Origin of the sequence: Streptomyces megasporus, assembly GCF_000718985.1 — a bacterium.
In the GTDB taxonomy this organism is placed as follows: domain Bacteria; phylum Actinomycetota; class Actinomycetes; order Streptomycetales; family Streptomycetaceae; genus Streptomyces; species Streptomyces megasporus.
Map to the genome: position 1 here is coordinate 111,927 of NZ_JODL01000024.1, position 98,872 is coordinate 210,798.

Here is a 98,872-nt window from a genome sequence, read left to right on the forward strand (position 1 = left end):
TCGGTCGTGTCGGAAGGAGATCCTCGTTGGCCCCGATGATGTGGCTGCTCATCCCGTTGATCACCGGTATATGCGCCGTGACCTGGGCCGTTTACGTCCAGCGCCCCCGGCGGGGCGACCTGTGGCACGACTCCGCGCGCTACCGGAGGCTGAACGAGGCGTTCAGTCGTTCGCTTCCCGAACAGAGCCGGCTCCGAACCCGGTGAGCTCCACGGCGACCCTCGCCGTGCCCGTCGCTCCCGGTACCCGAACCCCTTCAGAGGGTGTGGACCGTCCGGCCTCGGGAACCTGCTGACCATCGCGCGCCGGGGCACAGGGCCCGGTATCGCGCCGACGGGGCTGAAGGGAGCGGGCGATGGCGAAGGACGACCCTCTGGACATGGCGGTCGGCACGGGTACGGTCACGACGTCCGTACCGGCCCGGCTCGACCGCCTCCCGTGGTCGCGCTGGCACTGGATGATCGTGATCGGGCTCGGCACGGTGTGGATCCTCGACGGCCTGGAGGTCACGGTCGTCGGCAACATCGCCGGGCGACTGGCGGAGGAGGGCAGCGGCCTGCCCATCACCTCCGCCCAGGTGACGGGCGTCGCCGCGGCCCTGTACGTGGCGGGAGCCTGCTCGGGAGCGCTGTTCTTCGGCTGGCTGACCGACCGCTACGGCCGCAGGAAACTCTTCATCATCACGCTGGCCGTCTACCTGGGCGCCACCGCGCTGACCGCCCTGTCCTTCTCCAGTTGGTGGTTCTTCCTCTGCCGCTTCCTGACGGGCTTCGGCATCGGCGGCGAGTACGCCGCCATCAACTCCGCGATCGACGAGCTGATCCCCTCCAAGTACCGCGGCCGCATCAACCTGATCATCAACGGCAGCTTCTGGCTGGGCGCGGTGGGCGGCTCGCTGCTGTCCATCGTCATGCTGGACACCGACATCTTCCCCATGAACATCGGCTGGCGGCTGACCTTCGGCTTCGGCGTCGTCTTCGGACTGGTCATCCTGCTGGTGCGCCGCCACGTCCCCGAGAGTCCGCGCTGGCAGTTCATCCACGGGCAGGGCGACGAGGCCGAGCGGTTGGTGAACGAGGTCGAGGAGGGGATCCGGGCCGAGAAGGGCACCGAGCTGCCGCCGCCCGCCGGCGAGATCACCATCCACACCCGCCGGAGCATCGGCTTCGGGACGATCGCGCGCACGGTCTTCTCCCACTACCGCAAGCGCGCCGCACTGGGCTTCGCGCTCTTCATCGGCCAGGCGTTCCTCTACAACGCCATCACCTTCGGCTTCGGCGCGATCCTCCACACCTTCTTCGACGTGCCCACCGGCTCGACCGGCTACTACTTCGCCGTCATCGCCATCGGCAACTTCTTCGGCCCGCTGCTGCTGGGCCGGTTCTTCGACACCGTCGGCCGCCGCATCATGATCTCCGGCACCTACCTCCTCTCCGGGCTGCTGCTCTTCGGCACCGCCTGGCTCTTCGACAGCGGCCGGCTGACCGCGACCACCCTCACGGCCTGCTGGTGCGTGGTGCTCTTCTTCGCCTCGGCCGGCGCCAGCTCCGCCTACCTGACGGTCAGCGAGGTCTTCCCCATGGAGACGCGAGCCATGGCGATCGCCTTCTTCTACGCCCTCGGCACGGCCGCCGGCGGCATCAGCGGACCGCTGATCTTCGCCAAGCTCACCGAGTCCGGCGTCGTCGCCGACACGGTGCTCGCCTTCCAGATCGGCGCGAGCCTGATGACCCTGGCCGGGGTGGTGGCGGCCTTCCTGGCCGTGCCGGCCGAGAGGCGCTCGCTGGAGGAGATCGCCACACCGCTGTCGGCGCAGTCGGCCTCCGAGCCGAGCGGGCGCGCCTGAGCGCCGCCCCGAAGCGGGGAAGCGAGGGGCTCCCCGGCGGTGAGCCGGGGAGCCCCGAGCCGGAGAGCCCGCGCCGCCGGACGACCCGGGGGTGGTGGAGCCTCAGTCGGCGTCGCCGCGCGGGGTCAGGGCGCGGAGCCGCCCGTCCAGTTCACCGCTGTAGAAGTCCATGAAGCCGTCGGGGTCCGGACCGGCGTTCTGCATCACCAGCCGGTCGTAGCCCGCGTCAACGAAGCCCTGCGCGGCCTCGACGAAACGGTCCGGGTCGGAACCGCACGCGAACTTCCCCAGCACGTCCTCCTCGCGGACGGTGGTGGTGGCGGCCTCGAAGTTGACCGGATTGGGCAGTTCGCTCATGACCTTCCATCCGGTCAGGGCCCACCGGGAGGTCTCCAGGACCGCTTGGGCGGCGGTGCGCTCGTCGGGCGCCCAGGCCATGGGCACCTCGGCGTAGCGGGGTCCGGCGCCACCGGCGTCCCGGTAGTGCCGGACGATCTCCGGTTTGTCCTCGGTGGCGAACAGGCCGTCGCCGAGTTCGGCGGCGATCCGCGCCGACGGCTCGCCGCTGGCGGCCACCGCGATGAGCGGCGGCTCGTCGGGGAGGTCGAAGACCCGCGCGTCCTCCAGTCGCAGGTGCTTCCCCTCATAGGAGCGGTATCCGCCGCGCCACAGCAGCCGGATGATCTCCAGCGCCTCGCGGAGCATCTCGTGGCGCAGCCTCACGTCGGGGAAGCCGCGGCCGACGACGTGCTCGTTGAGCCGTTCCCCGGAACCGACGCCGAGAACGAACCGGCCCTCGGAGATCAGGGCGAGCGTCGCGGCGGCCTGGGCGATGATCGCCGGGTGGTAGCGCACGGTCGGGCAGGTCACCCCGGTCGCCAGTCCGATCCGCTCGGTCTTCGCCGCGATGGTGCCCAGGACCGTCCAGGCGAACGGCGAGTGGCCCTGGTTGTCCAACCAGGGGTGGTAATGGTCGCTGATCTCCACGAAGTCGAACCCGGCCCGCTCCGCGCGCACCGCCTGCCGGACGAGTTCGGCGGGGCCGAACGCCTCGGCCGCCAGCTTGTAACCGATCTGCATGTGTCCCTCGCTGCCGTCTTTCCGTCCGCCCTGGAGTGCCCGGAAGACGCGGCGCGAAACGGCGGGGTGGACCGTGCGGAGGACGGGCTCCGTCGACCGTGCGCCGGCCGTGCGGGGAGGACCGCCCCGCACGGCCGGGGTTCACAGGTCGAACTCGTGGGGCGGCAGGCCGAGCGCGTGACACGCCTCGGCGACCACGGACCGCTCGGTGAGGTCGAAGTGGCCGTCCGAGCCGCCGATGACGATGCCGATCTGGACGACGGCCCGGGCCTCGACGGGCTTCCTCCTGGCCTTGGCGATCTCCGCCAGGGCGCTCTCCCTCCCGGCCTCGACATCGGCGGCGAGCCGGTCCAGCCACTCCTCGAAGCGTCGGCTCAGCTCGTCGGCGGGGAAGTTCTTCAGGACCTCGTTCTGTTCGATCAGGTACGACACGCGCCGCCGCTCGGCCGGATCGATCGCGCCGTCGGCCGCCGCGACCAGCGCGCACATCGCCATGCTCGCGTCCCGGAAGGCGCCGCCCCTGAGCTCCTCCCTCCTCGCCTCCAGCTCGGTCTGCATCGTCCGGGCCGACTCCTTGAGACGGTCCCACAGGGTCATGAGCACACTCCGTACGTCACCGAGGGTCCACACCGCGCGCCGCCGTCCGGACCGTCCGCCGGGCGGGGCGGTACCGGGGCACGGCCGTCCTCGCTTCGCCACCTGCCCGTAGCAGGATAGGAGCGCCCCGCCGCCCTCGGCGCCGTCGCCCCTGGCCGGCGAGGGGAAACGAGCCGGTTGGTGAGCGTGCGTCACCAACCGGGCCCGGTACGGGAAACCGTGTCCGACCGCTCGCGGCGGCGTCCGGACGAGGACGGGTGGCCCCGTCCGACGGACGACGAGGCCCGCCTGACGGGTGATGAGGGAAACCCGAGCCGATCTTTTCCCCATCGGGGGGTGTGATCCGCCAGAGGCCGGGCATGCGGACGGTACGGCCGCGCCACGATGTCCCCCCTCCCCCTCGTCGTCGGCGCGGCCTTGCCCTGTCCCCACCAGGCGCGTCCACGCCCCTCGGCACTCCGATCCGGTTCCGCCGCCCCCCCCTCGCGTGCTCCTCCCCCGCGCGGAAAACCGGCGAGCCCGCACGCGCGCGAGGCACGCCGAGTCGATCCGTCGGACCCCATCGGCCTCCATCGGACGCCGTCGGGTTCCGTCGGTCGGGGAACGATGAGTTTCGCCCTCCCGGCCGGTCCACCCATCGGAATCACTCGGAATCGACCGCCAGGAGGCGCACCGTGCAGAAGATCACCACCAATCTGTGGTTCGACGGCCAGGCCGAGGAGGCCGCCCGCTTCTACACCTCCCTCTTCGACGACTCCCGGATCACGGACGTTCAGCACTACAGCGAGGTCGGCCCCGGCGAGCCGGGCACGGTCATGACCGTCACCTTCGAGCTCGCCGGTCAGCAGTTCGTCGCGATCAACGGTGGGCCCGAGTTCTCGTTCACCGAGGCCATCTCGCTCTCCGTGGACTGTGCCGACCAGGCCGAGGTGGACAGGCTGTGGGCCCGGCTCACCGAGGGCGGCGAGGAGGGCCCCTGCGGATGGTTGAAGGACAGGTACGGCCTGTCCTGGCAGATCGTCCCCCGGCAGTTGACCGAACTGCTGAACGACCCCGACCCGGCCAGGTCGGAGAAGGCCATGAAGGCCATGCTCGGCATGAAGAAGATCGACGTCCAGGGCCTGCTGGACGCCGTCGGCCGGTGACGTCCGCCCCGCTCGCGCGGCGGCGGGCGCCGCACGAGCGGGGGCGGCTCAGGCCGTCCCGGCGGCGTCCGGGCGGCGCAGCCGCACCAGGGCGTCGACGGCATGGGCCGCCGGTTCGCCGTCGGGGCCGAGCACCGGCCGGTGGAGCTTCTCGGCACGCACCGTCTCCAGCCCCTCCCCGGCCAGATCGGCGAGCACGTCCTCGGGGGTGAACAGGACGGCGGGGTCCTGGGGTCCGCCGACGCCCTCGGTGAGGTTCGCGGTGTCGTGCCCGACGACGAGCAGGGTGCCGCCGGGCGCCGTGGCCTCGGCCGCGCGCCGCAGCACCGCACGGCGCCGGTCGGCGGGCAGGTGCAGGTAGACGACCAGCACCAGGTCGAACGCGCCGGGCTCGGGTCGGTGATCGGACAGGTCCGCCCGGACCCAGGTCACACGGCCGCGGATGTGCTCGGCCTGCCGCTCGGCCAGGCGTCGGCCGCGGTCGAGGGCGACGGCGGAGAAGTCCACGGCGGTCACCTGCCAGCCCCGGGCGGCCAGCCAGAGGGCGTTGCGCCCCTCGCCCGCCGCCAGGTCCAGCGCGCGTCCGGGCATGAGCCCCTCGGTCTCCCGGACCACCCAGCGGTTGGCCTCCTCCCCCCACACCATCTCGGCCGCCGCGTAGCGCTCGTCCCATGCCCGGCTGTCCATCGTCTCTTTGTGCTCCTCGTACTCGGTGTGTGCCCGGCCGGCCGCCGTGCCGCGTGGGCCGGCCGGACCTCGGTGTCCACCTTGCCGAACGCGATGCCCCGGCGCCGACCCGCCACGCGCTCGTGGACGGGCTCGACCGTCCGACGTCCGGCCGGGACCGCATCCGGGCGGCCCGGACGTGGTCGCTCCCGTCCCGGCCCGGCCCCTCCGCCCCCGGCCCGCACCTCCGGTAGGCTACCGCTGAGCATCCGTGGAGCCGTGTGTTCCACATCCATCGGAGCGCGGGGAAGGAGGAGCACGATGACGCCGGGTGTGCGCCGCGTCCCCGCCTCCTCCTGGGCCGCCTACGGGCTGGTGCTGGCTCTCACCGCCTTGTTGGCGCTGTTCTGCGCCCAGTCCGCGGCGTCCCCGGGCCCTGCGGACGGCACGGCCGTCTCCTCGGCCTCCGCCGTCCTCCACTCCTCGGTCCCGGCCTCCGCGGAGCCCGCGCAGGCCGCCGCGGTCGGGGACGACGGCGGGTCGTCCTCGTGTTCCGTCCGCGACGGAGGCATCGAGCCGCAGACCCCGCCGGGCGGCGGCAGCGGCGATTTCGCCGTGCCCTCCGTCGACCGTGACCGCACGGTGCCCGCGGTGCCGGACGTCCACGCGGACCGGCGCTCGGGGGGCGTTCCTCCCGCGCACGCTCCGCCGTCCCACACCATCCTGCGGATCTAGATCCCGTCCGGGGCCGGCCGTCTTCGGCCGTTCCCCTTTTCCGTCGTCAGCATCCACACGCGGTCCTCCGACCTTCCGGGCCCGCGTTCCGACAGGACGGGATCCTCTCGTATGCTCTCCTCCCTCTCGCGCACCCTGCGCACCGCCGGCACCGCCCTGGCAGGGTGGCCCCCGCTGCGCTGGGGCGCCGCCGTCGGCGGCGCCGCCGTGACGGCCCTGCTCGTGGGCCTGCCCACCGCCGTCATCCCCAACCCGCTGTTCTCCCGCATGATTCCGACGCTGTGGTGGAACTATCCGGCGCTCGCCGTCACCGCCGTGCTGGCCGGGATCGTCATCGCCACCTACGTCAGGACCCCCACCCCCCGGACGAGCCGCACGGGCACCTTCGGCGGTGTGCTGTCCTTCCTGGCCGTCGGCTGCCCAGTGTGCAACAAGTTCGTCCTCATGGCCCTGGGCACCTCCGGCGCCCTCACCGTCTGGGCCCCTCTCCAGCCGTTCCTGGCGCTCGCCTCGGTGGCGTTGCTCGCCGTGGCGGCGGTGAAGCGGCTGGCCGGTGAGGTGGCCTGCCAGGTCCCCGCCCGGGACGCCACGCCCGCGGCCTGACGTCCCCTTCCTCTCCTCGACCCACGGTCCCCACCACGACCGTTCTCCCACAGACCTTCCGGAGCTTTGCCGTGTCCACCACATCCAGCACGTCCAGCGCGTCCGCACGCCGCAGGCGCGGTGTGTTCGCCGCCGTCGCCGTCCTCGTCCTCGCCCTCGTCCTCGGACTGGTGTCCGCCCTGGGAGGCGCCCCGGACTCCGGGAGCGGCGGCGAGTCCGCCGCCCCCGCGGAGACCTCCGAGAGCCCCCAGGCCCCCAACGAGGCGCTGCTCGCTCTCGCCCGCCGCGATGACGGCGATCCCAACGCCCTCGGCCGGGCCGACGCCCCCGTGGTGCTGATCGAGTACGCCGACTTCCAGTGCCCGTTCTGCGGGAAGTTCGCCCGCGACACCGCACCGGAGCTGATCGAGAAGTACGTCGAGTCGGGTGTACTGCGCATCGAGTGGCGCGACTTCCCGATCTTCGGCGAGGAGTCCGAGGCCGCCGCACGGGCCGGATACGCCGCCGGGCGGCAGGGGCGGTTCTGGGAGTTCAACGAGGTCGCCTACAGCGAGGACCGCAAGAGGAACAGCGGCCACTTCGCCGAGGACAAGCTCGTGGAGATGGCCCGCGAGGCCGGCGTGAAGGACCTGGAGAAGTTCCGCGCCGACATGGAGAGCGCGGACGCCGACAAGGCGATCGAGCGGGACGCCCGGGAGGGCTACGACCTCGGGGTCACCAGCACCCCCGCCTTCCTGGTCAACGACCGCCCCATCCTGGGCGCCCAGCCCACCGAGGTCTTCGTCGAGGCGATCGAGGCGGCGAAGAAGGCCGCGGAGGAGCACGGCAAGTGAGCGACATCGGATATCTCGCCGCGTTCATCGGCGGGCTGCTCGCCCTGCTCAGTCCGTGCAGCGCCTTGCTGCTGCCCGCCTTCTTCGCCTACTCCTTCAACAGCCCGGCCCGGTTGTTCGGCCGCACCGCGGTGTTCTACGCCGGCCTGTGCCTCACCCTCGTCCCGCTGGGCGCCGCCGGTTCCTTCGCCGGGCGCCTGTTCTACGGCAACCGCGACCTGCTGATCACCGTCGCCGGCTGGATCGTCATCGCGCTCGGCGTCGCCCAGATCCTGGGCCTGGGGTTCGCCTCGCGCCGGATGCAGGCCGCGGCGGCCGGCATCCGGCCCTCCTCGCCCCTGTCGGTCCTGGCCCTGGGAGCGGTGTACGGGCTGGCCGGCTTCTGCGCCGGCCCCATCCTCGGCGGCGTCCTGACCGTCGCCGCCGTCAGCGGCAGCCCCTGGTACGGCGGCGCCCTGCTGGCCGTCTACGCGCTGGGCATGGCCCTGCCCCTGTTCGCCCTGGCCTTGCTCTGGGACCGCTTCGAGCCGGGGCGCAAGCGGTGGCTGCGCGGCCGCCCCCTGCGTATCGGGCCGTTGGAGACGCACAGCACCTCGCTGCTGTCGGGGCTGTTCTTCATCCTGCTGGGGGCCGTCTTCCTGCTCTTCGACGGCACCTCCGCACTGCCCTCGCTGCTCGGCGTCGACCAGGAGTTCGAGCTGCAGCAGTGGGTGGCGCGCTGGAGCGGCGGGGTGCCGGACGCGGCGGTGCTGATCGGGATCGCCGTGGTCGCGGCCACCGTCCTGCTCGTGCGCACGCGCCGCACGGACGCGCGGAAGGTGGACGGCGAGGGCGTCTCCTCCGATCGGACGGGGTAGCGAGGCCCCCGCCGGGGCCCGGGGGCTGTTCCAGCCCCCGGGCCCCGGCGGGAAGCGTAGGCGAGAGCCTCTGGCCGACGCGCGTAGAACCGTGCATCATGAGGGTGCTCCACATGCACTGAAGCCCCATCCGGCACTTCCCGCACTGCCGTCACGCCTGCCTGCTCGCGGTCGGTGCGGGACGCACCCGCTCAGGATTGTCATGATCGCGACAAAGTCGCCCGCTGATGACATGGACAGGACAGCCGCCTGACGGTCGGCCGTCCGAGGAGGGAGCAACGTCATGGCTTGTGGATCCACCTACCTCTGGCGAGGGGAGGCCACGTGGTTCTGCTGCGGCAACGCGTGGGGCCCCTGCGGCAGCCACGGCGGCGGCGCCTGCGGCACCTGCCGCTCCAGCGCCAACCACGGCGCCTGGCCCAACGCCTCCGCCGCCTGCTGGGACATCACCCGTCCCGACCTGTGCGGCGAAGGCAACATCCCGCGCAGAGGCTGCGGTTCGGTGATGAACGTCAGACACCAGTGCACCGGCGCGACCGTGTGCATCACCATCACCGACTGCGGCCCCCGCACCAAGAGCTTCTGCGGCGAGGCGGCCTGCTGCAACGGCCAGTGCCGCACCAACCGCATCCTCGACCTGACGCCCGCCGCGTACTCCGCCATCGGCAGCCTCAGCTCCGGCAAGCTGCCCGTCTGGATCTACGAGTGAGGGGGAACGACGTGAGCCCGAACCGGAACACTCCCGACGCCCCCGAAGGCCGGGAGCTCCACCGCAGACGCTTCCTGTCCGCCGCCGCGCTCGGCGGCGCCACCATCGTCGGCGCCTCCGCCCTCGGCGGCCTGGACGCCGACGCCGCCTTCGCCGCCCCCTCCCCCTCCCTGGACCCCGCGATCGCCAAGACGTCCTTCGCCGAGGGCCGCGTCGCCGGGATCAACGGCAGCATGCTGGAAGTGGCCGGCTCGCACGGCGAGTTCCACCGCGTCCAACTCACCAACGCCACCAGCATCTGGAAGCTCCATCCCACCACCGCCGACGCCGTCGAACCCGGCGACGGACTCTACGCGCGCGGAGTGGAGATGCCCGACGGCAGCATCGCCGCCGACGCGGTGTGGGTGAACATCGTCAACCTGCACTGCACCATCCGCGGCATCGGCAGGGACCGGCTCGAACTCGCCCACAACAACCACGCCGTCGTCGGACGTGTCGTGAAGGGCACCACCGCCGCCTCCTACCACGGATCCGCCCTCAGCTCCGACCTGTCCCGGCTGCGCATCGGCCAGGACGCCCAGGTGTTGGGAGCGTGGCGTCCCAAGGACGACTCGATCGACATCGCCCGGGTCTCCGTGGGCCGCTGAGGACACCGGACACACGAGGGACACGAGAGGAGACAAGGGATGCTGTCGCTGCTTCGCGATCTCGCACCGCTCGCCCTCGGCGCGCTCCTGGCCTGGAGCGGCGCGGTCAAGCTCGCCGGCCGCGCCCCCGAACGCCGGGTGGCCGGCACGGCGCTCGAACGTCTGGCGAACGGTGTCGAGCGGGCCACGGTGGCGCTCCGGGCGGTCGGTGCGGCGGAACTCCTCGTCGCCGCCGCCCTGTTGACGGCCCCGGCCGTGGCGGGCCCGGCGGGGGCGGTGTGGTCGGGGACGGCGGCGGCCCTCCTCGGCGCCGCCTTCACCGGCTACCTCGTCCACGGCAGGGTGACGGCGCCGGATTCCTCCTGCGGGTGCACCGCCCGCGGCGACGAGCCGATCGGCCCGCGCGCCTTCGCACGGGCCGGGCTGGTGGTGGTCGGCGGCGCCGCCTCGGCGGTGGCCGCCGGCCCGTGGTGGGAGACGGTCTGGCGGCACCCGGTGGCGGCCACGGCCCTCCTCGCCGGGTGCGGGGCGGTCGCGGCCGTGCTCTTCGCCGACCTCGACCGTCGCCTGCTGTTGGCCCTGCGCCGCCTGCGGCTGCGGGTCTTCGGCCACCCGCTGGAGGGCGCCCCGAAGGTGGTGCCGGTCGAGGCGTCGGTCGAGTTGCTGGAGCGGTCCCTGGCCTGGGAGGCCGCCGCCCCGGTCGTGCGGTCCGGACTGCGCGACCACTGGGACGAGGACGGCTGGCGCTTCCTGCGGTACACCGGAACCCACGGGACCGACCGGAACGCCCGGCGGGTCTCGGTCCTCTTCGCCCTGGACGTCCACGCCGACCTCGACACCGCGTCGAGACCGGCCGTGCGCGTCGCCGTCCTCGACGAGGAGACCGGGGAACCGGTGACGGACGCCCTGGAGGACGTCACGGCCCGCACCGCCCTGCCGATCGTCACCTGACCCGGCCCGCCCCGCGTCCGGTGACCTCGGGCCCGGCTCCGCCCTGACAGGGAGCCGGGCCCGCCCACGTCGAGAAGCGGGCCGGACAGCGGCCGGGCCCGACGCCGCCTACCGTCCACCGGGGCCCAGCGGACCCAACTCCCGCAGCACGTCCTCCAGTTGGCCGAAGGTGAGCGACGGCTCGGGCAGGGGGCGGGCCGCCTCCGCGCGCAGGCCGTCCAACAGCAGGGCGAGGTACCGACGCCAGGCGCCGGGCACGACGGCGGCGGAGGCCGGCACCACCCTGCCCAGCGCGGCCAGGGCGAACAGGAGATCCTCGGCGGTGACGTCCCGCCGCACCGTGCCCTGTTCCTGGGCACGGCCGATCAGGACGCCGATCGTCTCGTGGTTGTGGGCCCGCAGCGCCTCCAGGGACGGCACGCCCTCCACCCCCGTGGTCATCAGGTCGTTGGCGCCCCGATCGGCGGCCAGCCCCTCGAAGACCCGTTCCAGGTAGGTGGTGAGGCTCTCCCACGGGTCCTCGCCGCGCCGGACCTCCTCGCCCCACCGCATGGTCTCGGCCAGGGAGTCGCCGAAGACCGCCTCGATGAGCGCCCCCCGGGTGGGGAAGTGCCGGTAGAGGGTGGCGTTTCCGACTCCGGCCCGACGGGCGATCTCGTCCAGTGGGGCGTCCACGCCCTGTTCGGCGTAGACCGCGCGGGCGGCCGCGAGCAGCAGCTCCCTGTTGCGCCGCGCGTCCCGCCGCAGGGGTGCCGCTCTCCCCGCTCCGCCTCGTCCGGCCACGTCCATGGCCGGCACCTTAACAGGGAAACGTGGACCACTCCCCGGTCGGCTGCTAGGGTCCCCTGAAACGGGGAGTACTCCCCGCTTCTTTCGCCGTCATGCCTGCCCGAACGCACCGGACCACGGAGGAGACCGCCGTGACCATGCCCGCCATCGAGCACCTGGCCCCACCCGGCACGGACTTCGCCACCGACCCGTACCCCGTCTACGCCCTGCTGCGCGAGCGCGGCCCGGTCCACCACGTGCCCACCGCCGACTCCGGGAACATCTGGCTGATCGTCGGCCACGACGAGGCCCGCGCCGCCCTGACGGACCCACGGCTGCGCAACGACATACGCCACTCGTCCGGTTGGACGGACGACGGCGGCCACGCCATCGGCCGGAACATGCTCCAGACCGATCCGCCCGACCACACCCGCCTGCGCGACCTGGTCGCCCGCGAGTTCACCCGGCGCCGCGTCGCATCCCTGCGCCCCCGCGTCGAGCGGATCACCGGCGACCTCCTGGACGCCATGGCGCCGCTGGGCCGCGCCGACCTGGTCGAGAGCCTCGCCATGCCGCTGCCGGTGGCCGTGATCTGCGAACTCATCGGCGTTCCCGCCGCCGACCGGAACGCCTTCCACGGCTGGTCCACCGAGATCGTCCACCCCACCGACCCGGCATCCGGCGACGCCGCCGCCCAGGCCATGACGGCCTACCTCACCGCCCTCGTCGACGACAAGCGCCGGGAGCCGGGCGACGACCTCCTCAGCGCCCTGGCCGCCCCCGCGCCCTCCGGGGAGGACCGGCTCTCCCCGGAGGAACTGCTCGGCATGGCGTTCCTGCTGCTCGTCGCCGGGCACGAGACCACCGTCAACCTCGTCTCCGGCGCCGTCCACGCCCTCCTCACCCACCCCGAGCAGCTCGACGCCCTCCGCGCCGATCCCGCCCTCCTCGCCGGCGCCGTCGAGGAGACCCTGCGCCACAACGGCCCGGTGATCACCTCGGCCCACCGCTTCACCGCCGAACCGGTGGAGATCGGCGGCACCACCATCCCGGCCGGGGAATCCGTGCTCGTCGTGTTGGCCTCGGCGTCCCGCGACCCCGAGCGCTTCCCCGACCCCGACCACTTCGACATCCGCCGCGACACGCGGGGCCACCTCGCCTTCGGACACGGCATCCACCACTGCCCGGGCGCGCCGCTCGCCCGCCTGGAGGCCGCCGTCGCGCTGGAGGCGCTCCTGGGCCGCTTCCCCGACCTCGCGCTCGACGCCGACCCGGCCGACCTCGTCTGGCGCTCCGGGATGCTGCGCGGCCTGCGCCGGCTGCCCGTGCGGTACACCCCGCGAGAGCCCGGCGAGCGCTGAGGCGGGCGCGTCAGTCCCGGGCGGTGGTCCAGGCGCGGCGGAGCTGTTCGAAACGGGTGGGCAGCGGGGGCCGCCGTCCGGCGTGGGCGGCGTTGGTGCGGTACACGAAACGGCGCCAGGACAGCACCAGCCCCTGCCGGGTGATGGGCAGCCCCGCCGCGACCGTCACCCCGTTGTCATGGGTGTGGTGCACCGTCAACAGCAGCGCCTCGGGCGGCGAGCCCTCCAGCTCCGCGCACAGGTCGGCCCGGACGTCCATCCAACGCCGCAGCACCAGCACCGTGCCGGAGTCCAACCCGTGCCGGCGCGGGACGCGGTGCTTGCCGTGCTCGACGTCCACCCGGCCCGCCCCCAGGTCCAGCGACCGCACGGTGCACCGCAGCAGGTCCCCGTAGCGGGCGCCGGTGGCGCGGGCCAGCCCCACCACCACCGCCAGCCGCACCGTCTCCGGCTTGGCGCCCTCCTCCAGGGCCTGGGTCGCCAACGTCCGCCACACCCACTCGGCCTCCTCCGGCGACACGGTCGGCCGCGGATAGCGCCCCTTGTCCACCTGCCCTTCACGCCCTTCGCTCCTGCCGTGTTCGCCGCCATCGTCTCCACCCGCTCGGGATCCTCTGTCGCTTGGCACATTATTTCCCGAGCGGACGCCCGGACGGGCACCCGGACGGACACGGGTGGGTCAAGGGTGGGCGAGGACGCCTGTGGCGGGGCGTTCCGGTCGTCAGGCGCCGGTGTGGATGCGGCGGCCGGTGACGCGTTCGAGTCGGATGAGCACCCACAGGTCGCGTTCGCCGCCCGCCCACGGGCCGTAGGGGGTCCGTTCGGCCAGGCGGGCAGCCTCGTCCTCGTCGGCGGCTCGGGCGGGTCCGACGACGAGGACGCTCCAGCCGCGTCGGAAGGCCTCGTCCACGTGGTCGACCTCGAACGCCACCTCGTGGCCGATGGCCGCCGCGGGGGTGGTGCCGGGTGCGGTGCGGAAGGCGATCTCGTCGTCGACGAGTTGGTAGTTCAGGGGGACGATGGCGGGGCCTTCGGAGGTCGTCACCGCGATCCGTCCGACGCCGTGCGTGGAGAGGTGGGCGCGGCACTCGTCGCGGTCGAGTTCGCGGAGTTCGGGGTGGTGGGCGGGCACGCCGCGGCCGGGTGGGCGGCCGGCGCCGCCGCCGCGCAGCCAGTCGACGGAGGTCTCCAGGGCGGCGGCGAGGCGGAGCAGTCCGGGGCCGCTGGGGGACGCCGGGTGTTCCTCCAGGTACGCCAGGTAGCCCGGTGCCATGCCGGCTCGGGAGGCGGCCTCCTCGCGGGTGAGGCCGAGCCGTTCGCGTTGGAGGGCCACGCGCCGGCCGATGTCGCCGGGGTCGGGCGGTTCGTGGGCGGCCCTGTCGGACACGGCCACCGCCTCCTTCCGTCGAGTCCGTGATCGTCTCCGCCTCGGGTACCCGCCGGCGGGCCGCCCATGGGGGCGGACGGCCGGCGGGCGGATCACCCTTCGGGGACGAGCACCGCCCGGCCTCCGATCCGGCCCTCGCGCAGCAGTCGGTAGGTCTCGACGGCTTCCTCGAGGGGGTGGATCTCGACGTGGGGGCGGATCCGGCCGGCCTGGGCGAGGGCGACGACCTCGGCGAGTTCGGGGCGCGTGCCCCAGTAGGGGATGGTCACGGCGGCCTCCCAGGGCAGGGTGCCGTAGCGGAAGGGCAGGGTTCCCCCGGCCAGGCCGACCACGGTGATGTCGGATTCCGCGGCGGCGGCTCCGGCGGCGGTGGCCATCGTGGCGTCGGCGCCGACGCAGTCCAGCACCAGGGAGGCGCCCAGTCCGTCGGTGAGGTCCCTGATCCGCTCGGCGGCGTCCTCGCCGGCGGGCACGCAGTGGTCGGCTCCGGCGCCGGCGGCCAGGTCCAGTTTGTCCGAGGCGGTGTCGACGGCGATGACGTCGGCCGGACCGAGGGCCTTGAGTAGTTGGACGGCCATGTGTCCCAGGCCGCCGACGCCGATCACCACGGCCGCGGTGCCGGGGACGAGCCGGTGTAGGGAGCGTTTGACGGCGTGGTAGGGGGTCAGCGCGGCGTCGGTCAGGGGGGCGGCGGTGCGCGGGTCGAGGTCGCCGAGGGGGGTGAGCAGCCTGGGCGAGGGGACGATCGCGTACTCGGCCATTCCGCCGTCCGCGCCCAGTCCGCCGCCGGCGGCCTTCAGTTCGGGGGCGCGTCGGCAGTAGTTCTCCGCGCCTCGGGCGCAGGAGGGGCAGACGCCGCATCCCCAGGGTCCGTAGACCAGGACGGCGTCGCCCTCGCGCAGCCCGGAGCCGTGTGTGCCCGGCCCGAGGGTGTGGACCCAGCCGGCAGTCTCGTGCCCCAGGGTGAAGGGCAGGTCGTAGGGGAGGGTGCCGGCCGGCCAGTCCATGACGTGGAGGTCGGAGTGGCACACCCCGGCTCCGGCCACCTTGACCAGGACCTCTCCGGGGCCGGGTTCGGGGACCGGGATGCGGACCACCTCCGGCGGTTTCCGCCAGGCCGTCATCCGCACTGCCGTCATCTCGGACATCCGTGTCCTCCTGTCCGTGTGTCGCCTGTCGGTTGGGCGCCTGTTCGTGAGTCGCCTGTCGGTGGGTCGCCGAAGGGGCCGGACGTGCCCCGCGGTACCCCGCCGCGGCAGGGTGACACCACCGGGTGGCGCGGCCCGCCGGGCCGTCTCTCATGGCTCCGGTCCTGCCTCCCGCCGTCCGCTCGTGGGCGGTGTTCAGGGTCGGATGACGGTCAGTCCGGCCCGGTCGGCCGAGGCGAAGGAGTCGTCGACGGCGACCACGTCGCGTCCGGCCGCGTCCAGCAGCGAGGCGGCGATCGTCGCGCGCATCCCCGCGGCGCAGTGCACCCACACCTCTCCGTCGGGGATCTCGCCGGCGCGTTCGCGGAGTTCGTGGACGGGGATGTGGAGCGAGCCGTCGACCCAGCCCTTGGCGCGTTCGGAGTCCCGGCGCACGTCGAGCACCACCACGCGTTCGCCGTGTCCGCGTGCTCCCGCCAGGTCGGCGAACGACACCAGGGGGTAGGAGCGCGGGTCCTCGCCGTCGCGGACCCAGTCGGCGGGGTCGCCGGTGGCTGCCGCGGCGGGGCGGTCGATGCCGACCCGGGCCAGTTCCCGCTGGGCTCCGGCGAGCTGTTCGCGGGTTCCGGCCAGCAGTGTGACGGGCTTGCCCCAGGGGATCAGCCAGGCCAGGTAGGTGGCGAGTTTGCCGTCGGCCTCGAAGTTGAACGCCCCGGCCACGTGGCCCTCGGCGAACGCCACCCGGCTGCGCAGGTCCACCACCCACTCCCCCGCGGCGAGCCGGGCGGCGATCTCCTCGGCGTCCGCGCGCCGGGGCGGGGTGAGGTCCACCGGTGTCGGGCCGTGGGCGTTGACCGGGCCCATGTGGGCGTAGTAGGCGGGGATGTCCTCCAGGCCGGCGAGGAGGTCGGCGACGAAGGTGTCGGCGTCCTTGACCAGCGCGTCGTTGGCGGCGCGTTCCTCGCCGATGGTGGTGGCGTCGCCCTTGGCCTGGGAGGAGGCGCAGAAGCTGCCGAATCCGTGGGTGGGCAGGACGGGCACCTCGTCGGGCAGTTCGTCGACCAGTCGGCGGGCGGAGGCGTGCTGGGCCAGGGCGAGTTCGCGGGTCAGCCGTGGTTCGACCAGGTCGGGGCGGCCGACGGTGCCGATCAGCAGGGAGCCGCCGGTGAAGGCCGCCACCGCGCGTCCGTCCTCCTGGAGGACGTAGGAGGTGTGGTGCGGGGTGTGACCGGGGGTGGCCAGGGCGCGCAGCGTGAGGCCGTCGTCGACGTCCACGGTGTCGCCGTCGGCCATCGGGGTGCGCCGGATCGACACCCGGGCGTCGGCCGGCACCAGGTACTCCGCGCCCGTCACCCGCGCCAGCTCCGGGCCGCCGGTGACGTAGTCGTTGTGGACGTGGGTCTCGGCCACGAGGGCGATCCGCACTCCCCGACGGGCCGCCGGGACGAGCATCCGGTCGATGTCGCGCGGCGGGTCCACCGCCACCGCCGTCGACCGTCCGCCGGCCAGGTGGCTGTGGTTGCCCAGGCCCGGTGTCGCCACGGTGTCGACGAAGAACACGATGCCGCTCCTTCCGGTCGCCTCCGGATCGCTCCGCCGGGGTGCGGTGCGGCACGTCCCCAGCCCCTTTCCCCCTCGGGTACCCGAGGGGGAAAGGGGAAACGGGCGCGGGCGTCCGTCCCTCAGCGGCGGCCGGTCACGGCGGGCAGCACGCAGACCGCGCGGGGGAAGGCCAGTGGTTCGGCGGCCGGGGACGCCGGGGACAGGGTGCCGTCCGCCGGGTTCCGGTGGAAGACGGTGACCGTCCCGGAGTTCTGGTTGGCCACGTACAGCAGGCGCTGGGCGGGGTCGAAGGCCATGTGGCGTGGGGAACTCCCTCCGCAGGGGTGGTGGGAGACGGGCCGCGGGCGGGTTCCGTGCGGGCCGTCGGCGGCGAGGACGGTGACGGTGTCGTGGCCTCGGTTGGAGGCGTAGACGAACCGGCCGTCGGCCGAGACCAGCACCTCGGCGGCGGTGCTGGGGATCGGGTCGGCGTCCTCGGGCAGGATGGGGACGCGGGTCAGCGGGGTGAGGGCGCCCCGGCGGGGGTCGTACGCGCAGACGGTGAGGGTGGAGTCCAGCTCTCCCAGGACGTAGACGGTGCGCCCGGAGGGGTGGAGGGCCAGGTGTCGGGGGCCGGAGCCGGGCGGCATCCGCGTCTCGGTGCCGTCCGTCAGCAGGCCGCGCTCGGCGTCGAACCGGTGGACGTGGACGGTGTCGGTGCCCAGGTCGACGGTGAACAGCCGCTTCCCGGTGGGATCGGGCAGCACCATGTGGGCGTGCGGCCCGTCCTGCCGCTCGGGGTCGGGGCCGGAGCCGGTGTACCGCACGACCTGGGTCGTGCCGTCCGGGGCGCCGTCGGGGCGCAGTGCCACGACGGCCACCGTGCCGGAGGTGTAGTTCGCCGTGAACAGGTGGCGTCCGCCGGGGTGGACGGCGAGGTGGCAGGGGTGGGCTCCCCCGCTGGACGCTTCCCCGAGCGAGTGCCGTACGGCGCCGTCCCGGTCGAGGGCGAAGGCGGAGACGCGGCCCTCGGCCGTCTCGTTGACGGCGTACAGGACGCGGCCGGTCGTCGAGAGCGCCAGGAAGGACGGGTCGGGGGTGGGGACCACCGCCTCCAGGTGGAGCGCGCCGCTCGCGCGGTCGGCGCTCGCCACCCCGATGCCGTGGGCGGTGTCGCCGCTCGTGTAGGCGCCCAGGTAGACCCGTGTTCGGCGGCCGTCCGGACGCGACCCGGCGGCGGCGTCCGGGGCGAGCGCGAGCGTTCCGGCGGTCGCGCCGAGCAGGGTCAGGGCGGTGCGTCGTGTCGGTTGTCGTTCCGTCATCGGCCTCTCCGTTTTGGGAGCGCTCCCATAGGATGTTCGCCCATGGTCACAGCCCGCTCGTCTCCTGGGAAGGCCCACCGGGGACGGTGGACGCGCCGCGTGGCGGCACGCGGGCCGTGGTGCGACGCTGGGGACATGGGCGGAAAACGGCCGGGAGCCCGCCTGCTCCCCCTCGCCGCGGCCCTCGCCGCGTCGACGCTCCACCTGCTGTGGCTCCGTCCCCGGCTGCTGACCTGGGGCGCGACGCGGGAGGAGGTCGCCCGCGCCTACCCCGGCGACGAACTCGTCCCCGACGCCACCGGCTCGTCGACGATGGCCACGACCCTTCCGGCGCCGCCCGAGGAGGTCTGGTCCTGGTTGGTGCAGATGGGCGGCGACCGCGGCGGCTGGTATAGCTGGGACAGCCTGGACCACTACGGGGTGCCGAGCGCCGACCGGATCGTGCCCGAGTGGCAGGGCCCGCGGGTGGGGCAGCACCTGGAGGCGGCGAAGGGCGGCCGGGCCTGGTTCACCGTGGCCGTCCTGGAGCCGGGGCGGACCTTGGTGCTGCGGTCGGGCCTGGGGCTGCCGTCCGGCCGTTCCTTCGACGCGGATCACGAACCCCCGCCCCGGGCGCACATGGACGGGGTCTGGGGCTTCCACCTGCGGCCGACCCCCGACGGCGGCACCCGTCTGGTGGTCCGCACGCGCGGCCGGAGCCGCCCTCGGGCGCTCACCCTCCCGTTCGACGTGCTGGTGGGGGAACCCGCGCACTTCGTGATGCAGACCCGCCAGTTCCACAACCTGCGCACCCGGCTCGGCGCCGCTCCCCCGGAACCGTCGTAAGCGACGAGGTGCCTCTGCGGCGGGCCGGATCCATTTGTCGCCGTTCTTGATCTTCCGAGTTCGTCCGGACCCGTGCTCGGCGAGGCGGGTCCGGTCATGACGACCGGAGGGAGCCCGGTTCGGCGTCCGAGGTCGCCACGGCGGTCGAGGCTGCGTCGCGGCATCACACGGACGTGGAGATCGACCGACGGCGCACCGACACTCACAGCACTTCCAGCGTCGGGCCCGCCTTCGCCCACATGCTCGACCGCCATCTGCTCCCCGGGCTGATGAACGTCGGCTTGGCGGGGCCGTACCGGCCGGCGGCCGGAGAGGACGAGACCCGGCCGAACCCGTCACCGTCGCCGTCGCCGTTACCCGAGACGATCACCCGGGACCCGACCCACCGGCCGCCTCTCCCCCGCTCGGATTCACCGTCCGGCCCCGCTCCGGGGCCGTCGAGCGAGTTCTCGGCCGGCATGGAACACGCACCGCACATCAGGACGGAAAGCCCGGTCAAAGCGTCAGGCCGGTGCGCGCGGCACGCGCGCACCAGATGCCGACAGACGTGTCGGCAACAGCCGATAAGATGCCGTCACGCACGTCGTCAAGTTCAGGTAAAGGGCCGTGTGCGTCCTGTCGTCGCGCCCTCATTGCCCTCATCGCTCGGAGATCCCGTGTTCCTTGCCCTACGCGATCTGCGCTTCGCCCGCGGTCGCTTCGCCCTGATGGGTGCGGTGGTCGCGCTCATCGCCGTACTCGGCGTACTCCTGTCCGGACTCGCTTCCGGCCTGGCGGACGCCGGCATATCCGGCCTGCGCGCCCTGCCCGTGACCCATATGGCCTTCGACGAGAAGGCGACCAGCGAACAATTCTCCCGTTCGACCGTGGAGCAGGACGACTGGCAGGAGTGGTCCAAGGCCCCGGGCGTGGAGCGGGCGGAACCGTTCGGAAACACCCTGACCAACGCCCAGGTGACCCAAGGCGCCAAGAAAGGCGAGCAGGTCAACCTCGCCGTCTTCGGCATGGCCCCGGACTCCCCTCTGGCCCCCGATCCCACCGGGGGCAAGAGCCTGAAGGACGGCGGCCCGGGGATCGTCATCACCCGGGAGATCGCCGACCTGGGCGTGGAGGTCGGAGACGTCCTGACCGCGGACAAGAGCGAAGTGCGGCTGAAGGTCATCGGCCTGGTCGACGAGGCCGTCTCCTACGGCCACATCGGCGTCGCCTACGCCGACCTCGACACGTGGCGGCACCTGCACTACGGCCTGCCGGGCGACCTGCCCGAGGCCGCGCTCCGGCAGGCCACGGCCGTCGCCCTGACGTTGAAGGACGGCGCCGACGTCTCCGCCGTGGAGAAGGCCACCGCCACCCGCGCCGACACCAAGGAGGCCACCTTCGACGCGTCCCCGGGATACGCGGCCGAGTCGAGCACCATGGCCCTGATCAAGGGCTTCCTGTACGCCATCTCCGCCCTTGTCGTCGGTGCGTTCTTCACCGTCTGGACCGTGCAGCGCAAGGCCGAGATCGCCCTGCTGAAGGCGCTCGGCGCCCCCACCGGGTACATCCTGCGCGACGCGCTCGCCCAGGTCGTCGTCGTGCTCGTCGGCGCGACGGCCCTCGGCACCGCCATCGGCCTGGCCCTGGGAAGCGCGATGATCGGAAAAGCCCCGTTCTCCCTCTCCGCCCCCGCCATCGCCACCTCCTCCGGCCTCCTCATCGGGCTCGGAACCGTGGGCGCCGTCGTCGCCGTCCGCCGCATCACCGCCGTCGACCCCCTGACCGCTCTGGGAGCCACTCGATGACCACGCCCGCCACCGACCACCGGGCCACTCCGGACGCCGCGGGCTCCGGTGGACTGCGACTGCTCGACATCACCCTCACCCTCGGGGACGGCGACACCGCCGTGACGGCTCTCGACCACGTCGACCTGAACGTCGCTCCCGGGGAGTTCGTCGCGGTCGTCGGCCCCTCGGGCTCCGGAAAGTCCAGCCTCCTCGCCGTCGCCGGCGGCCTTCAGCGGCCCACCTCGGGCACGGTCCACATCGCCGGCACCGAACTGACCGCCCTGTCGGACGGAGAGCGCACCGCGGCCCGTCGACGCCACATCGGATTCGTCTTCCAGCAGTCGAATCTGCTGCCTTCCCTGACCGTCAGGGAACAACTCCTGCTGCCCCTGCACATCGACGGACGCCTCGACGCCGCGGCTCGGGCCCGGGCCGATGAACTCATCGAGGCGGTCGGGCTCTCGCACCGCGCCGACTCCCGGCCGCACCAACTGTCCGGGGGCGAACGCCAGCGCACAGGCCTGGCCCGCGCCCTGATGACCTCCCCCGCCGTCCTGCTGGTGGACGAACCCACCTCCGCGCTGGACCGCGTACGCTCGGCCGAGGCGGTACGGCTGATCGCCGAGCAGACCCATGAGCGCGGCACCGCCACGGTCATGGTCACCCACGACACGGCGATAATGCACACTGCCGACCGGGTGTACGAGATGGTCGACGGCCGCCTGTCCTGATCGGGGCCGTGGGCCGACGCCTCACTCCCGGCCCCGTTCGCCACCCAGGAGTCCGTGCCGCATGCCGAAGATCAACGCCCCCACCGTCGCCGAACATCGCGCCCGGCAGCGCGAGGCACTGGTCAGGGCGGCGATCGACATCCTGGTGAGCGAGGGCGCCGCCGCCGTCACACCCGCGGCGGTCGGCGCCCGTGCGGGTCTGGCCCGCTCCAGCGTGTACCAGTACTTCGACTCCTCGGCGGCCTTGCTGGCCACCATCACCGAGGAGGCCTTCCGGCGCTCCAACGAAGCACTCGCCAACGCCATGGCCGCCGCGAACGGCCCGGTGGAACGCGTCGAGGCGTTCTTCAGGGAAAGCCTCCGCCTCGGCGCCGAAGGAGCGCACCGGCCCGCCGCCGCCCTCATGAACGCCGGCCTCCCTCCCGCCTGCCAGGAACGGCTGATGGGGCTCCACCTGGAACAGGTCGAACCGTTCCGCGCGGCCGTCCGGCACATCGGTGTTCCCGACCCCGCGCTCACGGCGGACCTGATGGCCGGGATGCTGCACACGGCCCTTGCCGCCGTCGACCGCGGCGTCCCGCTCCACACGGTCACGGAGCGCACCCTCGCACTGGTACGGCGCTGCCTTGCTCCGGCCGACAGCACGGTCGGCGAACGTCGGGAAGACCACTGAGAACTTCCCGTGGCTTCGAAGAAGCCGACCCGTGGTCGTCTCGGAACGGTCCTTGCCGGAGCAGGACCGACAACAGGTCGCCGGCCCTCCACCGATCCCGCACCGGTTCTCGGAACCCGTCGCCCAGAAGCGAGACGGACCTCTTCCGGGACTTGCACCGCGCGAAAGCCCGGCCCCCATGGCAGGCCCTCGCCGCTGCCCCCTCAGCCGACCGTTCGGACGCCGCTTCGATCACAGCGAGCCCCTGGTCGCTTCGCGGCGGCTTCGGGAGAACAGGGCCGGGTCGGCGCGGAGCCGTGACACGGGCCGGGATGTCCGGCCGACGCGACTTCTGGTGAGGCGCGGTGGGTTGCCGTAGGGTGCCGGACGACCGTCAATGGGAGCGCTCCCAAGAGCGTTCCCGTCTCCCCTGGAGGTTCCATGCGCCCGCGTCTTCCCGCACCCCGCCGCCTGTCGCGCCCGTCCCGTCTGCTCGGCGCCCTCGCCCTCGCCCTGGCCGCCGTCACGACCGTGGCCGCCACGGGCGGCGCCGCACCCGCGCACGACCGCCACGGCGACCGCCCGCACCACGGTTGCCGGGCCGACGACGCGCTGCTGTTCTGCGAGGACTTCGAGGACTTACCGCGCGGCGCCGGCACCAGCCCGGACTGGGGCGTGGACACCCGGCACGGCACGCTGACCGTCGAACGCGACCGCCGCCACGGCGGCAAGCACCTCCCGGGTCAGGTGCTGCGCCTGCGCACCCAGGGCAACGGGCACGCCTTCCTGGAGGTCGACGACTTCGACGCCCCCGGCAACAGCTTCTTCGGCCGGATGCGGGTGCGTGTCGACGCCTTCCCCACCGCCCCGGACTGGGCCCACTTCACCCTGGTGGAGGCCGCCGGGCGCGGCGACGGCAGCGTGGTCCGCCCCATCGGCGGCCAGTACGTGCCGACCGTCGGCGGCGGGACACACCTGTGGGGCGTGGGCTCCGACGGCGGCCCGACGGGCGACTGGACCGACTGGCGCGAGTCCGCTCCGGCCGAGGCCGGGAGGTGGACGTGCCTGGAGTGGGAGATGGACGCCTCCGACAACCGCGTCTCGGTGTGGATCGACGGGAAGCCCAAGCCCGACCTGACCGTCACCACCACCCGCCACGGCGGCAACCCCGTCGACTTCGTCTTCCCCGACGTCGACACCGTCCGCATCGGCTGGCAGCTCTACCAGGGCGACCCCACCCCGGACTCCTACGACCTGCTCCTGGACGACCTGGCGCTCTCCACGGAGCGCGTGGGCTGCGGCCGTTGATCCCCGTGCCCGAAACGGATCCCACGAAGGCCCGGGCCGGCCACGGTCCGGGCCTCGCATCCGTCAATCCCGGGACGCCCCCTCGGGCCACAACACCCGGACGGGGACGCCGACGCGACGTGCGTGGGCCACCGCGTCGGCCGTGCCGCCGTGGCCACGGGCCGGTTTGCCGTCCCACACGGCGAGCAGCACGTCGACCATGCCGACGAGGAGTTCACTGCCCGCCTGGTGGGCGTGGGAACCCGACTCGACCAGCCCGGTGCGGTGCACCTCGACCGCACGCCGCAGCAGACCGTCGTAGGTGGGGTGGTGCCAGTCGGGCAGATCGTCGCGGTACTCCTCGGCCGGCAGGACGGCCTCCAGCCGCCCGCCGTGGTCGAGGACGATCTCGGCGAACCACGCGTCGGGCCCGTCCGCCAGACAGGACACCCCCACCAACTCCCCCGCCGGATACCGCCGCACCTCCGCGCTCACCATGCCGCGCACCCGCTCGGCGACCGGTTCGGGCAGCCCGCGGTGCCCGGTGATCCCCATCCGCATGGTCGTCCCTTCCTTCCCTCGCTCGGCATGGGAGACATCACGCGGCTTGTCCCCGCCGAACTCCCATTCCTTGAAGGTGTGTCGCCCTCGTCGCCAGGCTGAACCGTCGCATCCGGACAGACCGGTGAACGCCGCTCACAGTATGTTCCACCGCAGTCGGGTGTCCGAGTTCCGCAGCCCCACGATGCGGCGTTCCACCTCGGCCATGGCCCCGGGGGTGCGGGCCGCCTTGCGGGCGTTGGTGGTGATCATCCGCAGTTCCCGGACGTCCCGCAGGACGGGATACCCGGGCCAGTCCGTGACGTCGTGGCCGTACGCCTCCGCGAAGCTCCTGTAGTGCTCGGAGCCGTGGCCGAAGCGACGGCAGTGGATCTCGATGGTCGTCAGGTCCCATTCGGGCCGGCCCCAGACCACGGTGTCCCAGTCGCACAGCACGATCCGGTCGCCGTCGTACAGGGCGTTGCGGTGCTGGGGGTCTCCCTGGAGGACGGCCCGAGGAAGTTCGTAGGAGACGTCCGCGAGTTGTTCCTCCAGTCGGTCCACACGCTGCGAGAGGAAGCGGAGTGCTTCCTCCGGCAGCGTGGTGATCGCCGCGAGGGAGGCACGGATCGCCGAGACGTTGTCCAACTGCCTGAGCCGAAACGGCGGAGCGGGTAGTCGGTGCAGAGCATGCAGTGGTTCGGCGATCCGTGCCGCGAGCACCGGGGTGTCGGGCTGGGGAAGGTACGTCCAGAAGGTGACCGGGTGGCCGTCGACGACGACGGGTTGCTCCGGGACGGGGTACAGCGGGGCCGTGGGGAAACCGCGCTCCATCAGCCACCGTACGAAGCGGACGGTGTGCTGGACTCCGGCCAGGCGCGAGCCTCGCTGGGCGATCTTGACGACGACGGGCGCGCGGGTGAGGCGCACGACGGCGTTGGTGTGGCCGCGCAGGAGCACCGCGTCCGTGGCGTCCAGTCCGGCCGCCTCGCATGCGCGTTCCAGGACGTGACGCATCTCGGACTCGACGAAGCCTCCGTGGAGGGGCATCGGTTCAGTCATGGGCCAAGGCTGACCGACGGCTCGTGTGCCTGTCACGCCGTCCCCGACGGAAGTGCCAGGATCTCGCCCAACTCCCGTACGGCCCGGGCGGACCTCATCGAAGGCGGCAGCACGTCGATGACGTGGTGCGCCCGTGCTTCCAGGATCGTCGTCCGGTGAGCGGGAGGTACCTGGAGATACGCCGCTCCGGCCAACCGGCACGCTTCGGTCAGGTTCCGCTCCCGGGCCAGGCTGATGGCCTGCTCCAGCCTGAGCAGTGCCGGATCGATGCCGCTCCGGCTCGGATACAGGTCCAACGCCTGCCGTTGGACCTCACGGGCCTGACGGCCGCGGCCGAGGAAGGTGTGGACGCCGCTGAGGTAGAGCAACAACCGGCGTTCGGGAAAGGCGAAGGCGTCTTCCACCGGCCCGTGCTCGCACTTCTCGAACACCGTGTACGCGTGACGGAGCGCGCGCTCCGCGCCGGTGGCCTCACCCTGTCTGGCGAGCGCCCGCGCTTCGGCGGCCGCGGCAAAAGCTCCCGTGATGCTGAAGCGGTGACGCAGAAGCATCCGGGCTTCCCGGGCCAGGGAGACGGCGGATTCCAACGGCCCGTAGTAGTACGGCAGCATCGCGGCCTGGGCACGCACCCTGGCCCGGATCTCGATGTTCCCGCTGTCGTCCGCCGCCGTGCGGGCAGTGGCGTACCACGCGCGGGACTGCCTCAGGCGGCCCAGTTTCATCAGGCAGTCGGCGACGAGGGTCGCCAGGAGAGCGATCATCTCCGACAGTCGTACCTGTACCGCCGCGGGTTGGCGTTCGGCCGCCAGGGTCCGGACCTCTTCCAGATCCGTGAGCAGCATCCCCAGCATCGGCTCCGGCGGTGTGGAGATGTACTGTCCGCGCAGCCACAGCAGACGCTCGTCGAGCAGGTCCAGTTGACCGGAAGTGACACCGGCGGACGCCAACGTTCGATCGACGGAGCGGCGGACGGCCCCTGCCAGTCGATCGACGGGATCATCCACGTCGATGGCGACCGAATCACTCACCGGCCGGCAGGCAACGGGAGAGTTCCCGTCGTCTCCCTCTTGGACATGCGCCGCCGCAGGTGGAAGGACCCGTACCGCCGACCGGGAAGAACGGCTGTAGTCCCCGACCAGACCAAGACTTTGGGAATCGGTTCGGTACAGACGGCAGAGGAGATCCACCATGCGAGAAGCGACGATGCACAAGGTTCCGGGGCGTCGTGGCCGGATTGGCCCCTTGTAGGGCCTTCGTGCGCGTGTCACACAGTTGAGAGGCAGGTCGTCAGGCAGAGGGGGGACGCTGCATGTCCGAGTTGGGTGGCGGTCCGAAAGGGCCATCGGAGTGGGCTGTCGGGCGGTTCGGACAACAGGCCGGCAAGGTTGCAGCGGAAGTTCCGGTGCGACTAGCCAAGGCGCACGCGAAGGCTCACGCCACGCACCTCACAGCCGGCCTGAAGAAGCGGAGTCCATATGGTGTCACTCTCGCGGAGGCTGTGCGTGAGAACCTGGCGGACATGGCACGGGAACTGGGCGAGTCCGTGCGCGACGTGCGCGGATACGAGTACGCAGTGATCAACGAGCACGCCCTCTTCCCCTACAGGTACGCGGACCGGCTGAGGCCCCTTGATCGTGCTCGACTGCCATCCAACGCTTCCCCTACACGCCGTCGACTGTTCTGGGCACACGGTCCGCAGCCGCCGGAGGGGCTGTTCGAGCTCGATGACAACCTGACAACGGAGGAGTACCTAGAGCTGCACGAGGCGTTCGAGGAACTGGGGGCCTCCACGAAGCTCGTCTGTGTGTTCTTCACAGCCGACGTGGAGAGCGGCATCCATGTCATCCACTGGGGAGAAGCCCACCTTGAACCTGATCGCACCTTCACGTGGCCCTACAGTGAACAGCTTTCGGTTGCTTCCGTGCCGCTTGAGTGACGGGGCAGGGCTGTCGTTGTCTGTTCGGTGCCGGGCGCGAGTCATCTGATCCCCGAACCATCTGTGGGCCGTACGAGGGTGGTCAGCGATAGCAGAGGGCGGCCGAGAACGACGACGCGCTCCTGATGCGCGACCACGACTTGATCAGCGACCCGCAGACGGTTGTCATCGTGAGGGCTCAGCAGCGTGCAGCGGAGCAACACCACCGTAGGCTACGGCGACCGGCAATGCGCCGATGCTTCGCGAAGTGACATCAGCAGATGACATCAACGTCCCCGGACAGCAGCGGAAAGAGACAGCCGCACGAGGACCGGGAACTCTGTCAGGGCACAAGATCCGGGCAGGCCGCGCAGCGCGGTGATCGAACTCCTGAAGCGGTGCTCTGGGAGGAGGGTCGCGACGCGACGGCCGCGGCGGCTGTCATCATGCGGTGACAGGCGGGCAGCTACCGGCAGGGTGGACTCTGGAGGCGATCCGCGACGTCTCCGGCGATCGCGAGGCCGTGGTGCTCGACACCGATCGTGTGGTGACATGGCGGGGCCGGCCGGGGCAGGACGAACGGCTCCGGCCCCGGATCGTCCTGGGGTTTCACGGACTGTGTCTGGTGCAGCCGGTCGACGATGAGGACTGGTACATGGGCAGCCTGTACGAGGACGGCAGCGTCGACTGTTGGAGCGCCTACGACGACCTCCACGCGGCCCTTCGCGGCCTGTGACCCATAAGGCCTCCGCTCCAGCCGGCACAACCTCGGCCGTCTCGGTCTTCGATTCGCCCGTCGCGTCTACCCCCGTCCGGTGGCGCGTCTTGGTCGCCGCCACCGGACGGGCGTGCCCCGCAAGGGTCTCAGCGCAGGTAGGTCCGCTGCCATTCGGTGATGGGCATGCCCTCCGCCGCCTCGGCGAGAGTCCGTGCGGAGGGCGTCTTCAGCTTCGCGCGGGTGGTGTCCACCCACTCCCGGGCATTGGTATAGCCCTGTTCCAGGTACTCCAACCCCTGGATCACGCACTCCAGCTTGTCGGCGTCGTGTGCGACGAGCACTTCCGGCGAGTCGCCGTTCTCGTACTCGTGGACCACGGCCTTGATGCCCTCGGCGACGGCGGGGTGCGCGTCCGCGACCTGGTCGGCGGTGACCTTCTCGTTCGAGGCCGCCTGGAGGTAGCGCCGGCCGATCCACGGGATGTCGCCGACCCGGGTCTCCTGAGTGTCGTGGAAGGTGCACAGCAAGGCGACCTTGGCGGGATCGGCGCCTTCCATCATGGCCAGTACGGCGCCGATGACGGCGGTGCGGAAGGAGTGCTCGGCAATGGTCTCGGGATCCTTCACACCGGCGATCCACCAGCCACTCCGCCTGCCGCGCTTGAGGGCGCCCATCTCCATCAGATAGCCGACGGTCCCCTTGGCGGCCTGCTCGTCAGTCATGCGGTCGTTCCCTTCGGGCGGATCACTGGCTGCTCAGCCTCAGACCGTAGTGCAGCGACTCCGGCTCACAACGGAACCGACGAGGGACCGCACCCTGTTCGAGAAGCGTGGTGACACGCGCCGAAAGGTCCGCGTGCGGGTTCCGGTCGGCCGGGAGGACACCCGGCTCCGAGCAGCTTCGCCCGCTTCGAGATCGCCCTCTGGGACCCCGAACGCGACTGGTTCAGCGGTGAAGAGTCGGTCACCCTCGCCGACACGCTCGGGCACCCCGTACGTCAGGTCAGAGCCCACATCCGACACAAAGCTCAACAGATGCCGGGTGTTCTTCGGCGGATGCCCCCTCGGCCAACCACTCGTCACAGGCGTCACAGGCCGTCGCGCTCGATCAGCGAGCCGTCAGGCCCCAGCGTGTAGATGCGTGGCGGGCCCATGGCCTCCACGGCCCGTCTCAGTTCCGCCTCCTTCTCGGCGGGGTCGGGGCCGTTCGGGTCCCGCATACGGAATCCGTGGAGTCGGATGGCGCCCGCGTCGACGTCGTCGGGATCGGGACGCCCTTCCAGGACGAACCCGCAGAGCGCGCGCAGTGCGTCTTCGCCGAATTCCAGGGGGTGGAAGGGCAGGGCGTACGGCTCTTCTTCCTCGTCCGGCCAGGAGATGACGTCGGCCGGGCGGTCCCCGGCCCAGTAGGACAGTTCGAAGGGGAGCGGTTCGCCGATGTTCTCGATGATCCCGCTGTCCGGCGACAGGCTCAGGGAGCGGACGAGGTGCCCGTCCTCCCACACGGCGAACGCGAGCCAGTCGACCACGCTGTGCATGGCGTGCAGGACGAGTCGTCGTCCGGCACTCGCCGCGACCAGATGCTCCGGAAGCTGCGACGGGAAGTCGATCATCACTTCCCGGTCGCAGAGGATCTCCACGTTCGGCCGGCAGGCCGCATGGGCCGTCCCGTCCGGGGGATACACGCCGTCCCTGAGGTTCGACCCCGTGCTCGCCTCGACTTCCCACCCCGGATAAAGACGCCGCACCATGGCGGACGTCCGTGCCGGGTCCGCCGCGCCCACCTGCCGCAGCAAGCCCGGTACGTCGCCGTCGGCGTACACCAGCAGCCCTGTCTTGGCTCCCAAGGCCCCTCCCCGAGCATCACGTCCGATGACCGTCGCACCGTAGCCGCCCACACTGACACCGGGGGCGGCTCACCGGTGAAACGGCGGTCCGCCGGGCGCCCCGTCAGGGGAGGGCGCTCGGCGGACCGGGTATGGGGTGGGTCAGCGGGTCAGGCGGTGGGCGTCCGTCAGGTGGCGGACGGCCGTGGCGTACTCGCCGGACGCCAGGGCGTGGTCGGCGTCCGCGGTGCGGGCCACCGCCCGCGCCGGGGCGCGGTCGCCGGCCCTCAGCAGGGCGCTCTGGGCGATGTCGCGGGCGACCGAGACCAGTTCGTCCGCCTGGAGGTAGGTGTCCGTGCGGGACTTCTCCAAGAGGGCGGCGGCCTTGCCCAGTGCCTTCAGCACCGCGTCCGCGTTCCGTACCGAGCCGTCGGCGCCGAAGTGGGAGCGCTTCAGCGCCAGGGTCAGGTGGACGGCCGCCGCGCGGGACGTGCCGTCGCGGCGGCGGTCCAGCAGGTCGTCGCGGACGTCGGCCAGGCGGTCGCGGGCGCTGTCGGTGCGCAGCCCCCAGCCGTACGGGTACAGCGGGGCGTACTCCTTGTCGCCGACGTTGACCGGCACCTGCTCGGCCGAGCGCGGCCAGCTCACCGGCAGTCGTCCGGTGAAGGGACGCTCGCCGAACAGGGTGTCGGCCACGCCCGTGCCCTCGCTGCCCGGCAGCCAGGAGGCCACCAGGGCGTCGATGTCGCCGAGGCGGTCGGTGACGATCTGCGGGCGGCCGGAGACGATCAGCACCGCGCAGTCCATGGCGCCGCAGACGGTGTCGATCGCCTTCTTGTCGGCCTCGGACAGTTCCAGGTCGTGGCCGTTGCCGACGTCGCCGATGCCCTCGGCGTACGGGGTCTCGCCGACCACCACGACGCCGACCTCGTGTCCCTCGGTGGGGGCGGAGGCGTCCTCGCTGAAGGTGACCGACGCGTCGGGCGCGATCTCGCGGATGCCCTCGGCGATGGTGGTGCCCTCGGTGATGTCGCCGGAGTGGCCCTGCCAACTGATGGTCCAGCCGCCCGCCTGGTTGCCCAGGTCGTCGGCGTTGGACCCGGCGACGTAGAGCTTCTCGTCGCCCTTCAACGGCAGCAGGTCGCCGTCGTTCTTCAGCAGCACCTGGGAGTCGGCGGCGGCCTCGCGGGCCGTCTTCCGGTGCTGGGCGGAGCCGACGTCGTCCAGGTGGGTGCGGTCGGTGTAGGGCTTCTCGAAGAGGCCGAGCTGGAACTTCTTGGTGAGGATGCGGGCGACGGCGTCGTCGATCCGGGACATCGGGACCGCGCCGGAGTCGACCTGCTCCCGCAGGGTGGCGGTGAAGGTCTTGTAGTCGTACGGGACCATGATCATGTCGAGGCCGGCGTTGATCGAGGTCCGCACGTCGGAGGCGTAGTCGCCGGGGATCTGGTCGATGGCCTGCCAGTCGCTGATCACGAAGCCGTCGAAGCCGAGCTTCTTCTTGAGGACTCCGGTGATCAGGTCGGCGTGGGCGTGCATCTTGACCGGCCCCTCACCGTCCCCGAGGAAGTCGACGCTGGAGAAGGACGGCATCACCGTTCCCACGCCCTCGTCGATCGCCTCGACGAACGGGGCGATGTGGACGGCCTCCAGCTCCTTCCTGGTCGTCCGGGTGATGCCCTGGTCGATGGTGTAGGTGCCGGTGGTGGACGAGCCGTACTCGGTGCCGCCGTCGCCGACGTAGTGCTTGGCGGTGGCCAGCACCCGGTCGGCGTCCTTCAGGTCGCTTCCGTCGGCGGCGCCCTGGTAGCCCTCGACGGCGGTGGCCAGTCGGGTGACCAGGGCCGGGTCCTCGGAGAACGCCTCGTAGGCGCGTCCCCAGCGCTCGTCGCGGCTGACGCACAGGCAGGGGCTGAAGTTCCAGGGGACGCCGGTGGCGCGGACCTCCTTGGCGGTGGCGTGTGCCGCGTCCCTCACCAGCTTCGGGTCGCGGGCGGCGCCGAGGCCGGTGTTGTGCGGGAAGATCGTCGCGCCGACGACGTTGTTGTGGCCGTGGACGGCGTCGACACCGTAGATCAGCGGGATCTGCAACCGCGTCTGCTGGGCGCGCAGTTGGAAGCCGTCGATCATGTCGGCCCAGGCTTCGGGGGTGTTGGGCGTCGGGTTGGAGCCGCCGCCGGAGAGCAGGGAGCCGAGCGCGTGGTCGGCGATGTCGTCCTGGGCGGCCAGAGCGGCGCGTTCGGCCTGCGTCATCTGGCCGATCTTCTCGTCCACCGTCATCCGGGAGAGCAGGTCCTTCACCCGCTTCTCCACCGGGAGGCCCGGGTTCTGGTAGGGCAGGCCGTGGGCGTCGATGACGACGGTCGGCAGGTCGTCGGGCGCGCGGGCGCCGTCGACGGAGAGGGTGATGGGGATGGTCTTGGCGGTGGCGGCCTTGGCGGCGCGCTTGGTGGTGACGGTGAAGGTCTTCGCCGTTCCCGAGGGGGTGCCCGCGGGGAAGGTGAGAGTGCCCTCGACGGGGGTGTAGTCCTTCCCGGCTCGTGCGGTGCCCTCGCCGGTGCCGTAGGTGACGGTGACCGGTTCCGCCAGCGGCTTGTCCCCGGTGGTGCCCACCGACACCCGCACGGTGGCGGTGCCGCCGTGGGCCACGGTGTAGACGGGTTTGTCGGTGGCGACGCGGGCCCGGGTGCCGCCCACGCCGTACAGCTCGACCTGGTCGAACTCCAGGGTGCCGGACGCGGCGGGCAGGTTGACGGCGTAACCCCACATGTCCGTCAGTTCCAGCACCCCGTCGGAGGGGGCGCCGGCCGGTTGATAGTCGGGGCGGCGGACGAAGTCCTCGAAGGGGGTGCGGACCTGCTTCCAGCCGTCGGTGTCGTCGGTGAAGTAGCCGGCCCACAGTTCGGCCTGTCCGGCGTTCGGGCCGCCGTCCTTGACCTCGAACTGGACCCGCTTCCCGCTGCCGGTGCCCTTCACCCAGAAGGACAGGCCCTCGTGTCCGCTCCAGTCCTCCGTGGTGGACAGGGAGTGGTCGAAGCCGCCCCAGGCGGAGATGTCGTACGTCACGCGCATGGCCTTGTTGCCGACGTTCGCTCCGGGGCGGGCCTCGGCGGCGATCTGGTCGATCGTCGGGGTGTCCGCCGCGTTGCTGCCGTAGGTGCCGATCGGCCCGGGGAAGGCGGAGTCGAAGTCGTCCAGAGTGCGGGTCTGTTCGGCGGCCGTCGCGGCGGGCACCAGCCCGGAGGCGAGGAGGGCGAGCAGGGCGCCGAGGGTTCCGACGGCGGTTCGTTTCCGTCGGCGGCGGTCCGGTCTTCCGTGTAATGGCTGTCCCATGGCGGCTCCCGTCGGGCACGGTCCTATGTCACGGTCTTCAGTCTTCACTGGTTGAACGGAATCGTGGTGCGTGTGCGGCTTGGTACGCACCGCGCCGATCATGTATGCGCCCTGGCGGGGCGTCAAGACACTTGATACGTAAACTTCTTGGAGACCGGCTTCGGGACGCCGTCGCGGCGGGTCGGGAGCTGGGAGCGCTCTCTCGACGGGGACGGCCCCCGGAGGGCGGAGCCGTCCGCCCTCCGGGAGACCGTCGCGGAGTCAGGTCTTCCGCCGCGCTCCCGGTGCGAGGAGCGCCGGCGCCGGTCGGCCGGAGTCGTCGCGGAAGGCGCGCGTCCCACTGTGCGGCGTGTCCCGCGCACCGTCCTCGCTGCCCTCACTCGTGCGGGTAACGGACCCCTGTGCGTTCCCGGACGGCGTCCATCGTCTCCATCACGGCGAGGGTTCCGTCCAGGGGGACGAGCGGGGACTCCGTCTCCTTCTCCCGCAGGCAGCGCATCACCTCCGCCGCCTCGTGGGTGTAGCCGGCGCCGGGCCGCGCCTCGGGCAGGCGGATCTCCTCGGGCTCCCGTCCCACGCGGTGCAGGACGAAGCTCTCCGGGTGGAAGAAGCCGTGCGGCAGCTCGACGCGTCCCTCGGTGCCGCTCACGGCCGCCACGGTGGGGGTGGCGGAGGCGATGGAGCACGAGAGGGTGGCGACGGCCCCGCCGTCGTACCCCAGGAGGACGCCGGTGGTCTCGTCCACGCCTTCGGGCGTCAGGTGTGCCCAGGCGGCGACGGAGGCGGGGGCACCGAGGACCAGGTGGGCGAACGACACCGGGTAGACGCCCAGGTCCAGCAGAGCGCCGCCGCCCAGCCGGGGGTCGCGCAGTCGGTGGGAGGCGTCCACCGGCGCGACGATGCCGAAGTCCGCGTGCACCGAGCGGACCTCGCCGATCGCGCCGTCGGCGATGAGGTCGAGCATGCGCCGGATCACCGGGTTGCAGTAGGTCCACATGGCCTCCATCAGGAAGACCCGTCTGCGGCGCGCCAGTTCGACCAGGCGCCGGGCCTGGGCGAGGTTGAGGGTGAGCGGCTTCTCGCACAGCACCGCCTTGCCGGCCTCCAGGCAGACCTCGGCGGCCTCCAGGTGGGCCGAGTGGGGAGTGGCGACGTAGATGACATCGATGTCCGGGTCGGCGGCGAGCTCCTTCCAGCTTCCGTACGCCCGGGGGATGCCGTGCTCCTCGGCGAAGCGGCGGGCGGATTCCTCCGAGCGCGATCCCACGGCCGTGATCTCGCCCTCGGGCAGCGTCGCCAAGTCCCTGGCGAACGCGTGGGCTATGCCGCCGGTGGCGAGGATGCCCCATCGGATCGTGTCGTCCCTGTGTGCCATGCGCTCTCCCGGTCGGGGGTCGGTGTGTCGCGCCTCACCCTACGGGCGTCGCCACGCGTGCGCCGCGACCGTCCATGTCCGGCGGCCCGTCAGCTCCGGGCGGTGGCGGGGCTCTCACCGCCCCCGCGCCGGAGCGCCCCCGCCGGGGAGCGGACCGTCCCCCCCCTCGGCAAGGAGTGAACGTCGGGGCGGCCGGGGCTACGGTGGGACCGTGCTCCTGCTGCTGATGTCCGACACCCACCTGCCCAAGCGCGCCAAGCGGCTGCCCGAGGAGCTGTGGGCACGTGTGACGGAGGCCGATGTGGTGATCCACGCCGGGGACTGGGTGGACGCCGCCACCCTCGATCTCCTCCAGGAGCGGTCGCGGCGCCTGATCGGCGTGTACGGCAACAACGACGGTCCCGAGCTGCGCGCCCGACTGCCGGAGGTGGCCCGCGCGGAGCTGGGCGGGCTGCGGTTCGGCGTCGTTCACGAGACGGGGCCGAAGCGGGGGCGGGAGAAGCGGTGCGCCGAGCGGTTCCCCGATCTGGACGTGTTGGTCTTCGGGCACAGCCACATCCCGTGGGACACCACGGCCGAGCGGGCCGACGGCGGCGTCCTGCGGCTGCTCAATCCCGGTTCGCCCACCGACCGTCGTGCCCAGCCGCACTGCACCTACATGACGGCGGTGGTGGCGGCGGGACGGCTGCGCGACGTCGAACTGCACCGGCTGCCGCCCCGCCGCTGAGCGCCGTCGGTGTCGGAGCCGGCAGCCGCGTCGGCGGCTCCGCAACCGCGTGTCCGTGTGCCCGCGTGTCCCTGTGTCCGCGTGTTCCGGGAGTCGGGCCGCGTCCGCCGGGAAACAGACTCGGGGAACGGGGAGCGACGAGGAACGGAGGTCCGATGGAGGACTGGTGGATCGCGCTCGTCGCCGTCGGCGCGGTGGCCGCGGTCGCGATGCTCGCCGCCGCGGCCGTCCTCCTGGTGAGGGTCGTGCGGGCCTACCGGCTGCTGCGGAGCGAGGACGTCCCGGTGGGCACCAAGGCCGCGTTCTGGGGCGCGGTCGTCTACACGCTGTTCCCGTTGGACCTGCTCCCGGACCCGGTGTACCTGGACGACATCGGCCTGTTGGCGCCGGTCCTCCACCATCTGGGGAAGGCCGCCCGACGGTACGGACGGCCCCCGCGGGACGACCTCTGACGCCGAGCGGGCCGGTCGGCGCGGGCGGACACTCTCGGACAGCGCGGCGGACCGCGCATACGCTCGTCGCATGCGAGCGGAGGACACAGTCAGGGTGATCGACCTCAACGCCGATCTCGGCGAGGGTTTCGGACGCTGGCGGCTCACCGACGACGCGGGGCTGCTCTCCGTCGTCAGCAGCGCCAACGTCGCGTGCGGCTTCCACGCCGGCGACCCCTCCACCATGCGACGGGTGTGCGCGGAGGCCGCCGAGCGGGGCGTGACGATCGGCGCGCAGGTCTCCTACCGGGACCTGGCGGGGTTCGGGCGGCGGGCGATGGAGGTTCCCGAGGACGAGTTGGCGGACGAGATCGCCTACCAGATCGGCGCGTTGCGGGTCTTCGCCGAGGCCGCCGGGACGCGCGTGGCGTACGTCAAGCCGCACGGCGCGCTCTACAACCGCACGGTGCGCGACGAGACCCAGGCGCGGGCGGTGGTGACGGGGACGCTGCTGGCCGGCGGGGGGCTGCCGGTGCTGGGGCTGCCCGGTTCGCTGCTGCTGGGGGCGGCCGAGGAGGCCGGACTGCCCACGGTCGCCGAGGCGTTCGCCGACCGCGGCTACACCCCGCGGGGAACGCTGGTGCCGCGCCGGGAGCCGGGCGCGGTGCTCCACGACGCGGACGCCGTGGTCGCCCAGGCGCTGGACATCGCGTTGCGCGGCGAGGTGACCGCCGCCGGCGGCGGTCGGGTGGCCACCGGCGCCCGGTCGCTGTGCGTGCACGGCGACACCCCGGGCGCCGTCGCGCTCGCCCGGCGGGTGCGGGAGGCCCTGGAGGCGGCCGGGGTGCGGATCGAGGCGTTCGCATGAGGGTGCTGCCGATGGGCCGGCGTGCCCTGCTGGTGGAGGTGGACGACACCGGGCAGGCCCACGCGCTCCACGCCGAACTGGTGCGGATGCGGGAGGCGGGCGAGCTGCCCGAGTCGGTGGAGATCGTCCCGGCGGCGGTCACCGTCCTGCTGGACGGCCTCCGGGACCCCCGGGCGCTGGCGGACCGGCTGCGGCACCACGAGGTGCCGGAGGTCGCCCGTGAGGATGCCGCGTCGGTGGTGCTGCCGGTGCGCTACGACGGGCCCGACCTGGCCGAGGTCGCCTCGCTGTGGGGGGTGGACGTGGCGGAGGTGGCCGAGATCCACGCGCGCACCGAGTTCCGGGTCGCGTTCTGCGGGTTCGCGCCCGGCTTCGCGTACCTGACCGGGCTGCCCGAGTCCCTGCACGTGCCCCGACGGGCGACGCCCCGCACCGCGGTGCCGGCCGGCTCGGTCGGTCTGGCCGGGCCCTACACGGGCGTCTACCCGCGCACCTCCCCCGGCGGTTGGCGGCTCGTCGGCCGGACCGACGCCGTGCTGTGGGACGTCTCGCGGGAACCGGCCGCGCTGCTGACGCCGGGCACCCGGGTGCGTTTCGAGGCCGTCGAGGCCGTCCCGTGACGGGCGGGGAGGCGGGCGGCGTGCCGGGGACCGGCGGCGTGCTGGAGGTGGTGCGGGCCGGGGCGCTGACCACCGTGCAGGACCTGGGGCGGGTGGGCCACGCCCATCTGGGGGTGCCGCGCTCGGGGGCTCTGGACGCTCCCGCGCACCGGCTCGCCAACCGTCTGGTGGGCAACCCGGAGGACGCCGCCACGCTGGAGACGACCCTCACCGGCTGCGCGGTGCGCGCCGAGCGTCCCGTGGTCGTGGCGGTGACGGGCGCTCCGTGCGCGGTGCGGATCGACGGCCGTCCGGCGCCGTGGGGCGCGGCGGTGCGGGTGCCGGCCGGGGCCGTGCTGGACGTCGGCGCCGCGCGGCCCGGGGTGCGCGGCTATCTGGCCGTGGCGGGCGGCATCGCGGTCGAGCCGGTGCTCGGCAGCCGCTCCACCGATCTGCTCTCCGGGCTCGGCCCCGCGCCGCTCGCCGAAGGGACGCGGCTGCCGGTGGGCGAGCCGGCCGGGCCCGTCCCCCGGACCGACGCCGCCCCGGCTCCGGGGCCGCCGGTGGGGGAACTGGTGCTGCCGCTGGTGCTCGGGCCGCGCGACGACTGGTTCACCCCCGCCGCGCTGCGCACCCTGGCCCGCGCGACGTACCGGGTGTCCAGCGCGAGCAACCGCATCGGTCTGCGCACGGAGGGGCCGGCCCTGGAGCGGGCCGGGGCTGGCGAACTGCCCAGCGAGGGCATGGTGTCGGGCGCGGTACAGGTGCCGCCGGACGGCCGGCCGGTGGTCTTCCTCGCCGACCATCCGACGACGGGCGGCTATCCGGTCGTCGGCGTGGTGCCCGAGGAGGCGCTGGCCGCCGCCGCGCAGGCGGTCCCCGGCCTCCCGGTGCGGTTCGTCCTCCTGCGGCACTGAGGTTCGGGGCCGGGGCCGGGGCGGTCGGGCGGGGGCGAGGAACGCCCGTGCCGTGGCGCCCTCACTGCGTCCGCTTGCCGTGGGACTCCTCCCCCGGTCCCACCTCCCTCTCCTTGGCCTCCTCGGTGTCGGTGCCGTGGGCCTCGACGCCCTTGAGGGGTTCGCCCTCGACGGTCCCGCCGCCGGAGTAGCCCTCCGCGGCGCTCGCCGTGCCCGGCACGACGCCGGGCCGGGGCTGCGTCTCCCGTCCGGAGTGGGCGCCGGGTCCCCGGTCGGCCGGGTCCCTCCGGTCGTCCCTGTCCTTGCCCTTGTCGTCCTGGTCGTCCATCGTCGTGGTCCTCGCCGTGTGGTCGTGTTCCGGTGCACGGCGCAGGTACCCGCCGGTCGCGCCCGGAAACGGACGGCGTCCCCGCCGCGGGACCTGCCGCGGCGGGGCGGCCGGACGGTCGGGCGTCCGGCCCGGAGGAGGGACGGCCGGAGGTTCAGTTCATCCGGACGCCGACGATGCAGGTGTCGTCGTCGGTGTCGGCGTTGCTGTAGGTCAGCATCCGGTCCAGGCGCTGCTCCAGCGTGGCCTCGGGGTCCTGTACGACGGTCATGAGCTGGTCCAGGGACTCCTGGAGGGAGCGGTCCCGGCGTTCGATCAGGCCGTCGGTGTACATCAGCAGGATGTCGCCGCTCTCCAGCTTCAGCGACTCCTCCTCGTACGTGGCCTCGGGGAGGGCGCCGAGGAGGATGCCGCCGACCAGGGGCAGCGCGGCGGCATCCTGCTCGCGCACCAGGACCGGCGGGGGGTGTCCGGCCCTGGCCCAGCGCAGGACCCGCGTTTCGGGGTCGTAGATGCCGCAGACCGCGGTGGCGGTGACGTTCTCGGTGAGGTGGTGGGCGACGGTGTTCAGCCAGGCCAGGATCTGGGCGGGGCCCGCGCCGGTGGTGGCCAGGCCGCGCAGCGCGTTGCGGAGCACCACCATGCCGGTGGCCGCTTCGATGCCGTGGCCCGCCACGTCGCCGACGGACAGCAGGACCTGGCGGGAGGGCAGGACGACGGCGTCGTACCAGTCGCCGCCCACCAGGTGGTCCTCCTCCGCGGGCCGGTAGCGGACGGCGATGTGCAGGCCCTCGGCCTCTATGGGGCCTCGGGTGGGCGGCATGATGGCGCGCTGCAACTGGAGCGCCATGCGGTTGCGTTCGGCGGCCTGCTGTTCGGTCTGGGCCAGTTGGTCGCGGGTGGCGCCCAGCGCGACCTCGGTCCAGTGCTGGGCCGAGACGTCCTGGCAGGCGCCGCGCACCACGACGAGTCGTCCCTCCGCGTCCAGGGCGGGTTCGGCGACCACGCGGATGTGCCGCACGATTCCGTCGGCCCGCTGGAGGCGGAAGGCCGCGGAGGCGGGACGGCGGTGGTGCAGCAGGGTGCGCAGGAAGCGCCCGATGGTGGCCTCGTCGTCGGGGTGGGTGTGGGTGGGCAGTTGTTCCAGGGGGATGGGCGAGGCGCCCTGCGGCAGTCCGTGGAGGGCGAAGAGCTGGCTGTTCCAGACGATCTCGCCGGTGACGAGGTTCTCCTCGAAGCCGCCGATGCGGCCCAGGCGCTGGGCGTGTTGCAGCACGCGCGCCAGTCGGGCGGCCTCGTCCTGCACGCGCCAGATGAGCAGTACGTTCTCGCCGTGCCGGCTGATGCTGACGCTCGCCTCCACCGTCAGCGGCACCTGGCCGACCAGCGCGCGCAGCGCCATCCGCTCGGCGCGGAAGGGCTCGCCGGTGGCGTGGACGTGCTCGATCTTCTCGAACAGGCCGCTCTCGCCCATCGCCATCGGGTACGCCTCCAGCAGCAGCGCTCCGGCGACGGCGCTGCGCGGACGTCCCACCGGGTCGACGAAGTGGCTGCTGACGTGGTGGATTCGGAAGTCGACGAGCCGGCCCTCGCCGTCCAGGTGGGGCACCAGCACCAGGGCGGAGTCCAGCAGGCCGTCGGCGAAGTCCACCAGTTCCGGGATGCCGGGGGGCCGCACCTGCTGGGGGCCGCCGGGGCCGTAGGCGGGCGGGGCCGGGGAGTGGGTGTCCAGCGTGTGGGCGCACAGCTCGGCCAGCGCCTCGATCTGCCGCTCCACCTGCGGGGGCTGTGGTTCCAGCGGGCCGGGCCAGCAGATCTCCAGGACGCCCAGGATGCGTCCGCCGGTGCCCGCGGGGGTCGTCACCCGGCAGCCGTCGGGCGCCTGCCGCCGTCCCAGCGTGGGCAGCCCGGCCTCGGCGGGGGACGGGAACCACACGGTGCGGCGTTCGGTGAGGGCCCGGCGGGCGGGCGTGGCCACCCCGGGGGGCACGTAGTGCCACCGGGCGGCCTCCTCCGCGGCGAAGCCCGCGCAGCCGGCCAGGGTGAGGGAGGCGTCGGTGCCGGCGGCCCAGATGGCCACCGCCGTGGCGCCCAGCGGGGACAGCGCGTGTTCCAGGAGGGACTCGGCGACGGCCTGGGTGTCGCTCGCGGCCAGCGCGCCGCTCTCCGCGGTGCGCAGCCGCACCGACAGCGAGGTGGCGTCCTTCCGCTCGGACGTCCGGCCCCCGCCGTTCTCCCAGTCCTCCCCGGCTCGGGTGAGGAAGTCGCGGGCGGCCTCGGTGAGGCGGTCGCGGGACGCCTGGTCGATGAGGTCGGCGGCCAGTTCGAGCCGGGAGACGCCGGCCTGGTCGGCGAGGACGGCCAGTTGCCTGGCGGCCTGCGCCGGTCCGCAGCCCAGCCGTTCGACCAGGATGCCCTTGGCCATCTCGATCAGGGCCCGCCCCTCGGAGGCGGCGTGGGCCTCCCGCACCTCGCGGCGGAGCCGCTCGACCGTGGCGGCCAGCCTGCCGAGGTGCGGGTCGTCGCCGCTCCGCGGGCCCTCGTGGAGCCGCCCCTCGTACAGCCTCTTCTCCTGCCGCGGTCCCTCGTACGGCACCACGGCCGCGGTGTTCCCCCCGGTCGCGTCCGTGCCGGGCGCCCTCCCTTCCGGGACGGCCCGCGGGGCCCCGTCCCGCAGGACGGGCTCGTCCGGCCGCTGGGTCTCCACTGCTGTGCTCCTCGGAAGGTGGTGTTCGACGGGCGGGGGCCGGGTCGCGGTCTAGACGCCCAGGCAGCGTCGGATGCACGCGATGAGGTCGCGGGCGTCCAGCGGCTTGGTGACGTAGTCGTTGGCTCCGGCGGCGAGCGTCTTCTCCCGGTCCCCGGGCATGGCCTTGGCCGTCACCGCGATGATGGGCAGTGCGGCGTGTTCCGGCATCGCCCGGATCGCCGCGGTCGCGGCGTAGCCGTCCATCTCCGGCATCATCACGTCCATCAGGACGAGGTCGACGCCGGGGTGGGCGGTGAGGGCCTCGATGCCCTTGCGGCCGTTGTCGGCGTGGAGCACGTGCATGCCGTGGAGTTCCAGGATGCCGGTGAGGGCGTAGACGTTGCGGGCGTCGTCGTCGACGACGAGCACGGTGCGGCCCGCCAGCGCCTGGTCGATCTCCTTCGGCTCGAACGGCTCGGGCTCCTCGGAGCGGACCAGCGGCAGCACGTCGCCGGGCTCCTCGGCGGAGAGGTGGAGGGCGATGCGCTCGCGCAGTTCGTCCAGGCTGGAGAGCAGTTCCATCGGCCGGTCGTCGGCCCGGGACCGCAGGGCGCGTTCCTGTTCCGGCTCCAGGCGCCGGTTGTTGTGGGCCAGGACCGGGACGCGGCGCAGGGCCGCGTCGCCGTCCATGGCCTCCAGGAAGCGCAGCGCCGTCCCGTCGACCATGTCGAGTTGCAGCACCACGCAGTGGCAGGCCTCCGCGGCGAGCGCGGCGGCGGCCTCCTGCTCGCCGACGGCGGTGACGATCTCCACGGAGCCGTCCGGGTCGTGCCCGCCCTCGGCGAGGTCGGTCACGGCGTTCTCGGCGACCAGGGAGAGCAGGCCGCGGGGGCGGTCCTCGATGACCAGCAGCCGCCGCTTGTGCGGGCGGGGCGGGGTGAGGGTCGCCCGCTCCTCCTCGGGGAGGGTGGGGCCGGACTCCTCGTTCGGGACACCGGCGCTCGAGGGGCCGGCCACCGGGTCGGTGAAGTCGGGGCGCGCCACGGGCAGGTAGAGGGTGAAGGTGCTGCCCTGGTCGGGGACGCTCTCGACGGTGATGGCGCCGCCCAGCAGGTAGGCGATCTCCCGGCTGATGGACAGGCCCAGGCCGGTGCCCCCGTACTTGCGGCTGGTGGTCCCGTCGGCCTGCTGGAAGGCCCCGAAGATGCTCTCCAACTGCTGTTCGGGGATGCCGATGCCGGTGTCCTCCACCCGGAAGGCGATGGCGGAGCCGTGGAGGCGGACCGAGGCGGGCACCTCGGACGGGTCGACCGGTTCGATCCGCAGGCGGACGCTGCCGGACTCGGTGAACTTCACCGCGTTGGACAGGAGGTTCCGCAGCACCTGCCGCAGCCGGGAGTCGTCGGTGAACAGGTCGACGGGGAGGCCGGGCGCGGTGCTGATCGTGAAGTTCAGGCTCTTCTGCGTGGTCAGCGGCCGGAAGGTGGCCTCGACGTAGTCCAGCAGGCGGCGCAGCGGGACGCGTTCGGGGTTGATGTCCATCTTCCCCGCCTCGACCTTGGACAGGTCCAGGATGTCGTTGATCAGTTGGAGCAGGTCGGAGCCCGCGGAGTGGATGATGCCCGCGTACTCGACCTGCTTGGGGGTGAGGTTGCGGGTCGGGTTCTGCGCCAGGAGCTGGGCGAGGATCAGCAGGCTGTTGAGCGGGGTGCGCAGTTCGTGGCTCATGTTGGCCAGGAACTCCGACTTGTACTTCGACGCCAGCGCCAACTGGCGGGCCCGCTCCTCCAGTTCCTGCCGGGCCTGCTCGATCCCCAGGTTCTTGGTCTCGATGTCGCGGTTCTGCGAGGCCAGGAGGGCCGCCTTCTCCTCCAGTTCGGCGTTGGAGCGTTGCAGTTCCTCCTGCTGGACCTGCAACTCCTCGGAGCGTTCCTGGAGTTCGGACGCCAGACGCTGCGACTCCGCCAGCAGTTCGTCGGTGCGGGCGTTGGCGATGATGGTGTTGACGTTGACGCCCACGGTCTCCATGAGCTGACCGAGGAAGTCCTTGTGGACGGCGGTGAAGGGGGTGACCGACGCCAGTTCGATGGCGCCGAGCACCTGGTCCTCCGCGAGGATCGGCAGCACGATCAGGCTGCCGGGCTGGACGGAGCCCAGCCCGGAGGAGACGGTGACGTAGCCGGGGGGCAGGTCGTCGACGCTGATGGTGCGGCGGCTGCGGGCGGCCTGGCCGACCAGGGACTGGCCGAGCCGGAACCGCGGTGTTTCGGCGCCCTCGGTCGTGCCCGGGTGGCCGTAGGAGCCGATGAGGCGCAGTTCGGTCTCGCCGCGGTCGTCCTCCTCGGCGAGGTAGAAGGCGCCGTACTGCGCGTCGACCAGCGGGGTGAGCTCGTCCATGATCAGTTCGGCCACGACCGCCAGGTCGCGGCGTCCCTGCATCAGACCGGAGATGTGGGCCAGGTTGGTCTTGAGCCAGTCCTGTTCCTGGTTGGCCCGGGTGGTCTCGCGCAGGGACTCGACCATGAAGTTGATGTTGTCCTTCAGGTCGGCCACCTCGCCCGAGGCGTCCACGGTGATGGAGCGGGTGAGGTCGCCCTGGGCGACGGCGCTGGTGACCTCCGCGATCGCGCGCACCTGCCGGGTGAGGTTCCCGGCCAGTTCGTTGACGTTCTCCGTCAGGCGCTTCCAGGTGCCGGAGACCCCTTCGACCTCCGCCTGACCGCCGAGCCGGCCCTCGCTGCCGACCTCGCGGGCCACGCGGGTGACCTCCGCGGCGAAGGCCGAGAGCTGGTCGACCATGGTGTTGATGGTGGTCTTCAGCTCCAGGATCTCGCCGCGCGCGTCGACGTCGATCTTGCGGGTGAGATCGCCCTGGGCGACCGCCGTGGTCACCTGGGCGATGTTGCGGACCTGGCCGGTGAGGTTGTTCGCCATCGAGTTGACGTTGTCGGTCAGGTCCTTCCAGGTGCCCGCGACACCCGGCACCCGCGCCTGGCCGCCGAGGATGCCCTCGGTGCCCACCTCGCGCGCCACCCGCGTCACCTCGTCGGCGAACGCCGAGAGCGTGTCCACCATCCGGTTGATCACGTCGGCGAGCGCGGCGACCTCGCCCTTGGCCTCGACGGTGATCTTCTGCGACAGGTCGCCCTGGGCGACCGCCGTGGCGACCTGGGCGATGGAACGCACCTGGTTGGTGAGGTTGTTCGCCATCGAGTTGACGTTGTCGGTCAGGTCCTTCCAGGTGCCGGACGCGCCGCGCACCGTGGCCTGGCCGCCCAGCTTGCCCTCGGTGCCCACCTCGCGCGCCACGCGCGTCACCTCGTCGGCGAACCCGGAGAGCTGGTCGACCATCGTGTTGATGGTCTCCTTCAGCTCCAGGATCTCGCCGCGCGCGTCCACCCGGATCTTCTGCGACAGGTCGCCCTTGGCGACCGCCGTGGCGACCTGGGCGATGTTGCGGACCTGGTTGGTGAGGTTGCCCGCCATGGAGTTGACCGAGTCGGTCAGGTCCCGCCAGGTGCCGGAGACGCCCTTGACGTCCGCCTGACCGCCGAGCCGGCCCTCGGTGCCCACCTCGCGGGCCACGCGCGTCACCTCGTCGGCGAACCCGGAGAGCTGGTCGACCATCGTGTTGATGGTGTTCTTCAGCTCCAGGATCTCGCCGCGCGCGTCGACGGTGATCTTCTGCGACAGGTCGCCCTTGGCGACCGCGGTGGTCACCTGGGCGATGGAACGGACCTGTGTGGTGAGGTTCCCGGCCATGAAGTTGACCGAATCCGTCAGGTCCCGCCAGGCCCCGCCGACGCCCGGCACCCGGGCCTGACCGCCGAGCCGGCCCTCGCTGCCGACCTCGCGGGAGACCCGCGTCACCTCGGAGGTGAACAGCGACAGTTGGTCCACCATGCCGTTGAACACCGTGGCGATCTCGCCGAGGAGGCCGTCGGTGCCGTCCGGCAGCCGGGTCCCGAAGTCCCCGTCCCGGACGGCGGTCAGTCCGGCCAGGAGCCGGCGCAGCTCCTCCTCCCCCGCCTCGCCCACGCTCCGCGCGCCGCCCCCGGCGCGCCCTTGGGGGCGAGCCTCGCCGGCCGTGGTGTCAACCATCTCCGCCCTCGTTCCGTCCGTCCGCCACCAGGTCCCACCCCGTACGGCGGCCCTGCCCGTCGCACCGACGGGCAGGGCCGTTCCACGCTTGCGAAACCGCATGCTTGCAGTGCGGCAAGCATGCGGAACACGGCGAGATTACCCCACCTCCCAAAGTGCTTTGACTCACTGTTTCGGCCGAGAAATCGGGGGTAGACGCCAGCGGGCACGGGCACTCGCGGCGGCCTCGGTTCCGGTCCCGCCGGCGGCCTGCCCTCCGCCGCTCACTCGTCCAGGGCGAACGAGCCGTAGCGGGGCCGTCCCGCCGCGCGGTAGGTGTGGATCGCCACGCCGGTGCCGGTCGTCCTGCTGTCGGTCAGCTCCAGTGCGGTCGGCACGGCGCCGTCGTCGAACAGTCGCTTCCCGCTGCCCAGCAGGACGGGGTAGACCAGCAGGCGGTACTCGTCGATGAGGCCGTGCGCCATCAGGCTCCGGGCCAGGGTGCCGCTGCCGTGGATCTGCAGCTCGCCCTCCAGCCGCTCCTTGAGCGCGGCGACCTCCCGCGCCGCGTCGCCCCCGAGCAGCGTGGAGTTGTGCCACTCCACCTTCTCCAGGGTCCGGGAGGCGACGTACTTGGGCAGGGCGTTGAGTTTGGTCGCGATGGGGTCGTCCTCGTCGGTGACGTGCGGCCAGTGGGCGGCGAAGATCTGGTACGTCCTGCGGCCCAGCAGGAAGCCGTCCACCGTGCGGAACACCTCGTCCATGAACCGGCCCATGTCCTCGTCGGCGTAGGGCACCAGCCAGCCGCCGTGCTCGAAACCGCCGTCGCGGTCCTCGTCCGGGCCTCCGGGGGCCTGCACGACCCCGTCCAGGGTCAGGAACTCGGTCAGTGTCAGCTTCGCCATGGTCCTCTTCCTCTTCCTCTCCGCTCGGCTCGGTCCTCTCGGGGTGGGACCCGCCGGCGCGTCGAAACTCATCGGTTCCGCGGTCACGTCCTTCCGCGTGCCGTTCGAAGGCGAGGGAACCCGTCCGGGTGAGGATGGGGTCATGCTGCTGGCCGAAGTCGCCCGGGTCTCCCGCCGGGTCGCGGAGACCTCCTCGCGCGCGGAGAAGATCGCCCTGCTCGCCGGGCTGTTCCGTGAGGCCGATCCCGAGGACGCCCCGGTCGTCATCACGTACCTGGCGGGCAGGCTCCCCCAGCGCAGGACCGGGGTCGGCTGGAAGTCGCTGAGTCGGCCGGTCCCTCCGGCGGAGGAGCCGTCGCTGTCGGTGTCGGACGTCCACCGGGCCCTCGACGGGATCGCCGCCGTGTCGGGCAAGGGCGCGCAGGCGGAGCGCGGGCGGCTGCTGCGCGGGCTGTTGTCCGCCGCCACCGCCGAGGAGCAGCGCTTCCTCGTCCGGCTGCTCGGCGGCGAGCTGCGGCAGGGGGCGCTGGACGCGTTCGCCGTCGAGGGGTTGGCGGCGGCGGTGGGCGCGGAGCCCGCCGAGGTGCGGCGCGCGGTGATGGTCGGCGGCTCGCTCGGCGCGGTCGCCCGGGCGCTGCTGGCCCGCGGCGCCGGGGCGCTCGCGGAGTTCCGGCTCGACGTGGGACGGCCGGTGCTGCCGATGCTCGCCCGGACCGCCGGGGACGTGGACGAGGCGCTGGACCGGCTCGGACCGTGCGCGGTGGAGGAGAAGCTCGACGGCATCCGCGTCCAGGTGCACCGCGACGGCGCCGACGTGCGGATCTTCACCCGCACCCTGGACGAGATCACCGACCGGCTCCCGGAGGTGGTCGCCGCCGCCCGGGAGCTCGGGGCCGAGCGGGCGGTCCTCGACGGTGAGGTCATCGCGCTGGGCGAGGACGGCCGGCCCAGGCCCTTCCAGGAGGTCGCGAGCCGGGTCGGGTCGCGGCTGGACGTGGCGCGGGCGCGGGCGTCGCTGCCGCTGTCGCCCGTCTTCTTCGACCTGCTGTCGGTCGACGGTCGCGACCTGTTGACGTTGCCGGTCACCGAGCGGTACGCGGAGCTGGTCCGGGTGGTGCCCGAGCCGATGCGGGTCCTGCGCGTGGTCGTGGACGATCCGGGGGACGAGCGGGCCCGGGCGGCGGCCCGGGAGTTCGCCGACGAGGTGCTGATCCGCGGCCACGAGGGCGTGATGCTCAAGGCGCTGGACTCCGTCTACGGCGCGGGGCGGCGCGGCTCGTCCTGGCTGAAGGTGAAGCCGGTGCACACCCTGGACCTGGTGGTGCTGGCCGCCGAGTGGGGGCACGGGCGGCGCACGGGGAAGCTGTCCAACCTCCATCTGGGCGCGCGCCGACCGGACGGTTCCTTCGCGATGCTCGGCAAGACCTTCAAGGGCCTCACCGACGCCATGCTGGCCTGGCAGACCGAGCGGCTGCTCGAACTGGCCACCGACGACGACGGGTTCACGGTGACGGTGCGGCCGGAGCTGGTGGTGGAGATCGCCTTCGACGGGGTGCAGCGCTCCCCGCGCTACCCGGAGGGGGTGACGCTGCGGTTCGCGCGGGTGCTGCGCCACCGGGAGGACAAGACGGCGGCGGAGGCGGACACCGTGGAGACGGTCCTGTCCTACGCGGGGTGAGCCCGGCGGGGCTCCGGCAGGGCTTCGACGGGGTCCCGCCGGCGTCCGGGCGGCACCCCCGTCCGGGCTCCTACCATGGGTGTGTCGGCAGTCCGGCTGGGGCACGGCCGCGTCGGGGAGGAGCCACCGTGACCGAACGCAAACCGCCCGGAGTGAGCTTCGAGACGTGGGTGGACCGGCAGGTCCGCGTGGCGGCCGAACAGGGCGGGTTCGACGACCTGCCGGGGGCCGGCAAGCCCCTTCCCGACCTGGACCGGCCGTACGACGAGCTGTGGTGGGTCAAGAAGAAGATGGACCGCGAGGGGCTGTCCTTCCTGCCGCCGGCGCTCGCGCTGCGCAAGGAGGCGGAGGACGCCCTGGAGGCCGTCTCACGGGCCCCCTCGGAGGCCCGGGTGCGGCGGATCGTGGCGGAGATCAACGAGAAGATCGCCGCGGCGCGCAGGATGCCGCCGCCCGGCCCGCCGCTCGGGCTCGCGCCCTTCGACGTCGAGCAGGTGGTGCGCGAGTGGCGCGAGCGGCGTTCCCCGAAGTCCCCCGGAACGGACCGGCCGCACGAGGAGTCACCGCCCCCGCGCTCCCGGTTCAGGCTGTGGCGGGGGCGCCGCCGGGACGACCGTCGGGACCGCCGAGACCGCTGAGATCGCGGGGCGGCGCCGAGGCCGCCGCGCGGAGCGCTCGGGACCAGTCCACGATCCCCGGGTGCGAGTCGACGATCTCCTCGGCGACCTCCCCCGCACGGGCGCGGCCCGCGGGACCGGCCGACGGTTCGGCGCCGGTCCCGCGAGCCGCGGAGACGGTGGGGGGACGGTGGGAAGCCGCTCAGGCCCGCGTGTCGGGGCTCGGCGGCAGGGCGCCGTCGCGGACCACCCCGGCGTACCAGTGGAAGCTCTCCTTGGGGATGCGCCTGCGGGTGGCGTAGTCGACGTACACCGCGCCGAACCGCTTGCTGTAGCCGTATCCCCACTCGAAGTTGTCCAGCAGGGACCACAGGAAGTAGCCGCGGACGTCCACTCCCGCCTCGATGGCCCGGTGCACCGCGGTGAGGTGGCCGTGCAGGTAGGAGATCCGCTCCGGGTCGTGCACCCGGCCCTCGGGGTTGACGTAGTCGTCGAACGCAGCCCCGTTCTCGGTGATCACCAGCGGCAGGTCGGGGAAGTCCCCCTTCACCCGCAGCAGCAGCTCGTACAGCCCGTCGGGGTCCACCGACCAGCCCATGGCCGTGGTGGAGCCGGGCGATCGGTGGAACGCCACGTCGTCGCCGCCCGGCCAGGGGCTGTGGTCGCTCACGCCGTGCCCGTCGGCGTTGTGGGAGCCGGGCCCGGAGGCGGCGGAGACGAGGGTGGGGCTGTAGTAGTTGACGCCCAGGAAGTCGAGGGGGCGGTGGATGGCCTCGGTGTCGCCGTCGCGCACGAACGACCAGTCCGTGAGGTGCGCGGTGTCCCGCAGGACGTCCTCGGGGTACTCGCCGCGCAGCATGGGGCCGGTGAAGACCCGGTTGGCCACGCCGTCGATGCGGCGGGCCGCGTCGCGGTCCGCGTCGTCGTCGGTCAGGGGCCGCACGTGGTGGAGGTTGAGCGTGACGGACGTCCGGGCGCCGTCCGGCAGTCGGTCGCGCAGGACGCCGGTGCCCAGGCCGTGGGCGAGGTTGAGGTGGTGGGCGGCGCGCAGCGCGTCCACCTGGTCGGTGCGGCCGGGGGCGTGGACGCCGGAACCGTAGCCGAGGAAGGCGCTGCACCAGGGCTCGTTCAGGGTCGTCCACGTCGTCACGCGGTCGCCGAGGGCGTCGGCGACGAGCCCCGCGTACTCGGCGAAGCGGTACGCGGTGTCGCGCTCCGGCCAGCCGCCGGCGTCCTCCAACTCCTGGGGGAGGTCCCAGTGGTAGAGGGTGACGACGGGCGTGATCCCCTTCTCCAGCAGCTCGTCCACCAGGCGGCTGTAGAAGTCCAGCCCCTTGGCGGAGGCGGGGCCCCGGCCGGTGGGCTGGACGCGCGGCCAGGAGACGGAGAAGCGGTAGGCGCCCACGCCGAGGTCGGTCATGAGCGCGACGTCCTCGCGCCAGAGGTGGTAGTGGTCGCAGGCGGTGTCGCCGGTGTCCCCGTTGCGCACCTTGCCGGGCGTGCGGGAGTAGGTGTCCCAGATGGAGGGGGTGCGGCCGTCCTCGTCGGCCGCTCCCTCGATCTGGTAGGCGGCGGTCGCGGCGCCCCAGAGGAAACCGGGCGGGAACGCGCGGACGCCCGGGCTCTCCGGGTGGGGCCGGACGGTGCGGGATGCGGTGGTCAAGGAAGATCCTTCCTGCTCGACGGTGGTGCGCTGGGAGAACGAGGAGAGGCGTTCGGGGGAAACGCGCGGAGGAACGTCAGCCCTTGACGGCGCCCTGCATGATGCCGCCGACGATCTGTCTGCCGAAGACGACGAACATGACCAGCAGCGGGAGAGTGCCGAGCAGGGCACCGGCCATGATGAGCGACTGGTCCCGGATGTAGCCCGAGCTGAGCTGGGTCAGGGCGACCGGGATCGTGGGGTTGGTCATGTCCAGCACGATGAACGGCCAGAAGAAGTCGTTCCAGGCGTGCACGAACGTGATCATGAACAGTACGGCCATCGCCGGTCTGGCGACCGGCAGGACGACGCTCCAGAAGATCCGCAGGCTGTGCGCGCCGTCCACACGACCGGCCTCGACGAGTTCGTCCGGCAGCGCCTCGGACAGGTACTGCCGCATGAAGAACACGCCGACGGCGCTCACCAGGGTGGGGAAGATGACCGCGGGGAGTTTCTGCCCCCATCCCAGCTCGGTCATCATCATGAACAGCGGGACGACACTGAGCTGCGGCGGCACCATCATCGTCCCGATGACCAGCATCAGCAGGATGTTGCGCCCGCGGAAGCGCAGCTTGGCGAAGGCGAAGCCGGCCAGGGTGGCGAAGAGGACGGTGGACAGGGCGATCGTCGTGGCGACGATGAAGCTGTTGGTCAGGGCCTTGCCCATCGCCGCGTCCTCCCACGCGGCCGAGAGGTTCTTCAGCAGGTTCGGCCCCGGCAGGAACGGCGGCGGCGTCTGGGAGACGCGGGTGTTGTCGGTCGAGGCCGCCACCATCGTCCAGTAGAGCGGGAACAGGGAGAGAAACGCCGCCACGGCGAGCAGCGCGTAGGCGACGGGGCCGGCCTTGTGCTGGCGTCCGGCCCCCGGCCGCAGGAGTGGGCGGCGGGGCCGACGGTTTCGGAGCCGGCTTCGGGGCGGGGCGACGCCCGTGAGCGGCTCGAGCGCTTCCGCCCCGGGGCGGGCGGTGTCGGTGGTCATGGGTTTACCGCTCCCTGGTCAGGACGTACGGGACGTGAGGCGCTTGACGAGGCGTTGCAGGACGAAGACGAGGATCAGCAGGGCGAACATCGCCCAGGCGACCGTGGCGGCCCGCCCCATCTCGTAGTTCTTCCAGCCCTCCTCGTAGAGCAGCAGGCCGAGCGTCTGGTACTGGTTGTCCGCTCCGCCGCTGACACCGTTCGGGCCCTGGCCGAAGATCAGCGGCTCGCCGAAGAGCTGGGTGGCTCCGATGGTGGACAGCACGATGGTGAAGACGATCGTGGAGCGGATGCCGGGGATGGTGACCTTGGTGAACTGCTGCCAGCGCGAGGCTCCGTCGATGGCGGCGGCCTCGTACCGTTCCCGGGGGATGGCCTGCATCGCCGCCAGGTACAGCAGGGCGTTGTAGCCGGTCCACCGCCAGATCACGATGGTGGAGATCGCGAACTGGGCGGGCCACTTGCCGCTCTCCCAGTCGATGTTGTCGAATCCGAACAGGCCCAGGAACCAGTTGATCATGCCGAAGTCGCGCTCGAAGAGCATGGTGAACACCAGCGCGGCGGCGCCGATCGAGGTCGCGTAGGGCGTCAGGGCCGCGACCCGGAAGAAGGCCGAGCCCCGCAGGGTGTAGTTGAGCAGGTGGGCCAGGCCCAGGGCCATCAGCAACTGCGGGACGGTGGAGATCACGCCGATGGTGAAGGTGTTCGTCAGCGCGTTCCAGAAGCGTTCGTCCCGCCAGAGCTCCGTGTAGTTCCCGAAGCCCTCCCACTCCATGATGTCCATGGTCGCGAGCTCCACGTCGTGGAGGGAGAGCCAGCCCGTGTAGAGCAGCGGGTAGAAGCTGAAGGCGGCGAAGACGACGAAGAAGGGCGCGATGAACGCGTAGGGCGCCGCCTTGATGTCGAAGCGGTGGAGGAGGGTGCGCCATGCCCGCCGGGGGTTCGCCCGGTCACGGCCGGGGCGCTCCTTTGCGGGGCCGGCCGGGGCGCCCTGCGGCCCGCCGACGCCGGGTGCCGAGGTGGAGGTGGCCACGGAGGGCTTCCTTCCTGGAGTGCGTGGTGGGGAGGGGTCCCCGCCGGCCGCGCGGGAGGGCGCCGGCCGACGGGGACCTCATCGGTGGTCGGGCCGGGTCAGTCGACCGCCTTCCGGATGCGCTCGTCCGTGGTCTTCCAGGCCTCCGCCGGGCTCTTGCCCTGTTCGACGAGTTGGAGGCCCTGGGAGAAGGTGTCCTTGATGGTGCCGTCCTTGGGTCCGAGCACCTGCTCGTCGGGGATCTCCTTGGCGGCCTCGCCGAAGATCTTCCCGATCGGGGCGTCGCTGAAGTACTCGGACGTCGCCCCGGTCACCGCCGGGGTCTCCAGGGCCTTCTCGGAGGAGGGGAAGTTGCCGATCTCCTTGAAGATGTGCTCCTGCTGCTCCGGGGCGGTCAGCCAGGCCACCAGCTTCTCGGCCTCCTTCTTCACCGGGCTGTTCTCCATCACCCCGAGGAAGGAACCGCCCCAGTTGGCGCCCTTGGGGGCCTTGGCCACGTCCCACTTGCCCTTGTTGGCCGCGCCGGCCTTCTCGCTGATGTGGGCGAGCATCCACGCCGGGCAGACGGCGGTGGCGAAGGTGCTGTTGGCCAGTCCGGGGTCCCAACCGGGCTGGAACTGACGCAGCTTGGCCGTCAGTCCTTCGGTGGCGGCCTCCGAGGCCAGGTCCCAGGCTTCCTTGACGACCGGGTTGTCCTGGTGGATCAGGTCGCCGGACTTGTTGTAGAACTGCTCGGAGTGGCCGTAGATCATGGCGTTGAACAGGCCGCTGGCGCTGTCCATGTAGGCGACGCCGTCACCCTTGAACCCGGCCTTGAACTCCTTGCCGACCTCGACGTACTTCGCCCAGTCGCCCTCCCACAGCGCGGCGACCTCCTCGCGGTCGGTGGGCAGGCCCGCCTTCTCGAACATGTCCTTGCGGTAGCAGACCGCCATGGGTCCGATGTCCGTGCCCAGGCCGATGACCTTGCCGTCGCCGGTGGTGACCTGGTTCTGCTTCCACGGCAGGAAGTGGTCGGTGTCGGGGACGGCGGAGAGGTCGGCGAACTTGTCCGCCCGGGTGTCGGCGAGCTCCTTGGCGCGGCCGATCTCTATGCCCTGGATGTCCTTCAGTCCGCTGCCGGCGGCGAGTCGGGTCTGCAGCGCCGTGTAGTACGTCTGCTCGTCGCCGGCCACCTCGGCCTCGATGAGGATGTCGGGGTTCTCCTTCATGTACTTCTCGAGGAGCCCGGTCTCCTTGATGCCCATGACGCCGAACAGGCCCATGGTGACGACGGTCTTGCCGTCCTTCGTCCGTGCGTCGCCGCCGTCGTCCCCGCCCGAACAGCCCGCGACGAGCGTGAGGGCTGCGACCGAGACCGCGGCTACGACTCTTGTACCGAACAGCTTGCGGGATCTGCCCATGGCGTCCTCCTTGCGGCGGCGTGGGAGCGCCGCGATGTGAACTCGTCGTGGCCGTCCGGTGCGAGACGGCGGGATGGAATCGTTCCCACCCGCGTGTGGGAGCGTTCCCATCAGGTTGTGGAAGACTCCCCGTCCACAGGACCGATGTCAAGAAGAGAAGACGATTCCGTTTCGACAGCGGGGCCGGGCGAGCCGCCTCGACGGCGGGCTCGACCCCGTCCTCTGACACAATGCGCAGGTGAGCGCCGTGCCCGGCGCGACCGGGGCGAGGAAGGCGGTGAAGCCATGGGGGCCACGCAACGGCCAACCATTAAAACCGTGGCTGCGCGGGCCGGAGTGGGACGCACCACCGTCTCCCGAGTCCTCAACGGCTCCCCCCTCGTCAGCGACGAGGCCCGGGCGGCGGTGCAGGCGGCGATCGCCGAACTCGGCTACGTCCCCAACTCCGTGGCCCGGTCCCTGGTCACCAGCAGGACCGACTCCATCGCCCTGGTCGTCCCCGAATCGGAGAGCCGACTGGGGTCGGAGCCCTACTTCTCCGCCGTGATCCGCGGTGTGAGCGGCGGTCTGGCCGGCACCCAGATCCAACTGCTGCTCACCCTCGTCCGGGACCGGCGCGAGCTGGACCAGCTCACCCGCTTCCTCACCGCGCGCCGTGTGGACGGCGTCCTGCTGGTCTCGGTGCACCGCGACGACCCGCTGCCCGGCCTGCTGGAGGAGCTCGGGGTGCCGACCGTGCTGGCCGGCCGCCGGTCCCCCGCCGAGTCGCTGAGCCACGTCCACTCGGACAACGTCGACGGCGCGTCCCGGGCCGTCCGCCACCTGGTGGACCGGGGGCGGACCGAGATCGCGACCATCACCGGCCCCTTGGACATGGACGTCGCCCACAGCCGGCTGCGGGGTTGGCGGGAGGCCCTGCGGGATGCCGGTCGGGAGGCCGACGAATCCCTGGTCGCTCCCGCCGACTTCACCGAGGAGGGTGGCCGCGCCGCGATGCGCGTCCTCCTGGAGCGCCGCCCCGGACTGGACGCGGTCTTCGTCGCGTCGGACGTGATGGCCGCGGGTGCGCTCGCCGAGCTGCGCGGGCACGGCCGACGGGTTCCGGACGACGTGGCGGTGGTCGGCTTCGACGACTCGATCGTCGCCCGGCACACCGATCCGCCCCTGACCAGCGTGCGTCAGCCGGTGGAGGAGATCGGCCGGACGATGACCGAGCTGCTGCTCCGGGAGATCGCCGAACCGGGAAGCGCCCGACGGAACGTGGTCCTCCCCACCTCGCTCGTCGTCCGCGACTCCACCTGACGCCGCGTCACCGCCCCTTCGTGCTCTCCCTTCAAGCCCTGCCGTCACGCCCGTTTCCGACGTGCTTTCACAACATCTCCATCGCTCCGGCCCCACCCGATGCGCACTTTCCCGGACGGCGGCGGTCCCGCCCTGGCAGCATGGGGCTCCACCCGGTGGAGTCCGATGGAGTACCGCCCTGTTCCCCGACGCTTTCCAGGCGGGAAGGTTGTGAAGGCCCGAATGAGCCAGGCCAAGGAGCCGCTGTCCAGCGTGGTCGACGTCAACGTCCCCACGGCCGCACGCATGTACGACTACTACCTGGGCGGCAAGAACAACTACGCCGTCGACCGCGAGGCGGCCGAGGAACTCCTCAAGGTGGTTCCCAGCACCCAGGCGCTGGCCCTCAACAACCGCCGCTTCCTGCAGCGCGTGGTGCGCGTCCTGGCCGAGGAGTACGGCATCCGGCAGTTCGTCGACCACGGCTCCGGCCTGCCCACCCAGGACAACGTCCACCAGGTCGCACAGCGTGTGGACGAGGACTGTCGCGTGGTCTACGTGGACAACGACCCGATCGTCCTGGCGCACGGCCGCGCCCTGCTGGAGGAGAACGAGCGGACCGCCGTCATCCAGGCGGACATGCGCGACACCGACGGCATCCTCGACCACCCGGACACCCTCCGGCTGATCGACTTCGACCGGCCGGTCGCGGCGCTGTTCAACTCCGTGCTGCACTGCATCCCCGACTCCAGCGATCCGGCCGGCCTGGTGAAGAAGGTGGCGGACCGGCTGGCGCCGGGAAGCTTCCTCGTCATCTGCCAGTTGGTCAGCGAGGACGCCGAGACGCGCAGGGCCGTCACCGAGTTCATGGACAAGAGCACCGGTGGCAACTGGGGCAGGGTGAGGGAGCCGCGGGAGGTGCACCGGTTCTTCGAGGGGCTGGAGATCCTGGAGCCCGGCCTGGTGGAGGTCTCCACCTGGCGGCCCGACTCCGATCTCGGCCCGCGGCAGCGGACCTGGGAGTGGCAGGAGTACGGGGGCGTCGGCCGCAAGCGCTGATCCGCCGCCCGTCCACGGACGCGCGGGGCCCGTCCCTCCGAAGTCGCCCGGAGGACGGGTCCCGCGGGCGTTCGCGGCGGGTCCCGCGAATCAGCCGGATCAGCCGAGCCCGTCGAGGAGTTCCCCGAGGAACTTCACGCTGCGCGCGGGCGTCTCGGCCGCGGCGCAGAGCCTGTCCATGATCGACAGGTAGTGGTCGACGTCCTCCTCCTTGTCCAGGTAGAGGGCGCTGGTCAGTTGTTCGAGGTAGACGACGTCGGGCAGGTCCGGCTCCGGGAAGCGGAGGATGGTCACCGGGCCGCCCGCCGCGGCCAGGCCGCCGATGTCGAAGGGCGCCACCTGCAGCGTGACGTTCGGCCGCTTCGACATCTCGATCAGGTGGCGGAGTTGATCGCGCATCACCTCGACGCTGCCCAGCGGGCGGCGCAGCGCCGCCTCGTCGAGGACGGCCCACAGGCGGGGCGCGTTCTCCCCCACGAGCAGTTCCTGACGCTCCATGCGCAGCCGGACGCGGCGCTCGTTCTCCTCGGCGGAGGCTCGGGGGTGGCCCAGGAGGATCACGGCGCGGGCGTAGTCCTCGGTCTGGAGGAGGCCGGGGATGAACTGCACCTCGTAGGTGCGGATCATCGCCGCGGCCTCTTCCAGGCCGATGTGCCTGTCGAACCAGCCGGGCAGGACGTCGCTGTACCGGTGCCACCAGCCGCGTGTGCCGGTCTTGCGGGCGAGGGCGAGGAAGTCCGCCCGCTCCTCCTCGTCCAGCACCCCGTAGAGCGTGAGCAGGTCCGCCACGTCGCGCTCCTTGCAGGCACCCTGGCCCCGCTCCAGGCGGCTGATCTTGGCGCTGGAGCCGCGGATCGCCTTGGCCGCCTCGTCGAGGCCGATGCCGCGCTCCTTGCGCAGCCGTCGCAGTTGGGCGCCGACCACCAGGCGCAGGACCGTCGGGCTCCCCTTGGGGTGCTCGATGTAGCGCTTTATCGACAAGGAGTGGCTCGACTCGGCGGCCATGCTCGCTCTCCTGGGTGAAGGGACAGGCACTCAGTGTGCCACCGCCCGCGCCGTCCCGTACAGCGACCGCTCCTTTCGGGGGGCGGTTCGCTCGGCTTTCCGGTGGTCCCTCGCCCGGGTCGTCCCGCTTCGGCTCGGCTCACCCGACCATGTCGTCGAAGTCGCCGTCCTTGGCGCCCTGGAGGAAGGCGATCATCTCCTCACGGGTGTAGACGAGGGCGGGCCCGGCGGGGTGACGGGAGTTGCGCACCGCCACCGCGCCGTCCGGCAGCGCCGCCAGTTCGACGCAGTTGCCGTTGGGGTTGCTGCGGTGACTCTTCCGCCACGTCGCGCCCTCGATCTCCGTGGCCCGCATGCCGTTGACGATCTGCTGCATTGTCGCCCCTCACCGGTCACGGCCCCGCGCTGTCACCCTCGGAACGGGTCGCGACCTTGACGTTCCGTTACCGTGCGTACGCATGTCACAGCGAATGCAATGGCATCTGTAAGTGCAGATGCATTTGCAGCGACGTGTGACAGTCGAGGATGGTAGCCCCGACAAGGCCGTTCCCGTGCCGGTTTCCCACAGGAACCACCGCGCGGATCATCGGGCCGCCGCCGTCACCGGCGCGTCATCGGCGTGTCATCGGTGTTCCTCCGGCCCGGTCCGGGACGGCTCCGGGGCCGTGTCGAAGGGCCTCGCCGGAAGCCAGAACTCGACGGTGGTGCCCCCGTGGGGCTCGTTGCGCATCCTCCACCAGCCGCCGGCCGCCTCGGCCCTCTCCCGCATCTCCAGCAGCCCGAAGTGTCCCCGGCCGTCGCCCGTGCGGGGCGGCGCGCCGACCCCGGCCCCGTCGTCGGTGACCCGCGTCAACACGCCTCCCCCGACCGATGCCAGGGAGAGGTCGACCGTGCCGGCCCGGGCGTGCCGATGCACGTTGACCAGCGCCTCCTGACAGATCCGGAAGACGGTGACGGCCGTCTCGGGCGACGGCTCGCACTCCAGGGCGGCGTGGAACGAGTGGCGCAGTCCCCAGGCGTCGGCCATCTCCGCCAGATGGCCGGAGAGCGCCTCCGCCAGTCCGTTCCGGTCGATCTCCGGAGGCCGCATCCGGAAGACGAGGTTCCGCAGGCGTGCGACGGCCTCCCGCACCGACTCGTCGAGCCCGCGCAGTTCGTCGGCGTACTCCTCGGGCAGTCGCTCGGCCAGCAGGTGCAGCCGCATGCCGACGGCGACCATGGCCTGGACGGAGTCGTCGTGGACGTCCCAGGCAATCCTGCGGCGCTCCCTCTCCTGCGCCTCCACCAGGTGGACGAAGAGGCGGCGGCCCTCGGTGAGGGCCCGTTCGGCCGAGCGCCGCTCGGTCAGGTCGCGGGTGACCTTGCCGAAGCCCCGCAGCACGCCCTCCTCGTCGAAGAGCGCCGTGATCACCACGTTCGCCCAGAAGAGAGAGCCGTCCGCCCGGACGCGCCACCCCTCGTCCTCCAACCGCCCCTCCGCGACGGCGATCTCCAGTTCGCGGTCCGGTTTGCCCGCCGCCACGTCCTTGGGCGGGTAGAAGGTCGAGAAGTGCCTGCCGACGATCTCCTCGGCCCGGTACCCCTTGATCCGCTCCGCCCCGGCGTTCCAGCTCACCACCCGGCCCTCGGTGTCCAACATGAAGATCGCGTACTCCAACACCCCCTGCACCAACAGGTGGACGGGAGCGCTCGGCGGGAGCGCCGCGGACGCGTCGGGGTCGGGTTCGGGGTCGGGACCGGGGAGTCGGGGCCGGACGGGCATGCCGTAGAGCCTGGCACGGCGGGGTGTCACATCGCGAGTCCCGGAGCCGAACCGATCCGCCGTTGGCCCCGGTCCCGGTGCTCGCGGCCGGAGTCCGACGGCGCTTCGTCGAAGACCATCTCGCACCACACCGTCTTCCCGGAGCCCCGGCCGGACACCCCCCACGCGGCCGCGAGCCGCGCGACCAACGTCAGGCCCCAGCCGCCGTCCGGCCCGGGGGTCCGGGGCTCCGGGAAGGCCGGGCTTCCGTCGCTCACCTCGACCCGAATCCGCCGCGCGTCCCCCTCCAGGCGCAGCGTCGGGGCGCCGCACCCGTGGCGCAGGGCGTTGGACGTCAGCTCGGAGACCACCAGCACGACGTCCTCGAAACGCCCTCGGTAGGCGCATCCGTCCAACAGTTCGCGGGTGAGGTCGCGTGCCCGCGCCGCGCTGTCGCCGCTCCTCGGCAGACGCGACTCGACACGGTGGACCGCGGACCTGGCTTCCATGCCGCCCACCGTCCGTCATCCGGAGCCGCCGTGCGAGACGCAAACGCCTCGCACGGCGGGGTGCGTACGCGGTGTCGCCCCTGGTGCGTGTGCACCACGGGCCCATGGGTCATGGGTCAGTCGAGCAGTTCCTCCCGGCGGGCGATCGCCACCGCCTCCAGTTTCGAACGCGCCCCGAGCTTCTCCAGGACCCGTTGGACGTGGTTGCGCGCCGTGTTGTGGGCGACGCCCAGACGTTCGCCGACCTCTCCGGTGCTGAGCCCCTCGGCCAGCAACAGCAGCGTCTCGCGCTCCCTGGGGGTCAGGGTCGCCCCGACGGCGGGCGCCCGGCCGGTCAGTCGGTCGAGGGCCCCGCCCAGCAGTCCCGGGGCGAACACCACCTCGCCCGCGGCCACCTGCCGCACCGCGGCCTCCAGTTCGTCCAGTCGGGAGGACTTCAGCACCAGCCCGGCCCCGCCTGCCTCGATCACCCGGGTGGCCACCGACGCCGTCGCCTCGCCGGTCAGCACCAGCACCCGGGTGTGCTCCGCCTCCTCCCGGAGCCGTCCGATCGCCGACACCCCGTCGCCGTCCGGCAGCCGGCGGTCCAGCACCACGACATCGGGTCGGCAGCGCCGGGTGGCGGCGAGGGCGGAGGCGATCGACCGCGACCGCGCCACGACCTCCATGCCCGACGCCCGGTCGAGCGCCATGCCGATCGCCTCCGCCACCATGTCGTGGTCCTCGACGAGGACCACCCGGATCGGCCTGGGCAGGAGCGACGTCGGCTGTGACGGCATGGAGGCGTGTCCCTCGGCGGTGGGCGCTGACGCGAACTCCTCGATGGTAGCCGTCGGTTCCGACGGGCCGCGGCGCGGACGCGACGGGCCGAACCGCCGGTGTTCACGGGGAACACCGGGGTGAAGTCGCCCTCCGGGAGCGCTACTGTCGAGGCAGGCGACAGGCCGGGACCGAGACGAGGTGGCCGATGACAGCCGTCGACGGGCTCCACACCGCCGTCCTCTCCTCCGACGGACGGACGATCGTGTCCGTGTCGGGCGAGGTCGACGTCACCACCGTTCCGCGGCTGCGACACGCCCTGGACACCGCCCTGACCCGCGGATCCCGCGCGATCGACGTGGACTTCGGCGCCGTTCCGTTCTGCGACTGCTCCGGCGTGAACGTCCTGCTGGGGGCCTGGCACCGGGCCCGTGCCGGCGGTGTTCCCCTGCGGGTGACCGGGGCGGAGGCGCCGGTCGTCGTCAGACTGTTCCAAGTGCTCGGGGTCGAGCGACTGCTGGCGTCGAGGCCGCCCCCCTGACGGCCCACGGGCCGGCGCGGTCCCGTGCGCCCGGAGGCCGGACGGGACCGCGCCGCGTGGGAGCGCGTGGAGGTGGCGGACGTCAGGCCGCGGTGGCGGTGCAGTCGACCGTCGCCGAGGAGGACCCGCCGGACGCCAGGAAACCGAAGGACGTGCCGCTCCCCACGGGGAGCGCCCCGTTCCAGGAGGTGTTGCGCACCGTGCCGGTGCCGGTGTCCAGGGTGCCGTTCCAGACCTGGGTGATCCGTCCGCCGGCGTCCGGGGCGATCCGCACCGACCAGCCGGTCAGCGGAACCGTCCCGGTGTTGCGGACCGTCACCTCGCCCTGGTAACCGCCCTGCCAGGTGGACGTCGCCCGGAACGAGGCCGTGCAGGCGGCCTCTCCCTCCCCCGGCTCGCCCGGCTCGCCCGGTTCCTCGGGGTCGCCCGGCTCGCTCCGGTCCAGGAGGTCCGCCAGGGCGGGGTACCAGCGCGCGGCGATCTTCTCGTCGCCGGAGGCGTTGGGGTGGACCCCGTCGTAGGTGTCGCTCGCGGTGCTGAAGCCGGTCCACTGGTCGACGGCGATCACCGGGGAGTTCGCGGTGCTCTTGCTCCGCGCCCAGGCCGGAATCCGCTCGTTGAGCGCGACCACGCGCCGGCCGCACTCGCCGCAGGTGGCGGGGTTCATCGGGATGATCTGCGCGACCAGGACCTTCGTGTTCGGGTTGCTCGCCCGCATCTGGTCCACCAGCGTGCCGTAGGCGGCGAGGATCGCGTCGGGCGACCGGTTGCTCCAGACGTCGTTGGTCCCGAAGTGCATGACAACGATGTCCGGCCGAGTGACGGAGAGCCAACCGGGAAGCAGGTTCCGGCTCGCCACATCGGTCACCAGGGCGCCGCCGTGGCCCTCGTTGTCGCCGTCGTGAGGCTGCCCGCAGCCCTGGGGGCCGAGCGTGCCCACGAAATCGATGTCCGTGTATCCGGCGCTCTGGAGCCGGTTCCACAGCAACGAGCGCCAGCAGCCGGGCGAACCGGTGATGGAGTCCCCCAGCGGCATGATCCGCACCGGCTCCGCGGCGACCTTCGCGGAGGCCGCCGCCGGGGCGGCGTTCGCGGTCGCCGGTCCGGCTCCGAGGAGCCCCAGGGTCAGCGTCAGGGCGGCCAGGACCGCCCGTAAGAGGTGTCTGTTGCGCATGACGTTCCTTCCGACAGGATGGGAGCGCTCCCATCGGGGAACATCAAGCCACCGCGTCGACGGGGCGTCAAGAACCCGCGCCCCGGCTCCCGCCCTCGGCCGGCCGTGAGCTCTCCCGGACCACCAGCCTGTGCGGGACGGTGATGCGCTGGGGCGGGACCGTGCCCTTGAGGCCGCCGCCGGGGCTGTACACGCGGTCGGCCAGGCACTGCAGGGCCCGCTCGGCGATCTGCGCCTTGTCCGGACTGACGGTGGTCAGCGACGGATTCGAGAAGCGGCCGTCCTCGATGTCGTCGAAGCCGACCACGGCGAGGTCCTCGGGGACCCGGACACCTCGGTCGCGCGCGGTGCGCATGATGCCCAGCGCCAGTTCGTCGCTGAAGGCGAAGACCGCGTCGGGGGCCGGCCCGCCGCGGTCGAGCAGCTCCTCCATCGCCCGCGCGCCGGCGGTGCGGTGGAGCGTGGGCACCGGCACCTCCAGGACGGGGTCGGGGGTCAGGCCGGCCCGGCGCAGGGCTTGGCGGTAGCCGGTCAGACGCTGCTCGGCGGTGCCGTTGCGCAGCTCCGGCTGCGGCCCGATCGCCGCGATCCGGCGGCGCCCGGTCTCCACCAGGTGACGGGTCGCCTCGTCGGCCGCCAGGACGTTGTCCACCGCCACGTGGTCCGCGACCTGCCGGGGGTCGCGCTCCCCCAGCAGCACCATCGGCGTGGAGCCCGCCTCCTTCGACAGCTCCGACGCGTCCAGCGCCCACGGGCTGATGATCAGGCCGTCGACGATCGGGGCGTGCGTCCCCTTCAGCAGACGGCGTTCCTCGTCGGCGCGGCCGTGCGTCTGGTCGATGATGACCGTCCAGGAACGGCGTTGCGCGGCCTCCACCAGAAGCCCCGCCAACTCCCCGAAGTAGGGCGAGTGGATCTCGGGAATCACCAGCCCGATCAGTCCGGTGCGCCCGGCCCGCAGACTGCGGGCCGCCAGGTTGGGGCGGTACCCCAACTCGTCCAGGGCCTGTTGGACGCGCACGCGGGTCTTCTCGGAGACGGAAGCCGAGCCGTTGACGACGTTCGACACGGTACGGACGGACACTCCCGCGCGTGCGGCGACATCTTTCAGGCTGCTTCTCACGCGGCCATGGTCCCACGCCTCCTCGGCGATCCGGGACGGGCACGGAGCCGGCGCACGGGCGGCGCACGGGCGACGAGCGGGGGACGCACGGGCGACGCACGAGAGACGCCGCTGTGACATGGATCACCGAGGAATGCCCGGTCACCCCTATTGCAACGTTGCATGCAACATCGGAACATAGCCGCGATCCATCACCGCCAAGGGAGGCAGAGATGACGGCAGCTACGGACCACACGCCGGCGGTGGACGTCTCGGCGGACGTCGAGACGCTCTACCGGGACGGCATCACCGCGCGGAAGGGCGCCTTCGCCCCCGAGTGGGCCGACCGGCTCGGCGAGGACATCGACGCCGCGTTCAAGGAGGCCCTCGCCCGCCCCGGAGGCGCCGTCGGCCGCGGCCCCAACCGCTACTACGTCGAGATCCACCCGGAGCAGATCCGCGACTTCGTCGGCCTGGTGGACCACCCGTGGGTGCGCTCCCTGTGCACGGCCGTCCTCGGTCCCGACTACCGGATCGTCGAACTCGGCTTCGACATCCCCCTGGAGGGCGCCGTCAACCAGCCCTGGCACCGGGACTTCCCGATGCCCGAGGAGACCCGCGAGGAGCGTCGCTACACCTCGCTCGCCTTCAACGTCACCACGGTCGACACCGAGGAGGACATGGGGCCGTTCGAGATCGCCCCCGGGACGCAGTGGGACGACAGCCCCGAGTTCGACCACGGGATGTTCCCGCCGAAGTCCGACTACGCGCGCTACGAGGAGCTGGCGGTGCGCAAGTACCCCAAGCGCGGCGACATCTCGGCGCGTTCGGCGCTGACCATCCACCGGGGCACCGCGAACCAGTCCGCCAAGTCCCGGCCGGTCCTGGTGCTCGGCGTCGACGGCCCGGAGGCGAACAACGACGAACGGCACGACATGGCCGTCACCCGGGCCTACTGGGAGTCCCTCCCCCAGCGTGTGCGGGACCACCTCGCCTGCCCCGTGGTGGACGAGCTGACCCCCATCACGCAGAAGCACACCATCGAGGGTCTGGTCATGGGCGATGCCTGAGGAGACGACCGGCCGGGGCGCCACGGGCCTGCGGGTGGCGCCGGCCGCCGGGTCCGCGGGCGGCGCCGGACCCGAGGTCGGCCGCCGCCCCCTCATGGTCTATGCCGTCGCCGCCGTCTCCGCCCTCGGCGGTCTGCTGTTCGGCTACGACACCGGCATCATCTCCGGTGCCCTGCTGTATCTGCGGGAGGACTTCGACCTCTCCTCGCGGGAGCAGGAGATCGTGGTCAGCGTCATCCTCGTGGGCGCCATGGTCGGCGCCCTGCTCGCGGGGAGGCTGTCGCAGCGGTACGGTCGCCGCAAGGTGGTGATGGCCGTCGCCGTGATCTTCGGTGTCGGCGCCGTGGCCGCCGCCCTGGCGCCGGACGTGCTCACGCTGATCCTCTCCCGGTTCGTGCTGGGCCTGGCCGTGGGCGGGGCGTCGAACATGGTGCCCGTCTACATCGCCGAGATGGCGCCCGCGGCCATCCGGGGCCGGCTCATGGTCCTGTTCCAGTTGATGGTCGCGATCGGCCAGCTCATCTCGTACCTGTGCGGGTGGGCGCTGGCCGGCAGCGGCGGCTGGCGGACGATGTTCGGGCTGGCCGTGATCCCGGCGGTCGTGCTGGTCGTCGGCATGGCTCTGCTCCCCGAGAGTCCGCGCTGGCTGGTCGAGCGCGGGCAGCGGGAGACCGCGCGCGCCGTGCTGGCACGGCTGCGCGGGCCCGGTGAGGACGTCGACGCCGAGATCGCCGAGATCGAGGGCATCGCGGCGGCAGGTCGTGACGGGAGGCGCGGCGGGTGGCGGGAGCTGAGCCGTCCCTGGGTGCGTCCGGCGCTGATCGTGGCGATCGGCATCGCGGCGTTCTCCCAGTTGACGGGCATCAACGCGATCGTCTACTACGCGCCGACCGTCCTGGCCGACGCCGGCTTCGGCGACTCGGTGGCCCTGCTGACGGGCATCGGCATCGGGGTGATGCTGGTGATCGCCGGTGTCGCCGGCGCGATCCTGGTGGACAAGGCGGGACGCCGCCGCACGATGCTGTGGTTCCTGCCCGGCTCCGGTCTGGCGATGGCCGTCCTCGCCCTGGCCTTCCTGGGCAACAGCGGTTCGGCCCTCCAGCGGTGGACGGTCGTCCTGTCGCTGTTCGCCTACATCCTCTTCAACGGCATCGGGATGCAGGCGGTCGTCTGGCTGATCGGCCCGGAGGTCCTCCCGCTGTCCGTGCGGGGGCCGGCGACGAGCCTGGCGACCCTGTCCGTGTGGGGCTTCGACCTGCTGATCGCGGTGACCGCGCTCACCATGATCAACAGCATCGGGCGCAGTGGCACGTTCTTCCTCTACGCGCTGATGAACGTGGCCTGCATCGTCTTCGTGGTGCGCAAGGTGCCCGAGACCAGGGGACGGAGCCTGGAGGAGATCGAGCGGGAACTGCTGTCCAAGGCCCGGCCCGCGACCGCGCGGTGAACTCCCCCCACCGCGCACCGAGTGGGCCGCCGTACGCCAGGGCGTACGGCGGCCCACCGTTCTTTTCCGGGGGTTCTCGTCCACCCGCCGTGCCGGTCGTCGTTCGAGGGACGGTGCGGGTCAGTACGGTCGCGCGGCGTCCCGTTGGGCGGGGGTGAGTTTGGACGCCCAGGCCCTCGGGAAGCTGATCCGCTCCGGATCGCCGTCGGAGGTGTACCGCTCGACCTCGCCGTCGCGGAGCCTGTCCAGCCACGTCGTCGAACCGTACGAGGCGTCCGGGCCGGTGGTGTCCTGCGAGCGGATGCGGGGAACGGCCCCGGGGTCGAAGTCGGTGGAGTGGGGCGAGGGCGCGGGGCCGGCGCCGGCCAGGTAGACGCCCTGGTGCCGGTAGCGCACGCCGCCGTGCTCGCCCTCCAGCGCGAGGTTCCGGTTCTTGGGCATCGAACCGTAGGGGAGGGCCATCGACACCACCGGAACCCCGGGCAGGGCGTGGGAGATGGCCCACTTGTTGGCCGCGATCTCCCAGCGGACCAACGCGTCGTCGGCCTTCCCCAGGAGGGTGTGTTCGAGGGTGTGGTTGCCGATCTCGAAGCCGTGCTCGTTGAGCCAGTCGAGCGTCCTGCGACCGCCGGGGTCGTCGAAGGGGTCGGCGTTGACGAAGAAGGTCGCCACGGGGCGGAATCCCGGGTGGCGTTCCGCGACGTCCAGCAGGATGCCGACCGCGGTGTCGGGGTCGGGTCGGCCGGCGGCGTCCAGGCGGAACTGGCTGGGGCTGGAGTCGTCGAAGGTGAGGACCACCGGGTGGGCTCCGGCGGGAAGGTCCATCTCCCCGCTCGTGAACTCCCGGGCGGTGACCGGCACATAGCCCTCGCGTGCCAGTCGTTCCAGTTCGGTGCGGAAGTCCTCCGGGGTGCGGTCGTCCACACCTCCGGGGTTCTCCATTATTCGGTGGTACATCAACACGGGGACCACGCCGAGTTCGTTGGCCCCCACCTCCGCCGGGTCGACCGAGCCGGACTCCCCCTCGACTCCGTCCGAGGGCATCAGGGCTCCGTTCCGTCCCGGTTCCTTGGGGGCTCTGTCGTCCATCGGCGCGTTCACGGGCCGCTCTCCGGGCGGTCCGGTGTCGGTGTGGCCGGCCGCCGAGCAGCCGGCGAGCAGTACGGCGAGCGCGGCCAGGACCGCGCGGTTCCCCCGGGGACGTATACGTATGCGCATGGTGCTCTCCGGGCGTCGGGGAGGACGGCGCCCGGCGGTTGCCGGACCGTCTCCTCAAGGCTCCGACAGGATCGCGGTCTTCTCTCGCCGTGTTGCTCCGATCGACGGACGGTGACCGACGGGCGGGGGGCGGCAGACGGTGGGCGGCAAAGCCGCGGGCCCCGCCGGTTCGGCGGGGCCCGCACGGGTTCGGGACCGGGTCAGTCCTTCGGCGGAACGTGGGGCACGGGCAGGACCAGGGCCGCGTGGGCGTGCGCGGGCACGGCCGGGCGGCGCGGGGCCACCGGGCGCACCCGCACGTACGGCTCGCCCTGGTCGGGGCGGGGGTCGGCCTCGCCCTTGTTGGGCCACAGCGACATCGCCCGCTCCGCCTGGGCGGTGATGGTCAGGGATGGGTTGACGCCCAGGTTGGCGGAGACCGCCGAGCCGTCGACCACCGAGATGCCGGGGTGTCCGTGGAGCCGGTGGTAGGGGTCGATGACGCCCTCCTCGCCCAGGCCCTTGGGCTTGCGGTAGGTGCGCAGATCAGGGCCATCAGGTTGGAGCCCCTGCCGTAGCGGACGTTCTCGATGTGGGTGTTCTCGTTGGGGTGGATGGAGGAGGTGATGGCCACGCCCTTGGTGAAGTCCAACTCGGCGTCGGGTCCGCGCTTGCGGCGGTAGCGGCGGGGGAAGGTGAGGGCGCCCACCAGGGCCTCGGAGTTGGTGCGGGTCAGCTCGCCCAGCCGCGGGGAGATCCGCGGCAGGACGCCGGTGTCGCGCATCCGGTGCAGCAGCGTCTGGGTGCCGTAGGTGCCGGCGGCGAGGACGACCCGCCCGTGCACGCCGTCCTCGCCGGTCCCGCCCCGCCGAAGTACGGGTCGGGGACCTCCTGGCCCGGCGCGGCCTTCGTCTTCCCCTCGGCGTCCTCGCCGTCGCCGAAGAAGACGCCGACCGGGCGGTCTCCGTGGTGGTGGGGTTGAGCCGGACCCCCAGCATGCGCTTGGCCTGGTCGTAGTAGGGCTTCAACTCCTCCTGCCAGTCGGTGATGTGGCCCCACTGGCGGTCGCCCCCACCCCGGCGCCCGCCAGGATCATCACCTTGTCCAGCAGGTGGATGCGCTGGATGCCGTACAGGCCCAGCGCCGGGGCCCACAGGTAGTTCCGCAGGCTTTTCGGGCACGGCGGGACCTCCGGGTGGTGCGGCTCTGTCGTTCAGAGGGAGGCGGAACGGGGAGAACGGGGACGGGGGACGGGGACGGGGGAACGGCGAACCTCAGCGGAAGCGGAACGCCTTCATCGCGCGCAGGGAGCGTGACATGAACGCCGCGTACTTCTCGTCGTCCATGCCCAGCGACGGCGCCATGGGCAGGACGCGTTGGTGGGCGACGGTCTGGGCCTCGGTGTACTTGAGGATGCCCTCCGAGCCGTGACGGCGGCCCAGGCCCGAGTCGCCCATGCCGCCCATCGGCGACTGGACGCTGCCGTACGCCGCCGCGTAGCCCTCGTTGATGTTCACCGTGCCGGCGCGCAGTCGGGCGGCGATGCCGTGGGCGCGGCGGGCGCTGCCGGACCAGACGCTGGCGTTGAGCCCGTACGGGGTGGCGTTGGCGAGCGAGACGGCCTCGTCGTCGTCGGTGAAGCGGTGGACCGCGACGACGGGGCCGAAGGTCTCCTCGTCGCAGACGGCCATGGGGGCGGTGACGCCCTCCAGGATCGTCGGCTCGTGGAACAGCGGGCCGACGTCGGGGCGCGGCCTGCCGCCCGCCAGCACCGTGGCGCCCTTGGCGACGGCGTCCTCCACGTGGCGGGTGACGGTCTCCAACTGCCGCCTGGAGACGAGCGAGCCCATGTCGGCGCCGTAGGCGAGGGCGGTGCCCAGGCGCAGGGCCTTGGTGCGGGCGGTGAAACGCTCGACGAAGGCGTCGGCGACGGAGGCGTGGACGTAGAGCCGCTCGATCGAGATGCATAGCTGACCGGCCGACGAGAACGCGCCGCGCACCGCGCCGGCCGCCGCCTTGTCCAGGTCGGCGTCGTCCAGGACGATCATGGCGTTCTTGCCGCCCAGCTCCAGTGAGCAGCCCACCAGGCGGAACGCGGCGCGCTGGGCGACCTCGCGACCGGTCCGGGTGGAGCCGGTGAAGGAGACGTAGTCGGCGTGGTCGACGACCGCCGGGCCGACGACCGGGCCCTCTCCGATGACGACCTGCCAGACGTCGGCGGGCAGTCCCGCCTCGACCAGCAGGGCACGCGCCCACAGGGCGGTCAGGGCCGTCTCGGTGTCGGGCTTCATCACCACGGCGTTGCCCGCGACGAAGGCCGGCAGGGCGTCGCCGACGGACAGCTCCAGGGGGTAGTTCCAGGGTGCGATCTGTCCGACGACGCCCTTGGGGTGGCGCAGCTCGCGCACCCGGGTGAGCACCGGGATGGCGCCGGTGTGGCGCCTGGGGCGCAGGTAGGAGGCGGCCTTGCGGCCGTAGTGCCGGGCGGCGACGGCGACCGCCTGCACCTCCTCGTGCGCGTGCAGCCGCGCCTTGCCGGTCTCCGACTGGACCAGGTCCAGCACCTCGGACTGGCGGCTCAGCAGCAGGTCGTGGAAGCGCAGCAGGACGGCCGCGCGCTCCTTCACGGGGCGGGCGGCCCAGGCCCGCTGGGCCTCGCGGGCACGGGCGAACGCCTCGGCGACGTCCCCGGGCGTGGACTCGGGGAGGGTGGCCAGCTTCTCCTCGGTGAAGGGGGTGTGGCAGGCGGTGCTGCCGCTGCCGACGACGTCCTTGGTCAGGCGGGCGACCAGTGCGTCGGTCACCACGTCCGCGGCGGTGCGGGCGGTGGCGGGGGAAGGGGCGACCGGGTTGCCGTCCGCCGCGTGTGCCGCGCGCGTCCTCCCGGTGGCGATGCCTGGCGATTCCGTCATAGTGCGGAGGGTAGGCCGTATGTCACCCGGTTGGTACCCGGCGGTAACCACTTTTCACGGAATCTGCCAGTGATCACTGGCACATAGGCGGCGTGGAGGGCGTTCCCGGGGCGCGCGGCCCGTGCCGTGCCCCGGGTGTGACGGTCACTTCCGGTTGACGTCCAGGTGCTCCACCAGGCCGTCGAAGAGTTCCTCGCCCAGCTCCTTGCCCTGTCCCGCCGCGGGCATCTGCACCGCCAGCCGCCAGGCCTCCGCCTCGGAGTCGATGTAGTAGAACTCGCGGCGCTGGAACCTCCCGGCCTCCTCGTCGTCCCGGTGCCGGTACGTCGCCGTCAGCTCGGCGGCGCGTCGCTCGCCCCGGTACTCCGCCTCGGTGACCCTGCCCTCGACCTCCGTCATCTTGCTGTCGTAGGGCTTGTCCCGGTAGTAGGCCAGCCGCTCGTTGGCGTCGGCCAGCGGGCTCATCCACTTGTCGCGGCTGCGCTGGATCCAGACGGTGAAGGTCTTGTCCGGCGAGGTCAGGACCACCTCGTTGTCGTTCACCGAGCGGGTGTACCCCTCCGGGGCGCCCAGCGTCGCGTTCACCCGTTCCGTCTCGTCGTACACCCTCCAGCCCTCGGGCAGACCGTGGTCGACGGGCCGGAACAGCACCAGCGCCACCGCCAGCGCGACCGCCAGGACGCCGGCGCCCGTGCCCACCTGCGCCGGGCGGCTGGTGCGCAGCGCCCGGACCAGCCGCCCCAGCGGGCCGAAACCGCCCGCCCCGCTCCCGGACGGCAGCCGGTTCGGGCGGGCGATGCTCTCCAGGTCCTGCCGGACCTCCGCGGCGTCCGGGCGGGCGGTCGGGTCCTTGCGCAGCAGCCGCATGACGAGCGCGCCCAGCGCGCCGCCGGCTCGGGCCGGGGCCTGCGGTTCGGACGAGAGGATCGCCTGGAGCGTGGCGGGGGTGGTGGAACGGCGGAACGGCGACATGCCCTCGACGGCCGCGTACAGCACCACGCCCAGCGACCACAGGTCGGACTCGGGTCCGGGCCGCCGCCCCAGCACGCGCTCGGGGGCGATGTACTCGGGCGAGCCGACGAAGGCGCCGGTCTCGGTGAGCTTCTGCTCGCCCTCGATCTGGGCGATGCCGAAGTCGGTGAGGACGACGCGGTCGTACTGGCCGAGCAGCACGTTGTCCGGCTTGACGTCGCGGTGCAGCACGCCCACCTCGTGCGCGGCGGTCAGCGCGCCGAGCACGGCGAGGCCGATGCGGGCCGCCTCCTTCGGCTCGATCGTGCCCTCGGTCAGGACGTCGCCCAGGGAGCGCCCCCTGACCAGCTCCATCACGATCCAGGGCCGGCCGTCCTCCACCACCACGTCGTGGACGGTGACGACGGAGGGGTGGTCGATGCCGGCGGCGGCGCGGGCCTCGCGGCGCATCCGCTGGTACGCCGTCTGCCGTTCGGCCTCGGAGAAGTGGTCGGGGAGGCGGGGTTCCTTGACGGCCACGTCACGGCCCACCACCTCGTCGTACGCCTGCCAGACCGTGCCCATGCCGCCGTGGCCGAGCCGGGAGACCAGGCGGTAGCGCCCGCCCAGGAGCCGCTCCCCGCCCTGTCCGGCAGGCTGTCCGGCAGGTTGGACGGGAGGCTGTCCGGCGGGCTGGACAGGCGGCTGGGCGGGAGGACGGGCGGGCGGCTCCGGCCGGCGCGGCGGCCCGACCCGCCCCGGCGCGGTCTGTGTCGGCTGGTGGCCGATCCCCCCGGACACGTGCTGCGCCGAGGCCGCGGGGGGCGGCAGCTCGTAGCTGGTGGGCTCGTGCGCCCGGTCTCCCTCGTTGGTCATACCCCCATCACTATCGCGCGGCCGTTCCGCACCGCCAGCGTGGTCCAAGGTGGAGACGAAGCTGTGACCCCCGGTGAGACGGGCGCCCTCGGCGGCGGGGCGGGTGGCCGTCAGCCGGTGAACCGGTAGGTGTCCGCCACCGCATCGAAATGCCGGTCGACGGCGTCCTTCCGCTTCTCGGGCCCCCTGACCAGCACCGTGTGGTAGCGGCCGTCGATGATGATGGCCCGGTCGCGCATGTACGTGTCGCCCCGGCCGTCGGTCCAACTGAAGGCGCCCTCCGCCATCACCGTCCGGCCCACCTCTATCCGCCGCATCCTGGAGTTGGTCGCCCACTCGGCGGCGCGGTAGGCGTCCAACTCCGGCTGCTCGTCGGTGAGGTACGCCATCGGGTCGTCGCCGTGCTCGGCGGTGGTGTCCCGGCCGGGCACGACGATCAGCTCGACGCCCCCGCCGGTGAAGACGACCTGGCCGTCGCCGTTCGGTCCGCTGCGCCGCCACCCCTCGGGGAGGGCGATCCCGAAGCCCCGGTCGTCCTTGTGCCGCACATAGCCGTCGAGGCCCCGCACGGGCTCGGTGGTCTGCGGCGCCCGCGAGGCGCCGCCGGTGGACTCCCGGGGGACGGAGGACTCCGAGGAGGGCGACGGGGCCGTCCGCTCGGGCTGTTCGGGCTGTTCGGGCTGGGTGCCCACCCGTCCGGCGCGCTGGTCCCCGGGGTTCACGGAGGAGCCCGTGTCCGCCCCGGGCAGGAACAGCGCGGCGTAGACCAGCGTCCCGGTCAAAAGCAGCAGGACCGCCCCGACCAGCACCATCCCCAGGCGGCGCGGGCTGCGCTCCTTCCGGGCACGCCGGTGCCGGGCGCGGGCGGGCACCGGAGACCGCTCGGCGCGTTTCCTGCGGACCAGCTCTCCCCTGCGCCGCACGATCGGCAGCCGCTTGGGATCGGCCGCCGTGCCCGCCTCCAACGAGAGCGGCACGGTGACCGTGTGCCGGCCGACCTCCGGTTCGGGCGCGGAGCGGATCAGGGACCGCAGCCAGCCGCCCAGTTCCTCGAAGTCGGGTCGCTCGGTCGGGTCCTGGCGCAGCAGCGACTCCACGACGGGCCGCAGCGCCCCGCACTCCTCGGCGAACGCCGGCGGCTCGGCGCACACCATCTGCACCAACTCGGCCGCGGACTCCTCGGGGTAGGGGGCGTGCCCCTGCACGGCCCGGAACAGCAGCGCGCCCAGCGCCCACAGGTCGGCCGCCGGGCCGACCGGCGGGGCCAGCCGCCAGTTCTCGTAGACCGGCCCGGCCTGTTCGGGCGCCCAGCGCTCGGTGACGGCGCCGACGACCGTGATCCGGGCCTGCCGGGCGCGTTCGGCGGCGAGCGCGGTGGTGGGGCCCCGGTATCGGTCGCCGTCCTCCTCGCCCCAGCCCGCCGCGGCCCTCTCCACGGCGGCCCCGTCCGCCGCCCCGTCCGCGACGCTCTCTCCGCGAGGTCCGGGAACGACCGGGCCGAGGCCGTCGGGATGCCGACGGCCGTCCCCGCCGTACTCCTCGGCCCGGCGGGCCTCGATCTCCATGTGCGCGGCGGCGGCCCGTGTCCCGGCGCGGTACGCGGCCAGGGCGGCGCCGCGGGCCGCCCGGCCGTCGCCCTCCCTCCGGTATCCCTCCGGCAGGGCGGGCAGCTCGCTCGTGTCCGCGTCCGGCCCCGCGCCGGGGGCCTGGCGCGGCACGGTGCCGTCCCCGAGCCGACTCGGCGCCTCGTCAGCCTCGTCGAAGGGGCCGGGCGGCCCGTTCCCGCCGGGCGGTTCCTCCGGCAGCCAGCCGTGCGGCAGGACGCTCGGCGGCGCCGGAAGGGGGTCGTACCCGCACAGGGCCTCCTCCGCCGCCCCGGCGGCCAGCCCGGTCAGGACGGCACGGCCGTCGTCGCAGACGAGGACCGTGCGGGGGGTGATGTTGCGGTGGACCCAGCCGTGCGCGTGCACCGCCCTGAGCGCGGCGAGCAGGTCGGCCGCCAACTCCGCGGCGCGGTGGGGGCTCAGCGGCCTCTCCGCCAACACGGCGGCCAGCGGCCGGGCCGCGACGAGTTCGCTGACGATCCACAGCCCGTCGCCCTCGACGAAGACGTCGAAGACCTGGTCCAGCCGCGGGTGGTCGGGTATCCGGGAGGCCGCCAGTGCCGCCTCCACCGCCCGCCGCACCGCGGGGTCGGCCGGGTGCCGCGTGGCCTGTCCGATGTACGCGCGGCCGTATCCGCCCGTACGGCCGGCGCCTCCGCCGACGAACTCCGCCTCGACGACCTCGGGCAGCGGCACCTGACGGACCACCACCTCCTGGCCGCTGGCGGTGTCGTACGCGCGGGACTCCACGAGTTCGTACTCGTCGGACGGCGGACGCGGCAAGCGGTACCGATCGGCCAGCAGCCGACCCGAGTAGTCGTCCACGGCGCCCCTCCCACTGGTCCCCCGGCGTGCGGTTCCTCGACGTTCCTCAGCGGCCCCCCGGCACCGGCCGGATGGCCGGACGCACAGGGTCCACGACGTATCACGATACGTGCCGGAGGGGCATCTCGTCGTCGGTCGGCGGCAGTTGTGACTCTTACCGGGGCCGGAACGTCCGGAACGCGGTCTTCCGGACGGTGCGGCACTCCTCGCCGTCCCACGCGTCCGCCTTGCAGGTGATCATGATGGCGTAGCCGCGTCCGGAGTCCACGCGGAAGCCGCGGTTGAGGACGCGGACCCGCACGCCCTTCTCCACGCGCTCGAACGTCCAGTCGGCGACGGTCGGGTAGTCGCGCCACTTCACGGGCTTGATGTCGAGCCGGGAGTAGCCGGTGCTGCCGCCGCGCACGGCGGGCTCCAGGGACTTCCAGGCGGCCACCGCGCTCTCGCCGGGGCTGCTGTTGAAGTCGACCTGGACCTTGGGGTACCCGCCGCCGGACGGGCTGTAGACGCCGCCGGAGTTCCGTCCCGCTATGGCGGTGCGCCGGTACCCCTCGGGCATGGCCATCGAGAAGTTGAAGCGGTCGTCGACGATCTCCTCGAAGCCGTCGGGCAGCGCCTTCCCGCCGCCCTGGCCGCCCTTGTCGCCCTCCGGGCCGTCCTTGTCGCCGTCGCCGTCCTCGCCGGTTCCGGCGCCTCGGTCGCCCTTGTCGCCCTTCTCGTCGTCGCCGTCGCCCCGGCCGGACGGTTCGGGGGCGGGCTCGTCGGCCGCGTCGCCCTCCTTCGCGTTCCGGTCGCTGCGGCCGTCGTCGTTGCGTCCGTCGCCGACGCCGCCGGTGACGGACCGCTCCTGCCGGGCTCCGCTGCTCCCCTCCTCACCGCCGCCGAACGCGACGGCCAGGACGGTGCCGAGCAGGGCCAGCACGACCACGGCCACCACCGCGATGCCGGTGGGCTGCCGCGTCCTGCGCGCCAGGCCGGCCAGCCGCTCGGACAGCACGGTCGTGGTGCCGGCGCCGCCGGCGTCCTTGTCCCCGCCCGTGGGCGCCCGACCGTCGGACGAGGTCCGCTCGGCGGTGCGCTTGGCCGCCGCCGAGGCCGTGGCGGTCGTGGCCGCCGCGGCGTTGCGCACGGCCCGCAGCGCCTCGCGCAGCCGCTCCGCGGCCGGGCCGGTCGCGGTGGGGGAGCCGTCGGAGGCGCCCGACGCCGGGGAAGCGGTCGAACTCCCCGTCCCCGCCCGGCCGTCCGAGGTCTCCGAGGCGCCGGTCCCCCGCGCCGCCCTCTGCCCCGCCGGATCCTTGGACCCCGTCGGCTCCGTCGACTCCTTCGGCTCCTTGGACCCCTTCTGCCCCTTCGGTTTCCTCGCGCCGTTCGCCGCCTTGGCGGCGGACGCGAGCCCGCCGACCAGCGGGAGCACGGTCGTCCGGGTGCCCTCCCCCGTCTTCGACGAGGTCTCGGCCACGGTGTCGGTGTCGCGGGCCGCCCGCTCCAGCAGGGCCCGCGCGCCCGGCTCGTCCAGCCGCTTGGCCGGGTCCTTCTCCAACAGGCCGTAGATGACCTCCTCCAGGCCCCCGGCCCGTGTCGGGGGCTCCAGCGGCTCGGTCATCACCGCCGTCAGGGTCGCGATCGCCGACCCTTTGTCGTAGGGCGGGTGGCCCTCCACCGCCGCGTACAGCAGCCCGCCCAGCGACCACAGGTCGGAGGGCGGGCCGGGACGCCGGCCGCGCGCCCGTTCGGGCGCTATGTAGGAGGGCGCCCCGACCAGCATGCCGGTGGAGGTCAGGGAGGGGTCGCCCTCGATCTGGGCGATGCCGAAGTCGGTGAGGACGACCCGGCCGTCCTCGTCCGCGATGAGGACGTTGGACGGTTTCACGTCGCGGTGGAGGATGCCCTCGCGGTGCGCGGCCCGCAGCACGTCCAGGATCGCCAGGCCCACCTCGGCCGCCCGCTTGGGCTCCAGCGGCCCGTCCTCGCGCAGGACGTCGGCGAGCGAGCGGCCCTCGACCAGCTCCATCACGATCCAGGGCCGGTCGTCCTCGTCGACCACGTCGTAGACGGTGACGGCGCTGCTGCTGCGGATGCGCGCGATGGCCTTGGCCTCGCGCAGGGTGCGCGTGACCAGGCGCCGCTTCTCGTCCTCGTCCACGCTGGAGGGGAAGCGCAGTTCCTTCACCGCGACGGTGCGGCCCAGGACCTCGTCCTCGGCTCGCCACACGGTGCCCATGCCGCCGCGCCCCAGGACGTCGCCCAGTCGGTAACGCCCGCTCAGCAGCCGCCCCGACGTCTTGCCGCGGCCGTCCACGTCGCCCATGTGTCCCCTCACACTCAGCCCGCCCCAGCAGTCGTCCCATTCTCTCCCATGGGGTCCGCCGTGGCGTACGCGGCCATGGGCACGCCACCGGAACGGCGGTGTGCGGAGGTGGTCCTGACACCCCGACACGCCGTGCCGACGAGCGGTGGGACGGACGGCGGGGCGGGCGGACGGCGGCGGGGCGGACGGCGCCCGCGAGGCGTCACAACGGCACGATGTCCGGGGCCCCCAACCGCGCGGCGTCGGCGGTCCGGTCGTCCGGCTGGCGCTGGGACTCCCGCTCGGCCTCGACCCGCTTCTCGTAGTGGGCGACCTCGCGCTCGATCCGGTCCTCGTCCCAGCCGAGCACGGGGGCCATCAGCTCGGCGCACTCGCGGGCGCTGCGCGTGCCGCGGTCGAAGGTCTCGATGGAGATGCGGGTCCGGCGGGTGAGGACGTCGTCCAGGTGGCGCGCGCCCTCGTGCGAACAGGCGTACACCACCTCGGCCTTGAGGTAGTCGTCCGCGTACGGCAGCGGTTCGCCGAGCCGCGGGTCGTCGGCGACGAGGGCCAGCACCTCGTCGGCCAGGGAGCCGTACCGGTTGAGCAGGTGCTCCACACGCGCGACGTGGAGGCCGGCGCGGGCGGCGATCCGGGCGCGGGCGTTCCACATCGCGGGGTACCCCTCGGCGCCGAGCAGCGGCACGTCCTCGGTGCAGCACGGCGCGACCCGATGGTCGAGCCCGTGCACGGCCGCGTCGACGGCGTCCTTGGCCATCACCCGGTACGTGGTGTACTTGCCGCCCGCGACCACCACCAGGCCCGGCACCGAGTGGGCGACGGTGTGCTCGCGCGACAGTTTGCTGGTGGCCTCCGACTCGCCGGCCAGCAGCGGGCGCAGCCCGGCGTACACACCCTCCACGTCGTCGCGGGTGAGCGGCACGGCCAGCACGGAGTTGACGTGGTCGAGCAGGTAGTCGATGTCGGCGCTGGAGGCCGCCGGGTGGGCCTTGTCCAGGTCCCAGTCGGTGTCGGTGGTGCCGATGATCCAGTGCCGCCCCCAGGGGATGACGAACAGCACGCTCTTCTCGGTGCGCAGGATCAGCCCGGTCGAGGAGTGGATGCGGTCCTTGGGCACCACCAGATGGATGCCCTTGGAGGCGCGGACGTGGAACTGCCCGCGCTCGGCCGTCAGCCGCTGGGTGTCGTCGGTCCACACCCCGGTGGCGTTCACCACCTGCTTGGCGCGCACCTCGAACTCCCCGCCCTGTTCCAGGTCCTTGACCCGGGCGCCGACCACGCGCTCGCCCTCCCGCAGGAAGTCGACGACCCTGGCCCGGTTCGCGGCATGGGCGCCGTAGGCGCCGGCCGTGCGGACCAGGGCGGCCACGTACCGCGCGTCGTCCACCTGCGCGTCGTAGTACTGGAGGGCGCCCACCAGCGCGTCCTTCCGCAGGGCGGGCGCCACGGTCAGGGCGCGGCGGCGGGTCAGGTGCCGGTGGTGGGGCAGGCCGCGGTTGCGGCCGGACGCCGCGGCGAGCGCGTCGTACATCGCCACGCCGGTGCCCGCGTACAGCCGCTCCCAGCCCCGGTGTCGGAGCGGGTAGAGGAACGGCACGGGCTTGACCAGGTGGGGGGCGATCCGCTGGAGGAGCAGTCCGCGTTCCTTGAGTGCCTCGCGCACCAGGGCGAAGTCCAGCATCTCCAGGTAGCGCAGTCCGCCGTGGATGAGCTTGCTGGACCGGCTGGAGGTGCCCGAGGCCCAGTCGCGGGCCTCCACGATCCCGGTCGACAGCCCGCGGGTCACCGCGTCCAGGGCGGTGCCCGCGCCGACCACGCCACCGCCGACGACCAGCACGTCCAGCTCCCGTTCCGCCATCCGGGCGAGCGCCTCGGCCCGCTCTGCCGGTCCCAGTGCCGCTGTCCTCACCGCTGCCTCCCAGATCCGTCGGCCGTCCGCCCCTGCTGTGGCCTGTACCCGATCGTCCGCCGTTCCCACGACTTCGAGCCGGAGCGGACACCGTCCCGCGCGCAATCCACCATATCTGTCATATATGCGCTTAACCTGACATGGCCCTCATACGCCGTGATCCAGTCGACAGGGGAAGGGACGCCGCCTCATGCCCGCAGATCTCGCCGTCCTCGGTCTGGGTCATCTCGGCCTTCCCGCCGCCCAGGCCGCCACCTCCGCCGGCATCGGCACCATCGGCTACGACCCCGACGAACACGCCGTCGCGGAGGTGAGCGCCGGACGGCCGCCGGCGAACGGCGGGCTGTCGGCGGCCGAGGTCCGTCGGATGCTCTCCGCCGGTTTCCGCGCCACCTCCGACCCTTCCGTCCTCAGCCGGGTCCGTACCGCCCTCATCTGCGCTCCCACCCCACTGGGCGAGGACCGTTCACCGGACCTGGGGGCGGTGCGCCGGGCGGCGCTGACCCTGGGCGAGCTGCTGCGCCCCCGGACCACCGTCGTGGTGGAGTCGACCGTCCCCCCGGGCGCCACCGAGGAGTGCGTCGCCCCTCTGCTGGAGAGGGCCTCGGGCCTGCGCGCCGGACGCGACTTCCACCTCGCCTGCGCACCCGCCCGGCTCGACCCCGGCAACCGCACCCACGGCTACTCCAACACCCCGCGGGTCATCGGCGGGCTCACCCCGGCCTGCACGGAGGCCGCCGCCGCTTTCTACGGGCGGCTGACCGAGAAGGTGGTGCGGGCGCGCGGGCTGCGCGAGGCGGAGATGACGGCGGTGCTGGAGACCAACTACCGGCACGTCAACATCGCCTTGGTCAACGAGATGGCCGTGCTCTGCCACGACCTCGGCGTGGACCTGTGGGACGTGATCCGCTGCGCGGAGACCAAGCCGTTCGGCTTCCACGCCTTCCGTCCCGGACCGGGCGTGGGCGGCCACGGCATCCCCGTGGACCCCGCCTGTCTGGACCGCGGGAACCGCACACCGGGCCACCCGCTGCGTCTGGTCGAGGTCGCCCGGGAGGTCAACGCCCGGATGCCCCGCTATGTCGCCCAGCGCGCGGCGACGCTGCTGAACGAGCACGGCAAGTCGGCCCGCGGCGCCCGTGTCCTGCTGCTGGGCGTCACCTACAAGGCCGACCTCGCCGACCAGCAGGGCTCCCCGGCCCCCGAGATCGCCTTCCGGCTGCTGGAGCTGGGCGCGGAGATCAGCTACCACGACCCGCACGTGCCGCAGTGGCGGGTGGCGGGCCGCCCCGTCCCGCGCGCGGACTCCCTCTACGAGTCCGCCGCCGCGGCCGACCTCACCCTCCTCCTCCAGCACCACCGCGTCTACGACCTGCAGAGCCTGTCGGCCAAGGCCCAACTCCTCCTCGACACCCGCGGCGCCAGCCCCACGGGAGCGGCCCACCGGCTGTGACGGGCGGCGCCGCGCGGCGACCGGGGCGTCGACGGCGGGTCGACGGCAGGTCGACGGCGAAGGGGCCGGGTCCGGTGGAGCGAATCCACCAATCCCGGCCCCTTCGCCGTGTTCGTCGCGTCCGTCGCGCTCTCCGCCGTCAGCGGGAGACGGTGACCTCCACGCGCTGGAACTCCTTCAGCTCCGAGTAGCCCGTGGTGGCCATCGCCCGACGCAGGGCGCCGAAGAAGTTCATGGAGCCGTCGGGAGTGTGCGAGGGACCCAGCAGGATCTCCTCGGTGGTGCCGACCGTGCCGAGGTTGACGCGCTTGCCGCGCGGCACGTCCTCGTGGACGGCCTCCATGCCCCAGTGGTGGCCGCGGCCGGGCGAGTCGGTGGCACGGGCCAGCGGGGAGCCCATCATCACCGCGTCCGCGCCGCAGGCGACGGCCTTGGGCAGGTCGCCGGACCAGCCCACGCCGCCGTCGGCGATGACGTGGACGTACCGGCCGCCGGACTCGTCCAGGTAGTCGCGGCGGGCCGCCGCCACGTCGGCGACGGCGGTGGCCATCGGCACCTGGATGCCCAGCACGTTGCGGGTGGTGTGCGCGGCGCCGCCGCCGAAGCCGACGAGCACGCCCGCGGCGCCGGTGCGCATCAGGTGGAGCGCGGCGGTGTACGTGGCACAGCCGCCCACGATGACGGGGACGTCCAGCTCGTAGATGAACTGCTTGAGGTTGAGCGGCTCGGCGGCCGAGGAGACGTGCTCGGCGGAGACCGTCGTGCCGCGGATGACGAAGATGTCGACACCGGCGTCGACGACCGCCTTGGAGAACTGGGCGGTGCGCTGCGGCGACAGCGCCGCGGCCGTCACCACGCCCGAGTCGCGGACCTCCTTGATCCGCTGCCCGATCAGCTCCTCCTTGATGGGCGCGGAGTAGATCTCCTGGAGCCGGCGGGTCGCCACGACCTCGTCGAGGCCGGTGATCTCCTCCAGCAGCGGCTCGGGGTCCTCGTAGCGCGTCCACAGCCCTTCGAGGTTGAGCACCCCGAGGCCGCCCAGCTCGCCGATGCGGATCGCGGTGCTCGGCGAGACGACCGAGTCCATGGGCGCGGCCAGGAACGGCAGCTCGAAGCGGTAGGCGTCGATCTGCCAGGCGATCGAGACCTCCTTCGGGTCCCGCGTGCGCCGGCTGGGCACCACGGCGATGTCGTCGAAGGCGTACGCGCGCCGTCCGCGCTTGCCACGGCCGATCTCGATCTCAGTCAACGTGTTGTGCCCTTCCTACGGTCTACGGCCCAAGTATCCCCGAACGGGGTGCGGGGATTGGACCCCCTCGCCCGGCCGCGCGACCGGGCCGACGGTTCAGCGCCCGGAGTAGTTCGGCGCTTCCGTCGTCATCTGGACGTCGTGGGGGTGGCTCTCCTTGAGCCCGGCGGCCGTGATGCGCACGAAGCGTCCCCTGGCCTTCAGCTCCGGGACGGTCCTGCCGCCGACGTAGAACATCGACTGCCGCAGGCCCCCGACGAGCTGGTGCACCACCGCGCCGAGCGGGCCGCGGTAGGGAACCTGGCCCTCGACGCCCTCGGGGATCAGCTTGTCGTCGGTGGAGACCGTCTCCTGGAAGTAGCGGTCCTTGGAGTAGGACCTGGCCTGGCCGCGCGACTGCATCGCGCCCAGCGAGCCCATGCCCCGGTAGGACTTGAACTGCTTGCCGTTGATGAACAGCAGCTCGCCCGGCGACTCCTCACAGCCGGCCAGCAGGCTGCCGAGCATCACGGTGTCGGCGCCGGCGACCAGGGCCTTGGCGATGTCGCCGCTGTACTGGAGGCCGCCGTCGCCGATGACCGGGACACCGGCCTCCCGGGCGGCCAGGGAGGCCTCGTAGATGGCGGTGACCTGCGGGACGCCGATGCCGGCGACCACGCGGGTGGTGCAGATCGAGCCCGGTCCGACGCCGACCTTGACGCCGTCCGCGCCCGAGTCGATCAGGGCCTTGGCGCCCTCGCGGGTGGCGACGTTGCCGCCGATCACGTCGACCGAGTGATTCGACTTGATCTTGGCGACCATCTCGCCGACCAGCCTGGAGTGGCCGTGCGCGGTGTCCACGACGATGAAGTCGGCGCCCGCCTCGACCAGCGCCTGGGCCCGCTCGTAGGCGTCCCCGGCCACGCCGACCGCGGCGCCGACGATCAGCCGGCCCTCGGAGTCCTTGGCGGCGTTGGGGTACTTCTCGGCCTTGACGAAGTCCTTGACGGTGATCAGGCCCTTGAGCACGCCCTCGCCGTCGACCAGCGGCAGCTTCTCGATCTTGTGGCGGCGCAGCAGCTCCATCGCGTCCCCGCGGGAGATGCCCACCCGGCCGGTGACCAGCGGCATCGGCGTCATGACCTCGCGGACCCGACGGTCGCGGTCCGTCTCGAAGGCCATGTCGCGGTTGGTGACGATGCCCAGCAGCTTGCCCGCCGCGTCGGTGACCGGCACGCCGCTGATGCGGAACCGGCCGCACAGCTCGTCCGCCTCGCGGAGCGTGGCGTCCGGGCGGATGGTGATCGGGTCGGTGACCATGCCGGACTCGGACCGTTTCACCTGGTCGACCTGGTCGGCCTGGTCCTCGATCGACAGGTTGCGGTGGAGCACGCCGACACCGCCCTGCCGGGCCATGGCGATGGCCATCCGAGCCTCGGTGACCTTGTCCATCGCCGCGGAGATCAGCGGGATGTTCACCCGGACGTTACGCGAGACGTACGAGGAGGTGTCGATGTCCTGCGGGGCCATGTCCGACTCACCCGGCAGCAGCAGCACGTCGTCGAACGTCAGGCCCAGCGGAGCGAACTTCGCGGGCACCTCTCCGTCGCTGCCGACGCTGCCTGTCATGACGCCTTCCATGGCACCTTCCCCAATACTCTTGCCCGGCGCGGATGTCCATGCTAGCGGGCTCGGCGAATGCCCCGTGTCGCAGGCGGGACCGCCTCCCGACGAGGTCGGCCGCCCTTCTCGGTCACTGCTCGGTCACTGCTCGGCGAGTGCGCGCAGCCTCGACAGGGCACGGTGTTGTGCAACGCGCACGGCCCCCGGGGACATTCCGAGCATCTGCCCGGTCTCCTCGGCGGTCAGCCCGACGGCGACGCGCAACAGCACCAGTTCGCGCTGGTGCTCGGGGAGGTTGGCCAGGAGTTTCCTGGCCCACTCCGCGTCGCTGCTGAGCAGCGCCCGCTCCTCCGGGCCGAGCGAGTCGTCGGGCCGCTCGGGCATCTCGTCCGAGGGGACCGCCGTGCTGCCCGGCCCCCGCATGGCGGCCCGCTGGAGGTCCGCGACCTTGTGCTGGGCGATGGCCACCACGAAGGCCTCGAAGGGCTTGCCCGTGTCGCGGTAGCGGGGCAGGGCGCACAGCACCGCCAGGCAGACCTCCTGGGCGAGGTCGTCCACGAAGTGACGAGCGTCTCCCGGCAGCCGCGTCAGCCGCGTCCTGCAGTAGCGCAGGGCGAGCGGATGGACGCGGGCGAGGAGGTCGTGGGTGGCCTGCTCGTCCCCCTCCACCGCACGCTGGACGAGGGCACCGATGTCCCCCTGGCCATCGGCCTTGGGGGGCGTCTCGTCGTCGCGCATCGGTCCATGGTGCACCCGTCGCGGGCGATTCGTCGCACCGTGTCCGTGGTTGTGCGCTGAAGCGTTATGGACAGGGGCACTCGCTGTCACGTCCCGCGCCCTCCCCTCACGCCTGGCCGTCCGGTCCCCGAGGAACTCCATACACCCAGGATGCGGCACGCGGGAAATTACGGCACCAGGCCGTCTCCCGGAGGCCCCACCGCCCGGGGGCGCCGGGGCCGGTGGGAACCCTTCCGGGCATACGGACGTCGGGGGCGGAGATCACACGGACTCCACCGCTCCGGCGTCCGCGACCGTCCGCGATCGTCCGCGGTCCAGGGGACCGCCAGGAGACAGCCAGGGGGCAGGGGGAGGGTTGGAAGGGGCGGGCTAGCGGACGAGGCCCCAGCGGAAGCCGAGCGCCACGGCGTGTGCCCGGTCGGACGCGCCGAGCTTCTTGAACAGCCGCCGCGCGTGGGTCTTCACCGTGTCCTCGGACAGGAACAGCTCGCGCCCGATCTCGGCGTTGGAACGGCCGTGGCTCATGCCCTCCAGCACCTGGATCTCACGGGCGGTGAGCGTCGGCGCGGCACCCATCTCGGCCGAGCGCAGCCGCCGCGGCGCCAGCCGCCAGGTGGGGTCGGCCAGCGCCTGGGTGACCGTGGCCCGCAGCTCGGCGCGCGAGGCGTCCTTGTGCAGGTAGCCACGGGCGCCCGCGGCGACGGCCAGCGCGACCCCGTCGAGGTCCTCGGCCACGGTCAGCATGATGATGCGCGCGCCGGGGTCGGCCGAGAGGAGGCGTCGCACGGTCTCGACGCCGCCCAGGCCGGGCATCCGGACGTCCATCAGGATGAGATCGGAGCGGTCGGCGCCCCAGCGGCGGAGGACTTCCTCGCCGTTGGCCGCCGTGGTCACACGTTCCACGCCGGGCACGGTCGCCACCGCGCGGCGCAGCGCCTCTCGGGCAAGCGGGGAGTCGTCGCAGACGAGGACGGAAGTCATGATCGCCCTCCGCAGCTCATGCGCATCACCTTAGGCCTCCAGGGCTGGTACGAATCGTCACCTGCGCGGTTGACCGCCCCGGACATTCGTCCGGCACTTGTCGCTGTCAACCGCCTCCGCACACTCAACGACGGTCACCCGAAAGAGTTACGGTCTTCGGCGCCCGCTTTCAACACCCTACGTGATGGAGCCGACACGGAGGGACTATCCCGCGCAGATCAGCGGCCGTGTCGTCATTTGCCCTGTTTGGCGGGTTTTCTTTTCATTGGCCGCGCGTGTCGCAAAAAACCCGAAGAGACATATTTACATCTACTCATACCGTGGATGTACGGTCGTGACTGTTCTCGACTGGTTCACCAGCATCAGTTCGCTTCCGAGAGGACAAGCCATGGCAGATTTCTCCCGCCTTCCGGGCCCCAACGCCGATCTGTGGGACTGGCAGCTGCTGGCCGCCTGTCGAGGAGTCGACAGTTCGCTGTTCTTCCACCCCGAGGGGGAACGCGGAGCGGCGCGCAGCGCGCGCGAGGCGTCCGCCAAGGAGGTGTGCATGCGCTGCCCGGTCCGGGCCGAGTGCGCGGCCCACGCGCTCACCGTGCGTGAGCCGTACGGAGTATGGGGCGGACTGACCGAGGACGAGCGCGAGGAACTGATGGGACGCGCCCGGAACCGGCTCGTCGGCGCCGCGGGCGCTTGAAGGACCGCGCCGCGCGCCGGCGCGAAAGCCCCGAGAGGATCCGTGAAGACCCGAGAAGATCTGTGAAGAAACGTCTCTGCGCGTCCGCGCCCGAACGGTGATCCGGGGCGGACGCGCCTCAGCGACGCGCCACGGCCGAGAGCCGGTCCAGCATGGCGGCGACCGCCGGGACGCGGGAGAGGTCCGGCAGGGTGAGCGCGACCACCTCGCGCCGTGCCTCGGGAGTGAGCCGCACGATCCGCACGCCTCTCGGGCGCACCGAATCGATCGCCAACCCGGCCAGCACGGCCACCCCCAACCCCGCCCCGACCAGCCCCACCACGGCCGGGTAGTCGTCGGTGGCGAAGTCGATCCGCGGGGTGAAGCCCGCTCTCTCGCACATCCTCACCAGATGGCCTCGGCAGTGCGGGCAGCCCGCGATCCAGGACTCCTCCGCCAGGTCCTTCAGATCCACGCTCTCGGCCCGTGCCAGCGGGTGGTCCTCCGGGACCAGGCCGACGAGCCGCTCGGTGAGCAGCGGTCGCACCACCAGGTCCTCCTCCCACGCGCCGGCCGGATCGTCCCCCACCGAAGAGGCGGGATACGCGTAGCGGTAGGCGAGCGCGATCTCGCACTCCCCCTCCCGGACCATCTCCGCCGACCGCGGCGGCTGGGCCTCCACCAGCGACACCCGGGCGCCGGGGTGCTCCTCGCGCATCGCGGCGACGGCCGCCGGCACGAGAGTGCAACTGGCGCTGGGGAAGGAGACCAGACGCACCCGCCCCGCGCGCAGCCCGGCGATGGCCGCCACCTCCTCCTCGGCGGCGGTCAGCCCCGCCAGGATTCCGGCCGCGTGCCGCACCAGGGCCTCGCCCGCCTCGGTCAGACGCGTCCCTCGTCCGGCGCGGACCAGCAGCGGGGTGCCCGCGATGTGCTCCAGGGACTTCATCTGCTGACTGACGGCGGGCTGCGTACAGCCCAGCTCGCGAGCCGCGGCGGAGAACGATCCCGTGCGGGCCACGGCGCGCAGCACACGGAGGTGACGGGCCTCGAACATGCCTCAACCATAAGCAGGCCTTGGCCGACGTTGCCGATATTTATTCATCCCTTTGGGCAGTGTTTACCCGCCCCTTTGAATCGCCCCTTTGAGTCGTCTCTTTGAGTCGTCTGTTTGAGCCGCCCTTTCGAGCCGTCCCCGTGACTCGTCCCTTCGAGCAGCGCCGTCCTAGGCTGCCGGCATGCGGCTTCTCTCCGTGAACCTGGCCCGTCCCCACTCGGGCGACCACACCGATTCCCCCTCCGGGGTCACCGGCATCGACAAGCGCCCGACCGACGCCCCGGTCGCCGTCGCCGCGCCCGGCCCCAAGGGAGTGGGCGGCAGCGCCCTGGCGGGCGACGTCATCGGCGACATGCGGCACCACGGCGGCGACCACCAGGCGGTGTACGCCTACGCCCGGGAGGACCTGGACGCCTGGGAGAGGGACCTCGGCCGCGAACTGCCCGCCGGTGTCTTCGGCGAGAACCTCACCACCTCGGGCGTCGACGTCAACGGCGCCCTGATCGGCGAGCGTTGGCGCGTCGGGCCGGACGTGGTGCTGGAGGTCTCCTGCGCGCGCATCCCCTGCCGCACGTTCGCGGGGTGGCTCGGGGAGGAGAAGTGGGTGAGGCGGTTCACGCGGGCCGCGGTGCCCGGCGCCTATCTGAGAGTGATCGAACCCGGCGAGATCCGCGCCGGGGACCGGATCGAGATCCTCCACCGGCCGGACCACGAGGTGAGCGTCTCGTTCCTCTTCCGCGCCCTGACCACCGAGCGGGAGCTGCTCCCCCGCACCCTGGCCGCCGGGGAGGCCCTGCCGCCCGAGGCGCGCGCGCAGGCCCTCGCGTACCTGGAGAAGATCGAAGAGGCCGGAAAGGTCGAGAGGGCCGCGGAGCGCGCCTCCTGACGCGTTGCCCGTTCGACCCGGCCGGATAGCGTGCCCACATGACGAGTGCACTGATCACGGGAGCCACCTCGGGCATCGGCGCCGCCTTCGCCCACCGACTGGCACGCGACGGACACGACGTGGTGCTGGTCGCCCGGAACACCGAACGGCTGCGGCAGTACGCCACCGAACTCCACGACCGGCACGGCGTGGAGGCGTCCATAATCACCGCCGACCTCGCCACGGACGACGGCATCGCGTCGGTCGAGGAGCGATTGCGCGACCGCAAGCACCCGATCGACCTGTTGGTCAACAACGCCGGTTTCGGCAACAAGGGTCGTTACCTGGAGGTCCCGGTCGAGGACGAGCTGCGGATGCTCAAGGTGCACTGCGAGGCCGTGCTGCGGCTGACCTCGGCCGCCGCGGAGAGCATGCGCGAGCGGGGGCGCGGCGGCATCGTCAACGTGGCCTCGGTGGCGGCCTTCCTGCCGCGCGGGACCTACGGCGCCTCCAAGGCCTGGGTCGTGCAGTTCACCCAGGGCGCGGCGCGCGATCTGGGGAGGTCGGGGGTGCGGTTGATGGCCCTGTGCCCGGGTTTCGTGCGGACCGAGTTCCACGAGCGCGCCGGGATGGCGGCGGAGAACGTGCCGGGCTGGATGTGGCTGGACGCGGACCGGGTGGTGGACACCGCCATGGCCGACCTGGCGAGGGGCCGTTCCCTGTCCATCCCGGACCCGCGGTACAAGGCGCTGATGGGAGTCGCCCGGTTGGCGCCGCGCGGCCTGGTCGCCCGCGCCTCGTCCACCACCGGGCGCTTCAGTCCCAGGTGACCGGCGCCCGGCCGTCCCGCGGATGCCCACCCCCGCTCCCGACAGCGCGAAGGCCCGGTCCCCTCGAACCTCGACGAGGGGGCCGGGCCTCGGCCGTGGGCGGGTGCCCGTCGTGTCAGTGGGCGTGGCCGTGGCCGTGCCCGGCGGCCTCCGGCTCCTCCTCGGCCGGCTTCTCCACGACCAGGGTCTCGGTCGTGAGCAGCAGCGAGGCGATGGAGGCGGCGTTCTCCAGCGCGGAGCGGGTGACCTTCACCGGGTCGATGACGCCGGCCTTCACCAGGTCGACGTACTCGCCGGTCGCGGCGTTGAAGCCGTGGCCCTTCTCCAGCTCGGCGACCTTGGAGGTGATGACGTAGCCCTCCAGGCCGGCGTTCTCGGCGATCCAGCGCATCGGCTCGACCACGGCGCGGCGGACGACCGAGACACCGGTGGCCTCGTCGCCGTCCTTGCCGAGGCTGTCCTCCAGCACCTTGGAGGCGTGGACCAGGGCCGAACCGCCACCGGAGACGATGCCCTCCTCGACCGCGGCGCGGGTCGCGGAGATGGCGTCCTCCAGACGGTGCTTCTTCTCCTTGAGCTCGACCTCGGTGGCCGCGCCCACCCGGATGACGCACACGCCGCCGGCCAGCTTGGCGAGGCGCTCCTGGAGCTTCTCGCGGTCCCAGTCGGAGTCGGTGGTCTCGATCTCGGCGCGGATCTGCGCGACGCGGCCCTGGACGTCCTCGCTCTTGCCGCCGCCGTCGACGATGGTGGTGTCGTCCTTGGTGACGGTCACGCGGCGGGCGGAGCCCAGCACGTCCAGACCGACCTGGTCGAGCTTGAGGCCGACCTCCTCGGCGACCACGGTGGCGCCGGTCAGCGTCGCCATGTCGCCCAGCATCGCCTTGCGGCGGTCGCCGAAGCCCGGGGCCTTGACGGCCACCGCGTTGAAGGTGCCGCGGATCTTGTTGACCACCAGGGTCGACAGGGCCTCGCCCTCGACGTCCTCGGCGATGATCAGCAGCGGCTTGGAGCTGTTGGACTGGATGATCTTCTCCAGCAGCGGCAGCAGGTCCGCGATGGCGGAGATCTTGCCCTGGTGGATCAGGATGTACGGGTCGTCCAGGACCGCTTCCATCCGCTCCTGGTCGGTGACCATGTAGGGCGACAGGTAGCCCTTGTCGAAGGCCATGCCCTCGGTGAAGTCCAGCTCCAGGCCGAAGGTGTTGGACTCCTCGACGGTGATGACGCCGTCCTTGCCGACCTTGTCCATCGCCTCGGCGATCAGCTCGCCGACCTGCTTGTCCTGGGCGGACAGGGCGGCGACGGCGGCGATGTCCTCCTTGGAGTCGATCGGACGGGCGGTGGCCAGCAGGTCGTCGGAGACGGCCTTGACCGCGGCGTCGATGCCCCGCTTCAGGGCGGCCGGGGAGGCGCCGGCGGCGACGTTGCGCAGGCCCTCGCGGACCAGGGCCTGGGCCAGCACGGTGGCGGTGGTGGTGCCGTCACCCGCGATGTCGTTGGTCTTGGTCGCGACCTCCTTGACGAGCTGGGCGCCCAGGTTCTCGTAGGGGTCCTCGACCTCGACCTCACGGGCGATGGTGACACCGTCGTTGGTGATGGTCGGAGCGCCGAACTTCTTGTCGATGACGACGTTGCGGCCCTTGGGGCCGATCGTCACCTTCACGGTGTCGGCGAGCTTGTTGACACCGCGCTCGAGGGCGCGACGGGCGTCCTCGTCGAACTTCAGGATCTTCGCCATGGTTGCTGGGTTCCTCTCGGGTCCTCTCAAAAGATCCGCGCCCCGGCCCCGGCTGTCTCACGACACGGGTACCAGGGCGCGGACCACAGGCAGTCTTCGCGGTGCTTACTTCTCGATGATCGCGAGAACGTCGCGAGCCGAGAGGACGAGGTACTCCTCGCCGTTGTACTTCACCTCGGTGCCGCCGTACTTGCTGTACAGCACGATGTCGCCGACCTTGACGTCGAGCGGCAGACGGTTGCCGTCCTCGAAGCGGCCCGGACCCACGGCCAGGACGGTGCCCTCCTGGGGCTTCTCCTTGGCGGTGTCCGGGATGACCAGGCCGGAGGCGGTGGTCTGCTCGGCGTCGAGCGGCTGGACCACGATGCGGTCCTCGAGCGGCTTGATGGCAACCTTGGAGCTAGTGGCGGTCGTCACGATCCGACCTCCCCCTTCGGAGATCTCACGGGGTTTGGATGTCTGGGGTGGCGACCTGGTAGATCCGTCGTCGCGGGTGCCGGATCTGCCCGTCGCTGGGATTGGCACTCGCTCAAGGAGAGTGCCAACGTCGAGACTAGGCGGGCGTTAGCACTCAGTCAACCGGAGTGCCAACGCACGGCGCGTTGCGCGCCTTCGCGCCGATATGCTGACCGCACACCGCGTCGCAGGTGCCCACCCGTGAGGAGTGCCGCCGATGACCGCAGAGCCCTTGCCCGACTGGTTCTACCCGCCGCCGGGCGGCTGGACCGCCGATGATCTGGACCGGCTGCCGCCGGGCGCCCCGCGCTTCGAGTTGATCGACGGAGCCCTCGTGATGACGCCGCCGCGGACCGAGTTCCACAGCATGGTGATGCGGCGGCTGGCCAACGCGATGGAACTCGCCGCCCCCCACCACCTGCGGGTCCCCGCCGAGATGTCGATCCGGCTGGGCGAGCGCCAGCGCCCCGAACCGGACATCCTGGTCGTCGACGCTCCACCCCAGAAAAAGCGCACCTCCTACCTCCCCGAGGAGGTCGTGCTCGCCGTCGAGATCGTCTCGGACGAGTCGGCGGTGCGGGACCGGGAGACCAAGCCGCTGAAGTACGCCAGGGCCGGCATCCGTCACTTCTGGCGGGTGGAGGAGGAGGACGGCATCCCGGTCGTGCACGTCTACGAGTTGGACGACACCACCGGCGCGTACGTGGCCACCGGCATCCACCGCGACAAGCTCGTCGTCCCCGTCCCCTTCCCCATGGACATCGACCTGACCACGCTGTTCCACCGCTGAGCGCGACCGCTGCGATGATGGGCCGGTGCACGCGCCGACCGGTTCCGAGTCCGACCCCGTCTCCGTCTTCCACGCCCTGCTGACCGACGAGGGGCAGGCCCTGCTGGAGGAGTTGCGGTCGTACGACCCCGGGCGGGAGCTGGCCGTCGCCACCCGGCTGCGCCGTGACCACCCCGCCGAGCTGGTCTCGGCGGCCCTCGGCCAGGCGCGGCTGCGGCAGCGGGCGGCGGCGAAGTTCGGGGGCGGAGACGGTGGGGACGCCGCCCGGATGTACTTCACCCCCGACGGCGTGGAGCAGGCCACCCGCGCGAGCGTGGCCGCGTACCGCGCCGGGCGCTTCGCCGCGCTCGGGGTGCGGTCCGTGGCCGATCTGTGCTGCGGCATCGGCGGCGACGCCATCGCGCTGGCCCGCGCCGGCATCCGCGTCCTGGCCGTCGACCGCTCCCCGCTGACCTGCGCCGTCGCCCGCGCCAACGCCGAGGCGCTGGGTCTGGCCGACCGCGTCGAGGTGCGGTGCGCGGACGTGACGGAGGTGGACACCGACGGCTTCGACGCCGTCTTCGCCGACCCGGCCCGGCGCGGTGGGCGCGGCCGGATCTTCGACCCCGAGGCGTACTCGCCCCCGCTGTCCTGGGCCGTCGCCGCCGCCCGTCGGGCCCCGTGCGCCGCCCTGAAGGTCGCCCCCGGCATTCCCCACGAGGCGGTGCCCGAGGACGCGGCGGCCGAGTGGATCTCCGACGGCGGGGACGTGAAGGAGGCCGTGCTGTGGTTCGGCACCGGCCCGCACGGGAAGCGCGACGTCCGCGCCACCCTCCTGCCCGGCCCCCACACCCTGACCTCCACCGGTCTGCCGGACCCGCCGGCCGGCCCGGTCGGCCGCTACCTGTACGAACCGGACGGCGCGGTCATCCGCGCCCACCTGGTCGCGGAGGTCGCCGAGCGGGTGGACGGGCGCCTGATCGACCCGACGATCGCCTACGTCACGAGCGACGAGCTGCGCCCGGTGCCGTACGCGAGCGCATACGAGATCACCGATGTGCTCCCCTTCAACGTCAAGCGGCTCAGGGCACTGCTGCGGGAGCGCGGGGTGGGGACGGTGACGGTCAAGAAGCGCGGCTCGGCCGTCGAGCCCGACGAGCTGCGCCGGAAGCTGAAGCCCACCGGTCCGAACGCGGCCACGGTCTTCCTCACCCGCGTCGCGGGCGCTCCCACGGCCCTCCTGGGGCGGCCCGTCCCCTGACCCCGAGCCCCACCGGGAACGCCAAGAGCGCCGGGAGCGCCGGGAGCGGTCACGACACCTCCAGGCTCTCGAAGCGCCAGTGGTGGACCGGGCGGCGGATCAACTCGTTCGGCGGGGTGGGGAGCTCGGGCAGGTCGAGGGCGTCGTAGGGGGCGTCCCACCAGGTGATGACCAACACCCGGTCGGTGGAGGCGGTGAAGGTCTCGCGGCGCAGCGGGGCGGGGTCGAGGGGCTGGGCGCGGGCCCACTCCAGCAGTTCCGCGCCACGGCCGTCGGCGGCCCGGGCCTCCCACATCAGAGCAACGGTCATGGCACGATTCTGCCCACTCGCCCGGACATCGCGCGCCGGGCCCGCGGCCGGTGAGCCGGTCGGGCGCGGCGGCGACGGCAGCGGTGTGCCGAGGCGGGGTGATCGCGGGCAGGGTGGCGCGCGACCTTGTTTTTTCTTCCCCGGCGGCCGATAACACTGTCGTCGGACCGAGGACCGGCCGGGCGCGCGGTCCTCGCCGGCACCGGCCGATCGTCTCCGCACGACGACAGGGGAAGCCCATGTCACAGCGCAGTGACCTCCGGCTCCGCAGGGCCGCGCTGGAGGACGAGTGGTCCCGCTGGGTGCCCCGGCTGAAAGCCGCCGGCCTGGTGCCCGGCGGCGGCAAGGTGCCGCGCCGAGAGGTGACCGAGTCCTGGATGCGCTCGCTGCCCAGCGTGGACCCCCACCGGGACAGCGCCCCGGCGTCCGACGGGGACGCCGTACGGCACCGCTGGGCGGATTCGCCGCTGCGCCGACCGGTCGCCGACCTCGCCGACGAACTGCGCGGCATCGCCGACGACGCCGGGTTCATCACCGCCGTCACCGACGAGTCCGGGACCATCCTGTGGACGTGCGGCGGCCCGACCATGCTCCGCCGTGCCGAGCGGGTCAACTTCGCGCCCGGCGGCCGGTGGGACGAGCAGGCCATGGGCACCAACGCCCTGTCCCTCGCCCTGCGCACCGGCCGCCCCAGCACCGTGTTCTCCGCCGAACACCTGGTCACGGCGTTGCACGGCTGGGTCTGCTACTGCGCGCCGATCCACGGCCCGGACGGACGCGTCCTGGGCGTACTGGACCTCTCCACCACCTGGGACCGCTCGCACCCGCTGGCCATGTCCACCGTGCGCACCCTGGCGTCCGCCATCGAGACCCGGCTCCGCGTCGAGCCGCCCGTCCGTCCGCACGGCGGTCCGCCCGGTGTGCGGTTGAACTGCCTGGGCGCCGAGGAGGCCGTGCGGGGCGGCCGGCCCCTGCGGCTGCGCCCGCGGCAGGTGGAGATCCTGACGCTGCTCGCGCTGGAGCCGGACGGCTTCCCGCCGGCCGGGCTCCGCGAGGCCCTGTACGGCGACCGTGCCGTCACCGCCTCCACCGTCAAGGCGGAGATCTCCCACCTGCGCCGGGCTCTCGGTGGCGGCGTCGCCACCCGCCGGTACGCGCTGACCGTGCCCGTCTCCTGCGACGCCGTCGACGTGCTGCGGGCGCTGGAGAGCGGTGACACGGCGACCGCCCTGCGCCACTACCGCGGCCCGCTGCTCCCCCGCTCCGAGGCACCGGGGATCGAGGAGTGGCGGACGCGTCTGGAGGTCGCCGTGCGGGAGGCCGTCCTGGCGAGCTCCGACGCCGAGCACGCCCTGCGCCACGGCGAGCGGGCACCGTACGACGCGGAGGTGCACGAGCACGCGCTGCGCCTGCTGGATCCCGACGACGCCCGCCGCGCGATCGCGGCGGGCCGACTGACCGCCGCCCTGCGCGACTGACGTCCCCGTCGGCCGGAATCCGGAATCGGGAGGGCGGAGGCCGAACCGCTCGCTCCGGACGCCGGCTCGGGCGCCAACCTCGCACCAACCTCGTGGGTCCACAGTGATGCGCGTCACGGCGGATCCGGCCGCCGCGACGGTCCACTCACCGATGCCATCCACCGAGGAGAGCCGCCATGGTGTACGCGCAGCCCGGAACAGACGGCAGCGTCGTCGGCTTCGCCCGGCGATACGACAACTTCATCGGGGGCGACTGGGTCGCTCCCGTGGAGGGCCGGTACTTCGAGAACGTCTCGCCGGTGACCGGGAAGGTCTTCTGCGAGGCCGCCCGCTCGTCCGCCGCGGACGTCGAACTCGCCCTGGACGCCGCCCACGCCGCCGCGGAGCGGTGGGGTCGCACCTCCACCACGGAACGGGCCAAGGTCCTGAACAGGATCGCCGACCGCATCGAGGAGAACCTCGAAAAAATCGCCGTGGCCGAGACCTGGGAGAACGGCAAGCCGGTGCGCGAGACGCTGGCCGCCGACATCCCGCTGGCCGTGGACCACTTCCGCTACTTCGCGGGGGCCGTCCGCGCCCAGGAGGGGAGCATCTCCGAGGTCGACGCCGACACCGTCGCGTACCACTTCCACGAGCCGCTCGGCGTGGTCGGCCAGATCATCCCGTGGAACTTCCCGATCCTGATGGCCGCGTGGAAGCTGGCGCCCGCGCTGGCCGCCGGCAACTGCGTGGTCATCAAGCCGGCCGAGCAGACCCCGGTCAGCCTGCTGCTGGTGATCGAGCTGATCGCCGACCTGCTCCCGCCGGGCGTGGTCAACGTCGTCAACGGCTTCGGCGTCGAGGCGGGCAAGCCGCTGGCGTCCAGCCCGCGTGTGGCCAAGGTGGCGTTCACCGGCGAGACCACCACCGGACGGCTGATCATGCAGTACGCGAGTGAGAACATCATCCCCGTCACACTGGAGCTCGGCGGCAAGAGCCCGAACGTCTTCCTGCCGGACGTGATGGCGGCCGACGACGACTTCCTGGACAAGGCCGTCGAGGGCTTCGTGATGTTCGCGCTCAACCAGGGCGAGGTGTGCACCTGCCCGTCCCGCGCGCTGATCCACTCGTCGATCCACGACGAGTTCATGGCCCGCTGCGTCGAGCGCACCGAGGCCATCGTCAAGGGCGACCCGCTGGACCCGGCCACCATGATCGGCGCCCAGGCGAGCAACGACCAGTACGAGAAGATCCTCTCCTACATCGACATCGGCCGGAAGGAGGGCGCCGAGGTCCTCACCGGTGGCGGCCCCCGCACCGTGGAGGGGCTGGAGGGCGGCTACTACGTCGAGCCGACGATCTTCCGCGGCACCAACGACATGCGGATCTTCCAGGAGGAGATCTTCGGTCCCGTCGTCTCCGTCACCACGTACGACTCGCTCGACGAGGCCGTGGAGATCGCCAACGACACCCTCTACGGGCTCGGGGCCGGCGTGTGGTCCCGGGACGGCAACACCGCCTACCGCCTCGGCAGGGCGATCAAGGCGGGACGGGTGTGGACCAACTGCTACCACGCCTACCCGGCCCACGCGGCCTTCGGCGGCTACAAGAAGTCCGGGATCGGCCGCGAGAACCACAAGATGATGCTGGACCACTACCAGCAGACCAAGAACCTGCTGGTCAGCTACGCGCCGAAGAAGCTCGGGTTCTTCTGATGACGGAGCGCATCAGGCGCGTGGAGCTCACGCCGGCCGCCGAGGACCTGGTGCGGCGGCTGACCGCCCGGCACGGACCGCTGATGTTCCACCAGTCCGGGGGGTGCTGCGACGGCAGCTCTCCCATGTGCTACCCGCGCGGCGAGTTCCGGGTCGGGGCCTCGGACGTCCTGCTCGGCCACGTGGCCGGCGACACCCCGTTCTGGATGGGCGCCGACCAGTACGCGTACTGGCGGCACACCCACCTCACCGTCGACGCGGTGCCCGGCCGGGGCTCCGGCTTCTCCCTGGAGGCCCCGGAGGGCGTGCGGTTCCTGCTCCGCTCGCGGCTGCTCACCGAGGAGGAGTCGGCGCGCGTCGCCGCGGAGCCGCCGCTGCCGACGGGGGACGGGACGGCCGGCTGACGCCGCGGGGCCGGACGCCGGCGGGCGTCCGGCCCCGCGTTCGCGTCACGCGCCGTGGAGGTTCCCCGCGCTCACCTCGTGCACGTGCTCGTGCGTGTGGCCGTGGCCGTGGCCGTGCGTGTGGTCGTGGGCGTGGGACGTGCCCGGGACGTGCGGCTCGGTGACCGGCAGGGAGGAGTCGGCCGACAGGTCCCAGTCGGAGGGGGCGCGGTCGCGGGCGACCATCTCGGCCCCCAGGGCCGCGACCATCGCGCCGTTGTCCGTGCACAGCTTGGGGCGCGGCACCCGCAGGGTGATCCCGGCGGCCTCGCAGCGCTCCTCGGCCAGGGCGCGCAGCCGCGAGTTGGCCGCGACGCCGCCGCCGATCATCAGGTGCTCCACGCCCTCGTCCTTGCAGGCGCGGATCGCCTTGCGGGTCAGCACGTCGACGACCGCCTCCTGGAAGGACGCCGAGACGTCCGCGACCGGCACCTCCTCGCCCGCGTTCCGCTTCGCCTCGATCCAGCGGGCGACGGCCGTCTTCAGACCGGAGAAGGAGAAGTCGTAGGGCGCGTCGCGCGGGCCGGTGAGGCCGCGGGGGAAGGCGATGGCGTCCGGGTTCCCCTCGCGGGCCCAGCGGTCGATGACCGGGCCGCCGGGGAAGCCGAGGTTCAGCACGCGGGCGACCTTGTCGAACGCCTCGCCCGCCGCGTCGTCGATGGTGGCGCCCAGCGGCCTCACGTCGGAGGTGATGTCGGTCGACAGCAACAGGGAGGAGTGCCCGCCGGAGACCAGCAGGGCCATCGTCGGCTCGGGCAGCGCGCCGTGTTCGAGCTGGTCGACGCAGATGTGGGAGGCGAGGTGGTTGACGCCGTACAGCGGCTTGCCCAGCGCGTAGGCGTACGCCTTGGCCGCCGAGACGCCCACCAGCAGCGCGCCCGCCAGGCCGGGCCCGGCGGTGACGGCGATGCCGTCCAGGTCGCTCGCGGAGACGCCGGCCTCCTTCAGGGCGCGCTGGATGGTGGGGATCATCGCCTCCAGGTGGGCGCGGCTGGCGACCTCGGGCACCACGCCGCCGTACCGGGCGTGCTCGTCGACGCTGGAGGCCACCGCGTCGGCGAGCAGGGTGTGTCCGCGCACGATGCCCACGCCGGTCTCGTCGCAGGAGGTCTCGATGCCGAGGACCAGGGGTTCGTCAGCCATGGGTCGTCGTTCCTTGGTGGCGTTCCGTTATGTCGGGTGTGCCGGGTGTGTCGGGTGCGTCGGATGTGTCGAAGGAGCCCGATGGGTCCGCTGGGTCGGGTTCGGTGTCCGCGGGGCGGCGCATCACGAGGGCATCCACGTTGCCCGGCTGGTAGTAGCCGCGGCGCACGCCGATCGCCTCGAACCCGAAGCGCTCGTACAGGCGCTGGGCGCGGACGTTGTCCACGCGGACCTCCAGCAGGACCTCCCGGCACTCGAAGTCGGTGGCGGCCCGCAGGAGGGCGGTGAGCAGACGGCTGCCCAGGCCGGTGCCCCACTGGTCGCGGGCGGTGGCGATGGTCTGGATGTCGCCGGTGCCGTCCACGGCGGCGAGGCCGCCGTAACCGACGACGCGCCCGCCGCTTTCGTCGACGGTCTCGGCCACCACGTAGCGGCGGGTGGCGGCGGGGCCGCGGGCATGGGCGAGTTCGGACCAGAACATGGCGGGCGACCAGGCGTCGTGCGGGAAGAGTTCCCTCTCCAGCTCCAGCACCGGTTCGATGTCCCACCAGCGCATCTCGCGCAGGACGGGTTGCCGTTCGGGCCGCTGGTCGGGCTGCTGGTCGGGCCGCCGGTCGGTGCCGGTCACCGGGGCGTGACCACCTTGTAGTTGGCGGGCACCCTGGCGTCCGGCCGCCGCAGGTACAGGGGCAGTGGCGGCAGGAAGCCGGTGTCCGGTCCGGTGCCGTCGCCGGCGCCCAGCCGTTCGGCCGCCAGCGCCGCCAGGGCGGCGGCCGAGACGTGTTCGGGCATGTCGTGGCGCACGCCGGTGAAGGTGTCCGCGTACAGCCGCGCCCCCGCGCCCACGGCGGGAACGTCCGCGACCCGGTCGGCGATGTCGGCCGGACGGTCCACGGCCGGGTCGGTGAGGCGGGTGCGGGCGTCGGCGTAGCGCGCCCAGTACACCTCCTTGCGGCGGGCGTCGGTGGCGACCGTGAAGGGGCCCTCCAGTCCGGCGGTTCCGGCGGCGTACGCGATGCCGTCCAGGGTGCACAGGCCGTGGACGGGGATGTCCCGGGCGGCCCCGATGGTCGTCGCCGTCATCAGGCCGACCCGCAGTCCGGTGTACGGCCCCGGTCCGACGCCGACGACGATGCCGGTCACGTCGCCGAGCGACGCGCCCGCCTCGGCCAGGACGCGGTCGACGGCCGGGAGCAGCAGTTCGCCGTGGCGGCGGGCGTCCACCTCGTCCGCGGCGGCGAGGGCCCGCGTCCCGTCGTGGAGGGCGACGGTGACGGCGGGGGTGGCGGTGTCAAGAGCGAGCAGGAGCACGCTTTTAGCCTACGGCGCGCTGCCGGCCGTCTGTCCCGCGGCGGCTGCTACGGTCAGGCGTACGATCAGACCGGTTCATGGGGCCGGAGCGCGGGAGGCGGGCGAGAGGGTGGCACGGAGCAGCGCGGGGGTGGTCGTGGCCGGGCTGACCGCAGCGGCACTGGCCGTCGTCGGTTTCCTGGCCTACCAGGCGGACGCCGCACAGGATCGGCGCGGGCCGGACACCGACCGCAAACCCGCGGCCTCGGCTTCTCCTTCCCCCGGCGCGGGGAAGAAGGAGCGCGGGAAGTCCGAGGAGCGCGAGCGGACCGCGCTGCCGGCCGAGTCGGGCGCCGGCGAGCGCGTCGTCTACTCCCTGGGCACCGACCGGGTGTGGCTGGTGGGCGCGAACGAGCAGGTCACCCACACCTACCGGGTCGTCCCCGGCGCGGTGGACCCGCTGCCGGGCGAGTACACCGTGACCTCCCGCACCGAGCGCGTCACCGGCACCGACGGGGTGCCGATCGCCCACGTGGTGCTGTTCACGCAGGTCGACGGGGTCGTGGTCGGTTTCAGCGCCGCGGTGGACGGCTCGCTGCCCGAGGGGCCCCCGAAGGAGGGCACGGGCGGCATCCGGGAGAAGCCGGAGGACGGCGAGGCGATGTGGCGGTTCGCCACGCTCGGCACGAAGGTCGTCGTCGTCCCCTGACCCCGTCCTCCCGGACTCTCCCGACTCCCCGCCGCCGGCTCGTTCCCCGCGCCGTTCCCCGCGCCGTTCCCCCGCGTCGTTCCGTCTTCCGTGGGGCGCGCGGGCCGAGGATGGGACGCCGAGGACGTCGGGAACACCGAGGACGCCCCACGGGGGCGGGTGAAGGAGGCGCACCGATGCGCATCGACCTGTCGGGCAGGACGGCTCTGGTCACCGGGTCCACCGGGGGGATCGGGGCGGCGATCGCCGGCGGTCTGGCCCGGGCCGGGGCCCGGGTGGCGGTCAACGGCCGCCGGGAGGAGAGCGTCGCGGCGGCGGCCGAACGGCTCCGGGCGGAGGTCCCGGGCGCGGAGGTGGTGGAGGTCGCCGCCGACGTCACCACGGAGGACGGCGCGGCGCGGGTGGTCGAGAAGCTGCCCGAGGTCGACGTTCTGATCAACAACCTCGGGATCTTCGGCCCCCGGCCCGCCCCGGAGATCACCGACGACGAGTGGCGGCGCTACCGGGTCTATTCGCAGTGCACCGGGCTTCAGCCCGGTGGTGAAGCGAATCTGAGAACTGCTCTGACCTCAGCTGTGTGCACGGATCCGCACTGTTCACCTGAGCCAGGGTCAGAGCGGCCGGTTCTGCTGCTCGATGTACTGCTTCACGATGCTGAGCGGCGCGCCGCCGACGGACC

Annotated in this window: 88 protein-coding genes and 3 pseudogenes; 42 read left to right on the forward strand and 49 right to left on the reverse strand. The window is 72.6% G+C overall.

The window, feature by feature from the left end; genetic code table 11:
* The first annotated feature begins 26 nt into the window (after positions 1-26).
* Together IF47_RS30810 and IF47_RS0119805 are read left to right on the forward strand one after the other, a co-directional pair.
* Positions 27-206, forward strand: a complete 180-nt coding sequence (locus IF47_RS30810) for a hypothetical protein (protein WP_157840008.1) — start codon at positions 27-29, stop codon at positions 204-206.
* Positions 207-355: 149 nt separating this feature from the next.
* Positions 356-1,846: an MFS transporter gene (locus IF47_RS0119805; RefSeq protein WP_051717913.1), complete on the forward strand. Its 1,491-nt coding sequence runs from the start codon at positions 356-358 to the stop codon at positions 1,844-1,846.
* A 102-nt stretch (positions 1,847-1,948) separates the two neighbouring features.
* Here the strand turns inward: IF47_RS0119805 and IF47_RS0119810 are convergent, their stop codons facing one another.
* Together IF47_RS0119810 and IF47_RS0119815 are read right to left on the reverse strand one after the other, a co-directional pair.
* Complete coding sequence (locus IF47_RS0119810) at positions 1,949-2,926, reverse strand: TIGR03557 family F420-dependent LLM class oxidoreductase (protein ID WP_031510211.1); 978 nt, start codon at positions 2,924-2,926, stop codon at positions 1,949-1,951.
* Positions 2,927-3,067: 141 nt separating this feature from the next.
* A complete protein-coding gene (locus tag IF47_RS0119815; RefSeq protein ID WP_031510212.1) occupies positions 3,068-3,523 on the reverse strand; it encodes a tellurite resistance TerB family protein in 456 nt (151 codons plus the stop codon).
* Between the two features lie 674 nt (positions 3,524-4,197).
* Between IF47_RS0119815 and IF47_RS0119820 the strand changes: the two genes are divergently transcribed.
* Positions 4,198-4,668 (forward strand): VOC family protein, encoded by a 471-nt coding sequence (locus tag IF47_RS0119820; protein ID WP_031510213.1) that lies wholly within the window; start codon positions 4,198-4,200, stop codon positions 4,666-4,668.
* 48 nt (positions 4,669-4,716) lie between these two features.
* On the opposite strand, the gene IF47_RS0119825 is transcribed toward IF47_RS0119820, so the two are convergent.
* Positions 4,717-5,355: a class I SAM-dependent methyltransferase gene (locus IF47_RS0119825; protein WP_031510214.1), complete on the reverse strand. Its 639-nt coding sequence runs from the start codon at positions 5,353-5,355 to the stop codon at positions 4,717-4,719.
* Between the two features lie 300 nt (positions 5,356-5,655).
* On the opposite strand from IF47_RS0119825, the gene IF47_RS0119830 reads away from it, so the two are divergent.
* The 7 genes from IF47_RS0119830 to IF47_RS0119860 all read left to right on the forward strand — a co-directional run bounded on the left by IF47_RS0119830 (position 5,656) and on the right by IF47_RS0119860 (position 10,669).
* Positions 5,656-6,069, forward strand: coding sequence for a hypothetical protein (locus tag IF47_RS0119830; protein WP_031510215.1), 414 nt, complete (start codon positions 5,656-5,658; stop codon positions 6,067-6,069).
* A gap of 111 nt (positions 6,070-6,180) precedes the next feature.
* Positions 6,181-6,672 (forward strand): hypothetical protein, encoded by a 492-nt coding sequence (locus tag IF47_RS0119835; protein WP_031510216.1) that lies wholly within the window; start codon positions 6,181-6,183, stop codon positions 6,670-6,672.
* A gap of 71 nt (positions 6,673-6,743) precedes the next feature.
* Entirely contained in the window at positions 6,744-7,505 is a 762-nt protein-coding gene (locus IF47_RS0119840) for a DsbA family protein (RefSeq protein ID WP_031510217.1), read from the forward strand.
* Positions 7,502-8,362, forward strand: coding sequence for a cytochrome c biogenesis CcdA family protein (locus IF47_RS0119845; protein ID WP_031510218.1), 861 nt, complete (start codon positions 7,502-7,504; stop codon positions 8,360-8,362). The genes IF47_RS0119840 and IF47_RS0119845 overlap by 4 nt, the downstream gene beginning before the upstream one ends.
* A 283-nt stretch (positions 8,363-8,645) precedes the next feature.
* Positions 8,646-9,071, forward strand: coding sequence for an RlpA-like double-psi beta-barrel domain-containing protein (locus IF47_RS0119850; RefSeq protein ID WP_031510219.1), 426 nt, complete (start codon positions 8,646-8,648; stop codon positions 9,069-9,071).
* An 11-nt stretch (positions 9,072-9,082) separates the two neighbouring features.
* Positions 9,083-9,718 carry a hypothetical protein gene (locus IF47_RS0119855; protein ID WP_031510220.1) on the forward strand — a complete coding sequence of 212 codons (636 nt, stop codon included), beginning with the start codon at positions 9,083-9,085 and terminating at the stop codon, positions 9,716-9,718.
* A gap of 39 nt (positions 9,719-9,757) precedes the next feature.
* Positions 9,758-10,669 (forward strand): MauE/DoxX family redox-associated membrane protein, encoded by a 912-nt coding sequence (locus IF47_RS0119860; protein ID WP_031510221.1) that lies wholly within the window; start codon positions 9,758-9,760, stop codon positions 10,667-10,669.
* A gap of 108 nt (positions 10,670-10,777) precedes the next feature.
* On the opposite strand, the gene IF47_RS0119865 is transcribed toward IF47_RS0119860, so the two are convergent.
* The gene (locus tag IF47_RS0119865) at positions 10,778-11,458 is read right to left on the reverse strand and encodes a TetR/AcrR family transcriptional regulator (RefSeq protein ID WP_051717915.1); all 681 of its coding nucleotides are present in this window, start codon (positions 11,456-11,458) and stop codon (positions 10,778-10,780) included.
* A 137-nt stretch (positions 11,459-11,595) separates the two neighbouring features.
* Here IF47_RS0119865 and IF47_RS0119870 point away from each other — a divergent pair, with 137 nt between their 5' ends.
* A complete protein-coding gene (locus IF47_RS0119870; RefSeq protein ID WP_031510223.1) occupies positions 11,596-12,798 on the forward strand; it encodes a cytochrome P450 family protein in 1,203 nt (400 codons plus the stop codon).
* Positions 12,799-12,808: 10 nt separating this feature from the next.
* On the opposite strand, the gene IF47_RS0119875 is transcribed toward IF47_RS0119870, so the two are convergent.
* From IF47_RS0119875 to IF47_RS0119895, 5 genes are all read right to left on the reverse strand, one after another.
* Positions 12,809-13,348, reverse strand: a complete 540-nt coding sequence (locus tag IF47_RS0119875; RefSeq protein ID WP_051717918.1) for a tyrosine-type recombinase/integrase — start codon at positions 13,346-13,348, stop codon at positions 12,809-12,811.
* 171 nt (positions 13,349-13,519) lie between these two features.
* On the reverse strand, positions 13,520-14,185 hold the full coding sequence (locus IF47_RS0119880; protein WP_425423625.1) for a helix-turn-helix domain-containing protein: 666 nt from the start codon (positions 14,183-14,185) through the stop codon (positions 13,520-13,522).
* A 92-nt stretch (positions 14,186-14,277) separates the two neighbouring features.
* The gene (locus IF47_RS0119885) at positions 14,278-15,324 is read right to left on the reverse strand and encodes an NAD(P)-dependent alcohol dehydrogenase (RefSeq protein ID WP_031510226.1); all 1,047 of its coding nucleotides are present in this window, start codon (positions 15,322-15,324) and stop codon (positions 14,278-14,280) included.
* 204 nt (positions 15,325-15,528) lie between these two features.
* Complete coding sequence (locus tag IF47_RS0119890) at positions 15,529-16,893, reverse strand: MBL fold metallo-hydrolase (protein ID WP_031510227.1); 1,365 nt, start codon at positions 16,891-16,893, stop codon at positions 15,529-15,531.
* A 122-nt stretch (positions 16,894-17,015) separates the two neighbouring features.
* Positions 17,016-18,197, reverse strand: a complete 1,182-nt coding sequence (locus tag IF47_RS0119895; protein ID WP_031510228.1) for a lactonase family protein — start codon at positions 18,195-18,197, stop codon at positions 17,016-17,018.
* A 135-nt stretch (positions 18,198-18,332) separates the two neighbouring features.
* Between IF47_RS0119895 and IF47_RS0119900 the strand changes: the two genes are divergently transcribed.
* The 6 genes and pseudogenes from IF47_RS0119900 to IF47_RS0119925 all read left to right on the forward strand — a co-directional run bounded on the left by IF47_RS0119900 (position 18,333) and on the right by IF47_RS0119925 (position 23,479).
* Positions 18,333-19,022, forward strand: a complete 690-nt coding sequence (locus IF47_RS0119900) for an SRPBCC family protein (RefSeq protein WP_031510229.1) — start codon at positions 18,333-18,335, stop codon at positions 19,020-19,022.
* Positions 19,023-19,147: 125 nt separating this feature from the next.
* A pseudogene (locus IF47_RS32165) lies at positions 19,148-19,327 on the forward strand (Tn3 family transposase); the annotation flags it as partial.
* A 351-nt stretch (positions 19,328-19,678) separates the two neighbouring features.
* Entirely contained in the window at positions 19,679-20,806 is a 1,128-nt protein-coding gene (locus IF47_RS0119910; protein ID WP_031510231.1) for an ABC transporter permease, read from the forward strand.
* Entirely contained in the window at positions 20,803-21,519 is a 717-nt protein-coding gene (locus IF47_RS0119915; protein ID WP_031510232.1) for an ABC transporter ATP-binding protein, read from the forward strand. The genes IF47_RS0119910 and IF47_RS0119915 overlap by 4 nt, the downstream gene beginning before the upstream one ends.
* A gap of 61 nt (positions 21,520-21,580) precedes the next feature.
* On the forward strand, positions 21,581-22,192 hold the full coding sequence (locus IF47_RS0119920; protein ID WP_031510233.1) for a TetR/AcrR family transcriptional regulator: 612 nt from the start codon (positions 21,581-21,583) through the stop codon (positions 22,190-22,192).
* A gap of 420 nt (positions 22,193-22,612) precedes the next feature.
* On the forward strand, positions 22,613-23,479 hold the full coding sequence (locus tag IF47_RS0119925) for a hypothetical protein (protein ID WP_051717920.1): 867 nt from the start codon (positions 22,613-22,615) through the stop codon (positions 23,477-23,479).
* Between the two features lie 63 nt (positions 23,480-23,542).
* On the opposite strand, the gene IF47_RS0119930 is transcribed toward IF47_RS0119925, so the two are convergent.
* The 3 genes from IF47_RS0119930 to IF47_RS0119940 form a co-directional block, all read right to left on the reverse strand.
* Positions 23,543-24,019, reverse strand: coding sequence for a hypothetical protein (locus tag IF47_RS0119930; protein ID WP_031510235.1), 477 nt, complete (start codon positions 24,017-24,019; stop codon positions 23,543-23,545).
* Positions 24,020-24,154: 135 nt separating this feature from the next.
* Complete coding sequence (locus tag IF47_RS0119935; protein WP_031510236.1) at positions 24,155-25,060, reverse strand: phosphotransferase; 906 nt, start codon at positions 25,058-25,060, stop codon at positions 24,155-24,157.
* A gap of 32 nt (positions 25,061-25,092) precedes the next feature.
* Positions 25,093-26,250: an NsdA family TPR-like regulatory protein gene (locus IF47_RS0119940; protein ID WP_483855127.1), complete on the reverse strand. Its 1,158-nt coding sequence runs from the start codon at positions 26,248-26,250 to the stop codon at positions 25,093-25,095.
* Between the two features lie 119 nt (positions 26,251-26,369).
* On the opposite strand from IF47_RS0119940, the gene IF47_RS0119945 reads away from it, so the two are divergent.
* Entirely contained in the window at positions 26,370-26,996 is a 627-nt protein-coding gene (locus IF47_RS0119945; RefSeq protein WP_031510238.1) for a hypothetical protein, read from the forward strand.
* A 430-nt stretch (positions 26,997-27,426) separates the two neighbouring features.
* Entirely contained in the window at positions 27,427-27,711 is a 285-nt protein-coding gene (locus IF47_RS0119950; protein ID WP_245641179.1) for a hypothetical protein, read from the forward strand.
* Between the two features lie 128 nt (positions 27,712-27,839).
* Here the strand turns inward: IF47_RS0119950 and IF47_RS0119955 are convergent, their stop codons facing one another.
* From IF47_RS0119955 to IF47_RS0119970, 4 genes are all read right to left on the reverse strand, one after another.
* Positions 27,840-28,415: an HD domain-containing protein gene (locus IF47_RS0119955; RefSeq protein WP_031510240.1), complete on the reverse strand. Its 576-nt coding sequence runs from the start codon at positions 28,413-28,415 to the stop codon at positions 27,840-27,842.
* Positions 28,416-28,780: 365 nt separating this feature from the next.
* Positions 28,781-29,539: a DUF6928 family protein gene (locus IF47_RS0119960; RefSeq protein ID WP_031510241.1), complete on the reverse strand. Its 759-nt coding sequence runs from the start codon at positions 29,537-29,539 to the stop codon at positions 28,781-28,783.
* Between the two features lie 141 nt (positions 29,540-29,680).
* On the reverse strand, positions 29,681-32,851 hold the full coding sequence (locus tag IF47_RS0119965; protein ID WP_031510242.1) for a glycoside hydrolase family 3 N-terminal domain-containing protein: 3,171 nt from the start codon (positions 32,849-32,851) through the stop codon (positions 29,681-29,683).
* Positions 32,852-33,227: 376 nt separating this feature from the next.
* Positions 33,228-34,226, reverse strand: coding sequence for a Gfo/Idh/MocA family protein (locus tag IF47_RS0119970; protein WP_031510243.1), 999 nt, complete (start codon positions 34,224-34,226; stop codon positions 33,228-33,230).
* Between the two features lie 211 nt (positions 34,227-34,437).
* Here IF47_RS0119970 and IF47_RS0119975 point away from each other — a divergent pair, with 211 nt between their 5' ends.
* The 5 genes from IF47_RS0119975 to IF47_RS0119995 all read left to right on the forward strand — a co-directional run bounded on the left by IF47_RS0119975 (position 34,438) and on the right by IF47_RS0119995 (position 37,768).
* Positions 34,438-34,953 carry a metallophosphoesterase family protein gene (locus IF47_RS0119975; RefSeq protein WP_031510244.1) on the forward strand — a complete coding sequence of 172 codons (516 nt, stop codon included), beginning with the start codon at positions 34,438-34,440 and terminating at the stop codon, positions 34,951-34,953.
* 155 nt (positions 34,954-35,108) lie between these two features.
* Complete coding sequence (locus tag IF47_RS0119980; protein ID WP_031510245.1) at positions 35,109-35,405, forward strand: YkvA family protein; 297 nt, start codon at positions 35,109-35,111, stop codon at positions 35,403-35,405.
* 70 nt (positions 35,406-35,475) lie between these two features.
* Positions 35,476-36,252 (forward strand): LamB/YcsF family protein, encoded by a 777-nt coding sequence (locus tag IF47_RS0119985; RefSeq protein WP_031510246.1) that lies wholly within the window; start codon positions 35,476-35,478, stop codon positions 36,250-36,252.
* The gene (gene pxpB / locus IF47_RS0119990; protein WP_031510247.1) at positions 36,249-36,872 is read left to right on the forward strand and encodes a 5-oxoprolinase subunit PxpB; all 624 of its coding nucleotides are present in this window, start codon (positions 36,249-36,251) and stop codon (positions 36,870-36,872) included. Before IF47_RS0119985 ends, pxpB begins: the two co-directional genes overlap by 4 nt.
* A gap of 20 nt (positions 36,873-36,892) precedes the next feature.
* On the forward strand, positions 36,893-37,768 hold the full coding sequence (locus IF47_RS0119995) for a 5-oxoprolinase subunit C family protein (RefSeq protein WP_169745230.1): 876 nt from the start codon (positions 36,893-36,895) through the stop codon (positions 37,766-37,768).
* 61 nt (positions 37,769-37,829) lie between these two features.
* Here the strand turns inward: IF47_RS0119995 and IF47_RS0120000 are convergent, their stop codons facing one another.
* The 4 genes from IF47_RS0120000 to IF47_RS0120015 all read right to left on the reverse strand — a co-directional run bounded on the left by IF47_RS0120000 (position 37,830) and on the right by IF47_RS0120015 (position 45,770).
* Positions 37,830-38,096 carry a hypothetical protein gene (locus tag IF47_RS0120000; protein WP_078591988.1) on the reverse strand — a complete coding sequence of 89 codons (267 nt, stop codon included), beginning with the start codon at positions 38,094-38,096 and terminating at the stop codon, positions 37,830-37,832.
* 154 nt (positions 38,097-38,250) lie between these two features.
* Positions 38,251-40,659 (reverse strand): SpoIIE family protein phosphatase, encoded by a 2,409-nt coding sequence (locus IF47_RS0120005; RefSeq protein ID WP_037732995.1) that lies wholly within the window; start codon positions 40,657-40,659, stop codon positions 38,251-38,253.
* 195 nt (positions 40,660-40,854) lie between these two features.
* On the reverse strand, positions 40,855-44,886 hold the full coding sequence (locus tag IF47_RS0120010; protein ID WP_051717922.1) for a HAMP domain-containing protein: 4,032 nt from the start codon (positions 44,884-44,886) through the stop codon (positions 40,855-40,857).
* 263 nt (positions 44,887-45,149) lie between these two features.
* Positions 45,150-45,770 (reverse strand): dihydrofolate reductase family protein, encoded by a 621-nt coding sequence (locus IF47_RS0120015; RefSeq protein WP_031510252.1) that lies wholly within the window; start codon positions 45,768-45,770, stop codon positions 45,150-45,152.
* Positions 45,771-45,912: 142 nt separating this feature from the next.
* Here IF47_RS0120015 and IF47_RS0120020 point away from each other — a divergent pair, with 142 nt between their 5' ends.
* On the forward strand, positions 45,913-47,448 hold the full coding sequence (locus IF47_RS0120020; protein ID WP_031510253.1) for an ATP-dependent DNA ligase: 1,536 nt from the start codon (positions 45,913-45,915) through the stop codon (positions 47,446-47,448).
* Between the two features lie 128 nt (positions 47,449-47,576).
* Positions 47,577-47,969, forward strand: a pseudogene (locus tag IF47_RS0120025) (DnaJ family domain-containing protein); the annotation flags it as partial.
* Between the two features lie 298 nt (positions 47,970-48,267).
* On the opposite strand, the gene IF47_RS0120030 reads toward IF47_RS0120025, so the two are convergent.
* The 4 genes from IF47_RS0120030 to IF47_RS0120045 form a co-directional block, all read right to left on the reverse strand.
* Positions 48,268-49,728, reverse strand: coding sequence for a GH1 family beta-glucosidase (locus tag IF47_RS0120030; protein WP_031510255.1), 1,461 nt, complete (start codon positions 49,726-49,728; stop codon positions 48,268-48,270).
* A gap of 76 nt (positions 49,729-49,804) precedes the next feature.
* Entirely contained in the window at positions 49,805-50,746 is a 942-nt protein-coding gene (locus tag IF47_RS0120035; RefSeq protein ID WP_031510256.1) for a carbohydrate ABC transporter permease, read from the reverse strand.
* An 18-nt stretch (positions 50,747-50,764) separates the two neighbouring features.
* Positions 50,765-51,778 carry a carbohydrate ABC transporter permease gene (locus IF47_RS0120040; protein WP_031510257.1) on the reverse strand — a complete coding sequence of 338 codons (1,014 nt, stop codon included), beginning with the start codon at positions 51,776-51,778 and terminating at the stop codon, positions 50,765-50,767.
* Positions 51,779-51,876: 98 nt separating this feature from the next.
* Positions 51,877-53,181, reverse strand: coding sequence for an ABC transporter substrate-binding protein (locus tag IF47_RS0120045; RefSeq protein WP_031510258.1), 1,305 nt, complete (start codon positions 53,179-53,181; stop codon positions 51,877-51,879).
* Positions 53,182-53,466: 285 nt separating this feature from the next.
* Here IF47_RS0120045 and IF47_RS0120050 point away from each other — a divergent pair, with 285 nt between their 5' ends.
* Both IF47_RS0120050 and IF47_RS0120055 read left to right on the forward strand, forming a co-directional pair.
* Entirely contained in the window at positions 53,467-54,483 is a 1,017-nt protein-coding gene (locus IF47_RS0120050; RefSeq protein WP_031510259.1) for a LacI family DNA-binding transcriptional regulator, read from the forward strand.
* A gap of 222 nt (positions 54,484-54,705) precedes the next feature.
* Positions 54,706-55,521: an SAM-dependent methyltransferase gene (locus tag IF47_RS0120055; protein ID WP_031510260.1), complete on the forward strand. Its 816-nt coding sequence runs from the start codon at positions 54,706-54,708 to the stop codon at positions 55,519-55,521.
* A 99-nt stretch (positions 55,522-55,620) separates the two neighbouring features.
* On the opposite strand, the gene IF47_RS0120060 is transcribed toward IF47_RS0120055, so the two are convergent.
* The 5 genes from IF47_RS0120060 to IF47_RS0120080 form a co-directional block, all read right to left on the reverse strand.
* Positions 55,621-56,526, reverse strand: a complete 906-nt coding sequence (locus IF47_RS0120060; protein ID WP_031510261.1) for a helix-turn-helix domain-containing protein — start codon at positions 56,524-56,526, stop codon at positions 55,621-55,623.
* A 139-nt stretch (positions 56,527-56,665) separates the two neighbouring features.
* On the reverse strand, positions 56,666-56,902 hold the full coding sequence (locus IF47_RS0120065) for a DUF397 domain-containing protein (protein WP_031510262.1): 237 nt from the start codon (positions 56,900-56,902) through the stop codon (positions 56,666-56,668).
* Positions 56,903-57,148: 246 nt separating this feature from the next.
* Positions 57,149-58,288, reverse strand: coding sequence for a PAS domain-containing sensor histidine kinase (locus IF47_RS0120070; RefSeq protein ID WP_051717940.1), 1,140 nt, complete (start codon positions 58,286-58,288; stop codon positions 57,149-57,151).
* A gap of 26 nt (positions 58,289-58,314) precedes the next feature.
* The gene (locus IF47_RS28025; protein ID WP_051717923.1) at positions 58,315-58,776 is read right to left on the reverse strand and encodes an ATP-binding protein; all 462 of its coding nucleotides are present in this window, start codon (positions 58,774-58,776) and stop codon (positions 58,315-58,317) included.
* Between the two features lie 116 nt (positions 58,777-58,892).
* A complete protein-coding gene (locus IF47_RS0120080) occupies positions 58,893-59,555 on the reverse strand; it encodes a response regulator transcription factor (RefSeq protein WP_031510265.1) in 663 nt (220 codons plus the stop codon).
* A 188-nt stretch (positions 59,556-59,743) separates the two neighbouring features.
* Between IF47_RS0120080 and IF47_RS28030 the strand changes: the two genes are divergently transcribed.
* The gene (locus IF47_RS28030; RefSeq protein ID WP_051717925.1) at positions 59,744-60,076 is read left to right on the forward strand and encodes an STAS domain-containing protein; all 333 of its coding nucleotides are present in this window, start codon (positions 59,744-59,746) and stop codon (positions 60,074-60,076) included.
* Between the two features lie 82 nt (positions 60,077-60,158).
* Here IF47_RS28030 and IF47_RS0120090 read toward each other — a convergent pair whose 3' ends face one another.
* Entirely contained in the window at positions 60,159-61,250 is a 1,092-nt protein-coding gene (locus tag IF47_RS0120090) for a GDSL-type esterase/lipase family protein (RefSeq protein ID WP_031510267.1), read from the reverse strand.
* 67 nt (positions 61,251-61,317) lie between these two features.
* The gene (locus IF47_RS0120095; RefSeq protein ID WP_031510269.1) at positions 61,318-62,373 is read right to left on the reverse strand and encodes a LacI family DNA-binding transcriptional regulator; all 1,056 of its coding nucleotides are present in this window, start codon (positions 62,371-62,373) and stop codon (positions 61,318-61,320) included.
* Positions 62,374-62,585: 212 nt separating this feature from the next.
* On the opposite strand from IF47_RS0120095, the gene IF47_RS0120100 reads away from it, so the two are divergent.
* On the forward strand, positions 62,586-63,422 hold the full coding sequence (locus IF47_RS0120100; protein WP_031510270.1) for a phytanoyl-CoA dioxygenase family protein: 837 nt from the start codon (positions 62,586-62,588) through the stop codon (positions 63,420-63,422).
* Positions 63,415-64,869, forward strand: a complete 1,455-nt coding sequence (locus IF47_RS0120105; RefSeq protein WP_051717926.1) for a sugar porter family MFS transporter — start codon at positions 63,415-63,417, stop codon at positions 64,867-64,869. Before IF47_RS0120100 ends, IF47_RS0120105 begins: the two co-directional genes overlap by 8 nt.
* Positions 64,870-64,989: 120 nt before the next feature.
* Here IF47_RS0120105 and IF47_RS0120110 read toward each other — a convergent pair whose 3' ends face one another.
* The 7 genes and pseudogenes from IF47_RS0120110 to IF47_RS0120140 form a co-directional block, all read right to left on the reverse strand.
* Entirely contained in the window at positions 64,990-66,087 is a 1,098-nt protein-coding gene (locus IF47_RS0120110; protein WP_051717928.1) for a polysaccharide deacetylase family protein, read from the reverse strand.
* A 200-nt stretch (positions 66,088-66,287) separates the two neighbouring features.
* Positions 66,288-67,234 (reverse strand): annotated as a pseudogene (locus IF47_RS29665) (GMC oxidoreductase); the annotation flags it as partial.
* 106 nt (positions 67,235-67,340) lie between these two features.
* Positions 67,341-68,978, reverse strand: a complete 1,638-nt coding sequence (locus IF47_RS0120120; protein ID WP_031510273.1) for a succinic semialdehyde dehydrogenase — start codon at positions 68,976-68,978, stop codon at positions 67,341-67,343.
* Positions 68,979-69,122: 144 nt separating this feature from the next.
* Positions 69,123-70,805, reverse strand: a complete 1,683-nt coding sequence (locus IF47_RS0120125) for a serine/threonine-protein kinase (protein WP_031510274.1) — start codon at positions 70,803-70,805, stop codon at positions 69,123-69,125.
* Between the two features lie 110 nt (positions 70,806-70,915).
* On the reverse strand, positions 70,916-73,234 hold the full coding sequence (locus IF47_RS0120130; protein ID WP_031510275.1) for a protein kinase family protein: 2,319 nt from the start codon (positions 73,232-73,234) through the stop codon (positions 70,916-70,918).
* 154 nt (positions 73,235-73,388) lie between these two features.
* Complete coding sequence (locus IF47_RS0120135) at positions 73,389-75,542, reverse strand: serine/threonine-protein kinase (protein ID WP_031510276.1); 2,154 nt, start codon at positions 75,540-75,542, stop codon at positions 73,389-73,391.
* A gap of 202 nt (positions 75,543-75,744) precedes the next feature.
* On the reverse strand, positions 75,745-77,451 hold the full coding sequence (locus IF47_RS0120140; RefSeq protein WP_031510277.1) for a glycerol-3-phosphate dehydrogenase/oxidase: 1,707 nt from the start codon (positions 77,449-77,451) through the stop codon (positions 75,745-75,747).
* A 190-nt stretch (positions 77,452-77,641) separates the two neighbouring features.
* On the opposite strand from IF47_RS0120140, the gene IF47_RS0120145 reads away from it, so the two are divergent.
* Positions 77,642-78,904, forward strand: a complete 1,263-nt coding sequence (locus tag IF47_RS0120145) for a nucleotide sugar dehydrogenase (RefSeq protein ID WP_031510278.1) — start codon at positions 77,642-77,644, stop codon at positions 78,902-78,904.
* 139 nt (positions 78,905-79,043) lie between these two features.
* Here the strand turns inward: IF47_RS0120145 and IF47_RS0120150 are convergent, their stop codons facing one another.
* The 4 genes from IF47_RS0120150 to IF47_RS0120165 form a co-directional block, all read right to left on the reverse strand.
* A complete protein-coding gene (locus tag IF47_RS0120150; RefSeq protein WP_031510279.1) occupies positions 79,044-80,153 on the reverse strand; it encodes a GuaB3 family IMP dehydrogenase-related protein in 1,110 nt (369 codons plus the stop codon).
* A 96-nt stretch (positions 80,154-80,249) separates the two neighbouring features.
* Positions 80,250-81,761, reverse strand: a complete 1,512-nt coding sequence (gene guaB, locus IF47_RS0120155) for an IMP dehydrogenase (protein ID WP_031510280.1) — start codon at positions 81,759-81,761, stop codon at positions 80,250-80,252.
* A 135-nt stretch (positions 81,762-81,896) separates the two neighbouring features.
* On the reverse strand, positions 81,897-82,493 hold the full coding sequence (locus tag IF47_RS0120160) for a sigma-70 family RNA polymerase sigma factor (protein WP_031510281.1): 597 nt from the start codon (positions 82,491-82,493) through the stop codon (positions 81,897-81,899).
* Between the two features lie 369 nt (positions 82,494-82,862).
* Positions 82,863-83,474, reverse strand: coding sequence for a response regulator transcription factor (locus IF47_RS0120165; RefSeq protein ID WP_003948568.1), 612 nt, complete (start codon positions 83,472-83,474; stop codon positions 82,863-82,865).
* A gap of 388 nt (positions 83,475-83,862) precedes the next feature.
* On the opposite strand from IF47_RS0120165, the gene IF47_RS0120170 reads away from it, so the two are divergent.
* Positions 83,863-84,168, forward strand: coding sequence for a WhiB family transcriptional regulator (locus tag IF47_RS0120170; protein WP_031510282.1), 306 nt, complete (start codon positions 83,863-83,865; stop codon positions 84,166-84,168).
* Positions 84,169-84,286: 118 nt separating this feature from the next.
* On the opposite strand, the gene IF47_RS0120175 is transcribed toward IF47_RS0120170, so the two are convergent.
* Positions 84,287-85,204 carry a LysR family transcriptional regulator gene (locus IF47_RS0120175; RefSeq protein WP_031510283.1) on the reverse strand — a complete coding sequence of 306 codons (918 nt, stop codon included), beginning with the start codon at positions 85,202-85,204 and terminating at the stop codon, positions 84,287-84,289.
* 181 nt (positions 85,205-85,385) lie between these two features.
* Between IF47_RS0120175 and IF47_RS0120180 the strand changes: the two genes are divergently transcribed.
* The gene (locus tag IF47_RS0120180; protein ID WP_037732979.1) at positions 85,386-86,090 is read left to right on the forward strand and encodes an MOSC domain-containing protein; all 705 of its coding nucleotides are present in this window, start codon (positions 85,386-85,388) and stop codon (positions 86,088-86,090) included.
* Positions 86,091-86,128: 38 nt separating this feature from the next.
* Complete coding sequence (locus tag IF47_RS0120185; protein WP_031510285.1) at positions 86,129-86,899, forward strand: SDR family NAD(P)-dependent oxidoreductase; 771 nt, start codon at positions 86,129-86,131, stop codon at positions 86,897-86,899.
* A gap of 115 nt (positions 86,900-87,014) precedes the next feature.
* Here the strand turns inward: IF47_RS0120185 and groL are convergent, their stop codons facing one another.
* Complete coding sequence (gene groL, locus IF47_RS0120190; RefSeq protein ID WP_031510286.1) at positions 87,015-88,640, reverse strand: chaperonin GroEL; 1,626 nt, start codon at positions 88,638-88,640, stop codon at positions 87,015-87,017.
* A 105-nt stretch (positions 88,641-88,745) separates the two neighbouring features.
* Positions 88,746-89,057, reverse strand: a complete 312-nt coding sequence (gene groES / locus IF47_RS0120195; RefSeq protein ID WP_031510287.1) for a co-chaperone GroES — start codon at positions 89,055-89,057, stop codon at positions 88,746-88,748.
* A gap of 256 nt (positions 89,058-89,313) precedes the next feature.
* Between groES and IF47_RS0120200 the strand changes: the two genes are divergently transcribed.
* Together IF47_RS0120200 and IF47_RS0120205 are read left to right on the forward strand one after the other, a co-directional pair.
* A complete protein-coding gene (locus IF47_RS0120200) occupies positions 89,314-89,886 on the forward strand; it encodes a Uma2 family endonuclease (RefSeq protein ID WP_031510288.1) in 573 nt (190 codons plus the stop codon).
* Positions 89,887-89,911: 25 nt separating this feature from the next.
* Positions 89,912-91,126: a class I SAM-dependent methyltransferase gene (locus IF47_RS0120205; protein WP_031510289.1), complete on the forward strand. Its 1,215-nt coding sequence runs from the start codon at positions 89,912-89,914 to the stop codon at positions 91,124-91,126.
* Positions 91,127-91,175: 49 nt separating this feature from the next.
* Here the strand turns inward: IF47_RS0120205 and IF47_RS0120210 are convergent, their stop codons facing one another.
* Entirely contained in the window at positions 91,176-91,436 is a 261-nt protein-coding gene (locus tag IF47_RS0120210; RefSeq protein ID WP_031510290.1) for a hypothetical protein, read from the reverse strand.
* A gap of 239 nt (positions 91,437-91,675) precedes the next feature.
* On the opposite strand from IF47_RS0120210, the gene IF47_RS0120215 reads away from it, so the two are divergent.
* From IF47_RS0120215 to IF47_RS0120225, 3 genes are all read left to right on the forward strand, one after another.
* Entirely contained in the window at positions 91,676-92,914 is a 1,239-nt protein-coding gene (locus IF47_RS0120215) for a GAF domain-containing protein (RefSeq protein WP_031510291.1), read from the forward strand.
* Between the two features lie 176 nt (positions 92,915-93,090).
* Positions 93,091-94,608: an aldehyde dehydrogenase gene (adh, locus tag IF47_RS0120220; protein WP_031510292.1), complete on the forward strand. Its 1,518-nt coding sequence runs from the start codon at positions 93,091-93,093 to the stop codon at positions 94,606-94,608.
* The gene (locus tag IF47_RS0120225; protein ID WP_031510293.1) at positions 94,608-95,012 is read left to right on the forward strand and encodes a DUF779 domain-containing protein; all 405 of its coding nucleotides are present in this window, start codon (positions 94,608-94,610) and stop codon (positions 95,010-95,012) included. The genes adh and IF47_RS0120225 overlap by 1 nt, the downstream gene beginning before the upstream one ends.
* Before the next feature lie 45 nt (positions 95,013-95,057).
* Here the strand turns inward: IF47_RS0120225 and tsaD are convergent, their stop codons facing one another.
* From tsaD to tsaB, 3 genes are all read right to left on the reverse strand, one after another.
* A complete protein-coding gene (gene tsaD / locus IF47_RS0120230; RefSeq protein ID WP_031510294.1) occupies positions 95,058-96,194 on the reverse strand; it encodes a tRNA (adenosine(37)-N6)-threonylcarbamoyltransferase complex transferase subunit TsaD in 1,137 nt (378 codons plus the stop codon).
* On the reverse strand, positions 96,187-96,750 hold the full coding sequence (gene rimI, locus IF47_RS0120235; protein ID WP_078591995.1) for a ribosomal protein S18-alanine N-acetyltransferase: 564 nt from the start codon (positions 96,748-96,750) through the stop codon (positions 96,187-96,189). Before rimI ends, tsaD begins: the two co-directional genes overlap by 8 nt.
* A gap of 68 nt (positions 96,751-96,818) precedes the next feature.
* Positions 96,819-97,505, reverse strand: a complete 687-nt coding sequence (gene tsaB, locus IF47_RS0120240) for a tRNA (adenosine(37)-N6)-threonylcarbamoyltransferase complex dimerization subunit type 1 TsaB (RefSeq protein WP_031510296.1) — start codon at positions 97,503-97,505, stop codon at positions 96,819-96,821.
* A 109-nt stretch (positions 97,506-97,614) separates the two neighbouring features.
* Between tsaB and IF47_RS0120245 the strand changes: the two genes are divergently transcribed.
* Both IF47_RS0120245 and IF47_RS0120250 read left to right on the forward strand, forming a co-directional pair.
* Positions 97,615-98,193: a L,D-transpeptidase gene (locus IF47_RS0120245; RefSeq protein ID WP_031510297.1), complete on the forward strand. Its 579-nt coding sequence runs from the start codon at positions 97,615-97,617 to the stop codon at positions 98,191-98,193.
* Between the two features lie 176 nt (positions 98,194-98,369).
* The coding region (locus IF47_RS0120250) for an SDR family NAD(P)-dependent oxidoreductase (protein ID WP_157840009.1) at positions 98,370-98,872 on the forward strand (503 nt) is incomplete at its 3' end.

Excerpts from the sequence above, each read along its gene's own strand:
- IF47_RS0120160 (WP_031510281.1), bottom strand. The coding sequence starts at position 82,493 with ATGCGCGACGACGAGACGCCCCCCAAGGCCGATGGCCAGGGGGACATC.
- IF47_RS0120135 (WP_031510276.1), bottom strand. The coding sequence starts at position 75,542 with ATGGGCGACGTGGACGGCCGCGGCAAGACGTCGGGGCGGCTGCTGAGC.
- IF47_RS0120000 (WP_078591988.1), bottom strand. The coding sequence starts at position 38,096 with ATGGACGACCAGGACGACAAGGGCAAGGACAGGGACGACCGGAGGGAC.
- IF47_RS0120055 (WP_031510260.1), top strand. The coding sequence starts at position 54,706 with ATGAGCCAGGCCAAGGAGCCGCTGTCCAGCGTGGTCGACGTCAACGTC.
- IF47_RS0119965 (WP_031510242.1), bottom strand. The coding sequence starts at position 32,851 with ATGGGACAGCCATTACACGGAAGACCGGACCGCCGCCGACGGAAACGA.
- IF47_RS0120080 (WP_031510265.1), bottom strand. The coding sequence starts at position 59,555 with ATGCCGTCACAGCCGACGTCGCTCCTGCCCAGGCCGATCCGGGTGGTC.
- IF47_RS0119870 (WP_031510223.1), top strand. The coding sequence starts at position 11,596 with ATGCCCGCCATCGAGCACCTGGCCCCACCCGGCACGGACTTCGCCACC.
- IF47_RS0120010 (WP_051717922.1), bottom strand. The coding sequence starts at position 44,886 with ATGGTTGACACCACGGCCGGCGAGGCTCGCCCCCAAGGGCGCGCCGGG.
- IF47_RS0120045 (WP_031510258.1), bottom strand. The coding sequence starts at position 53,181 with ATGGGCAGATCCCGCAAGCTGTTCGGTACAAGAGTCGTAGCCGCGGTC.
- IF47_RS28025 (WP_051717923.1), bottom strand. The coding sequence starts at position 58,776 with ATGGAAGCCAGGTCCGCGGTCCACCGTGTCGAGTCGCGTCTGCCGAGG.
- IF47_RS0119985 (WP_031510246.1), top strand. The coding sequence starts at position 35,476 with ATGCGAGCGGAGGACACAGTCAGGGTGATCGACCTCAACGCCGATCTC.
- IF47_RS0119920 (WP_031510233.1), top strand. The coding sequence starts at position 21,581 with ATGCCGAAGATCAACGCCCCCACCGTCGCCGAACATCGCGCCCGGCAG.
- IF47_RS0120175 (WP_031510283.1), bottom strand. The coding sequence starts at position 85,204 with ATGTTCGAGGCCCGTCACCTCCGTGTGCTGCGCGCCGTGGCCCGCACG.
- IF47_RS0120145 (WP_031510278.1), top strand. The coding sequence starts at position 77,642 with ATGCCCGCAGATCTCGCCGTCCTCGGTCTGGGTCATCTCGGCCTTCCC.
- IF47_RS0120110 (WP_051717928.1), bottom strand. The coding sequence starts at position 66,087 with ATGCGCATACGTATACGTCCCCGGGGGAACCGCGCGGTCCTGGCCGCG.
- IF47_RS0120125 (WP_031510274.1), bottom strand. The coding sequence starts at position 70,805 with ATGACCAACGAGGGAGACCGGGCGCACGAGCCCACCAGCTACGAGCTG.
- guaB (WP_031510280.1), bottom strand. The coding sequence starts at position 81,761 with ATGACAGGCAGCGTCGGCAGCGACGGAGAGGTGCCCGCGAAGTTCGCT.
- IF47_RS0120165 (WP_003948568.1), bottom strand. The coding sequence starts at position 83,474 with ATGACTTCCGTCCTCGTCTGCGACGACTCCCCGCTTGCCCGAGAGGCG.
- pxpB (WP_031510247.1), top strand. The coding sequence starts at position 36,249 with ATGAGGGTGCTGCCGATGGGCCGGCGTGCCCTGCTGGTGGAGGTGGAC.
- adh (WP_031510292.1), top strand. The coding sequence starts at position 93,091 with ATGGTGTACGCGCAGCCCGGAACAGACGGCAGCGTCGTCGGCTTCGCC.
- IF47_RS28030 (WP_051717925.1), top strand. The coding sequence starts at position 59,744 with ATGACAGCCGTCGACGGGCTCCACACCGCCGTCCTCTCCTCCGACGGA.
- IF47_RS0119915 (WP_031510232.1), top strand. The coding sequence starts at position 20,803 with ATGACCACGCCCGCCACCGACCACCGGGCCACTCCGGACGCCGCGGGC.
- IF47_RS0119895 (WP_031510228.1), bottom strand. The coding sequence starts at position 18,197 with ATGACGGAACGACAACCGACACGACGCACCGCCCTGACCCTGCTCGGC.
- IF47_RS0120105 (WP_051717926.1), top strand. The coding sequence starts at position 63,415 with ATGCCTGAGGAGACGACCGGCCGGGGCGCCACGGGCCTGCGGGTGGCG.
- IF47_RS0120060 (WP_031510261.1), bottom strand. The coding sequence starts at position 56,526 with ATGGCCGCCGAGTCGAGCCACTCCTTGTCGATAAAGCGCTACATCGAG.
- IF47_RS0119935 (WP_031510236.1), bottom strand. The coding sequence starts at position 25,060 with ATGACTGAACCGATGCCCCTCCACGGAGGCTTCGTCGAGTCCGAGATG.
- IF47_RS0119830 (WP_031510215.1), top strand. The coding sequence starts at position 5,656 with ATGACGCCGGGTGTGCGCCGCGTCCCCGCCTCCTCCTGGGCCGCCTAC.
- IF47_RS0119885 (WP_031510226.1), bottom strand. The coding sequence starts at position 15,324 with ATGACGGCAGTGCGGATGACGGCCTGGCGGAAACCGCCGGAGGTGGTC.
- IF47_RS0120210 (WP_031510290.1), bottom strand. The coding sequence starts at position 91,436 with ATGACCGTTGCTCTGATGTGGGAGGCCCGGGCCGCCGACGGCCGTGGC.
- IF47_RS0119930 (WP_031510235.1), bottom strand. The coding sequence starts at position 24,019 with ATGCGGATGGGGATCACCGGGCACCGCGGGCTGCCCGAACCGGTCGCC.
- IF47_RS0120200 (WP_031510288.1), top strand. The coding sequence starts at position 89,314 with ATGACCGCAGAGCCCTTGCCCGACTGGTTCTACCCGCCGCCGGGCGGC.
- IF47_RS0119815 (WP_031510212.1), bottom strand. The coding sequence starts at position 3,523 with ATGACCCTGTGGGACCGTCTCAAGGAGTCGGCCCGGACGATGCAGACC.
- IF47_RS0119940 (WP_483855127.1), bottom strand. The coding sequence starts at position 26,250 with ATGGTGGATCTCCTCTGCCGTCTGTACCGAACCGATTCCCAAAGTCTT.
- IF47_RS0120170 (WP_031510282.1), top strand. The coding sequence starts at position 83,863 with ATGGCAGATTTCTCCCGCCTTCCGGGCCCCAACGCCGATCTGTGGGAC.
- IF47_RS0120090 (WP_031510267.1), bottom strand. The coding sequence starts at position 61,250 with ATGCGCAACAGACACCTCTTACGGGCGGTCCTGGCCGCCCTGACGCTG.
- IF47_RS0120225 (WP_031510293.1), top strand. The coding sequence starts at position 94,608 with ATGACGGAGCGCATCAGGCGCGTGGAGCTCACGCCGGCCGCCGAGGAC.
- IF47_RS0119810 (WP_031510211.1), bottom strand. The coding sequence starts at position 2,926 with ATGCAGATCGGTTACAAGCTGGCGGCCGAGGCGTTCGGCCCCGCCGAA.
- IF47_RS0120015 (WP_031510252.1), bottom strand. The coding sequence starts at position 45,770 with ATGGCGAAGCTGACACTGACCGAGTTCCTGACCCTGGACGGGGTCGTG.
- IF47_RS0119850 (WP_031510219.1), top strand. The coding sequence starts at position 8,646 with ATGGCTTGTGGATCCACCTACCTCTGGCGAGGGGAGGCCACGTGGTTC.
- IF47_RS0119825 (WP_031510214.1), bottom strand. The coding sequence starts at position 5,355 with ATGGACAGCCGGGCATGGGACGAGCGCTACGCGGCGGCCGAGATGGTG.
- groL (WP_031510286.1), bottom strand. The coding sequence starts at position 88,640 with ATGGCGAAGATCCTGAAGTTCGACGAGGACGCCCGTCGCGCCCTCGAG.
- IF47_RS0119955 (WP_031510240.1), bottom strand. The coding sequence starts at position 28,415 with ATGACTGACGAGCAGGCCGCCAAGGGGACCGTCGGCTATCTGATGGAG.
- IF47_RS0119835 (WP_031510216.1), top strand. The coding sequence starts at position 6,181 with ATGCTCTCCTCCCTCTCGCGCACCCTGCGCACCGCCGGCACCGCCCTG.
- tsaD (WP_031510294.1), bottom strand. The coding sequence starts at position 96,194 with ATGGCTGACGAACCCCTGGTCCTCGGCATCGAGACCTCCTGCGACGAG.
- IF47_RS0120120 (WP_031510273.1), bottom strand. The coding sequence starts at position 68,978 with ATGACGGAATCGCCAGGCATCGCCACCGGGAGGACGCGCGCGGCACAC.
- IF47_RS0120215 (WP_031510291.1), top strand. The coding sequence starts at position 91,676 with ATGTCACAGCGCAGTGACCTCCGGCTCCGCAGGGCCGCGCTGGAGGAC.
- IF47_RS0119900 (WP_031510229.1), top strand. The coding sequence starts at position 18,333 with ATGGGCGGAAAACGGCCGGGAGCCCGCCTGCTCCCCCTCGCCGCGGCC.
- IF47_RS0120035 (WP_031510256.1), bottom strand. The coding sequence starts at position 50,746 with ATGACCACCGACACCGCCCGCCCCGGGGCGGAAGCGCTCGAGCCGCTC.
- IF47_RS0119970 (WP_031510243.1), bottom strand. The coding sequence starts at position 34,226 with ATGGCACACAGGGACGACACGATCCGATGGGGCATCCTCGCCACCGGC.
- IF47_RS0119925 (WP_051717920.1), top strand. The coding sequence starts at position 22,613 with ATGCGCCCGCGTCTTCCCGCACCCCGCCGCCTGTCGCGCCCGTCCCGT.
- IF47_RS0119865 (WP_051717915.1), bottom strand. The coding sequence starts at position 11,458 with ATGGACGTGGCCGGACGAGGCGGAGCGGGGAGAGCGGCACCCCTGCGG.
- IF47_RS0119945 (WP_031510238.1), top strand. The coding sequence starts at position 26,370 with ATGTCCGAGTTGGGTGGCGGTCCGAAAGGGCCATCGGAGTGGGCTGTC.
- rimI (WP_078591995.1), bottom strand. The coding sequence starts at position 96,750 with ATGCGCTGGTGGGACATCGAACCGGTGCTGGAGCTGGAGAGGGAACTC.
- IF47_RS0120185 (WP_031510285.1), top strand. The coding sequence starts at position 86,129 with ATGACGAGTGCACTGATCACGGGAGCCACCTCGGGCATCGGCGCCGCC.
- IF47_RS0119980 (WP_031510245.1), top strand. The coding sequence starts at position 35,109 with ATGGAGGACTGGTGGATCGCGCTCGTCGCCGTCGGCGCGGTGGCCGCG.
- IF47_RS0119805 (WP_051717913.1), top strand. The coding sequence starts at position 356 with ATGGCGAAGGACGACCCTCTGGACATGGCGGTCGGCACGGGTACGGTC.
- IF47_RS0120050 (WP_031510259.1), top strand. The coding sequence starts at position 53,467 with ATGGGGGCCACGCAACGGCCAACCATTAAAACCGTGGCTGCGCGGGCC.
- IF47_RS0120020 (WP_031510253.1), top strand. The coding sequence starts at position 45,913 with ATGCTGCTGGCCGAAGTCGCCCGGGTCTCCCGCCGGGTCGCGGAGACC.
- IF47_RS0120070 (WP_051717940.1), bottom strand. The coding sequence starts at position 58,288 with ATGCCCGTCCGGCCCCGACTCCCCGGTCCCGACCCCGAACCCGACCCC.
- IF47_RS0119860 (WP_031510221.1), top strand. The coding sequence starts at position 9,758 with ATGCTGTCGCTGCTTCGCGATCTCGCACCGCTCGCCCTCGGCGCGCTC.
- IF47_RS0120180 (WP_037732979.1), top strand. The coding sequence starts at position 85,386 with ATGCGGCTTCTCTCCGTGAACCTGGCCCGTCCCCACTCGGGCGACCAC.
- IF47_RS0120100 (WP_031510270.1), top strand. The coding sequence starts at position 62,586 with ATGACGGCAGCTACGGACCACACGCCGGCGGTGGACGTCTCGGCGGAC.
- IF47_RS0120065 (WP_031510262.1), bottom strand. The coding sequence starts at position 56,902 with ATGCAGCAGATCGTCAACGGCATGCGGGCCACGGAGATCGAGGGCGCG.